Here is a 115,343-nt window from a genome sequence, read left to right as displayed (position 1 = left end):
GTGATCCTCTCGTCGGCGATACACGCACCATCGCGATTGGTGCGTGCGCGATCGTCCGGCAGTGTTGGCCAACTCATGGTGGTGGTCCTCAATTCAGGCTGCGATGATGCGACTCGAGCGAAAAGCACTAGAACGAAAGATGTTCCACATCCTTTGTATGGGATTCGGCTGTATGGGATTCGGCTGTATGGGATTCGGCTTGGATGACCCGCGGGCGTGACGGCACGATCCCGGCCACGCCCGCGGGGAGTGTTGGCCTCGGATCAGGAGTGCACGGTGACAACGGGCTCGAGTACGAGGCCGAAGCTACGTAGGACGTTGAACAATTCACGGTGGCCGAAAGCCTGGCATGCAGATGCGAATCCTGCACGCCGCGGCGGCTGCCGCAGCAGCGAATAAGCGGTGTATGCCTGCAGCAACCCCGTCTGCTTGTAGTTGCAGTTTCCGTGGATGACTACGTGCGCCCGCGCCAAAGGACCCGAAGCGTGGACCGAGTCGATGGACTTGTTGATTCGCGGATTCTCCCGCGGAGGCATTCCCGCCTGTACCGATGACGCGATCTCGGACAATGCCGCGTCTTGCTCTTCGCGAGGCAGTGACTTGATCTTCTCGTCGATCATGGTGCGTGTGGCGATGGCGTTCTCCATCACGGACGGGTCGGTCACCCCACCGATCGCCCGGCAGTTGGCGACGCGCGGATCATCTTTGAACCACACCGGATGTGACATCCCACCCCAGGGCAGGGCGATGGCAGTGTCGTGCTGACCGGGCAAACTCACCTGGAAGCGCGCGTTGCGGTCCCATTCCACATACTGGTTCTGCGACAGGTAGTACCAGTCGGAGTTCAGCGTGTGAAAGATCGTCTGCGTCGAGGCATAGGTGGGGAAGCCGTTGAACATAGACACGATGTCCAGCGAGTCCAGTCCGGGGGCCTCGAGGCAGATGTTCGCGGCAATCTCGCTGGTGGTGTACATGTGCGCGATGCCGGGGGACAGCAGCAGGCCCTTCTCCTGGTACTGCGCGCCCCAGTTCTCCTGAGCGTGCATGACCCAGTTCTGCTCACCGGTGGTGTCGGTGTAGTGGCATCCGGCCGCGAGGGATGCCTCGACGGCTGTGGGTCCGTACTTGATGAACGGGCCGACCATGTTGCAGACAACACGGGCCCCGGTAAACAACTCCGTCAGCGCGGCTGGAGTGTGTTCGACCTCGACGATGTCGTGTTCGATGCTGTCGACGCCGGGTACCTGGAGAAGCGCTTCCTTTATCCGGTTGGCATCGCGCCCGGCAGCAACGAAGGGAATGTTGTACTCGCGCAGGTACTCGCATACGAGACGGCCCGTGTACCCGGAAGCGCCGTATACGACAACTGGTTTCGTAGTCATGGAAGATCCTTTTCGAAGAGAGCAGAGGTGTGGCCGGAAAGCGGCGAGTTCGCTACATGCCCATGCCACCGTCGACGGGTAGGCCTGCCCCGTTGACGAACGCAGCGGCATCGGAGGCAAGGAACACCACTGCACCGGTCATATCGTCTACCGCACCGAGCCGACCCGACGGCGTCTGCTCGACCACATTGCCCACTACGTGTTCAACGGACTCCCCCAATCCGATCTCGACCATGTCGCCCGCGAGCCGGTTACCCATCTCTGTCGGCACGAGACCGGGGTAGATGCAGTTCACGCGCACCCCGTAACCGAGCTGACCGGATTCGCGAGCCGCTACACGAGTGAGCCGATCGACCGCAGACTTCGACGCCGAATAACCGGCGAGTGCGGGATATGCGATGGTTGCGGCCACCGAGGACACGTTGATCACGACCCCGCCCGCACCTGCCGGTCCTCCAGGCGACATCGCCGCGAAGGCGTGTTTTATACCCAGGCCGGTGCCGACGACATTGATGTCGAACATCCGACGCCAGTCGTCGGGATCGAAGGCTGCCAGCAGGCCGGTGATCTCCGAACCCGCGTTGTTGACAAGGACATCAAGGCCGCCCAACAGGTCGATCGTCGTGGCGACCGCGTTCTTCCAGTCGTCTTCCACGGTTACGTCGTGATGTACGAATCCGGTGCGTCTGCCTACCTTCGCGAGCCGCGCGGCGGACTCCTTACCGCGGTCGTCCTGTACGTCACTGACGACAACGTCGGCACCCGCCTCGGCGAGGGCGAGGGCGAAGCCCTCTCCCAATCCTTGGGCACCCCCAGTGACCAGAGCTTTCTTTCCTGATAGGTCGAATCGAGTCACGTCGATGCCCTCCTTGGAGGATCGGGTGTGGCGGGGCGTTCTTGCCGCGCCACCATTGCGACGTAGATCACTCTATTCCGATCTGAACGACTGTCAAGAGAAATTAGGACACTTGTCATGACATTTGGCGACGACTGTCCAGCAAAGTTGAGACAACCGTCAAGATCGTCGGATAGGCTGTAGCTGTAACTGCGGCCGCTTCGGATTCCCACGTGCGGCCATGCTGGTCGTCGTGACCGATCGATACGAATCCAAAGGTTGATTTGATGAGGAAAACGCTGGGGGGATCGCCTGGTCGCGCTCGCAAGCGGCCGGTCGACAAGTTCGAGGATCGCCGCATGCAGCTTGCCGATGCCGCGCTCGAGGCCTTGGCGGAGCAAGGGTATGCGCGGACGGGTCTGCGCGACATCGCCGATAGGTCGAACTTCACGCACGGCGCGCTGCACTACTACTTTCACGACAAGGCGGAACTGATCACCTACTGCGTGAGGCGCTACAAGACCCGTTGCCTCTCGCGGTACGACGGACTCGTCCGCGACAGCGAGACCGCTCGAGAGTTGCGTGAGTCCTTCAGCAGCGCAGTCGTTTCGACGATGCTCGAGGAAGCCAGTATGCAGCGGCTGTGGTACGACATTCGAACCCAGGCAATGTTCGAGAGCGCCCTCGCCATGGATGTCGCCGAACTCGACCAGAGCATCGAGGACATGATCTTCAGAGTCGTGGTCCGATACAGCGAACTGAGCGAGCGCGAGCCGACGCTGAACTCCGCTCTCACGTATTCACTGTTCGACGGGCTCTTCATGCACGCGGTGATGAACCATCTTGCCGGCAAATCAAACGAGTCAGATGTCCGGCAGGGTATCGAATTCTTGCTGGACAAGGTGACACGTCCGATCTGATACGGGCGGGTGGGTGCGAAGCCGCCGCAACGGTCGGCAGTCGAAATCCGGCCATCAGACCACCCCATTGTGACGAAGCGCGGCGATGGCGTCGCTGCTGCAGCCGAGTTCCGCGAGCACCTCGTCGGTATCCGCTCCGTGCGCACGCCCGGTGTGTCGGATATTCCCGGGGCTCTCCGTCATTCGCCACATCACGTTCTGCATGCGAACCGGACCTAGGTCTTCGTCCTCGACGGTGGTCACCATCCCGATTGCGTTGACCTGCGGATCCTCGAGCAGTTCACTCGGCTTGTACACCGGGGCCACCGCGGCTCCAGCCTTCTCGAACGCGTCGACGACCTCCTCGCGCGTGCGCTCGCCGATCCACTCACCGACGTACTTGTCGAGGAGATCAGCGTGAGCAGCGCGCTGCCTTCCCGTCGCGAACCAAGGCTCGTCGATCACCTCGGGATGGCCAACCAACACCAGCACTCGCTCGGCAATCGAGTTCGCGCTCGTCGAGATCGCCAACCAGTGATCGTCTGCGGTCCTGTACAGATTTCGGGGTGAGTTGTTGCTCGAGCGGTTGCCCGTGCGCTCCTGATCGATACCCAACTGATCCGCATAGATGACGCCCGGTCCCACCGCCGTCATGATGGGGCTCAACAAGTCCAGGTCGATCACCTGACCCTTGCCCCCATTGTTGGTGCGGTGCAACAGGGCCATTGACACAGCCGAGGATCCAGCGATGCCCGCCAGCGAATCTGCCAGCCCGAAAGCAGGCAGCGTGGGTGAGCCGTCGGCGGGGCCGGTGAGCTCAGCGAAGCCGCTCATCGATTCGACAAGCGTGCCGAAGGCCGGGCGACGTGAGTACGGACCGGTTTGACCGAATCCAGTGACTCGCAACAAAATCAGACCAGGATTCGACTCCGACAGCGTCTCGTAGCCGAGACCCCACCGCTCGAGCGTGCCGGGTCTGAAGTTCTCGACCACGACATCGGCTTCGTTTGCGAGGCGCCGAAACAGCTCGGCGCCTTCCTTCTTGCCGAGGTCGAGTGTCATCGTGCGCTTGTTGCGGCTCACCATGGTCCACCAGAGCGGGTGACCGTCCTTGCCCAGCCCGTGCCCACGCATTCCATCAGGCTTGGAGGGGTGCTCGACTTTGATGACGTCCGCACCGAAGTCCCCGAGGATCTGCGCAACCAAGGGTCCCGCGAGGATCGTCGAGATGTCGAGCACCTTCACCCCGCACAGTGGGCCGGTCGCGGCCTGTTCGGCGGTCACTTGTACGGCCGGTGCAGGTAGCGGCCGGCGGGCTCACCGGTGACCACACCCTCGGTCAGCACCCGCCGGCCCCGAACGAAGGTGTCGGTGACTTTGGCCCCGAGCTCGAATCCCTCGAATGGCGTGTACTCCTGAGTTGATTCCGAATCCTCGCTCCGTACGGTCCAATTGCAGTTCGGGTCGACGAGTGCGATATCTGCATCCATGCCGACAGCAATGTCCCCCTTGCCAGGGAGGCCGTAGCGGCGGGCGGGGTTCAGCGACGTCAGCTGAGCGATGCGTCGCCAGCTCAGGCCACGCTTGCGTCCTTCGCTGACCAACCCGGGAAGCAGGTATTCCGCGCCGCCGAAACCAGATTTGGCGGCGAAGACGTCACCGCGATCTTCGGCGAATTTCTTCTCGTCCTTGCAGCAAGCATGGTCGCTGACAACCCAGTCGAGGTTGCCTGCAAGCAAGTGCTCCCACAGCGCTTCGACGTCGTCACGGGGCCGCAGCGGGGGATTCACCTTTCCACCGAGGCCGTGCGCGGTATCGATGTCGGCCAGCAGATGGCCGATGGTCACCTCACGACGGAAGTCGACGTGTGGAAAGGCCTTGGCCATTCGCATCGCAGCAGTCATCGCCTTTCGCGAAGACAGGTGCAGCAGATTGATATTCGGCAGCGCAGTCTCGTCCGCAAGGAAAGACGCGATGGTGATGGCGAGCCCCTCCGAATGCGGTGGGCGCGACGCACTGTACGCGGCGAGGCCCGTCAGCTTGCCTTCCTCCTCGACCATCTTGGTGTAGGCGCTCATGATCTCGGCGGTCTCGCAGTGCAGAGACAACGAGATGTGATCAGCCTTGTCGCTCAACTGCTCACGCGCAGCCTGAATACCGCGCATGACGAACTCGAAGTGCGCGAGGTCGTAGCGCTCTCCCTCGGGTGTCATGAGGAACTCGCTCTGATCGGTCGATCGCCCATGCAGCCCGTGGCTGCCGTAGAACATGAAGATCTTGAACGACGTCACGCCGTGATCAGTGATGAGTGATGGGATTTCGCCAATGTGCTCGCGAGACATCGGCGCGAGGTGGTACGCGTAGTCGACGTACGGGCGGCCGCGAGTCGCCGCGAGGACCTGGGGGAATACGTCTGCGTACGGGCCACCGGTGTTCATGTAGTACTGCCCGGTCCGCATGTACGACAGGGACGTGGTGACGCCGCCCTGCGCGCACGCCCGGGACTCGGTCTCGGCGTCCTCGCCTAGTGGGTTGTAGATGCCCCAGTGCTGGTGCGCGTCTACCACGCCCGGAAATGCCACCTTTCCGGAGGCATCGACGACGACATCGGCTTCAGCGGCGGTGATGTTCGGGTCGATGCGGCTGAACTTGCCGTCTTCGATCAGCAGATCGACGAACTCCCCCTCCTCGGGCGCATCGGCGCCGGGTCGGACCACTCTCGCATTGGTGATCAGCAACGACGGATTCGACATGGTGGTCCTTTCGATTTCAGATGCGAATGTCATAGGGAATCGGCGGCGGCGTCGGCAGCCAGATAGGCGAGACCTAGAGCCGAGAGAAGACCGTTACCTGCGAGATACCCGGCGGCCCCGTGACCGGAGATGCCCATCGCGGCACCGCCGGACGCAAACAGTCCGCCGATCGGCAAGCCGTTCGGCTTCAACACTCTCGCGCACTGATCGACGACGAGCCCACCTTGGGTGTGGAAGAGAGCGGGAACGATCTTGATGGCCACGTAAGGGGCCGTCAACGCATGTTCGAACGACTTGCGTCCGTGTGGATCTGCCGCGGGGCCGTGCGCATAGGATTCCAGGGCGGCCAACTCCCCCGCCAGTTCGGACTCGGGGAGCCCTGTGACTCTTGCCAGGTCTTCCGCAGTTTCCGCCCACACCGCGGCACCGGAGTCAACGGTCTGACGAAAATCGGTGAACGTCAAACACTTCTCGTAGATGTGCTGATCAAAGACGACCCAGCCCTCGGACTGCGGACGCGCTGCCAGGAGAGCCGCGTACTCCGAGTACCCGCAGGTCTCGTCGCCGAATCGTCGTCCCTCCAGATCAAGGATTACGCCGCCGTGCATCACGGTCGCCCAACCGACCAGGGTCGCCGCCTTCTTCGACAGTGCTGCATGCCCCTGGTAGGCATCGAGAAACGCGGAGTCGGCTCCGAGGCGCTGCCCAATGGTCAATGCGTCACCTGCCGAGTACTCGCTGCCGTGGTATCGGGCGGTAGCGATCTCGGGGACGTACTTCGACACCAGTTCGGAGTTGGCGCCGTAGCCGTTGGTGGCCAACAGGACCGCCGGTGCGGGAATCGACTCGACCTTGCCGTTCGGCATAGTCACACTCACACCGTTCACGGCACCATGACCGTCAATCGATACGTCGGTCAGTCTTGCCGGGATCAACGTGTCGATCTTCGGTTCGTCCGTGACGGATCGAAACAGATGATCCAGCAACGCGGCGCCGTGTCGGCCCTCCACCGTGTGACATCTCGACTGTGAGTGCCCGGGGTACGAGAAGTCGGTCACCAGGTCGAGACGCACCTTCAAGTGGTCCGCCAACCATTCCACCAACGGTGCACTGACATTCGCCAGAGCCATCGCAAGACGCCGGTCAGCTGCTCCGCCGGTCTTGCGCATGACGTCGTCGACGAACATCTGGGGTGAGTCTTCGACTCCCTTCTCCCGCTGCCATCTGGATCCGGCTCCGGGAATCATCGCGGTCGACATCGCGGTGTTGTTCCCCCGCTTGAAGTGCTCGCTTGCTTCGACGACCAACACGTCGAGTCCTCGCTCCGCGGCGCGCAGGGCTGCGACAAGACCGCCTCCTGCACCTACGACGACGAGATCGGGACCGTCCTCACTCATGCCGTGGCCTCGAAGGCGGCGAGGCTGGGTGCGTGGGTACTCACGATGTCGTAGACCTCCGACCCGAGAACGGGTCAGGCGTCGGATTCGATTTCGAACCAACGGAACCGCTTTGGTCAGCAACACGGGCGCCGGGTCGTCGACACGAATCGGCACGGGCGTCGAGTTGGGCGGGGTCGCCAAGAGGTGCATGTGGGTGGTTCTCCATGGAGTCAAAGGCCGGGGTCTGTTTCGATGCCCAGATAGGCGGCTTTTACTCGGTCATCGCTTCCGAGTTCGGAACCGGTGCCGGACAGTACGATCGAGCCACTCTCGATCACATAGGCGCGGTCGGAGATGGCGAGCGCCTGGGCGGCATTCTGCTCCACGATGAGGACGGTCACTCCGTTGTCCCGAATCCGTACGATCGCTTCGAGAACGTCGGCGGCCAGTTTCGGGGACAACCCCACCGATGGCTCGTCGAGCGTGAGCAAACGAGGGCGGGCCATCATCGCGCGACCGATGGCAAGCATCTGCTGCTGTCCTCCGGACATGGTGTCGGCGCGCTGCCCCCGACGCTCGGCAAGAATCGGAAACAGATCGAAGACTTGCTCGAGTGAGTCGCGCACGGAGCTCCGCTTCTGGGTATACGCCCCCATCTCGAGGTTCTCGGACACCGGAAGACTGCCGAACAACGCTCGGTCCTGAGCCACGTGGACCAGGCCGGCCTTGACGATACGGTCGGCACGCAGTCCACGAATGTCGGTTCCGTCCAGCATGATCCGACCACCGGTCGCACTCACCAGGCCGGACAGCGCACGAAGAGTCGTCGTCTTGCCCGCGCCATTGGCGCCGATGAGCGATACGATCTCACACTTGTCGATGGTCAAGTGGAGTCCGTGGAGAATCTCGAGACGCCGGTAGCCGGCGTGGAGGTTGTCGACTTCGAGCATCATGACGCCTCCTCGCCGAGGTAGGCCTCCACGACCCGACGGTCCTGGACCACGGTGCGCGGATCCCCGGCGGTGAGCACCGCACCTTCGTGCATGACGACCAAGCGTTCGGACAGCGCCATGATCGCGGCCATGATGTGTTCGACGAACAGGACCGTCAGTCCCGCTTCGGGCAGTGTGCGCAATAGTTCGATCATCGGTGCGCGTTCAGCCGGTACCAACCCGGCGAGTACCTCATCGAGCAGGATCACCCTCGGTTCCATCGCCAAGGCGCGGGCGAGCTCGAGTCGTTTCAGGCTCGCCGTCGACATCGTCGAGATCACGCCGTCGGCCTGATCGGAGAGCTGCACTCGGTCGAGTACCTCTAGCGCGTGACGTCGCGCATCCTTGCGCCTGTGATGCCTCGAGAGCGCGGCGATGGTGACGTTCTCGAGCACCGTCATCGACTCGAACGGTCGCATGAGTTGAAAGGTGCGGACCAGTCCGGCTTTCGCAATCTTGCTGGCGGGCCACCCCGTGATGTCGGTGCCGTCGAAGGTGACCCGACCCTCGGTAGGCGGCTGCTCACCCGACAACAAAGAGAAGAGCGTGGTCTTGCCCGCACCGTTCGGCCCGATGATGCCGAGGAACTCACGTTCGGGGACTTCGAGGGTGACATCACGTACCGCGTGTATCCCCGAGAACGACTTGCTCAGGCCCTCGATGCTCAGCAGGCTCATCGACGGAACCTCTCCCGGATACTGCCGAAGATTCCCTTTGGCAGAAAGATGACGATGGCAATCAGGATCACCGAGTAGACGATGACGTCGAGGCCACTGGCCCCTTGCAGGAATTCGAGGAAGGGTGGGGGGCTGCGCAGCAGGTCGTTGATCAGTTCGGACAGCGGACCGATGACGGCCGCACCGATGACCGGACCCCAGATGGTGCCGATGCCTCCGATAACGGCGGGAACTATGGCCTCGACCGAGACCGCTGCGCCGAACGCCTGCTCCGGTCCCACATAGAAGTAGTACTGCGTGTAGTACACACCGGCTACGGCGGTGAGCGCACAACTTGCCGCCACTGCGATGAGTCGGTACTTCAACGCGTTGATGCCGAGGGACGCCGCGGCTGTCTCGTCGTCACGCACCGCCCGAACGAACTGGCCGGCGCGTGAACGCACATAGAAGATGGTGCCGAGCACGGCGAGCGCAAGGATGGTCAGCGGTATCCAGATGTAGATAGGGCTTCCCAGCTTGAACTGCAACATCGCCCACGAGTCATGCGACAGAATGGGAACATTGAAACCCTCGGTCTTGTTGAAGACTTCCAGGTTCTGCACCAGAAGCAAGAACAATTGCGCGAAGGCGAAAGTAGCCAACGCGAAGTACGCCCCGGCGAGCCTGTACCGCAGGCACGCATAGGCGATCAGGGTTCCGACAACGGCGGCGATGACTGCCCCAACCACCATCGAGATCCAGGGTGAAATACCATGATCCGCCAGCAGATACGCGCATGTGTAGGCTCCGATGCCGAAGAACGCTGCGTGGCCGAAGCTGAACATGCCGCCGATCCCGCTCATGATGTTCCAGCCGACCGCCATGATCGCGAAGATCAGCGTTCGAACAACCACGGTCTGTGCTTGATCACCGAGAAACAGCGGAAGAACAGCAACGGCCGCGAAACCGACTACGAGAGCAACTAGTTGGCGTCGCAGCCATGTATCTCTCAGCCGATCTTCCTGCACCACCGGAGCCGGTGCCTCTACCGTGGAGATCATCTGCGGACTCCGTACAAACCTTCGGGTCTGAGGAACAAGACAAGGATGAAGACTGCGAAAACCAATATGAGAGAACCTGTTCCGGGAAGATAAATGGCACCGACGGTTTGTACGAGGCCGATCACCAGACCACCTACCACGGCACCGATCACACTTCCGAGCCCTCCGAGCACCACAATCACGAACGCCAGGATGGTGAACTGCTCTCCCACTGAGGGCGTGAGACTGGTGAACGGCGTCATCAAACCACCCGCGACGGCAACACAGGCTGCCCCGATACCGAAGGTGAAGGCGTACACCCTGCCGACGTCGACGCCGACAAGTTTGGCACCTTCGGAGTTCGAGGCCACAGCCCGGATCGACAGCCCGAGAGGTGTGCGTTCGAGTACTAACTTCAGTGCCACCGCGACGATTGCCGCTCCGATGAACGCCAGCACGCGCGGCCACGACGCGACGGAACCGAAGATGGACACCGTTCCCTCGACGGGCACCTCGACCGACAAGGGTCGGCCGCCGAAGATCATCAAGAGCACGTTGACGATCAGTAGGGACAGTCCGAGCGTGACCAGCAGTGGGCCCTCGTGACTACCACTGATCGTGAGCTTGGTGAGCAGCGTCGACTGCACGATCATGCCGAACACGAACATCAAGGGGACGGCAACGATGGTCGCCGCGTACACGGGCAGCCCTGTCGTCGAGAGCGCGTACACGATGTACATGGCCATGGTCAGCATGGCGCCCTGCGCGAAGTTCACGATCCCTAGAACACCGAAGATCAAGGTCAACCCCACCGAGATCAGCGCGTAGACACCGCCGAGCAAGAGCCCGGATACCACAGCCTGCGTGATGAGCGCCTGATCTTGGTCTCCGAAGAAGTAGATGACCGTTAGCATCAGGACACATGTCAGGCCGACCGCCAGTCCAGGACTGACCCTCGGCGCGGTCCGCCCACTCTCCGAAGACGCGGTGGCCGCTGATGCGACGCTCACAGCCCCGTTTCCAATCCTGTTCCAACGGGGAACTCGATCGCGTCGGTGGCGAACTGCTCTGGGAATACCTGCTCGATCGCGCCGTCTCGCACCTGCATCACGATTGCCAGAGCGTTCTTGTTCTGACCGGTCTCGTCGAACTCGATCGGCCCGCCATTTGCTACCAGAGGGTCCTCGATGGACAGCGCGGCGATCGCATCACGCAATGCCTCAGTGTTCGTATCGGTGCCCTCTTCGAGTCCGGCCGCGATCACCTCGACCGCTTGATAGGACAGTACGGCCGCGGTCTCCATCGGCCGGCCGAACTGCTCCTGAAAGCGTGCGCGAATGTCGTTGACACGCTCACTCGTTCCGTCGAAGTGGAAGTTGGCGTTGAGTACACCGTCACCGGCAGTGCCAGCATCGCCAGGGAAGGAACTGTCGTCGAACCCGCCGTTGGCTACGCCGTAGACGCCCTTGACATTCAAGTTCAACTGCTCGATCGCGCGGGCGACGAGAAGACTGTCCGGGTAGTAACCGGTGGCGGCGATCACGTCCGGGTTGGATACCGCAGCCTCACGCACCACCGTGGTGGCATCGGAAAAGTTCGTTGCAGGATAGGTGATCCCCTGGACCGAAGAGATTCCCTCGTTTCTAGCTTCCTTCTCGAACGCATGGAACGCGCTTTCGCCGTATGCGCCCTCGATATGTATGTACGAAACCCTGTTGACAGCCTGACCGGTCTGCTCCGCTATTGCAGCCAGTGCCCTTGCCCCGTCCGCTCCGGCCATGGACGCATCCGGTTGGATTCGGAATGAATACCGGTAACCCTGATCGAGAATCTGATCGTCGATCGCGACATCGATCACAAGAGGCACCCGCGCCCGCTCCGCGACCGATGTGACGCCCTGGGTCACGTCGCTCTGGTACGCGCCGATCAGTGCCACTGCCCCGCTGGAGATGAGGCGCTGCGCCTCACTCCGCCCGACATCGGCTTTGCCTTGACTGTCACCCGAGACGAGTTCGAGTGGACGGCCCCCCAACGAAGCGATGCCACCGGCGGCGTTGATATCCGCCACCGCCATCGCGGCACCATCGTTCATCAAACCTCCGACACCTGCGAGAGCGCCTGTCTCGGGATGTACCGCACCGATCTTGATCGGACCCGAGTCATCGGATCCCGTCGAAGATCCGCACGCTGCTGCGCCCATCACCGCGACGGCTGTCAGCGCCCCTACGAGCTTCTTCATGGTCTGAGCTTCATGGTCGATCTGCTTTCCGCGCCCTGCGGCCAGACACCGAGTTGTACTCGGATCAACTTCCCAAGCGTTCCGCTCAGCGCGCTATAGAAACGATGATTCCTCCCCCCGCGGACGAGTATGGCACGTGTCACGTGCTTGCACCAGGGTGTTTCGCGATTGTCCGGTTTCAAGGTATGGTTCGCTGAGCGGAACATAAACTCACTGGAAGGGTCATTGCATGGCTGCCACTCCCAGAACCAGGGTCGCTGCAGAAACGCCGAGCGGCACCGAGTCGGCGGATCGCGTTGCCGATGTGCTCATCTCGTTCGCCCAATCCGACCGCGCGCTGGGCGTCTCCGAGATCGCACGCAACCTGCAACTGAGTAAATCGGTAGTGCACCGGATTCTCCAGTCTTTGGCGTCGCGTTCTATCGTGCAGCCGGTGGCAGGGGAATCGACCTACTCCTTGGGCCCGGCGGCTATCGGGTTCGGCCCCAAGGCATGGAGTCAGCTCGATATTCGCTCCCTCGCCGCGCCCGTCCTGCAGTCGCTGCGCGACCAGACCCGCGAGACGGCGACGCTCTCGCTGCTCGTGGGCAACCGGCGTGTCTACCTCGATCAGTATGAGAGCCCGCAAGAGGTGAAGATGGTGGTCGAGATCGGACCGCAGTATCCGCTGCATTCGGGCGCATCGAGCCTCGCCATCCTCGCGTTCCTGCCGCACCATATCGCCGGCGAGGCACTCGAGGAGCTGCGTGAAGCCTCACCTGATGTAGATCTGGACGCAGGCGCGTTCTTCGCGCGTTTGGGCGAGATCCGCGAACACGGACATGCGACGTCGCTCAACGAGCGGAACACGGGCGCAGCCTCCATCGCGGCTCCATTCTTCGACTCCGCCAATCGCGTTCTCGGATCGGTCAGTTCATCCGGCCCGGCCTTCCGCTACTCCTCGACCGCAGACGACGATCACGCAGTCCACGCCCGTCAAGTCGTTTCAGCAGCGCGTTCGATTACCCGAATTCTGGAAGACTTTGCGGTACAATGATATTCACTTCACCACGCTCATATCTCTACGTCCCCGCAGTCAAACCCGAACTGTTCACCAAAGCGGCATCCGGTGATGCCGACGCCATCATCATCGACCTCGAGGATTCGGTGCCGCTGCCCGAGAAGGCTGCGGCTCGCGCCGATGTTCGCGCATGGCTCGAGACGCGCACCACCGGCGACACCGAGATCTGGGTTCGGGCCACCCCGGAGTTCTTGGCCGAGGATGTCGAGGCAGTCGCACGACCCGGCGTCGACGGGATCATGGTTGCCAAGTGTTCGATCGACGCACTGGCTAGGGCTGACGAGTTGCTCACGCAGTGGGAGCAGGCGCGTGCTCTAGGTCCGATCGCTCTCATCGGCCTCATCGAATCCTCCCAGGCGCTGCGGTCTCTCCCGGAGATGGCCTCCTGCAATCGGGTTCGTACGTTCGGAATCGGCGAGGTGGATTTGCTCGCCGACCTGCGGATCCGGAACACTCCCGAGACCGCTACCGTGATCGACTCACTGCGCACCGAGGTCGTCGTTGCGTGTGCCGCCGCCGGCATCGCCGCACCCATCGCGCCGACGTCGACCGACTTCCGCAACCTCGACGCGTTCACCGCTAGTACCGCTCGTTTGGTGGACATGGGTTTCCGCGGTCGAACGGCGTTGCACCCCAGTCAGGTACCCATCATCAATGCGGCGCTCACGCCCTCGGACGACGACGTGATTCGAGCACGCCGTCTGCTCGAGTTGTACAACCTGGCGCAGGGCGGGCCGACGGTCGACGATCGCGGCCACTTCGTCGACGAAGCCGTGGTACGCGGGGCGAGGGAGATCCTCGCCCGCGCCTGATCACCGAGCGCTTTGCAGTCCGGCCGCGGTCAAAGGCTCGAGAAGGGCTCCGATTCCCGTCAGATCGGGTAGCGCATGGCAACGGGCGGCAAGCTCGGCAATGTCCCGATCCGAAAGGAACGGTCCCGCATTAGCGGTGAATTTTGCCGACACCTCCTCGAAGGACAGTGGGCGCTGTGGACCTCCACGCGTGGTCAGCACCTCTTCGACCAAGGTTGTTCCGTCAGTCAATGTCGCCGTCAGGACCGCGGGGAACTGCTGCGGGAAGATCTCGTCGCATCGCGAGTCCGGCACCACGTCGACCTTGGCCATCAGCGCTCTACGCTCAGCGGATGTGGCCAGATCGTCCGAATAGTCTTCGAGCGCCGCACCGAGTCCGCCGCCGCCCAGTATTCCGACCGCCACCGCATACGGCCCACTGAACTGGGCCATGTATCCAGTGGCGGGGGTTCGCTTGACCTCGATGGGCTCGCCGATCGTGCGGAGGTTCGCGGCCGGCACGCCGAGCACCAGCCGGTCGATGTCATCGGGTGACACCCCACGACGACGCAGCGCAGCTCCGGCATCGATCGCGGCGTGAGTGAAGTGATTGGCCGGATACGGCTTGAAGAAGATGCCCGGAACCGCCCAGTCGGTCCCGAGGCCGTCGACGATCTCGTCTCCGCGAACAGCCCCGTGCAGCCATGCCCGAAAGAAGCCGAACCTACCCTCGAGCACGGTAGGTGGCCCCGTGATGCCGTGCCGAGCAAGACCCTCTGCAGCCAGCGCCGAGTGCGCCGCCCATCCACAGTGCATCCGCTTGACGGTTCCCCCGGTTCGATTGGCCTCGATGATGCCCGCAGCCATCGATGCTGCTACACCCAATGTGTCGACGATCCGCTCTTCGGACGCACCGCCGATCACCGCGGCAGCGACCGCACCTCCCATCGCACCGCAGATCGACGTCGCGTGCTGTCCGTGCTCGAAGAACACCGAATTCTTGGCCGCCGGATCGAAGCCGGCCATTCCCAGACGCACGCACACCTCCAACCCGATCGCGATACCGCGCACCAGGGTTCGACCATCCGCCCGGTGCAACTGAGCGGCCGCCAGCGCCGCCGGGACCACGCTCGCGCTGGGATGCAGGATCGACGGGAGGTGCGTGTCGTCGAAATCGAGCGAATGGGCCAGGACACCGTTGACGAACGCGGCCATCGGGGCAGGGAGAGCCACATCGAGCCCGATTGCGGATGCTGTTGGCGAACCGCACTGCTCACGCGCCCACGCTGCGGCTGCCCGACTGGTCTCGAGATCCGTCGCAGCAATGGCGATGCCCAGGGTGTCCAGCACGCGCATTCCGACGCTGTCGACGACCGCCTCGGGAAGATCTTCGAAGCGCGTCGCAGACGCGAATCGGGCCAGATGCTGGGCAAGTGTTCGATCCGTCATGCCGACGTCACCGCCAACGGGCGCACCGGGGATCCCGTCGCACCGAAGAAGTTCATCGGCACCAGTACGAACGTGAATACGTACTGCTCGTTTGCAGACAGTTCTTCGAGGTCGAGCGTCTCGATGATGTAGATGCCACTCTCCACGAGCAGGATTCGATGTGCGGGTAACAACGCGTGACCGCCACCCGGCGCAAGGCGCTCGAATGCAATGGTGTCCGCCCCAACCGCGTGCAGATTCTTCTCGGCAAGCCAGCGCGCGCCGGCCTCACCGACCCCAGGAACGCCCGACTTGCCCCCGACGTACGGCTGACCTTCGTCGAACAACTGCGCCCAACCGCTGCGAATCAGGACGACGTCGCCCTGTTCCACGTCGGTTCCCTGCTCTTTGCATGCTGCTTCGAGGTCGTCGACCGTGATCTCGTATCCCCCTTCGCAGCGGTCGATTCCGAGAACGCGAGGAATGTCCAGCAGCACTCCTCTGCGCATCATGGGCGCGATCGTGTGGACGCCGAGTTCGATGTACTTCCCGCCGATCCCGGCTTCGGCAGCGTCGACTCCACCGTGCATCTTGCCGTCCTGCGACACGTGCGCGAGAGCATCGATGTGAGTCCCCACGTGGGTACCCATCGTGATCAGGTCGTTGGCGGCACTGCCACCGTCGGCCCTCGTCATGTCTCCATGACGCCGCGGCAGGGTGTGCCAGAACGATGGATGATTCGGCGACTGCGGCATCCCGACGCGCAGTTGCCGACCCAGGTCGGTGATCGTGACCCCGGCCGCAACGGCCTCGAGGAGTTGATCGGGCATCAGTCGTCTCCTTCGTTGCGGCTCCACATGGCTCCGCCGATGGCTGGTGTGCATATCTGCGATGGAAAGCGCGTTGCAGAGTGTTTCGTTGAGCGAAACGCTGCTTCGCTTCTTGATTGCAGCATGCACAGCATCTCATGACACGCTCGGTGCTGACAACCAGCGGATCATTGCCTAGAACACGGAAACCTCGACATGCACTGCTTGCAAGGACGGAGAACTGCCCCTAATCGGCGTTCCTGTCAACGGAACACTATTTTGGCTGTGGTCGCGCTACCCGAGTCCGAGGCCGGAAGTTGACATCCATGACGCTCGTCAATGGATACTTGTTGGGTGACAGACGCCGCGCTCGTCCCCAAGCCCCAAGCACGGTCGGCGGAGACTTCCGTGCCGGTACCGGCGAAGTCCTACTACCTGGCGGAGCCGTGATGGACGCGGTGGAGCGGTTCGCGTCAGCCCGTATCGCGCGGCTTGCCACGGTCGGATTGGGCAGCGTGCCACACCTCGTACCGATCGTCTTCGCGCTCGACTCCGGGACGATCTATTCTTCCGTCGACCACAAGCCCAAGCGCACCACAGCATTGCGACGACTGCAGAACATCGCCGCGAACCCGGCCGTATCGGTTCTCGTCGACCACTACGACGAGAACTGGGACCAATTGTGGTGGGTGTGCGCCAACGGAAGGGCCGAAATCCTCGACGCCGGCACGCCCGAATGCATCTCCGCAATCGACATCCTCGCCGCCAAGTATTCGCAGTACGTCGAGCGGCGACCGGACGGGCCCGTGATCGCCGTACGCGATCTTCAGTGGCACCACTGGTCCGCCCTTTGACCACCACGCGCAGCCAACCGTCGTAGCGTCTACGACATGCCTACAGCTCTGATTACCGGAGCGAGCCGCGGCGTCGGCGCCGCAATCGCTCGTGAACTCGCTCCCACCTACGACCTTCTACTCGGCGCCCGGTCGGCCGAATCGCTCACCGACATCCTCGATGAACTCCCGACGGCCACACCTTGGCCCGTCGAACTCACCGATTACGATGCGCTCGCGGCCGCCTGCGCCCCGATCGACCAACTGGACGTCCTCGTCCACAACGCCGGTGTCGCCGACCTCGACACCATCGCCGAATCGAGCGTCGAGCAGTGGAGAAACACCCTCGAGGCGAACGTGATCGCGGTGGCCGAACTGACACGACTTCTCCTGCCCGCCCTCCGGGCCTCCGGCAGGGGACAGGTAATCCTGATCAACTCGGGTGCGGGACTGCGCGCCAACGCCGGATGGGCCTCGTACGCCGCAAGCAAGTTCGCCCTGCGTGCATTCGGGGACGCGCTGCGGCTCGAAGAGCCCTCGCTGCGGGTTACTTCGGTACACCCAGGGCGGACCGATACCGACATGCAGCGGGCGATCGTTGCCGGTGAGGGCGACGAGTACCGCCCGGAGAAATATCTTCGGCCCTCGACCGTCGGAAAGGCCGTGCGAAACATTCTCGACACGCCGGAGGATGCGCACTGTACCGAAGTCGTCCTGAGGATACGCTGAGTGCGCTGATCGAGAAGAAATCCGTGTGATATATGTCACAGCTTAAAGAGGAAGAAAAGTCCTACACTCTTGTTCATCAGTCGCCTTCGAGTTCAACTCGTTATTTATTCGAGTTCAACTCGTAATCCAGGCGCAGGCGTGAGTCGGGCCTTCTACCAGGCTCTTTAGGAGGAATAGGCACGATGAATACCGCAGAGCATCCCCTCGGAGACACTCTCATCGCCGACGGCGATGAAATCTTTGCCTCGCTGTTTACCCTTGATCTCGGCGACGGCGGGGTCGACTTCGGAACCGTCGAGCGCATCCACGCCGGCGACTTCGACGAGTGGATCGAGGCGGCTGCGCGGTCCGGTCTGTTCACTCGCCACGACGTCGAGGCTTTGGTCCGGTCGTGGGAACGCAGCCCGAAGTCGCTCTTCGACGCTCTGCTCTCCGATGTCGACGAGGTGACTCGCCATCGCTACACAGCCGTCTGGGATGCCTTGGACAACCTCACTACGTTCGAAACGGCCGAATACGCCTGACACTCAGAACGGCCACGCGGGCGCCGGCGGAAGGCCCGCCCGCGTGGGGCGTCCGACCAGCCAGGCCAGCAACTCGGCGCGCGGTAGATCCGGCACCGATACGTCTGGGTGGAGTGCGCTCAACTCATGCAGCTCCGTTCGCAACGTGTGTTCCACGAACGCCCACGGCCAATCGGCTGCCGTGTAGTCCAGGCCGAGGTCGACATGGTGGATCTCGAGTTCCCGCCAACGCAGCACCGGAATATCTCGAGCGCTGACGGATTTGCGCCAATTCACCAGTATCTCGAAACGGTCCTCGGAAATCAGCCGCAGGGAATCGAGCACCCGTCGGCCCGCGAATCGAAAATCGGCTGCGAGTAGCTCCGCCGGGCGTCCCGCCCCCTCTTCGATTGCCGCGCCGCGTGCGGCCGGACCACCCGGATACATCTCCGGTGCGCTCTCACCCGTGATGACCCCGATGGCGAATCGATTGAGCGCATCCGCGTTCCTGGCAAGGTGCGTGATCACATGCCCGCGGCTCCATCCCGGCAGCATTGAAGGCTCCAACGCCTGACCGTCCGTCAGAACCTCCAGGCTCGCCTCGACCCTCACCTGCGATTCCTCGACGGCATCGAGCAACTCTTGATAGGGCAATTCGGCGTGCAGCGAGGTCACGCAGACGATCGTAGGCGCGCTCGAGTGACTCGACTACCGAGTCTCGCGAGCGCTGTCAATCGCTCCTATCGACTCGCACCAGGCTGTGCCGCTGCAAGATAGTCCAGTGTGTCGGACAGGTCGAGGACGTCGCCGTACTTGGCGTTGATGTCGAACAAGTTCGCTTCGTGCGGACCTTCGGCGCGGTCACCGACACACTCTCGGGGAACGAGAGCACAGAATCCCGACTGCACGGCATCGACTACCGTTGCCCGAACACAGCCGCTGGTGGTGGCTCCGCACACGATGACGGTGTCGCGACGGAGTCCGGTAAGCAACGACGCGAGGGGCGTGCCGAAGAAGGCCGAAACGCCTTTCTTGCAAATGATGTGGTCGGCGGGGGTCACCGCCAACCGGGGATCGAACGCCACCGCCTCCGTGCCTTGCCGCAACTCCCGCAGTCCCGGAGCCTTGTGCATCCAGGCGATCGAACCCCCCTCCAGCTCCGCTGAGGTGTACTCGACCTTCGTATAAACGATCGGCACTTCGTTCTTGCGCGCAGCCTCACACAGTTGTGCAGTCGCAAGAACGACGTCCGTCAGATCCGAACCGGACGGGAAACCGGGTTCGGTGAAGCCGCGGGTGAGGTCCACGACAACAACTGCCGGGCTCTTGCCCCTTCGAGTCGGCCTTCCGAACCCTGCTCTGTCGTAGATATTTTCGGTTGACCGACCCCAATGCCGATTCTGATCGTGCACGGTGCGGCTCCTTCGGTGTGCGCTGTCATCAGACTTCACTTCGGAGTCGGCCTAGACCAGCAATCAGTCAGCGAGCGTGACCATGTCATCCTGACCCCAGTAGGCCTTCATGGACGTGATCTTCCCGTCGTCGTCGAAGGTCATCACGTCGATCGGCGCGATCTCGAACTTCTGCTCGCCAAGATCGGTGACCAAGGAGAAATGGAACGCAGCCGAGTTGCCCGCGATCCTCAGCGTTCGGAGCTCACCCGTCTGCTTCATCGGTTCCAGCACACTGTAGAACTCACGCAGAGAGTCCACCGTGGTCCTCGGTTCCGTGCCGACCGGATCCTCCACGGTCGCGCCTTCGGCGAACAGCGCAAGTATGTCGTCGACGGTCCCCGTTGCCACCGTCTCTACATAGCTTTCGACGGTCTTGCGGATATCTTCTGCGGACGGTGCCATGGCGTTACCCCTCGGTCGAATAGAACGTGTTCTATTCGACCGAGGGTAGCGCAGCATCGCACCAATCGGGAGTCACTTACGCACGCGCGACGCGCGATGATCTAGAGGACGACGTTGACCATCTTCCCCGGCACGACGATCACCTTGCGCGGATCCTTTCCGTCCAGCAGTGAGACGATCTTCTCGTCCGCGAGGGCGATCTTCTCGATCTCTTCACGGGCGGCATCCGCAGTTACGGTCATTCGGCTGCGGACCTTTCCGTTGACCTGGATCGGGTATTCGACGCTGTCTTCCACCAGCCACTTCTCGTCTGCCACCGGGAAAGGTCCGTGCGCCAGCGACTTCTGGTGCCCGAGCCGTGACCACAACTCCTCCGCGAGATGCGGGGCCAGCGGTGCCAGCATGAGCACCAGCGGTTCCACCGCAGAGCGCGGAGCGCCGTCGGGGTACGCCTTGGTGAGGTGGTTGGTGTATTCAATCAGCTTGGCGGCAGCCGTATTGTCTCGAAGAGCCGTGTAGTCCTCGCTCACGCCGGCGATCGCCTTGTTCAGCGCACGCAGCGTCTCCTCCGTCGGGTCATCGCCGGTGACGCGCAGTGCGCCGGACTCCTCGTCGACAACCAGTCGCCAGACACGTTGCAGGAAGCGCTGCGCACCGACGACGTCCTTGGTCGCCCATGGGCGCGAAGTGTCGAGCGGCCCCATCGACATCTCGTAGACGCGGAGCGTGTCCGCGCCGTATTCCTCGAAGATCTCGTCCGGCGACACGGAGTTCTTGAGGCTCTTGCCCATCTTCCCGTACTCGCGGATGACCTGCTCGCCCTGATAGAAGAACCTCCCGTCCTTCTCCTCCACCTCTTCGGCCGGGACATGCACGCCGCGAGCGTCGGTGTAGGCGTAGGCCTGGATGTAGCCCTGGTTGTAGAGACGGCGGTACGGCTCACTGGAACTGACGTAACCCAAGTCGAAGAGCACCTTGTGCCAGAACCGCGCGTAGAGAAGGTGTAGCACCGCGTGCTCGACGCCGCCGACGTACAGGTCGACGCCACCAGGATCGTTCGGTCCGTGAATCTCCGGACGAGGACCGGTCCAGTATCGTTCGTTCTCCTTGTCGCAGAACACTTCCCGGTTGGTCGGATCGATGTAGCGCAGCTGGTACCACGAGCTGCCGGCCCACTGCGGCATCACGTTGGTGTCGCGGCGATAGGTCTGCAGCCCGTCACCGAGATCCAGTTCGACGTTCACCCAGTCGACCGCCTTCGCCAGCGGGGGAGAGGGCTCCGAAGACGAGTCGTCGGGGTCGAAGGAGACCGGCGCGTAGTCCTCTACCTCTGGAAGTCCCACGGGAAGAGCAGATTCCGGAAGGGCATGCGCGACACCGTCGGCGTCGTAGACGATCGGGAAAGGCTCACCCCAGTACCGCTGGCGCGCGAACAGCCAGTCGCGCAGCTTGTATTGGATGGTGCCCTTGCCGTTGCCGTCGACTTCGAGCCGCTCGGTGACGGCCTTCTTCGCGTCGGCGACGGTCATGCCATTCAAGAATTCCGAGTTGACCAGCGTGCCGTCGCCGACGTACGCGTCCTTCGTGATGTCGCCGCCGGAAATGACCTCGACGATGTCCAGACCGAACTCGGTGGCAAACTCCCAGTCGCGGTGATCGTGCCCGGGGACCGCCATGATCGCACCGGTGCCGTAACCCGTGAGGACGTAGTCGGCGACGAACACCGGCAACTTGTGCCCATTGACCGGGTTGACGGCGTAGGCGCCGAGGAAAACGCCCGTCTTCTCCTTGTTCTCCTGACGCTCGAGATCGGACTTGGCGGAAATCGACTTACGATAGGCTGCAACAGCTTCCACAGGAGTTGCCGCGCCACCGGTCCAGCGGGCGTCCACTCCTTCGGGCCATTGCTCGGCGACGAGTTGATCCACCAGATCGTGTTCCGGCGCCAGCGTCACGTAGGTGGCGCCGAACAGGGTGTCCGGGCGCGTGGTGAAGACCTCGACGTCATGGCCGTCGGCGGTGAAGCGCACCTGAGCACCGTGCGAGCGTCCGATCCAATTGCGCTGCATGGTCTTGACCTTCTCGGGCCAGTCCAGGTGCTCCAGGTCGTCAACGAGCCGATCCGAGTACGCGGTGATCCGCATCATCCACTGCTGCAAGTGCTTACGGAACACCGGGTAGTTTCCACGGTCACTACGGCCGTCTGCGGTGACTTCTTCGTTGGCCAGCACGGTACCGAGGCCGGGACACCAGTTGACCATCGAATCAGAGTGATAGACAAGGCGATACGAGTCCAGGATGGATTCCTTCTCGGTAGCCTGCAACGACTCCCAGTCGCGGCCGTCCTCCAGCGCGCGTTCACCAGAAGCGAATTCAGCCTCCAGCTCCGAGATCCGTCGGGCCTTACCTGCCTCCTTGTCGAACCAGGCGTCGTGGATCTGCAGGAAAATCCACTGCGTCCAGTGGTAGTAGTCGACATCCGTGGTCGCGAACGTACGACGCTCGTCGTGGCCGAGTCCGAGGCGACGCAACTGTCGCTTCATGTTGCCGATGTTGGCCTCTGTCGTCGTCCGCGGGTGGGTACCCGTCTGCACCGCGTACTGCTCGGCAGGCAAGCCGAACGCGTCGTACCCGAGGGTGTGCAGCACGTTGTGGCCTTGCATGCGGTGATAGCGAGCGAACACGTCGGTTGCGATATAGCCGAGCGGATGGCCCACATGCAGTCCCGTCCCTGACGGGTACGGGAACATGTCCTGGACGAACAGCTTGTCGGCGGGTACCTCACCCGCTAGCGGCCCCACCGGGTTGGGCGCGTTGAACGTGCCCTCGGCGCTCCACCGGTCCTGCCAGCGCTGCTCGATCTGGCCGGCGAGCTCCGCGGTATACCGGTGCTGCGGGATCGCATCGGACGGGTTGACGGACTGCACTTGCTCGGTCACTGTGGTCGCTACCTACTTGGCTGATCATTCTTGGACGAGGGGATACCCGTTACCCAGGGTAGAGCGTCACACTACCCAGGTTCACCGGCGCATCCGGATGCGCCGTATCCTGGTCGGGTGTTGATTGTCTCCGTCGTGCTGTTCGTGTTCGCCGTCGCGGTCTCCGGTATCGCCGTGGCAGGCCTGACGGAGCGTCTCCCGCGCAACCGGTGGGCTGGTGTCCGCACCCCTGAAACGATGCGCGACGATCAGACCTTTGCGCTGGCCAACAAGGTGGCCGGCCCCACACTGCTTGCCGCTGCTGGACTCCTCACTATCGGTGGAATCGCCGGAATCCTGGTCGGGGGAGTCGTCGGAATCGGCGCCCTTCTGCTGAGCATCGTTGCCGCGGCGCTCACCGCGGCGACTGGCGGAACCCTCGGTGCGCGCGCCGCAGCGGCTGTGCCCGCCCCTGACACCGGCGACTGCGGGAGTTCCTGCGGTGCCTGCTCACTGAAGGCTGTCTGCCAGCCGTCCTGATCGGCCCACGGCCGCCCGGTGAACCACACCCGCATCGTCGACCCTGCCGGAGCACTCTTCGGCCTCGTCCTGCCGGTGCTCGCGGCGCTGTCCGGCGTGATCCTGACGAAGGCATGGGAGCCGCGCCTGCCTGCCGAGATCGCGACCCATTGGACCACTACGTCACCGAACGGCTTCGCCACACCGACCTCGAGTGCATGGACGTTCGCCCTGATGACAGTTCTCCTCGGCGGCGGATGTTCTGTAATCGCGGCTCTTGCCCCGGCGACACTGATGATGCGGCGCATGATGCTCGTCATCGGACTGTCCGTAGTCGGCGTGATCCTGACGGTTCAGGTGGTGATGCTGAGCATCCAACTCGATGTCCGGGATGCCGCAGACACCGAACTTCCCTTCTGGTCACTCGGACTCGGCGTCGTGATCGGCGCCGCAATCGGGATGGCAGGCGCAGCACTGCTACGCGACTACCGGCGCCGAGTCCTGGCAACCCAGCCGCCCGAACCCCAGTTGCCGCGAACCGCCCACCCGGGCACGGTCGCCGACACGATTGGTTTCGGCACCGTCGGCTCATTGGTGTTGCTCGTTCTGCTCGGGATCACCCCGGCCGTCGCCGTGAGCGCACTTGCCGACGGGTGGTGGCCGCTAGGCGTGTTGATTCCTCTCGGGTTGCTGATCGTGAGCCGAGTGCGATTCCGGGTGGTGGTCGATCAGTCCGGCATCAGTGTCGTGAACATGGGGATGACCGCACTGCGGTATGGCATCGATGAAATCGAGGGGGCGCGCGTCGACCGGATCAAGCCGTTCGACGACTTCGGTGGTTGGGGATTCACGGTGAAGAGCCCACGCAACTTCGGTGTCGTGACGAAAACCGGTCCGGCCGTGATCGTCACGACGGCCTGCGGTGATCGGTTGACGGTCACGAGCGCCCGCGCCGATCATCTGGCAGGCGCCTTGAATTCGCTCGCCGACAGGCGATTCCGGCTCGAGCATGATCGAGTTGCTGGATCGTAGCTTGACGCCTCGAGGCGGCATTCACTACGGGGTAAGTGTGTTGACCATCACAACACTCCGGGGAATTTCGGGTCACTTTCTGTCGCCACATTGATGTAGCCTGCTCTCCTGATCACCGCCGATGAGGCACCGCGACAACGATCTAGTGATGGAGTGGCATGCGCAGGACAGCAATCGGGATCGCCGCAGTGGCGTCGTTGGCCCTACTCTCAGGCGGGGTCGCCTATGCGCAGGAGTTGGACAATGTCTCTGAGTTGGACAACGTCTCTGAGGTTGGCACCGATGAAGGCCAGATGACCCCTGGCATGTACAAAACCGCGGAGGGCCAGAACTGCGAGTGGTCGCGCACGGTAGCCGGCGAGACCGAAGAGGACGACGTCGTAGTCGCCCAGGGCAACAGCTCGTTTGTGATCATCGAACCCACCGACGAGTCGTTCAACACGACAGCCGACTGCGAGTGGGAGTGGTTGAACGATGCGCCGCCCGTGCCGACGTCGTTCTCATCCTCCGGCATCATGTTGAACACGGAGAGCCTGCGGCAGATGATGGCCGAGACCATTCCCGCCGGAAAAGGTGAGTACACCATCGGTGAGGAAGAGGGTCAGATCAAGCCGGGCACCTACCACAGCGTCAGCGATGCGGGTTGCGAATGGACCCTTGCGGACGCCGACGGTACTGCAAACGGCTCCACCTCCGCAGACAACGTTGCATCGATTGTGATCATCAAGGACACCGACACCACATTCACAACGTCGGACAACTGCGCGAAGTGGACGGAAGACAAACCCGCATAGAGCTGTATCCGAGAGGCGGTGGGCGGCGGAAAACCCTGCCCGCCGCCTCGCCCTGAGTCGGCCGCGTTGATGAACCGGCACGGCCGCTTCGCTCTATTCTTGGCACGGTGAAGTTCCTCAGCCGGTTCTACATCGACGGATTCATTCTGGGAGTCCTCGCCGCGGCGATTCTGGGGAGCATCTTTCCCGTCTCGGGCAGTGGCCAGACGGTCCTCGACTGGGCCACCCGGATCGCGATCGGCATACTGTTCCTGCTCTACGGTGTGCGCCTGTCACCAACGGAGGCGCTGCGCGGGTTGCAGCACTGGCGGCTTCATTCCGTCGTGTTGGCCGCGACCTTCATACTCTTTCCGCTGATCGGCCTCGGGTTCGGCGTGCTGGTTCCGGGAGTGCTCAGCGAGGACCTATACACCGGCGTTCTCTACCTGTGCCTGGTTCCCTCGACGGTTCAGACGTCGATCGCGTTCACATCGATCGCGAAGGGCAACGTAGCCGGCGCAATCGTGAGCGCATCGGTGTCCAACCTCCTCGGTGTGTTCCTGACACCGGCTCTGGTGATCCTGCTGATGAGCGCGGACGGCGGCGCCGGCATCACCCTGACGTCGATCGTGGACATCGTGCTCCAACTACTGGTGCCATTCTTCGCTGGGCAGTTGCTCCGGCCGTTGGTCATCGACTGGTTCCAGAAATACCGAGAGCCCACCAGGTTCGTCGATCGCGGCTCGATATTCCTGATTGTCTTCTGGGCATTCAGCACAAGCATGAGTGAAGGAATCTGGAGCACCGTCTCACCCTCACAGGTGGTCGGTGTGGTGGTCGTGTGTGTCGTACTCCTCGCGGCAGTTCTCGCGATCACGGCCCTCACCGGCCGTGCGCTGGGATTCAGCCTCCCCGACCGGATCGTCATCGTCTTCTGCGGATCGAAGAAGAGCCTCGCGGCAGGTCTCGCGATGGCCAGCGTCCTGTTCGCAGATCAACCGGTGGGCCTGATCGTGCTGCCGCTGATGATCTTCCACCAGATTCAGCTGATCGTGTGTGCGGCGCTCGCACAGAGATACGCCAGAGGTGATTCTCTGCGGTCTCGCGCGGCAGGTCGGCGATAGACTGCCGGGCCCGTGTAGGTAGTGGGCTACTAGAGACCCGCCGGCAACCCGACGGCATGGGAGATCGAGTAGAAATTCCCCCCGGCCTCAGTGTCCGATCCGATGATGTCATCGAGCCAGGGCAACTCGATTGGCCCCCTCGTCCGCTCACCGGTGCGAAGGTCGTACTCGGAGAATGTGGGGACGCCGCGGTAGCTGATCACTGCAACGGTCGTTCCGTGCACCGATGCGACGATCTCGTCGCCATCGGGAATCACCCATTCCTGCGTGACGATCGGCGATCCTTCTACAACAGCGGACAGCACGTTTCCTTCCGAACTGATCCAGTAGAGCCGATCATCGACAGCCACCGAGGTACCCGATCGGACATTCGATTCGCCGCGCGGCATCTCGAGTTCTGTTTCGGATCGAGAGCCATCGGATACGGTGATCCGCACCAAACCCAGGGTGCGATCGTCCGTCTCAGTGCGCTGGTAGAGGGCAAGAATTGTCTGTCCGTCGCCTGAGCACGCCGACGTGACGACCGCTGGTCGGAACTCGGCCGGATGCTCCCATTGCGCCCGCACGACAGGCCGCCCGTCCGACAGAATCTCGTAGAGCCCGTGTTGGATCGGGTCGCCTTCCGTGCCGACGACAGATTCGTCGACGACGGCGAAGCTCCGGTTCCCGCAGTAGGCCGACGTCTGCACAACACCGGGCACGGTGCTCGACGTAGGGCCGTCGTCAGCGTCGATCGAAACGAAACTGGTGCCGGTTCCGTTGTCGAACCAAATCGTCGAAGCACCGCTTGCAGGTTGGTTCACTGCGGCTCGGACGATCGTTTCGTGTCCCATCGGGGTATCGGTCCGTGAGGTATCAGTGAGCGTGGTCACCGCACGCGAGGAAGCCGAAACGATTCCGCGATCAGATACCAGAATGTGGTTGCCGTGGATGGCATTTCCCTCAACCCGTCCGAGGTTGGTTCCGTCCTCGTCGAAGAAGAACACCGTGGTCCAATCCCGATCGTCGACCGCTTCGGGGAGCGCCGGTCCCACAGACACCGCGCCGACAGCTGCCGGGGGCAGCTTGGTGAGCTGATAGCCATGGTCTTCGGGGTCTTCGGTCGTCGTACACGAGGCCACAACGGCCAACGTCGCCGCGAGCCCGATGGCCCGGCCCGCTCCGCTTTTGCTACCTGCCATGTCCGGTCAGACCATCCTTTGTCGGTTTCTACCCAAGCTGCTGGCAATACCCGAGCGGCTCGCACCATCCGAGGCGGACCGTGCTGCGGGATCACATGCAGGGCGGCGCCACGGCGACTGATCCGCCAACGGCGGCGCAGCCGATCCTGATCAGCGCGCCGCCGTGAAGGGATGTAGGTCTAGGCGTTGACGCCGTAGTCGCGGGCGATGCCCGCTAGACCCGATGCGTAGCCCTGGCCGATCGCGCGGAACTTCCAGTCCGATCCGTGGCGGTAGAGCTCGCCGAACACCATCGCGGTTTCGGTGGAGGCATCCTCCGACAGGTCGTAGCGCGCGAGTTCCGAGTTATCGGCCTGATTGACGACGCGGATGAACGCGTTGCTGACCTGGCCGAACGACTGCGAGCGACTATCGGCGTCGTAGATTGCCACGGGGAACACGATGGACTCGATGTTCGCCGGTACGGCCGTGAGGTCGACCTTGATGACCTCGTCGTCGCCTTCTCCCTCACCGGTCAGGTTATCGCCGGTGTGCTTGATCGCACCCTCTGGCGACTCGAGATTGTTGTAGAACACGAAGTGCTTGGGGGATACGACCTTCTTGTCGGCGCCCACCGCGATGGCGGAAGCGTCGAGGTCGAAGTCCTGCCCAGTCGTGGTGCGAAGATCCCAGCCGAGACCGACGGCGACCGCGGTCAACCCGGGGGCCTCCTTCGTCAACGAGATATTTCCACCCTTTGTCAGGCTTACGCCCATGATTCGTCCTCCTTGACTTGTTGCTGTGCGTGGAAGTCACCGTTCAGGCGGCGCTATGGAACTTCAACTCCTGCCGCTGAACAGAATCCGAGCGACCGGTGCCCGACGGTCGACTCAAAGGTCGAACTCGCCGGGGTCGATACCCACGGCAAAGCACGCTTGTTTGACCGCCATCTTCTCGTCGGCGTCGAAATCACCGTCGGCGCCGCCGATGATGATGCCGACCTGGATCACGGCGCGTGCCTGCTCGGGCTTCGCCTTCAGCCTGCCAATCGTTGCGGTGGCCTCCACCTTGCCGAAATCGTAGTCGCCCTGGAGCTTGTCGCAAAACCAGTCGAACTTCTGCCTAAGCTCATCCGGTGCAAACACTTTGAGTGCTTCGTTGGACATGATCAGAGCGGCCGTCTTCTGCCGTTCGGAAGGATCGATGCGGCCGTCGGCGGCCGCGATGAGCGCGCACATCGCCATGGCACCATTGGCGAACTCCTTGTTCTTGAACTGCGCAGTCTTCACCTGGAGTTGCCCGTTCAACTCCTGCGTCTTGGCTTTGAGTTGATCCCAGAAACCCATGTGGTCCTCCTGTTTCGGCATTGGTTGGCGCATGCGAGTCGGTGCCGGCATCGGCAGAGACCTGTGATGCACAGTGGACACGCGGGTGCGCGGGACGTTCCACTGTAGGAACTGATACCGGGTGCCCTCTCGTCGGGGTTGGGGACGAATCTCGCAGGTCACATTCGCGCCGCCCGGCGATAGACTCGGGGCCACCCGAGGTGATCTGCGATGCCGCTGAGCCGTTGTGAGTTCCGCTTCTACGAGGAGTTGAACGACTTCTTGCCGCCTGTGCTCCGACAGCAGACCTTCGAGCACGACTTCGACGGCACACCCTCGGTCAAGGACCGGATCGAGGCGCTGGGGGTGCCACACACCGAGGTCGATCTGATCCTCGTCGACGGGGTGTCGGTCGGTTTCACCCACCTGCTTCGCGGCGGCGAACGTGTCGCCGTGTATCCGATGTTCGAGCGTTTCGACCTCACTGACGTGACCGTGCTGAGGCCCCGGCCCCTGCGGCAACCGAGGTTCGTGCTGGACGTGCACCTCGGCCGCCTCGCCGGCTACCTACGACTGCTCGGTTTCGACACCCGCTACCGCAACGACTTCGCCGACATCGATCTGGTGAACATCTCCCTGGCCGAGCACCGCATAGTCCTGACGCGGGATACGGGACTGCTCAAACGATCGGCGCTCACACACGGTGCCTTCGTACACGAAACGAACCCGCGTCATCAGCTACGAGAAATGCTGGACCGCTTCGATCTTGAATCTCAGATCGCACCCTTCACCAGGTGCGCACGATGCAACGGCCTCCTCGAACCGGTTCCGCGGGAAGTGGGACTCGACGCGGCGCCGCCGAGCGTCGCGCAATACGCGCACGATTTCACGCGCTGTCGCGATTGCGACCAGCTGTATTGGCCGGGCAGCCACCTTCCGCGGTTGCGTCAGTGGCTCGCGGCGGAGATCGGGGTGCAGTTTGCGCTTGATGTTCAGGAAGCGCGAGGCAGTTCCTGAGGGCGTTCGCCTCGGCAACCGCAATCGTCGAGCTCGTCGCAGCCGATGATCAGCGCGTGCCGGACCTCGGACAACTCGTCACACGTTTCGTCCGTGCACTCGGCGGGATAGAGCTCATGCATGATCAGCGTTCCGTGGCAGGCATCGAGCATGTGCGCCGCCCTCCTCACCTCTTGGTATCCGCATCCTGTTGATACCACCGGCGTCCGACGCCACGGGGATGTGACGGGGCGTGTCGGTCGGCTAATTGCGCTCGACGTCAACCGGGTGTGTGGCGAGAATGGCGAGGGGTAGGGGCTGACGGCGGAGCACCTGGGCCCACACGTCCACGCGTGCCGGCGCGACTACGTCCGACGCGAGGGCCGAAACCACGATCCAATCCTCGCGTTGCAGTTCGGAATCGAGTTGACCGTAGGTCCAGCCCGAGTAGCCGGCAAAAATCCGGACTCCCTCCACGAGCGGCGCGATGGTCTCGGGATCGGAATCGAGATCCACCATCACTACGCGACCGTGCACACGGCGTAGCCCCGGGACACCAGAGGCCTGCGCACCCGTGCGCAACGTCGCCAGGCACAGCGCTGCGTCCCGCTTGACCGGGCCGCCCACATACAGGACGCCTGGAGGCGCAGCTAGCGCAGACCACTGCGGAAGTACGTCGTGGACTGCGGTTTCACTGGGGCGGTTGATGACCACGCCAAGGCTGCCGGCGTCATTGTGTTCGATCACGTAGATCACTGTGCGACGGAATGCCGGTTCGACGAGATCTGTCGACGAGACCAACAGGCTGCCGGGCCGGACCACCGGTTCCGTCGACGCCGTTCGGTCCTCTGGTTCTTCTCCATGCGCCACCAGAACATCATCCCACCGACCACGACCATGTGGGACGCAGGACGCGGCCCGCGGCCATCACTCGGGCGGAAATCCCGCCGTCTCCGCCAGCACTGCAAGGTGGTGCTCGAACAACTCGCCGGGCCGGGTGTACGTGTCACTGCCGTATTGCCCGAAGACCTCGAAGTTGACCGCCCCGAACAGTGCCGTCCAGACCAACACCCCTCGGGCGAGCAAGTGATCTGGTACTTCGAGCCCAATTTCTCCACGGATGCGAGCGAAATCTTCTGACAGTTCGTCCCCGATCGGGCTCACAATGTTTGCCGATAGTTTTCCACTCGCGTAGGCGTCGCCGAAGATACCGACGAGAGCGACGACCACCCGCGTCCCCGGGGTCATGGTCTGCTCGCCAGGCGCGTGATAACCGGGAACGGGACTTCCGAACAGCAACCCGTAGCGAGCCGGTTCGCGCAGCGCCCACTCGCGCACCGCGCGGCCGAGGGCGAGGAATCGCTCGCGCGGATCCTCCGCGGATGCCACAGCCGCCTCGACCTCTTCGCCGAGTTCGTTGTACCCGTCGACGACGAGCAACGTCAGCAACTCGTCGCGGCTGCCGACGTACCGGTACACGGCGGACGACACCACGCCGAGATCCCGCGCGACCGCCCTCAGCGACAGCGCGGCCGCACCGACAGCCGCCAGATGTTCACGGCCGATCCGGGTGATGTCTTGCAGTGTCTGTTCACGGGCCCGTTCCCGCGGGGTTGTTCGTGGCATGACTCCAGCCTGGCAAGCATGGAGAGCGGTGTCAACAAAAGAGAGCACTGCTCTTGACTTTGTGACAAGAACCGTGCACTCTTGGTTTCGAGAGCAGTGCTCTCGAAATTGACTAGAAGCTAACTCGAGCAGCGGGGAGTAGAGAATGTCGGATATCGAGATCGTCACCGGGGCAGGGCCCGTCGGTTGGACCATCGCTTCGCAACTCGCGCAGCAGGGGAGACGAGTACGTGTGCTCACCCGCTCCGGAAGCGGACCGGATCACCCCCTGATCGAGCGCCGGAAGGTGGATATCAACGATGCCGCGGCGCTTCGCGAGGCGCTCGACGGCGCCGTCGCGGTGTATCACTGCGTTCACGCCGCCTACGAAGCCGCGGCCTGGGAACGTGAACTCCCTGCGGCCGAGCAGAGAGTGCTCGAGGCCGCCGGCGTCGTTGGGGCCGTCGTGGTCTTTCCCGAAAGCCTCTACTCCTATGACGCCTCCGAACAGCCGATAACCGAGCACACCCCACGCAATGCCACCACCGGCAAGCGTGGCGTCCGTACACGGCTCCTACAGGCGCGCGCCGCATCGACAACCCCGACCGTGAGCGTGGTCGCCTCTGATTTCTTCGGGCCGCACGTGATGAATGCTCACGCCGGAGAACGCATGGTCCCCGCGGTCCTCGCCGGCAAGACGATGCGGGTGCTCGGCTGCGCCGATCAACCCCACTCGTTCACCTACGTTCCAGATCTCGCCGACGCCATGATCACCGCTGCACACGACCGGGCACTGTGGAACTCGGTGCTTCACGCGCCGACGGCCCCAGCCGTCACGCAACGACAGTTGGTGGAGGCTTTTGCCGACGCCGCCGGCGTCCCGGCACCGAAGGTGAGCGGGCTGCCGGGTTGGGTGTTCCGCGCCGGGGGTCTCATCCACCGCGGCACCCGGGAACTCGCGGAGATGCTGTACCAGTTCGAGGAACCCTTCGTCATGGACTCCGCCGAGAGCGAGGCCCGGCTCGATCTACGTCCGACGCCGCTGGCCCGGGCCGCCGAAGACACCGTCGCCTGGTGGCAGGCAAGGGTCAGCGCCGCCGGATAGGGTCTTGCGAATGGCGAAAAAGCTCGGGGCTCGGCGTCAGGCATGGCGCCGCGTCGTCTACACACTGCGACGGTCACCCGGGCTGGCCCGTCTCGCGACCGTGCGCTTCGCCAGCCAATTCGGCGACGGGATGTTTCAAGCCGCGCTCGGTGGGGCGATCCTCTTCAACCCCGAGCGTGAGACCGATCCTCTGGCCATCGCCGCCGGCTTCGCAGTCCTGCTTCTCCCGTACTCGGTGATCGGACCGTACGCGGGCGCGCTCCTGGACCGCTGGGATCGACGGAGCGTGCTGCTGTGGGCGAATGTGCTGCGCGGACTGCTGATCCTGGTGACCGCCGTCCTACTGGGATCCGGGGCCGGCGACACTCCGCTCCTGCTGCTCGCCCTCGCCGCCATCGGAGTGAGCCGTTTCGTGCTGGCGGGTGCCTCGGCGGCGTTGCCCCGGGTGGTGCATCGGTCCTGGCTGGTCGCGACCAATTCGGTACTCGCCACTACCGGTTCCGTGATCACCTCGCTCGGGGCCGCGACCTCGGTGGCGATCATCGAGGTCCTGGGCTCGGACAACCGCGGTACGTCGATCGCCGTGGCGGCATCCGCCTCCGGATCCATGGTGGGGGCACTCGCGGCCTCCCGCTTCCACCATCGCCTCCTCGGCCCACACGCGGATGAGAAACCCGCACCTGGCGCCGTCCGCGCAATCGCCGCCGGCCTACGGACCGGATTGATGGCCGTGTGGCATTCGCCCGGTGTCACCACAGCCATGATCGGAATCGGCGCGCACCGTATCGTCTTCGGCATCAACACGTTGATCATGGTGCTGGTGCTGCGCGACACGACCACCGTCAGCCCGCTGCCCGATGGGCTGGCAGGTTTCGGTGTCGCCGTCGGAGCCACTGCGGCCGGCATGCTCCTGGCGGCGATAACCACTCCCTTCTTGGTTCCGCGTATCGGACGGTCCCGCACCATCATCGGAGGATTGATCCTCGCCATCGTGGTGCAATTGACTTTTGTCGCGATACTCACCCAGGTGTCGCTGCTCGGCGGTGCGTTCCTCCTCGGCTTCGCGGGGCAGACCATCAAGCTCACCGGGGACGCGGCGATGCAGATAGAGATCGAGGACGACCGGCGAGGACAGGTGTTCGCGCTCCAAGACACCGTCTTCAACGCGGCTTTCGTCGCGTCGATCGCAGCTGCTTCGCTCGTCGTCGCCCCGGACGGCCAATCGCTACCACTTGTGCTGGCCGGTGGCGCGATCTATGGCCTCGGGCTTGTCTCCGTCCTGTTCAATTCCAGGCGCGCGACAGTCTGAGTATCGGCGCTCGAGCAAACCCGAACGTCCGACTTGTCGGACCGAGGTGATAGACCTGATTGGCAATTCGGGGGGCGCGTGTATGGATTCCGATCTCGTCGGATGGTCGCAATGTTCGGCCCCACCTACTACGAGCAGAATCGAGATTCACAAAGTGTTTCGGAAGTGTGTAGCGGTTGCGGCGGCGGTGGCCGGCGCGGTCGCTTTGGGAACCGGCACGGCCGGTGCCGCAGCAACAACGTTCGGCGAGGGCACCTACCTGGTGGGCACGCACATCGAGCCCGGTGTGTATCAATCCCAGTGGAGCGACGGGTGTTACTGGGAGCGGCTGAGCGGGCTGTCCGGCGAACTCGACGACATCATCGCGAACGACTTCGCCTCGGGTCGGCAGTTCGTGCAGATTTACAGCTCCGACCTCGCATTCAGTTCCGACTTCTGCGGTACGTGGACCCGCTTGGCCGACCCGACGCCGGTGGCACCGGAACCGTACGTGGCGCCGTACGTGGCGCCGGCTGCGCCTCCGCCGGCACCGCCCTTCCCGCCGGAGCTGATCGTTCCCGCGATCGGTAGCGCTGTTGTCGGTTCGGCAGTGTTGCCGACCGTCGCTCAGATGATGGTCGCGGGTTCCTTGATGCCCTGACACGCGATGGATCGTGGCGCGTCGATCGTTTCGGCGCGCCACGATGTCAGGGCAATGCTTGCAGCAGACCCGTACCCGCGAGCGCATCCAGAGACAGGGTTCGATAGCCGTGCTCGTCGAAAAGGACGGTAATCCGGTCAGCTTCGGCGCGGATCACAACGCCGGCACCCCAGTCCCGGTGAGTCACTCGGGTATCGACAGGGAATGGTAAATGCTCTAAATATATTGGTGCACAGCTGTTTTCGTCACAGCGGTCGCAATTCCCACACGGCCGCTCGGGGTGTTCGCCGAAGTACTCGAGCAGGAACCGGCGACGGCACCCGCGGGTTTCGGCGTAGCCCCGCATCATCTCGACACGGGAGCGGTCCATCCTCCGGTCGGTCGTGGCGACGCGCAGCGCCGCCGTTACCGCGTCGTCGTCTGCGACACCCGCGGAAGCGATGCCGGAGTCCCCGTCATCGATGACACCGGCGCGGGCCAGTAGATTGACCGCGTTGGTCACGGTCCGAGAGCGTAGTCCTGTGCGGAACCGCAACTCGCGCAGTGATATCGGCTCGGTTGGTAGAGCACGGTAGATCCGGCGCATTGCGTCGTACTGGGGGTGACTCGAGGCGAAGAACGTGCGCAGGGCCAGATCCTCCGGGCGGTAGAACAGCAACGCGAGCGCGTCGGCACCGTCGCGGCCGGCCCGTCCGATCTGCTGGTAGTAGTCGTCGAGCGAATCCGGTACCGACTCGTGCAATACGAACCGCACGTCGGGCTTGTCGATGCCGAGCCCGAACGCCGACGTTGCCACCACGACATCGAACCGGTTTTCCCGAAACCCGTCGTGGACGTGGGTGCGATCCGCCCCGCGCATCCCGCCGTGATACGCCGCGGTGCGCAACCCCGCGTCGGCGATCCAGCGGGCGTATTGCAGCGTCGCGGCACGGGTCGAGACGTAGAGCAGTCCGGTGCCCTCCTGCGCGACCTCCGGCACCCGCGCAAGCAAGGTGTGCCTCTTGTCCTTGGCGGTGGTACACCGCCACACCTCGAGTCGAATGTTAGGTCGGTCGAATCCGCCGACCGCCACGACCGGTTTACGCATCCGGAGTTGGGTGACGATCTCCTCCCGCACGGGTGGCGACGCGGTCGCAGTCAACGCCAGGACCGGGGGATGGCCGAGTCGCTCGATTACCGAACCGAGTCGCAGGTAGTCGGGGCGGAAGTCGTGGCCCCATGCGCTGATGCAGTGTGCCTCGTCGACCACGATCAGCGAGATGTCGACGTCGGCGAGGCGCGCGAGGGTCGTCTCGTTCGCGAGCTGCTCGGGGGCGAGAAACACGTACTCGGCGCCCGCCTGCTCGACGATCCGCCAGGCCTCCGCAGTCCGACGCGGCCCCAGCGTCGAGTTGAGTGCCAGCGCGATCGGAGCGTCGTCGGCCGACTCGATGCCCGACACCTGATCGTGCTCGAGCGCGATGAGCGGCGAGATCACCAGTGTCATGCCCTCGCGCAGCGCCGCCGTCACCTGATAGACCGCGGACTTGCCGTATCCGGTGGGCATCGCGGCGACCACGTCGCGGCCGTCGAGTATCGGTGTCATCGCCTCGAGCTGGCCAGGTTTGAGCGACTCCCAGCCAAAGTCCTCCCGCGCGACGCGACGCAGGTCGTCAGCGCGGTCGAGTGCATCAGTGAGGCCACGGTCATTGGGGTTTGGTGTCGACATCCGGACGAACCCTTCACGGTTTCTGCTCATGCTCTACGAACCAGCTCCGGGCGTGATCCGCGAGGATCTCGAGAGTGCCCGGCTCGAGACGATCGAGCTGATCTCGGCATTGTGCTGAGCACGGTCCCGCAACTGTGCAGTCATCTCAACGTGCACCGCCGACCGTGCACGTCATCTCGGTGCTCATACATCTATTGCACACCCGATCGGAGTCCGACCGCAGTCGGTTGGAGACCGCTGAGGCCGGTAGAGCCATGAGTCAGTGGCCTCGGTGTGCTTGGCCTTCAACACTGAGGGTGGGCAGATTTGCCCTACACGTGGCCGTCACCGATCAGCCCTCACCAGCAGCCGCGGCGCTGCCGTTTGCGGGTTCGCGAATTGCCTCTTCCATCTGGGAGAACTCGCGTTCGATGTCTTCATCGTGACGCGCGGTGGCCAGCGATACCAGGACGGCTACGGCGGCGCCTGTTATGAAGCCAGGAACAATTTCATACATCCTGGCTGCGAGTTCCTCGATTTGACCCCAGATGCCAACTACTACGGCACCGCTGATCATTCCGGCGAGCGCACCGATGGATGTGAGTTTGCGCCAGAACAACGACAAGATGATCAGCGGGCCGAACCCGGCGCCGAACCCCGCCCAAGCGAAGCCCACAAGGTCAAGGATCGTCCCGTCAGGGGACAGCGCGATCAGCATCGCTACTGTCGCAACCATCAGCACTCCTAGTCGGCCGTAGTTGACGAGCTTCTTCGGGCTGGCCTGTGTGCCGAAAGCGTGATAGATGTCTTCGACCAGGGCCGACGAGCAGACGATCAGCTGCGACGATATTGTCGACATCACGGCGGCGAGCACAGCGGCGACCACGATTCCGGCGATGAATGGGTGAAACATGATCTCCGTCAACCGGAGAAACACTGTTTCGGCGCTTTCGAGGGTTTCGCCCTTGCTGGTGAAGTAGGCGAAACCGACGAATCCTGTGGCGATTGCGCCGAGGGTGCTGAGCAGCATCCAGCTCATGCCGATGCGCCGACCGGCTTTTGCATCGGCCGGCGAGCGCATTCCCATGAACCGCACGATGATGTGAGGTTGACCGAAGTAGCCAAGCCCCCAGGCGACGGCCGACACGATTGCTGTCACGCTGCCGCCGAACCACAGTGAGGTGTGGCTCAACTCGTCGCCAGGAGCGGCGAGGTTGTGAGCTGCGTCGGCGGCATGGATCGCATTGAGAACTTCACTCGGGCCGCCAACGGCGATGATCGCGGCAATGGGAACTACGATGAGTGCAGCCATCATCAGTAGTCCCTGCGCGACATCGGTGAGGGTAGCGCCGAGGAATCCGCCAAAAAGGGTGTAGGAAAGGGTGGTTCCCGCAACGACCAGCATGCCCGTGGTGTAGGACCAGCCGAACACGGATTCGAAAAACACCCCACCTGCGACCAGTCCGGATGACACGTAAAAGGTGAAGAACACCAGGATGACCGCCCCAGCGGTGATCCGCAGAAGATGGGAATGAGTGCGAAACCGGTTCTCGAAAAAACTGGGCACGGTAATCGAATTGTTGGCGATCTCGGTGTACGCCCGCAGGCGTGGAGCGACGAGGAGCCAGTTGAGGTATGCGCCGATGACAAGACCGATAACGATCCATGCCTCCCCGAGGCCCGCGGCGAAGATGGCTCCTGGGATGCCGAGGAGCAAGAACCCCGACATGTCAGATGCTCCCGCAGATAACGCTGCCACACTGGGCCGAAGCCGCCGCCCACCCAACAGGTAGTCATCGAGGTCGCTGGTCTGCCGGTACGCGTAGTAACCAATCGCAATCATCGCAGCGAAATACAACCCGATGGCCAGCATCTCAAACGTGGACGACGCAGTCATGGTGTGTCCTCTTGCGCCTTGGTCGATGAGGTATGGGGTTGGTCCCGACGTCGGGGAAGTTGAGGTGCATCAACGACAGTTGAATAGTAGACCTGTCGCAACACTGCTGCGAATGTAGTCGCTCTCCTTACTGCTGCGGAAGAACGTGCTCGACCTGCAGAACCAGGCTGCCTGTGAAGCCGGATGGTCGCTAGTCGCCCGCACGACGAACTCTCGCCCCGGAGGCAAAGTCCGAGCACCCGTCACCCCGAACGACCACCACCGCGCACCTACGAGGTCCGGCTGCTCTGGCTCTTCAAGGCGTCCGTAACCACACGGATTCTTGGTCCGTCCGGATCGGATCTCGACTTAGCCTCGATTCATCGATTCGCGTGCAGTTGCGTGGCGAGGGATAGCCGAAATGCCCTGTCTGAGTGACTGGATGGTGCTTGTGTGTGGTTCCACGCGCACACTCGGATGGACTCGGATGGACTCGGATGGACTCGGAGGGACTCGGCTGCCGGACCCGCTGGCGCCGCCCGCAGAGCCCTTCCCGCCGGAGCTGACCGTGAAGGATTCGTATCGATATCCGGGACGAACCCTTCACGGTTTCAGCTCGTGCTCGACGAACCAATTCCGGGCGTGATCCGCGACAATCTCCAGAGTGCCCGGCTCTTCGAACAAGTGCGTTGCGCCAGGCACGATCACGAGTTCGTGTTCGCACTCGAGCAGTTCCTCTGCCTGCTGGTTCAACCTGATCACCACAGTGTCGAGGGAACCGACCAAGAGCAGCGTCGGTGCACGCACCGCCGACAGGCGCGACCCCGCCAAGTCAGGACGACCGCCGCGCGAGACGATCGAACTGATGTTGGCGTCGCGCTGGGCTGCGGCATGCAGAGCCGCAGCGGCACCCGTGCTCGCACCGAAGTACGCAATCGAAGGCGCACTGTCCCGCAACTGTGCGGTCACCTCACACAGCCGCGCCGACAGGAGCGGAATGTCGAAGACCAGTCGGCGGTCGCCCTCCTCCTCGGGTACGAGCAGGTCAAACAGCAACGTACCCAGACCGACGTCGTGCAGGAGTTCGGCCACGTAGCGGTTCCGCGGACTGAATCGGCCACTGCCGCTGCCGTGCGCGAACACGACCACCGGCAAGTCGCCCGTCGGATCGGTCAGCGTGCCGGACAGCCGTGCCCCGTCGACCGTGAACGTCCTCTCGGTGCTCATACCTCCATTGCACACCCGACCTGGTTCCGAGCGCAGTCGGTTCGAAATCAAAGCGGCCAGTGATCTGCCGGTCTGCGTCCCCTGCTCCTCAGGTCGTGTAGTCGGCGTCGAGCCGGACCAACTCAGTCACACCCATACACGGTGAATCGTCCATCATCGATGCCGAGGTCGATCCGGATGACGATCTCATCGCCTTCCAGGTACTTCGCGGCACGCGCGAGTAACTCGTCGTCGGGCACGTCCGGATGCATGACGAGATCACCGAACTGAATGCGCACGCGCTCGGACGTGATGTCGGTTTCTTCATCGAGCTTGCCGACGGCCGCGAAGGTCCATCCCCACTTGGGATCCGCGAGTTCGACGGAGGCCTTGACCAGAGGCGAATTGACGACTGCCTTGCCGATCCGCTTTGCCTGCATGTCGTCACGGGCACCGGTCACCTCGACCTGGATGAGCTTGGTGGCGCCCACTCCGTCGGAGGCGATGTCGCGCACAAGGTGCAGAGCGCACTCGTACAGCGCCCGCTCGAACTCTTCGGGGTCGACCGCTCCGGCCAACCCGTTGGCGAAGATCGCCGCGGTATCGCTGGTGGAGGTGTCGGTATCGAGACTCAAAGCGTTGAACGTGCGGTCGACGACCCGGCGGAACAGATCGTCGAGCTCGCCGGCTGGGATGTCGGCGTCGGTGAAGAAGAAGGTGAGCAGGGTGGCCATATTCGGCTCCATCATCCCGTTTCCCTTGGCGATTCCCACGAGGACTGCGTCGCCGACCGTGGTGTGGAAGAACTTGAGTCGGTTGTCGTGAGTCATGATGGCCCTGGCTACCTGCTCGTAGTCCGCGTCCGGGAACGGCCACGCGAGCCTGTCGAGGTTCGCCCGGATGGCGTCCATCGGATAGGGGCGTCCGATCACGCCGGTCGATCCGATGATCAGCTCATCCGGTGCGACACCGGCGATTTCCGCAACCCGGCGCCGCACTTCGGCGGCGTTGTCGTCCCCGACCCGACCAGTGGCGACATTCGCGTTGTTGGAAAGGACGACCATCCCGCGTGCGGTGCGCAGCGCAGCGGATTCCCGGCTGAGTACGACGCTCGGGCCCGCGAAGCGCGACTTGGTGAACACCGCCGCCGACCGGCATGGCACCTCCGAGACCACGGCAGCGAAGTCGTCCCCCACAGCCTTGAGTCCGATGTTCTTCGTGATGCCGCGAAATCCCTTCGGTACCGCAGATTGCCCAGCCACCATGTCTGTGCCTTCGGTCTGATTTGGGGTTTCGATTTTGAAGATACACGTCGGGTTCGGAATGCTCAGCGCGGTGCAGCATGCTCAGCGGAACCGACCAGCCGAAGGAATGCGGTCGCAGCACCGAGGACAAATGCTGTCTTCGGAGTTGACAAATTCGCAGATCGGACAAGTGAACCCCGACCACAGACGTGCTCGCTAGGCGTCCTAGACGCGACTACAACCGTGGGTCCACCGGCTCCGACTCGAGCGCCAGAACCGCGAATACAGGCTCGTGCACTCGCCACAGGGGTTCGCCTTCCGCCAGCCGGGTCAAAGCCTCGAGCCCGAGCGCATGCTCGCGCAACGCCATCGATCGTTTGCGCCCCAGAGACCGGTTACGCAACACGTCGAGGTTCTCCGTGTAGTCGGGGCCGTAGATGATCCGCAGGTACTCCTGCCCACGCACCTTGATGCCCGGCTGAATCCTCCTGTGCGCCAATTCTGCCGGCGTCGAGCCGAGTGGCTTGACCACCATGCCTTCGCCGCCGGAACCGGTCAGCTGCGACCACCAGGCGGTTGCCGCGGCCCGGGATGCATCCGAGGTGAGATCGACCGACACGTGCCTCGTCTGCGTGATCAGGGGATCGTCCAGCATCGCCAGCCTGGCAAGGTGCCACGAGTGCGGCTCGGTGACTGCGGTCGCCCGGCCCTCGCACGCAAGGATATGGAAGGGAGCGACGCGCACCCCGTCCAAACCGTCCACCGGCCAGCAGTACCGCGCGTACGCCTCCCGGAACCGACGGGCGTTCGCCGCGCGAGTTCGCGTGTCAGCCAACAGGCCGTCGACGTCCAATCCTCGCGCCGCAGCCCGCTCGAGCGCACTGATCGCATCCGGCAGGGCCGCCCCTGCCGCGGCCCCGACCGACGCGTACTGACTTCGGATCAGATCCCCTGCCTTCGCCGACCATGGCAGCACTTCGCAATCAAGCGCCACCCACGGCGAGCCGAGGTCGTCCATCAGCGGATCGCATGCTGCGCGTAGCCGGGCCACCAAATCGCGCATCCTGGCCGGATCGTCGAAGAACGGCCGTCCGGTACGGGTGTAGACAATGCCCGAGCAGCCGTCGGTGACGCCGAACCGCTTCGCAGCGGTTTCGCTATCACGGGCAAGCACGGCGATCGCCCGGGAACCCATGTGCTTCTCCTCGCACACGACTTCGGTCACCCCGTCCGTCGCGAACTCCTCGAAAGCCTGTGCTGGATGCTCCAGGTATCCGTCGAGGTTCGACGTTGCCGGTGGGGCCATGGTCGGCGGCAGGTACAGCAGCCAGCGCGGGTCGGCCGCGAACCTGCTCATGACCTCGAGCGCGGCTGTGGTGTTCTCCTCGCGCACCTTGATGCGCCCCTTGTTGTACCGGGTGTCGACATATCGAGTCCCGCGCACGTCGTCGATGGACAACTGCATCGGATCCCGCTGTGTCTCCGAATCGGACTTGGAAGTGTCGGTTCCGAGCGGGCGCATCGGCTCGAACCACACCTTCTCGGCGGGGACGGGAACGATCTCCTTGCTGGGGTAGCGCAGGGCAGTCAACTTGCCGCCGAACACGACTCCGGTGTCGAGGCAGATGGTGTTGTTGATCCACTCGGCCTCCGGTACCGGAGTGTGGCCGTAGACGACCATGGCTCGTCCGCGATATTCGCGGGCCCAAGGGTAGCGCACCGGCAGTCCGTACTCGTCGGTCTCACCGGCCGTGTCCCCGTACAGTGCGAACGAGCGCACCCGGGCCGAAGCTCGGCCGTGATAGGCCTCCTTCAGCCCGGCGTGCGCAACTACCAGATTTCCACCGTCGAGCACATAGTGGCTGATCAGACCGTCGATGAAGGCGTGCGCTTCCCTGCGGAAGTCGTCGGATTCCGCGGCAAGCTGCTCGAGAGACTGCTCCAGCCCGTGCGCGACGGTGACATTGCGGCCGTGCAGCGCCCGGGCGAGCTTTTGTTCGTGGTTGCCCGATACGCACAGCGCGGTCCCAGCCGCCACCATGCCCATCACCAGTCGCAGCACACCGGGAGTATCCGGTCCGCGATCGACGAGATCGCCGACGAACACAGCGGTCCGGCCCTCGGGGTGGTGGGCGCCGCCGCCGTCGGGGTCGATCGTCCAGCCGAGCTCGAGCAGCAGCGTTTCCAGTTCGCTCCGACAACCGTGCACATCACCGATGATGTCGAACGGACCCGTCAGCTCGCGCTTGTCGGTCCATGCCTTCTCGGTCGATACCGTTGCCCCTTCGATTTCGTCGACTCCGGTAAGCACGTGAACCCGCCGGAAGCCCTCTCGGCCCATCTTCGGCAGAGAACCTCGAAGTTCCTTGTGCTGCCGTCGAATCACGTGCGGACCGAAGTTGCGATCCGATCGGCTCGCGTTACGCTCGATCGCTTCGCCGGCGGGAACGTCGAGCACGATTGCGTCCACGAGGACGTCATGCGACTTTGCCAGATCAATCAGCGCCTTACGTGATCCGCGCTGCACGTTAGTGGCATCGACGACCGTGAGCAGGCCCCGCCGTAGCCGGGTCCCGACAATGTAGTGCAATACGCCGAAGGCATCTGCGGTTGCAGCCTGGTCGTTTTCGTCGTCAGAGACCAGCCCTCGGCAGAAGTCGGACGAAAGCACCTGTGTGGGCGCGAAATACTTTGCGGCAAATGTGGACTTGCCGCTACCCGATACTCCCACGAGCAGCACAAGTGATAGTTCTGGTACGGAAATGTCAGACATTGTTTCCTCCTTCCCGTGAGAAAACCGCCATCTGTGTCGGTGGGCCGACCTCGGGGTCTTCGCCGCCCACCGGACGGAAGTCGACCGTGTATTCGTGCGCTTCGCAGACCTTGATTGCCCACGAACGGAATTCGGTCCGCGACCACTCGAAGCGATGGTCGCGATGACGCATGCCCTGGAGGTCTCTATAGCGCACGTTGTATTCGGAGTTGGGTGTCGTCACGATTACGTGCCCCGGCCGTGCGGCACCGAAGACCACCTGCTCGAGGGCGGTGAGCCGCGGTGGGTCGATGTGCTCTATGACCTCCATCAGCACAGCCGCGTCGTAGTCGGCGAACCTCTCGTCGGTGTAGGTGAGCGCCGCCTGGAACAGGTGCAGCCGCTCGCGATGCCGCTCCGGCATCCGATCCACCCGCAGCCTGCGTGCCGCGGACGTGAGCGCTCTCGTCGATACGTCCGCTCCAGCGATCTTCGTGAAAGTGGGATCGTGCAGCAGGGCGGAAACGAGTTCCCCAGAGCCGCATCCGAGGTCGATTACCGAACTGGCACCCAACTCGCCGAGAGCATGAAGGACGGCCTCGCGCCGAAGTAGATAGAGAGCTTTCGTGACCGGTTCGTCGACCACGGTGTCGCTGTCGACCACGGTGTCGCTGTCGAGCACGGTGTCACTTTCCGGCTCCTCGTCGACTGGTGGCTCGAGTTGTTCCTCGACGTCGTCGCCGAGTTCGGCAAGTCGCACGAGGGCAGAGCGAGCAAGAGAGGCTTGGTGCCGCAGGTAACGGCGAGTGATGAGCGCTTTCTCCGGGTGCTCGGCGAGCCAGGATTCGCCCGCCCGGATCAGCTTGTCTACCTCGTCGGATGCGACCCAATAGTGTTTGGCGTCGTCGAGTACCGGAAGCAGCACGTAGAGGTGATTCAGAGCGTCGGCGAGTCGGACCTCTCCGCGTAGGGTGAGCCGAACATAGCGGGAGTCACCCCATTCCGGAAACGCGGCGTCCAGCGGCACGGCGATTGCCTCGACGGCCCATCCCAGTGGGGTGAAGAGACGTTCGGCGAGATCCGGACCGCCGCGACACGGCAGCGCGGGCAGCACAATTTCCAGCGGTATAGGTGCAGCGGCAAGCTCGGGCTTCGCTCCGCACCGTCCGGCGCGGGCAGTGCGGAAGACGTCTGCGAGTGCCACCGAGAGCAACGAGGACGCAGCGTAGGGTCGGTCGTTGACGTACTGCCCGAGACTGAAATCGGGTGTGGACCTGCCTGACGTGCGGGCGAGACGTACCGCATCGACGTCGAGCAACAGCGCGGCCGTGCATCGCTCTTCGCCCGCTTCGGGATAGAAGACGCTCGCGACACCACAGGACTGGGCAAATTCCTGAACTCGATCAGGGTGCTTGTGAAGCAGGTAGCCGAGGTCGGTCGCCGGTCGCATAGTGGTCGAAATCGTCAGAATCACTGCGACAGTCTGCCCCAGGCGAGATATCCGTGCATCCGCATTTCGGCATCGGGGACCTGCTCACCTGACTGCAGGAACCATTCAGCGAGCTCCGCGCGGATTCTTTGGGGCCGCGGAAGATCGCCCCCAGCGCAGTATCGCCGGCTGGTATCTTCGACAAGAATCTTGCAGGTCGGCCTATGTCACCCCGATGGCGAATACGGAAGGTTTCTCGTGGTCGAGAAGTCGAGGTCTATGCCCGCGGTACCGCTGTCCATCGCTGCCGTCATGGTTGCTGCCATTGGCTTCTCGACCAGTCCGGCCGCAGCAGAGACCACGCCCTGGCGGCTTCCCGTGAACTCGTGCGGTGAGACCGGATTCAACCCCGCGAAGGAACCACCGGGCCCGAGCGGACCACTGATTCCGCCGACCATCAGCATCCCGATCCCGTATCCCGACTTCCAGCTGGTGCCGGTCCCCGGCCCTGCTCCCGCGCCGCCGACCCGGGTTGCGCAAGATCTTCCCGCCGATCCCTGCGCGGACCCGTGCCCCGACCTCACCGACGACGAAGAACCACAACCCGAGTCTGGTGAATCTGGTTCGTCCGGCTCTGCCGGGTCTGGTTCGCTCGGCTCCTCGGGGTCGTCGGACTCCGCTGGTTCGTCCAGCTCTGGCGGTTCAGGTTCGCTGCTACCGAAGATCCAATTGGAACCGCGGCCGGAGACCATACCTATCCCATACCCCGGCGGCCCCGGCCCCGAACCGCAGCCCAAACCGCCGGTCGAAATCAACCCGGCCGAACCTGGTTCCCTCACACCAGCGCTGGCTAAGCCGGATGTCGAAGAGGTCCGATTGGTTTCGCAGCTGACCGGCCACGGCTCCGAAAACCGCACTGACAAGCGCTGGCAAGTGAACGGCACCGACCTCGGCATCATGTGGGAAAGCAAGCCCGGTGAGGTGGCGATCGCGTTCGGCGACACCTTCGGCAAAGACTGGGACCCGCCTGGCGGGCGTGGTGGGGACTGGCGGAGCAACGTCCTCGGCCACAGCACCGACACCGATCTGTCCAACGGCATGACCATCGACAGCATGGTCCAAGACAGCCGCTGCCACGCCGCCGAGATCATCGATGCCAGGCACATCAACAACTTCGAGACCACCACCATCCCGACCTCGGGTTTCGCGATCGGTGACCGCCAGTACCTCAGCTACATGTCGGTGAAGCGCTGGAGCCTGATTCCAGGTATGTGGTACACGAATTACGGCGGCATCGCGTACTCCGACGATGATGGGCAGACCTGGACCAAAGACCAGCACGCCAAGTGGGAGAACATCTTCGGTGCACGATTCCAGGTGTCGGCGATGGTGCCCCAGGGCGACTACGTATACATGTTCGGAACCCCTAGCGGCCGAATCGGCACCATCGGCCTCGCCCGGGTGCCGGTCGATCAGGTTCTCAACGTCACGTCGTACCAGTATTGGTCCGACGGTGAATGGACTCCGGTGAAGAACAACTTTGCGAGGCCGATCGTCGAGGGTATCTCCAGTGAACTATCGGTCCGCTACGACGCTGATACCGAGAAGTGGCAAATGAGCTACCTCGATCCGATCGGGGGATCGATCATCCTGCGACAGTCGTCGAGCCCCCAAGGGGTGTGGTCGGACACCGCAGAACTCGTGAAAACGGCCGACTATCCGAAGGCGTACGGCGGATTCATGCATCCCTGGTCAACGGACAAAGACCTCTACTTCACCATGTCGGAGTGGGACAGCTACAACGTCTATCTGATGCACGCATCCTTCAACTGACCTTCCCGAGAACACTTTTAGACGCACCAAATGGCCTCGCCCTCCCTGACTGTCAGGCGGCGGGGCCATTCGGTTTCACAGCCCGTTACGACCCAGAGGCGAAGCACATCGATCCGGTACATCCACCGCCCGGCTCTCCACCGCCAGGCGTTTCACCAGACAATTCGATCACGGACACAGAATTGTCGTCGACGCTCGCCACGTAGGCGCGGGACCCGTCCGGGGAGACCGCTATACCGTCCGGGGATTCTCCGACGGGAACAGTGTCGATCACAGTGTCGCTGGCGGTTGCAATCACCGACACCGAGTCGTCATCCATGTTGGTGATGTAGACGAGGGATCCGTCCGGGGAGACCGCCGCACCGCGGGGGTGTGGGACCGAAATGGTGTCGATCACCGTGTTGCTAGCGGCGTCGATCACCGCCACCGAGTTCTGATCGTATGTGGCGACATAGATTCGAGAACCATCCGGGGTGACTGCGATGCCTCGGGATTCGCCCCCGACGCCGATGGTGTCGATCACCGTGTTGCTGGCGGTGTCGATCACGAACATCGACTCTCCGCTAGCGGTGACGTAGGTACGGGATCCGTCCGGGCTGAACGCCACCCTCCTCGAGAACACCCCGATCGGGATGGGGTCGATCATCGTGTTCCTGGTGGTGTCGAACACCTGCACCGAGTTGTCATTGACCTTGGTGATGTAGACGCGGGACCCGTCTGGGGTGACCGCCACATTCTGAGGGTTGCCTCCGCCTGGGACGAGGACGTTTTGGACCACAATGTTGGTGGGGGCGTCGATCACCGACAGCGAACGGCTATTGGCGTTGGCGACGAAGACGTGCGCCCCGTCCGGGCTGACCGCCACACCTAGGGGGGTCGCTTCGACGGAGAGGGTGTCGATCACTGTGTTGCCGGCGGTGTCGATCACCGACACCGACTTGCTAGAGGTGTTGGCGACGTAGGCGTAGGCCCCGTCTGGAGTGAGCGCCACATGGCGAGGCCTGTTTTCGACGGAGACGGTGTCGATCACCGTGTTGCCGTCGGAGACGGTGTCGATTGCTGTGTCGCCGGAAGGATCGGTATCCGCCGCCGCAGTCGCCGCCCCGGCTCCTGCCATACCGAGCATCATCGCAGCAGTAGTTGTCAGCCCGAACAAGAGACGCGGGAAGCTCCCCCGGACCGGGCGCTTGCCGAGCAAACTACCGTCTCGATTCACGTGCGCATCCTCTCTCAATGGAACAACGAGGCTGTCCCCAGTCTTGTGTGGTCTCCGTCGAATCCTTTTTGCACGATGGGTTTCTCGGGCCTCAGCCAAGACGCCCCGACGGGGAATGCCGTGAAGAGTAGCCCCAAGTCTCCCTCAGCGCTAGACCGGGTTCACTTGTTTTTCCCCGGAAGTCCGGTTCCTTCGGTTTGTCTGAATTATCCTGTTTCTCCGGATTTTCCGGTTCTAGGTTCGCTACTCGCGGAGATCGAACTCGATCCTCGTTCCGATTCCCCATATAGGCAGCCACATGCCCGATCCGAACCGCCGGCGCGAGAAGTCTGGGTCGAAAGTGATTCCCTCACAACAATTCACCATCCCACTAGCGGGACTGCAACAACGTCCACTGATGCGCGCATTGCTGAACTGACCTACCCACGCTCATGTTTCAACGCACCGAGTGGCGCCGCCACCCTGACGGTCAGGGTGGCGGCGCCACTCGGCTTCACAACCCGCTACGACCCGAAGCAGAGCGATCCGGTACACCCATCGCCCGGCTCACCACCGCCCGGCTCACCACCGCCAGGCTCGCCACCTCCAGGCGTTTCACCAGACAAGTCGATCACGGACACTGAATCGTCGTGACTGTTCACGACGTAGGCGCGGGCGATGAACGGAGCAACTGCCACACCTTCCGGGAATTTTCCGACGCGAAAGGTGTCGATCACCGTGTCGCTGGCGGTGTCGATCACCGACACCGAATCGTTGAAGAGAGTGGTGGCGTAGACGTGGGACCCGTCCGGGGAGACCGCCACACCTTCAGGCAAGCCTTGGACTGAGACGTTGTCGATCACCGTGTCGCTGGCGGTGTCGATCACCACCACCGAATTGCTGGTGGCGGTGACGTAGACGCGGGACCCGTCCGGAGTGACTGCAACCCTCTTCGGCGCCGACCCGGTCGGTATGGTTTCGATCACCGTGTCGCTGGCGGTGTCGATCACCGCCACCGTCTTGTCATCATTATTGGCAACGTAGACGCGGGACCCGTTCGGGGAGAAAGCCATACCTAGGGGACTGCCGGCGACAGAGACCGTGTCGATCACCGTGTCGCTGTCAGCGTCGATCACCGACACCGACCCGCCGAGAGTATTGGCGACGTAGGCGCGGGACCCGTCTGGGGAGACCGCCACCGACCTCGGCCCGTTCCCGACGGTGACGGTGCCGATCACCGTGTCGCTGCCGGCGTCGATCACCGACACCGAATTGCCGTAGTAGTTGGTGACGTAGGCGCGGGACGCGTCCGGGGAGATCGCCACCGACGACGGCCTGTCTCCGACGCGAACGGTGTCGATCACCGTATTGCTGTCGGCGTCGATCACCGACACCGACTTGTCGTAATAGTTGGTGACGTAAGCGCGGGACCCGTCCGGGGAGACCGCCACCTCCCCAGGGTTGGTCCCGACCTTGATGGTGTCGATCACCGTGTTGCCGGAAGAAGCGGGATTCGCCACCGCAGTCGCCGCCCCCGCTCCGGCCATACCGAGCATCATCGCCGCAGTAGTTGTCAACCCGAACAACAAACGCGGGAAGCTTCCCCGGACCGGGGGATTGTCGAGCAAACTACCGTCTCGATCCACGTACGCATCCTCTCTCAACGGAACAACGAGGCTGTCCCCAGTCGTGTGTAGTCCCCGTCGAATTCTTTTTGCACGATGGGCATCTCGGGCCTCAGCCAAGACACCCCGGCGGGGAATGCCGTGAAGAGTAGCCCCAAGTCCCCGTCAGCGCTAGACCGGGTTCACTTGTTTTCCTCGCAAGTCCAGTTCCTTCGATTCGTCCGAATTCTCCTGTTTATCCAGCTTTTCCGGTTCGGGGTTCGCTACTCGCGGGAATCGAACCCGATCCTCGTTCCGATTCCCTAAACAGGCAGCCACATGCCCGATCCGAACCGTTGGCCACGAGAAGTCTGAACCGAAAGTGATTACCTCACAACAATTCACCATCTCATTAGCGGGACGGCAACAACGTCCACTGATGCGCACATTGCTGAACTGACCTACCCACACACATGTTTCAACGCACCCGCTACGACCCGAAGCAGAGCGATCCGGTACACCCATCGCCCGGCTCACCATCGCCCGGCTCTCCACCACCCGGCTCTCCACCACCCGGCTCTCCACCACCCGGCTCTCCAACGGCCAGTTCGATCACGGACACCGAGTGGTCAAGGATGTTCACCACGTAGGCGCGGGACCCATCCGGGGAGACCGCTATTCCGTCCGGGGTTCGTCCGACGGTGACAGTGTCGATCACCGCGTTGCTGGCGGTATCGATCACCGACACCGAATCGTCGTGAGAGTTGCTGACATAGGCGCGCAACCCGTCCGGGGCGACCGCCACCCACAACGGTCTCGCCCCAACGGAGACGGTGTCGATCACCGCGTTGCTGGCGGTATCGATCACCGACACCGAATCGTCATCAATGTGGGCGACGTAGATTCGAGAACCATCCGGGGTGACCGCGATGCCTTGGGATTTGGCCCCGACGGTGATGGTGTCGATTACTGTGTTGCTGGCAGTGTCGATCACAAACACCGAGTCTCCGCTAGCGGTGACGTAGGCACGGGACCCGTCCGGGGTGACCACCACCCTCTTCGAGGACACCCCGATCGGGACGCTAGCGAAATTCACGTGGCTGGGGGTGTCGATCACCGCCACCGAATCGTCATTGATCTGAGGGACGTAGGCGTAGGACCCGTCCGGGGTGAACGCCACTCCTTGGGTAGGGTTTTGGACGGGGATGGTGTCGATCACCGTGTCGCTGTCGGTGTCGATCACCGACACCGACCTGCCAGTAGTGACGTAGACCTGGGACCCGTCCGGGGAGACCGCTAGCCACAACGGCCTGCTTTCTACGCTGACGGTGTCGATCACCGTGTCGCTGACGGCGTCGATCACCGACACCGAGCTGTCAAGATAGTTGTTGACGTAGGCGCGGGATCCATCCGGGGTGATTACCACATGCTGGGGGTTGGCCCCGACCGAGATGGTGTCGATCACCGTGTTATCAGAAGAAGCGGTATCCGCCACCGCAGTCGCCGCCCCCGCTCCGGCCATTCCGAGCATCATCGCAGCAGTAGTCGACAACCCGAACAACAAACGCGGGAAGCTCCCCCGGATCGCGGGCTTGCCGAGCAAACTACCGTCTCGATTCACGTACGCATCCTCTCTCGACGGAACAACGTGGCTGTCCCCAGTCTTGTATGGTCCCCGTCGAATTCTTTTTGCACGACTTGCATCTCGGGCCACAGCCGAGACACCCCGACGGGGAATGCCGTGAAGAGTAGCCGCAAGTCCCCCTCGGCGCTAGGGCGGGTTCACTTACTATTCCTTGCAGGTCCGGTTCCTTCGGTTTGTCCGAATCATTCTGTTTCTCCGGATCTTCCGGTTCGGGGGTCACTACTCCCGATGCTCGAACTCGATCCTCGGCCCAACCATTCCGATTCCCTATCCAGGCCAACCCGCACCCCAACCCAACCGTCGATATACGGAGTCCTGGCCGAAAGTGGTTTCCGCACAACAATTAACCATCTCGCAAATGCGACGGCTACAACTGTCCAACTGATATGTTTGTCACCCAAATAAATTCCCCGAGAACACTTTCCGTATAGATCTCACACTGCTCGCGCGGCGTGGAGGGCAACCTCGGCTGCCTTGATGACGAAGAACACGTTGGCACCCGGAACCAGATCGAGTTCCGCAACGGACGCCACAGTCACATCGGCGCTCAACTCGAGCCGCCCGCCGGCATCCGCACGCACCCGAACCGTCGGCCCCCGTACCTCGATCTCGGAGATCGTGACGCGAAATACGTTGCGCGGGCTACCTTCCGGTCGATGACGGTGCACTGCGACCGCGTGTGGTGCAAACACCGCAACCGCCGCTGAGCCCGGCACGAAATCGGCTCCAGGGAGCCCATGCATCCGGGCACCCGTTGCTGCGACGAGGTCGTCCGGCGCACCAGAAACGGGTACGAGGTTGAGCCCTGCGATCCGTGCGCCGAATGGGCTTCTGGGACGGGTCAACACATCTCGGACCGATCCCGACTCGACCACTCGACCGTCGTCGACGACAATCACCCGGTCGGCCAGTGCCAACGCGTCGAGAACGTCGTGCGTGACCACGACGGCCGTCCGACGTCCTTCCCGCAGCACCTGCCTGAGCAACACTCGCAGCGCCGGAGCCGTGGACACATCGAGCGCGGCCATCGGTTCGTCGAGCAGCAGCGCCTGAGGGTCCGCAGCCAGGGCGCGGGCCACCGCGACGCGCTGGGCCTGTCCTCCTGACAACTCGTGCGGTCGGCGTTCCGCGAACTGCGTCGCATCCACCGCATCCAGCCACCTCTCGGCGATACCGCGCGCTTCCCGGCGACTTCGCCCTGCGCTTCGCGGTGCGAATGCCACGTTGGCCGCCACCGTGAGATGCGGGAACAACAGAGCCTGCTGGGCGAGTAGGGCGACGCAGCGCCGGTGCGCGGGCAGCATCACACCGCGATCCGTATCGGTGAGCACGCGACCGTTCAGTTCCACACGCCCGGCGTCCGGACGTACGAGACCCGCGATCACGGAGAGCGCGGTCGATTTGCCGGCCCCGTTGGGGCCGAGGACCGCCAACACCTCACCCGCACCGAGATCGAATCCCATCTCGAACCCGCGTGCGTCCACCCGCGCCTCGACCCTGAGGCCCTCAACAGCGCGGCCACTCACAGCGCGGCCCTCGTCGCCCAACTCCGCGAGCCCACCACGATAAGGACGGCGACCACCACCAATACCAACGACAGCGCCACCGCAGCGTCGGCATCGGTCTCGCGCTGCAGATAGATCTCGAGCGGTAGCGTCCGCGTGACCCCCTGCAGACTGCCCGCGAAGGTCAGGGTCGCCCCGAACTCGCCGAGCGCCCTGGCGAACGACAGGACCGCTCCCGATACCAAACCCGGCAGCACCAGCGGAATCGTCACCCGACGGAAGACCGTGGTGGGATTCGCACCGAGGGTCGCTGCGGCGTATTCGTACCGCCGACCCGCAGTCCGGAGCGACCCCTCGAGGCTCACCACCAGGAACGGCAACGCGACGAACGTCTGCGCCAGCACCACCGCTGTGGTGGTGAATGCGACTTGAATACCCGCGACTTCGAGGTACCGCCCGATGAGACCCTGTCGGCCGAACGTGTAGAGCAGCGCGATTCCGCCGACCACCGGCGGCAGAACCAGCGGTAACAGCACCAACGACCGCAGCACATGTATTCCACGAAAGTTACTGCGCGACAACACGGCCGCCATCGGAATTCCGAACACAATGCACAGGACGGTACTCGCGCTGGCGGTCTGCAGGCTCAGTCTCAGTGCAGCGAGCGAGGATTCCGACGTGATCAGCTGGAAGAATCGTGACCAGTCGACGGTCGTCAGCATCGCGAACAACGGCAGGATGACGAACCCGCCACCCAGAGCCGCCGGGAGGAAGATCCAGGCCGGAAGCCCGGACGGGTCCTTCGTACGCGCCGGTCGAATCACGGTGCGGCGAAACCTGCCTGCGCCAGAACTTCCTGACCTCGAGGTCCGGTGACGAGGTCCACGAAGCCTTGCGCCGTTTGCTGCTGCTTCGAAGCAGACAGCACCGCAATGGGGTAGATGTTCACGGCTTGCGCCGCCTCATCGATGGCGACTGCCGTAACCCTGTCACCGGCGCGTGCCGCATCCGTCACGTACACGAGCCCCGCATCGGCCTGACCGGCCATCACCTTGCCCAGTACGTCTGTGACCGAGGACTCCTCACTGACCGGTGACAGCTCGATACCCGCCTCGGTCTCGACCTTCTGCGTCGCGGAACCGCACGGAACCTGAGGTGCGCAGGTGACAACCAGGGTTCCCTCGCGGGTCAGATCCGCGAGAGACACAATGCCCCGAGGATTTCCAGGGGCCGTCACGATGGTCAGTGTATTGCTCGCGAAGTCGGCTGGAGTGCCCTCGACCAGGCCCTCGTCGACCACCTTCGCCATGTTCTCGGTGTCGGCGGATGCGAAGACGTCAGCCGGTGCGCCCTGGTCCAGCTGTGCGGCAAGGTCGGAGGACCCGGCGAAACTGAACGTCACTTGGGAGCCTGGGTTCTCGGACTCGTAGATCCTTGCGAGTTCGCTGAAGGGTTCTGCGAGCGAGGCCGCCGCAAATACAGTGATGTCGCCACCGAAGTCCGATACGGATTCGGGGGAGCCCGAGGCGGTCTCGTCCGACGCGCAGCCGGCGAGTAGTGCGAGCGCGACTACGCCCAAGGCGGTTCCGGACACAACTGAACGGCGCGACTTCATCATGAGTCCGAACCCGGTGTTTCGATGATCACGGTGGTCGACTTCACGACGGCCGCGGCGACCGTACCGGGCTCGAGCCCTAGGTCGCGGACGGCCTCGCTACTCATGAGCGACACGATTCGAAAGGGGCCGCACTGCATCTCGACCTGAGCCATCACCTTGTCCATCACGACCGCGGTCACGATTCCGGTCAGACGGTTGCGGGCCGAGGACGAGGACTCGAGGAGACCTGGCGACGCGGATGCGTTGGTCCGCGCGAACTCGGCAAGTTCCGCGCCGTCGATCACCTTGCGACCCGACTCGTCCCTGCCGGCTGTGAGGCTTCCGTTGTCGATCAACCGGCGGACGGTGTCGTCACTCACGCCGAGAAGCTCTGCGGCCTGACGGATACGAATGCTCGTCACGACGAACTCCCGCCGCCGGGGCACGAGCGTGTCCGCCCGGCACCTACGAACAGAAGAGTCGAGCACTTCCGCAAATACGCCACGTTATGAATCGTAGATCGGCATTTACGGAGTCGGCAACCAGAAACTCCCGCTGTTGCGAATCAGTACACGTCTCGCACGTAGCGCTTGTCCGCGACCAGCTGCTTCATATACCGCTCGGTGTCTTCTTCGTCGAGGCGGCCATGAACACGGACGAGCTCACGGAGCGTTTCGTCGACATCCTTCGCCATACGGCTCGCGTCGCCGCACACGTAGAAGGACGCACCGTCCTGCAACCAACTCCACACCCTTGCGCCGTGCTCGCGGAGACGATCCTGCACATATATCTTCTGCCGTTGATCGCGGGAGAACGCCACATCGAGGTGGGTGAGGAATCCGTCGCGCCGCATGGCCTCCATCTCCTCGCGGTAGTAGAAGTCGGTAGCCTCGTGCTGCTCACCGAAGAACATCCAGTTCTTGCCGGTGTGCCCCGACTCCCTGCGTTCGTGTAGGAATCCGCGGAACGGCGCGATCCCGGTACCCGGCCCCACCATGATCATCGGCGCATCGGACGCCTTCGGAGGGCGAAAGTGCGGCGACTTCTGCACGAAGATCGGTACGTCCGCGCCGTCGCAACGGTCCGCGAGGAACGTCGAGCAGACCCCCGAACGGTTCTTGCCTTCGTGGCTGTATCGCACCGTTGCCACCGTCAGCTGGACCTCGTTCGGGTCGACCTTGGGGCTCGACGATATCGAGTACAACCGGGGCGCAAGCCGTGGGAGAACACCCAACCACTCCTCGACGTCGGCGTCCACCTCGTACTCCGCGAGCACGTCCATCGACTGACGTCCCCACAACCACTGCCCTAGAGCGATCTTGTTCTGGGGGCGCATCAACCGATCCAACTCGGTGTTCTGAGTGCGGCTACGCACGAACCGGAGAATATCGGGAGTCGTCTTGGTGATCTCGAACCGGGTTCGCAGAGCCTCCCACAGCGTCATCTCGGGCAGGCCGGAAAGCTTCACCGGCTCTTCGGGAGCCAGTCGAGTGACCTTCAGCCACTCGTCGACGGCATCCTCGCTGTTCGTCGGCCACACACCGAGCGCGTCGCCGACCTCGTAGGTGAACTTCGGATCGCTCACGTCGAATCCGAACTGCCGCACGTCCTTCCACGAACCCGCTGAACTGAGCGGAACGTTCCTGGTCAGGCGGGTGACCAACGGAGACTTTCGGGTATACGCGGGGGCCTTCTTCGCAGCTCGGACGGCTCCCGCAGGCTTCGTCGTGACCGGCCCCGACGATGTAGCGGGCCCCACGGGTGTCTCCGGCACAGCTGACGCCGATGACCCACCCGGCCTTTCCCCGATCAGTTTCTCGACCTGGGTCAACCACTCGTGCGCCTGGGTCTCATAGTCCGGTTCGCAGTCGACTCGGTCGATCATTCGCTTCGCACCGAGCTGGTCGAGACGGGAGTCGATCCGTTTGCCGTGCCCGCAAAAGTCGTTGTAGCTGGAGTCCCCGAAAGCCAGTACTGCGTATCGGGTCTGCGACAGCGTGGGTGCGGTATCGCTGTTCAGCGACGCCCAGAAGCCGCTGCCGTTGTCGGGCGCATCACCGTCTCCGAACGTGCTGGTGATGATCAAAAGGTCGCGGACTTCGGCGAGACTGGCGACATCGCACTCGTCCATGCTGATCAGCTTCGCGTCGTGCCCACCCGCCCCGAGTCTTTCAGCGCACTCGGCGGCGAACTCCTCGGCGTTGCCGGTCTGCGATGCCCACACCACCATCACCGGGTGTCGTTCCGGTTCTGGACTCACCGAGTTTCGCCCTGCGGCTACTGCGTCCGAACTGCCAGAGCGCGAGAACAACCCGGCCATGACGCCGTCCAGCCACATCCGTTTGGAGCCCTGAATCGGTGCACTCGGAGGAAGGACCGGCACGCCCCGCACCTCACCCGCCTGCAAACCGGAAAGCAGTCCTGTCAGGTACACCCGTTCGTGTTCGTCGAAGCTGGGGGAGACGGAGTCGTCCAGCCCCAGAAGGCGACTCAACTCGGCCACGGGAGACCCCTTCGGGAGCTCGACCGCCACCGTGGGCTGCGGGACCTCCGGCGCGGACACCGGGGCGACCCTGGTCAACGATACGGCGGACACCTTGAACTCCGGCTGAAAGGACATCGGATCGACGGCATCGTTCGTGACGGCATTGATACTGAGATACTCACCGAAGGAGTCGTTCCAGTGGAATGGCGCGAAGCACCCCCCGACGAGGACGCGGTCACTGACCACGGCGGGCAATACCGCGCGTCCGCGCCGCGATGCCACCTCGACCTTGTCGCCGTCGACAATCGAGAGTTTCTGCGCATCAAGGGGATTGATCTCGATGAACGGACCCGGATTCAGCTTCCCGAGTTTGGCAACCTTCCCCGTCTTCGTCATGGTGTGCCATTGGTGCTGCAGACGCCCGGTATTGAGGACGAAAGGATATGTATCGTCCGGCATTTCGGCGGGCAGCATGTGGGGACGCGGGAAGAAGGCCGCCTTGCCGGTGGGCGTGGCGAACGCGAGTCGGGGGAGTGAACCGTCGGCCGACGACAGCAAGTTTTGACTGATGCCGTCGTTGACGTAGCGGATGGGGTTGCGGTCGGTGTGGTCACCGGGCGGGCTCGGCCACTGCACCGGGGTCTCACGAAGGCGGTCGTAGGTGATGCCTCGAAGGTCGTAGCCGGTCTTGGGATTCCACGTTCGCTTGATCTCCTCGAACACGTCCTCCGAGGAGGCATAGGTGAATGCCTCCGCATACCCCATCTCGCATGCGACGCGAGCGATGATCTGCCAGTCCGGCAGTGCCTGTCCCACCGGATCGACAGCCTGCTGCAACAGCGTGAGGTTCCGCTCGGAGTTGATCATCACCGAGTCGGATTCGGCCCATAGCGCACCGGGCAGGAGGATGTCTGCGTAGCCGTTGGTCTCCGTCTCGAGAAACACATCCTGCGCGATCACGAGTTCCGCGGCCTCGAGGCCCTCGATAACCGTCCTTCGATTAGCCACGGTGGCAACAGGATTGGTGCAGATGATCCAGCACGCCTTGATGTCGCCGGCTGTCATACGCTCGAACATGTCGACGGTTCCGGTACCGACCTCGGTGCGGATTGCGCCTCCGGGCAAATCCCACAAGTCCTCGATGAACGCGCGGTCGTCGTCGGCGAGTACCGAACGCTGGCCCGGCAGCCCAGGGCCCATGTATCCCATCTCCCGGCCACCCATGGCGTTCGGCTGCCCGGTGAGGGAGAACGGGCCGCTACCCGGCCGGCAGATCGCCCCGGTGGCCAGGTGCAGGTTGCAGATAGCGTTGGTGTTCCAGGTTCCGTGGGTGCTCTGATTCAGCCCCATCGTCCAGCAGCTCATCCAGTTCGCGGACTCGCCGATCCACCTCGCCGCGGTGCGAATGTCGCCCTCGGGGATTCCGGTGATCTCGGCCACCTTGTCGGGGGTGTAGTCCTCGAGGAACTCCGGCATCACCTCCCAGCCCTCGGTGAACTCGGCGATGAACTCGGGGTCGGTGTGCCCGCCTTTCACCAGTAGATGCAGCAAGCCGTTGAGCAGGGCCAGGTCGGTGCCCGGGGTGATCTGCAGAAACAGATTCGCCTTGTCGGCAGTCGCGTTGCGCCGGGGATCGACCACGATCAGCTTTGCACCGGCCTTGACCCGGTCCATCATCCGCAGGAACAGAATGGGGTGGCAGTCGGCCATGTTCGAGCCGATCACGAAGAACAGGTCGGCCTTGTCGAAATCCTGATACGACCCGGGTGGACCATCTGCACCGAGGGATTGCTTGTATCCGGTACCCGCACTGGCCATGCACAGTCGCGAGTTGGACTCGATCTGGTTGGTGCCGACGAAACCCTTCGCGAGTTTGGTGATCAGATACTGGGCCTCGATAGACATCTGGCCGGAGACGTAGAAGGAGAGTGCATCCGGGCCGTGCTCGTCGAGTATCGCCTTCAGGCGCCGGGCCGTCTCGCTGATGGCCGCATCGACGTTCACCGCGGCAGGTGACTGCCCGCGCTCGTCGCGCAGGTAACCGGTTTCCATCCGACCACCGGCCACGAGCATCTCGGCGCTGGTCGCACCCTTGGTGCACAGCCTGCCGAAGTTGGCGGGATGCTCCTTGTCGCCGGACGCCGAAATGACGCGGCGGGCCTTCGTCTCTGGATCGATTCCGACCTCGAGGACGATGCCGCAGCCGACACCGCAATACGAGCAGGCGGACTTCACGGTGGAGGTTCCTGCCATCTGTTGCTGCATCGATACGCTCCTCACCTGCACGGTCGCTGCTGGTCCACCCTGCTATCGACCTGATTCAATGTTGCCGACAACCGTGTTTCGTCGGGATTAACCCCTGTGAGCGTTCGATAACGTCTCTCGCACCCGACGTCGGCTGCGGTGGTGAAGCCATGCCGGCGCTACGAGGACCGGCGACGGGAGGACCTGCGGCGGGAGAGATCGCAGACTCTACTTCTGGCGCTCTGCCCACCAGGCCAGCAGTTCCGCCTCGGCCTCCTCCCGGCTGAGCGGGCCGCGATCGAGACGGAGATCCTTGAGGAACCTCCATGCCTTCCCGACCTCGGGTCCGGCGGGAATCGAGAGAAGTTCCATGATCGCATTGCCGTCGAGGTCGGGGCGGACCCGCGCGAGATCCTCCTGCTCCGCGATCCGGGCGATCCGCTCCTCGATGTCGTCGTAGGCGGCTTGCAACGCCGCGGCCCGCCGCTTGTTGCGGGTCGTGCAGTCAGCGCGAACAAGTTTGTGCAGTCGCGGTAGCAGTGGCCCCGCATCCGTCACGTACCGGCGCACGGCGGAGTCGGTCCACTCACCCTTGCCGTAGCCGTGAAAACGCAGGTGGAGGTACACAAGTTGGGAGACGTCGTCCACCATCTGCTTCGAGTACCTCAGCGCACGCATTCGCTTTCGGACCATCTTGGCTCCCACCACCTCGTGGTGATGAAAACTCACTCCGCCGCCCGGCTCGTTGCGCTTGGTGGCGGGCTTGCCGATGTCGTGCAGCAGCGCGGCCCACCGCAACACCAGGTCGGGATCGCTCTCCTCGAGGTCCACGGCCTGCTTCAGGACGGTCAAGGAATGCCAATACACGTCCTTGTGCTGGTGGTGCTCGTCGATCTCCAGCTTCATCTGCGGCACCTCGGGCAACACATGATCGGCGAGGCCCGTCTCACACATGACGTTCACGCCGTCGATGGGGAATTCACCGAGAATCAGCTTGTCGAGCTCCGCGCGGACGCGTTCGGCCGTAATCCGCTCGATTTGCGGCGCCATGTCGACGATGGCGCGGTGTACACGCTCGTGCATCGAGAATCCCAGCTGTGAAACGAACCGCGCTGCCCGCAACATTCGCAACGGGTCGTCGTTGAAGGAGTTCTCCGGCGCCGAAGGCGTGTCCAGTACGCCCGCCAACAGCGCATCCATGCCATTCAACGGGTCGACGAACTCCAGCGCTCCGTCCGCACCGATCCGCACGGCCATCGCGTTGACCGTGAAATCGCGGCGCACCAGGTCGTCCTCGAGCTTCGACCCGAATTGGACGACAGGATTGCGCGACACCCGGTCGTAGGTGTCGGCGCGGAACGTTGTTATCTCGATCTGCTGACCGGCCCGGACAGCGCTGATGGTGCCGAAGTCGATGCCCGCGTCCCACTGGTGCTCAACCCAACCGGACAGCAGTTTCTGTATTTGCTCCGGCCGGGCATCGGTGGTGAAGTCGAGATCGGTACCGAGGCGACCGAGAATCGCGTCACGGACGCTACCCCCCACTAGGTACAACTCATGGCCGGCGGCGGCGAACCTCGCGCCGAGCTGCGTCAGGACGTCGGACAACTCACGCAGCGTGGCAGCGGCGGCGGCAAGCAGTCGTGTGCGGCGCTCGTCGTCTAGAGAAGGGTCAGTCACGTCCAGGAAGCTTACCGACGTGCGCAAATAGCTGGATGCGCATGCGTCCGGCGTCACCTCGCTGCCCCATCGCAACGGGACTGTCACGAAGTGTTCCGGTTCGGGTGCGGCATATATATAGGGGCAGTTGATCGCATTACTATCGATGAGGTGTCTGCTGCCGAACGTGCGAACAGGAGTCGCCGCAACGCGCGGCGACGACGCACGGTTAACAAATCCGACAGACACCGAATGAAGACGGTCCGGGAAACTTCGGCGGGCGGGCTCGTCATCAACGGCCTCGATGGACCCAAAAACAAGCTGTGCGCAGCACTGATCGGCCGAACCGACCGTCGTGGGCGACTGCTGTGGTCGCTACCCAAGGGTCACATCGAGAAGGGCGAAACCGCCGAACAGACCGCGATGCGCGAGGTCGAGGAAGAGACCGGTATCCGGGGCACCGTCCTGGCGTCGCTGGGCAGCATCGATTACTGGTTCGTCACAGAGGGCCGACGCGTCCACAAGACCGTCCACCACTATCTGATGAAATGTCTCGGTGGGGAACTGTCAGATGAAGACGTCGAAGTCACCGAGGTCGCGTGGGTGCCATTGGCCGAGCTGAAATCACGCCTTGCCTACGCAGACGAACGGAAACTCGCAGAAATCGCCGGTGACTTGATCTCCCAGATGACCCCAGCCCCTGATCTGAACCTCCAGCAGAGGCCAGACGCCGGATGAGGACGGCTCTGCATCGGGTCGGCGGCGTGATGCTGGTCGCACTCGCGTTCGCGCTGGCTCCCAACAGTTACGTTGTGGCTGTCGCCGAGAATCGTGTCCACCACGAGAGCGTCCAGAGCCGCATTCCGTACGAGAGCGATCACACCCAGACGGTCGACGAGGACCCGGCCTTTCTGGAACTGAACATCGACAACGTCACGCCCGCCACGGTCACCACCACCAGTGAAGCGACCGTCACGGTCTCCGGATCGGTAAAAAACGTCGGTGACCGCACCGTGAACGATGTCAACCTCCGACTCCAGCGTGCTCCAGCGATCTCGCGCAGTGAAGGCCTCCGTACGTCGCTCACTCTCGATCAGTCGTGGTACGACACCGTCGGCATGTTCGAGACCGTCGCCACCCGACTCGACGAGGGCCAGAGTAGGAGTTTTACTCTCTCGCTGCCGCTGCACTCCGACACCGAGGTTTCGCTCGACATCACCGAGCCCGGTGTGTATCCGCTGTTGGTGAACGTAAACGGCACCCCCGATTACGGCGGCGCAGCACGGCTCGACGACGCCCGCTTCTTGCTCCCGGTGTTGGGCGTCCCGGGAGACCCCGCCGTCCCACCCGACATTTCGAGCCCGGTGGCCCTGACGATGATGTGGCCGCTCGCCGACAGGCCTCGGCTCGCAGCAGGCGTTCCCGGTTCCATTGCCGATCCCGTTCGCCTCGTGGACGACGACCTCGCGACGTCGCTCGCCGAGGGTGGGCGGCTCGACGGACTGCTGTCGGCCGCAGAGTTCGCCACCAATGACACCGTCGACCCTGACCGCATGCTCCGGAACAGCCTGTGTCTGGCCATCGACCCCGACCTGCTCATCACCGTGCAGAACATGACCCGCGGATACCTGGTGGTGGACGATCCGTCCGATCCCATGGGTTCAGCTCGTGAGGGCGCCGGCACGGAGGCCGCTTCTGCCTGGCTCGAGCGCCTCCGGTCTCTGGCCGCATCGATGTGCACGACCTCGGTGCCCTTCGCACAGGCCGACCTCTCCGCGGTCACCGAGATCGCGAACCCGAACCTCACCGCTGCCGCTCTGGGTACACCCGCCGACATCGTCGACGACATTCTGGGGGTCACGTCGCTGCGAAACTTCGTCTGGAGCGCCGCGGGAATGCTCGACAACGCAACCGCGCAGGTGCTCCTCGGCGACGCTCCGACCACCGCGCTCGTTGCGGCGAACACCGTAGAGACGGGCACGCCGCGAGACAACGTCTACGTCATCGAGACCGCGGGAGGCCAAGGCGCCGTTCCGGGTAGTGGCGAACCCATCACCCACGGGGCCACCCAGAACACCTTTGCCCCCGGCAGGGTTGACGCCTTGCTGTTCGACCCGTCTGTCGGCGCCGCACTTGCGGCTGTGGGGACTACCCCGCAGATGCCCGTCTTCACCCCCGCTGGTGCCCGCTACAGCCTGACCGACGACTCCCAGACTGCCCGCCTGCAGGACGCGCTCGGTGCCGTCGCCTGGTCAGCTCTCGAACCCGAGGCGTCGGGCGACTACAGGACATCGCGTTCGCTGATGATGGTGCCGCCGCAACTGTGGACCGCCGACGCCGACGATGCGGCAACCCTGCTGTCCGCGGTTTCCTCGCTGTTGCGGTCGGGATTGGCCACGGCTCACCCCCTGCCCGAACTGCTGGGAGATCCACCAGAATCGACAGAGGTCGCGCCGCTCGACCACTCCGGTCATACCGCCGACAGCATCCCCCAGCACATCCGCGATGCCGCCGCCACACAGGTGTCCCGTATCGACAGTCTGAGCGCGGCCCTCGTCGACGATCCACAAAACCCCCTCACCCCGAGCACGTTCCTCGCACCGCTCCGCGAAGACATCCTGCGCTCGATGAGCCTCGCGCACCGGCACGACGGTGAGCACCGATCCGCAGAAGAGGCATCCGATATTCGAGCCGACGTAGTGGCCGAGACCATGGACGGCCTGTTCGCCGGCGCCACCGTCGTGTCTCCGGGCGGCGTCTACACGCTGGCATCGGAGCAAAGCCCGTTGCTGCTGGTGGCCCGGAACGATCTCCCGGTAGGCATCACGGTCCGACTGCGGGTGGACGCACCGGCGGAGATGGACATCACCGATATCGGAGCCATTACGCTCCCACCGCGAGGCAGCCGAACTCTCACCGTGCCCACCACGGCCAACGACTCGCGCCAACTCGTCGTCAATTTCGCTCTGACAACTGGAAACGGACAGCAATTGGGTGAGCCGACCAGTGTGACAGTACGGTCCAACGCGTACGGGCAGGCGTTGGCGCTGCTCACCGCCGGTGCGGGTGCCCTACTGCTTTTCCTCGCCGGACGCCGGCTGTGGCATCGATTCCGCGGCCAGCCGGATCGAGCTGACGAAGGGTACGAACGTTCATGACCGGGGACATTCCAGGCGGGAATCAGAGACTTCCCGATCACTCTCGTCCGCGGGTCACTCGTACCCGGATCGCGCCGTGGGAGCGTGACCAGCAATGGGCTCGTGAGATCCGGCCGGACGAGGCACCGACGGTTCAGTTCGCGGCCATCCGGGTCGACCAGCCTCCGCCGGCCGACGACTCCGGTCCCTCGACGGCACCCCAGGAACAGGCCAACTCGCGTCTGCTCGCGTCCACCGGCTCCATCGCAATAGCGACACTGGTCAGCCGTATCACCGGATTCGTCAAACAGTTACTCGTCCTGACCCTGTTGGGTGCGTCGTTGGCGAGCTCCTTCACCGTTGCCAGCCAGATCCCGAACATGATCGCCGAACTGGTGCTGGGGGCGGTGCTCACCGCGATCGTCGTCCCCGTACTGGTGCGCGCCGAGCGCGAGGACTCGGACGGGGGCGCCGCATTCGTGCGTCGGCTCTTCACCGCGACATGCATCTTGCTCGGGACTGCAGCGCTGCTGGCCACCGCCGCGGCGCCGCTGATCACACGGATCTTCGTGTCGGACGACGCCAGGGTGAGCAACAGCCTGACCACGGCTCTCACCTACCTGCTGCTACCGGCCATCCTGTTCTACGGACTATCGGCGCTGCTCACCGCCATCCTCAACACCCGGCAGGTGTTCAAACCGGGCGCCTGGGCACCGGTGCTGAACAACGTCGTGATGATCACGGTGCTGGTCATCTACTACGTGACTCCGGGGGAGATCACCATCGACCCGGTGCGCATGGGCGACCCGAAACTGCTGGTCCTCGGTATCGGCGTGACTCTGGGTGTCGTCGTGCAGGCGGCGAGCCTGGTGCCCGCCATCCGACGCGAGCGCATCTCACTCAAACCACTGTTAGGCCTTGATGATCGGCTACGGCAATTCGGCGGAATGGCCGTCGCTATCATCCTCTACGTCCTGATCAGCCAGGCGGGGATGGCGGTCGCTACCCACATCTCGTCCCAAGTGGACGAGGCAGGTCCGGCGATCTATACCAACGCCTGGCTGCTTCTTCAGCTGCCGTACGGCGTGTTGGGCGTGACCGTCCTCACTGCGATCATGCCGAGGCTCAGCCGCAACGCCGCCGATGACGACACCCCTGCCGTGGTCGACGACCTGTCGGTTGCGACCCGGTTGACGATGATTGCGCTGATCCCGATCACCATTTTCCTCACCCTTGCGGGGCAAGACATCGGCCACGCACTGTATGCGTACGGCAACTTCGGTGCGGGGGATGCCGGACGTCTCGGTGAGGCTGTCAGTTGGTCGGCCTTCACATTGATTCCGTACTCACTCGTCCTGATTCAGCTCCGCGTCTTCTACGCCAGAGAACGCGCGTGGACCCCCACGTGGATCGTCCTCGGCATCACCGCAGTCAAGATCGCACTGTCCGCGCTCACTCCCTTCATCGCTTCGAGCGACGACCAGGTAGTGATCCTGCTCGGCGCGGCCAACGGCCTCGGCTACGTCGTGGGAGCGCTGATCGGCGGCTATCTGCTGCATCGCAGCCTCGGAAATCTTCAGATGGCGAACGTCGGCAAGACGGTATGGGTGGTGGTTCTGGCGTCGTTGGCGGGCGCAGCTGCCGTGCTCGGTACCAACAAGCTGTTGAATCTGGACAGGCTCGCCACACTCTTCGGTGGTCCCGGCTCCATGGTTCTCGTGATCATCAACGGCATACTGATGCTCGCGATCACGTTCGCGATCCTGTGGTTCGCGAAGATCCCGGAGATCCTGTCCATCACTGTCGCCGTCCGCCGGAAGGTGCGCGCCCTGCGTGGACGCGGCGGCGAGGCAGAATCCGAGGCCGATTCGCTCGCCGATGCTGACACCGAACTGATCCCCGCCATCCGAGACGAATCGGATCACTCGAGAAGGCAACCGCTGGGTAGCAAATCGCCCAACGGTCTCCCGTACCCTGGACACGAGCGGATCGGATCGCCGCCCGGTACTGGTCGGAGTCGGGCATTCGATAGTGAAGGAGTGAGGGTGAGCGACGACGACGTGGCCGGCAGCAACAGGGCCGGGGGTTCTGTGGTGCAAGCCGCCGAATCCGGTTCTGCCGCAGCACCCGACAGCCCCGCCGCCTCTGCGAAGGAACGTGCCGACACCCCCACGTTCACCGGCGGGAAGCCGAAGACGCAGCAGGACGGGATGCCGAAGACCGGGCAGATCAAGGACACCGGCGATCGGGAGGATTCGAGCGCCGACCCGAAGACGGAGCAGGGGACGGCCTCTGGCGATGCCGACCAAGGCGGCGACGGGAACCGAGATGTCGGTCACATCGGCACCGCGCCTGGGCGCGACATCAGCACCGCGCCTGGGCGCGACATCAGCACCGCGCCTGGGCGCGACAACAGTGTCGATACCGGCGTTATCCCAATCACACCCGCGCCTGATCGTGAGCCGGCGACCAAGTCGCGCCCTACCCCCCGTGGCCCCAAGCTCATTCCGGGTGCGTCCGTTGCCGGCGGTCGCTACCGACTCCTGACACCGCACGGCGGTTCACGCGGTCTCCAGTTCTGGCAGGCACTCGACGTCAAACTCGACCGAGAGGTTGCTCTTACCTTCGTCGACGCCGAACAACGTTCCGCCCCGAACGCTCCCGACGGTCCGCAGGCCATTCTTTCGCGCACCCTGCGCCTCGGCCGGATCAATTCGCCGGGTCTCGCTCGCGTGCTCGACGTGGTTCGCGGAAGCTCGGGCGGCATTGTTGTCGCCGAGTGGACTCCCGGTCGCTCGCTGCGGGAGATGGCCGACACCAAGCCGTCACCGATCGGTGCCGCCAGCGCGATCCGCTCCCTCGCCGCCGCCGCCGAGACTGCACATCGGGCAGGGGGAGCGCTGTCGATCGATCACCCTGACCGTGTTCGTATCAGCATCAATGGCGATGCGGTTCTGGCGTTCCCGGCAACACTCGCCGACTCCGATTCCAGTTCCGACGTACGCGGCCTCGGTGCCATGCTCTACGCGCTGATCACGGCCCGGTGGCCACTGACCGATCAGTCTGCTCCCGCGGGAGCACCGCGCCCCGGAAGCGTCGGCGGCATGCGGCTAGCGGACCGAGACACAAGCGGCCAGCCCATCGGGCCGCGGGTGATCCGGCCGGAGGTACCCTTCGAGATCTCCGCGGTGACGTTGCGCTCACTCGAGCCGAACGGCGGGATTCGCACCGCTGCCACGGTGCAGCACATTCTCGATCAGGCCTCCGTAGTCAACGAAAAGACCGAATTCATCCCGGCCCTTCGACTCGGGCAGCGAAACGCCGCCGACTCGGAGCATGCTCTCGCCGACCCGGAAGCGATTGAAGCGGAGAAGAAGAGGTCCAACCGGATGATCGCGGCGCTTGCAGGCCTCGCCGTCGTCACGATCGTCGTGCTTGCGCTGCTGGGCTTCTGGCTCGCGACCTTCCTCACGGGCAGTAGTTCCGACGCCCCGCTCACCGAGCAGAGCTTCGGGCTCACCTCGACCGCGGCACCGGCGCCGACGGCTGAGACGAATGCGGGTTCGCCTACGGCACCGTCGGCGGGCGTCGCACCGGTCACACCTGCCGGCATATCGGTGTTCTCGCCGCAGGGAACCCCCGACTCGGAAGAAAGCGCGCCCCTCGCAATCGATGGCGACTCGTCCACGATGTGGAGCACCGACAACTACTTCCAGCCCTTCCCGGCACTGAAGAACGGTGTGGGTCTGATGGTCACGTTCGACCAGCCGATCAACCTTGCCAGCGTCTCGATCGACTCACCGACGCCGGGAACCGATGTCGAGATACGGAGCGCACCATCGGCGGATCCCTCCCTCGACCAGACACGAGTACTGGGTTCGGCGGTGCTCGAAGACGGAGTCACCGACATCCCGGTGACATCCGCGGGACCCACCAGCAATGTCCTGGTGTGGATCAGCGGCCTGAGTAGCGAAGATGGAAGGAATCAATCCTCGATCGCGAACATGGAGTTCGACGCCGCGAACTAGCCGGTACCCGGTGCCCGGATACATGAGAACCCGGGTTAACATCCGCCGGTGCGAACCTTTCGTGGGGAGACCGAGGACAACCTCTCGGATGTCGACCTGTTGGCTGCGCACGTCGCAGGAGATCGGCACGCGTTCTCGACCCTGCTCGGCCGCCACTACGACCATCTGTGGCACGTCGCCAAACGCACCAGTTACACAGCCGAGGATGCAGCGGACGCGCTGCAGGAAGCCTTGTTGTCCGCACATCGCAGAGCCGCCACGTTTCGCCAGGACGCCGCGGTGCGCAGTTGGCTGCACACGATCGTGGTCAATGCCTGTCTCGACCGCATCCGCCGGAACAAGGCCCGCCCGACTGTTTCGCTCGCCGCTGAGGAAGGTCGTGAGCCGCCCGAGAAACGCGACCGCGTAGCCGAATTGGAATTGCGCCTGGTCATCGAACGAGCACTGAGATTGCTCCCACCGGATCAGCGGATGGCAATCGTCGCGGTTGATCTCGAAGGCTTTTCCACCAGCGAGGCCGCCACACTTCTCGAAATCCCGGAAGGCACCGTCAAGAGTCGGTGCGCGCGCGGACGAAAGAAGCTTGCCTCCGCTCTCGAGTATTTTCGCGACGAGGGGAACCGATCGTGATTCCGGAGCGTCAATACCTAGTAGCGGGCAGGAGAATCCCGGCATCAAGCGTGTGATGTCCTGGGCTCGAAACGATCGGTGAGGAGGTGCGATGGCTGAGCATCAGCCCGACCCGTCCAACCCCTCCGGCGCCGAGTTACCCGATCCGCCGTACTCCGCAGATCTGCTCGCGGATCTCCATGCCGGTCTATTACCCGAGTCGGTGAGCGATCGTCTGTGGCCGCTCGTCCGGAACGATCCTCAGGCTATGGAGGTAATCGCCGCCCTGGACAAGGTGACCGATCAGCTTCGAGCCCTCGGCCGCGATGACTCAGTCTCGACGCCGATCCCCATAGAGGTCGCCGACCGCATCAACCGCGCTCTAGCGGCCGAGCGAGACGGAATCCCGGCGCCTGCCGCGGTTCCGATGATCCGCCGAACGAGGTGGGCCGCCGCTGTCGCGGCAACCGTTGCGGCAGCGGCCGCTGTCGTGGTTGCGGTATCGGTTGGGCCGCCGAACCGTCCGAGCCCGGATGTTCCGCCGGTTGCACTTCCCAACTCGGAGACCACCCCGACAGCAGCAGTTCTCGATCTGGACGGCGACCTCGATTCCGGGCGCCTCCTCACGCTGATCGGTTCAGATCGACTGGGGCCGCTCGATGACCCTGCGATACTTGCCGATTGCCTGCGTGCCAATGACATCGACGAGTCGCGAACGCTTCTGGGTTCCGGCGAGGTCCGTCTCGACGGCGTGCCAGGAGTACTACTACTCTTCGCCGGTCCACGCCCTCCACAGATCACTGCACTGGTAGTGGGCCGAGGTTGCAGCGCAACCGATCCGGCGACGATGACCCTCACCGATATCGGTTGATCTTCAGGTTCCCCGTTCGTCGCGCCGAATCCACAGCTCCATCCCCCGGGTACCGCCCTTCTTTCGCCATCCCTGCACTCGATGTTGTGATCGTGGGACAGATCCGACCTGCGCCCGATATGGTGCCAATCACAATCCGGTGGCATCACAATTCGAACCAGGACAGCATGTGAACGTTCCAGATACTCGCCGAAGCATTTGGGAACCAGCCCGACTCGGCCCGCTGACGCTACGCAACCGCATCATGAAGGCCGCCACATTCGAAGGCGTCATGCCGCGAGGCCGAGTTACCAACCAACTCATCGACTTCCACACAGAGGTCGCGAGGGGTGGTGCCGCACTGACTACCGTCGCATACTGCGCCGTCTCACCCGGCGGGCGCGTTCACGCGAACACTCTGGTGCTCGACAAGAACCACGTCACCGACCTGCGTCGGCTCACCGATGCCGTCCATGCGGAAGGTGCGCTCGTCGCGGCACAGATCGGGCACGCCGGACTCGTGGCGAACACCTTGTCCAATCGGGCCAAGTCCCTCGCTCCGTCCACTCGATTCAGCCCGCCGGCCATGGGTCTCGTCAAGAGTGCCACCAGGGAGCAACTCGACGACGTCACTCGCGATTTCGAGGACGCGGCCCGGAACGCCGTCGACGCCGGCTTCGACGCCATCGAGGTCCACCTCGGGCACAACTATCTACTCAGCTCGTTCATGAGCCCAAATCTCAACAAACGCAAGGACGCATACGGGGGCAGCCTCGAACGGCGAGCCGCCTTCCCGCGTCGGGTTATCGACCGAATGCGCCACACCGTCGGTGACTCGGTTGCCATCACCGCGAAATTCAATATGACGGACGGTGTTCCGAAGGGACTGTGGCTCGACGACAGCTTGCAGATAGCCCAAATACTCGAAGCCGACGGAAACCTCGATGCGCTTCAACTCACCGGCGGGAGCTCGTTGCTCAATGGGATGTACTTCTTCCGAGGTGAGGTCCCGATGGCGGAATTCGTTGCTTCACAGCCGAAGCTGATGGGCTACGCGATGAAGGTATACGGCCCGCGGCTGTTCCCCACCTACCCTTTCGAAGAAGCCTTCTTCCTTCCGATGGCTCGGCAGTTCCGCGAGGCTCTGTCGATGCCCCTCATCCTTCTCGGCGGCATCAACAGGCTCGACACCATCGAGAACGCGCTCGCGGAGGGATTCGATTTCGTGGCAATGGCGAGAGCCCTGCTCCGCGACCCCGACCTGGTCAACAAGTTTCGTGACTATCACGTTCCCGAGGGGCTATGCATCCACTGCAACAAGTGCATGCCCACTATCTACACGGGAACCCGCTGCGTCATCCGGGACGCCCTGCACTGAGCGACGCCGTACTGAGCGACGCCGTGAACTGACCGGGGGGCCGCGGGGGAGCGACCGGTGTCACCGGCAGCCGGGGAACAACACCCTTTAGTCTGGTGTTGATCCATACGACTGAGGACCCCCACTACTGGAAGGCCGGTATGACCACTCCATCGACGGTTCATGAACTCATCATCGTTGGTTCGGGACCCGCCGGGTATACCGCGGCCGTCTACGCGGCGCGAGCGGAACTCGAACCGCTGCTGTTCGAGGGGACTCAATTCGGCGGTGCTCTCATGACCACCACTGAGGTCGAGAATTTCCCAGGATTCCGCGACGGAATCATGGGACCGGACCTGATGGATCAGATGCGTGAGCAGGCCAAACGTTTCGGTGCCGACATTCGCACCGAGGACGTCGAGGAACTTCACCTCGAAGGCCCGATCAAGAAGGTCGTGGTCGGCGGCGAAACCTATCAGGCAAACGCCGTCATCTTGGCTATGGGCGCGGCCGCCCGGTACCTGGGAATTCCGGGTGAGGAGAGGCTGCTCGGCCGCGGCGTCAGTGCCTGTGCCACCTGCGACGGCTTCTTCTTCAAGGATCAGGACATCGTGGTGGTCGGTGGCGGTGACTCGGCGATGGAGGAGGCCACTTTCCTCACCCGCTTCGCCCGGAGCGTTACCCTGGTGCACCGTCGCGAAGAGTTCCGTGCGTCCCGAATCATGCTCGAACGGGCCAAGTCGAACGAGAAGATTCGCTTCGTCACCAACGCGGAGCCCGTTGAGGTTCTGGGTGAGAACAGCGTCACCGGTCTCGTCATACGGGACACGATCAGCGGCGAGCAATCCACCCTGCCCGTCACGGGTATGTTCGTCGCAATCGGTCACGATCCACGCAGCGAACTGGTCAAGGGTCAGGTCTCCCTCGACGACGCCGGCTACGTGCAGACCGAGTCGCCTACCACCGCGACCTCACTCGAAGGCGTCTTCGCCGCCGGCGACCTCGTGGACCACACCTACCGTCAGGCCATCACCGCAGCCGGCACCGGATGTTCAGCGGCGATCGATGCCGAACGCTGGTTGGCCGAGCGCGGCGACATCACGGCCAATACTGTGGCGGCCGCCGGTGAACCGGTCGAAGCCTGAGCTGTCCACGAACACCCACTGATCACCTCGAGTAAGGCAGAACCCGTGTCGAACACCGTCACCATCACCGATGATTCGTTTCAGCAGGATGTCATTTCCAGCGACAAGCCGGTCCTCGTCGACTTCTGGGCCACCTGGTGCGGGCCCTGCAAGATGATCGCCCCTGTCCTTGAGGAGATCGCCGGTGAGCACAGCGACAAGCTGACCATTGCAAAGCTCGACATCGATGCCAACCCGGCCACCGCCCGCGATTTCCAGGTCATGTCGATTCCGACGCTGATCCTGTTCAAGGACGGCAAGCCCATCAACACAATCGTCGGGACCAAGGGTAAAGCCGCTCTGTTGAAAGAGCTCTCGGCCGTTCTCTGATCGATACCCAAACGATCGGCGCGATTGCGGAATATGTGGAAACGTCTGAGACAATTGATCGATGCGCTCTGATCTCGTCAGCTCGACCGAACCAGGCGCATCGATCGTCTCATTCGCACCGAGACGCGTTTGCACTTCAGCTGTGTCGTGGTGACGCACACAGCCATTGATTCAGACTGAGAGGCCCTGAAACATGCACCGACTCTGTCGTGGCGAAACTGGCCCCGCCGTCGCTGAGATTCGGGGCATCCTGGCCGGTCTCGGATTTCTTCACGACTGCATCGCCGACACTCGGCGCGACGTCACCGACAGCTCCCACTGGATCGCCTCAGACGCGGTGTTCGATCATCACCTCGACAGCGCAGTGCGTGCGTTTCAGCAGCAGCGCGGGTTACTCGTGGATGGAATCGTGGGGCGGGCAACATACCGTTCCATGAGAGAAGCGTCGTACCGTCTGGGCGCGCGGACACTGATCTATCAGCTGTCCGCGCCGCTCTACGGCGACGATGTCGCCACCTTGCAGACCCGGCTGCAGGATCTTGGCTTCTACATCGGTCGCGTGGACGGATTCTTCGGACCGATGACCCATGATTCCCTGTCCTCGTTTCAACGGGAGATCGGGATCGCGGCCGACGGCATCTGCGGGCCGGCCACCCTCCGATCCCTCGAGTTGCTAGGCACCCGCGTCACCGGTGGGTCGCCGCACGCAATCAGCGAAGAAGAACTGGTCCGCCGTTCGGGTCCGCAGTTGAGTGGCAAGCGGATCGTCATCGATCCGGGTCTCGGCGGCAACACTTTCGGTGCGATCGTGCACTCCCCGTACGGCACAATCTCGGAATCCGACATTCTGTGGGATCTCGCCAGCAGACTCGAGGGTCGGATGGCAGCAACGGGAATGGAGACGTTCCTGTCCCGACCGCACCACGCGAATCCTTCGGATATCGAACGGGCCTCCACAGCGAACGCCTTCGATGCCGATCTGATGATCTCGCTTCGGTGTGACAGCAACTCCAGCCCGTCCGCCCATGGTGTAGCGAGCTTCCACTTCGGTAACTCGCATGGTTCCACGTCGATGATCGGCCAGGTCCTCACTGGATTCATCCAACGGGAGATCGTGGCACGCACGCCACTGCAGGACTGCCGAACCCACGGGCGGACCTGGGATCTACTCCGACTAACCAATATGCCGACCGTACAGATCGACTTGGGCTACCTCACCAACCGTTCCGATGCCGAGGTTCTCGCCAACCCCCGGGCCCGCGACGCCATCGCCGAGGCCATCCTCATCTCCGTGAAGCGACTGTATCTACTCGGTCAGGACGATCAGCCGACCGGAACATTCACCTTTGCTGAACTACTTGCCGAGGAGTTGGCGGCCTCCCGGCGCCCCTGAACGCCGCAAATCAGGGCGCGCCCACCGGTGTGCGCTCACCGATGTCGACCAAGCTCACAGAGGCCGTTTTCAGCAGTCGCTCGAGTGCCGCCTCCACATCTTCCTTCCAGCCGTGGTCACGATTCAGCTCGAGTCGCAGACGGGGGAACCGTGGGTGCGGAGCGACCACCTCGAAGCCGTTGTCTTCGAGCAGGGTAGCCGGAATCATGCACTCCTCGGGGGAGCACTCGCGGACAGCCCTGGTGGGCGCGACGCCCCCGCTCTGTGTATCGAGTGATCGGTCCCCATTGATGTCGCGGATACCGAATGCCTCGAGGGCGCGAACACCACGGCGCACCAGATCTGCAACAACCGCTTGGATCAATGTGCTCCCCAGATCCTGTTGCTCGGCCCCGGGCTCGAGCCAGATACTCGTGAGGAGAATCGCATCGGCACCTACCGGTCCGGTCGGTAGAAGTTGCGCACGGGGTACGGTTCGCGGAGGAGCGTAGAGAGCACTACCGACCGGCTTGCCGTCTACGACGGCAACCTGACCGCACGAACCCCACTCCAGCATGACCATCGACAGCCATGCCTCCTTCTCGAATTCCTGGTCGCAGAATCCGCGCGCACCCTTGATCGCCGCCGGGTCCATTTCCCAGAAGACACAGCGACGAGCATGTGCGGAGAGCTTGTCCAGGCCGTCGAGGGTAAGCGACGTGACGTTAATCGACACTGGCTAGCTCAGCCTCCGTGAGTCACTGACGCGTATCATTCGATATCCTCTGCTATTCAACGGGTTTCACATTCACTGACGACTCCGGAGCCGATGCCTCGGACTGTCACTGTCACAGTGACGGATTACCGCGGGGTGCCTTCCACCTCGACAAGTGCTTACGAATCGGCCTTCTGTACCTCCATCATTCCCACGATCCTTTGAAGATCGTCCACAGATCCGAACTCGACTACGATCTTGCCCTTGCGCTTGCCGAGGCTGACCGTGACCCGGGTATCGAACGAATCCGAGAGCCGGTCGGCCACGTCCTGCAAGCCCGGCATCACAATCGGCTTCCGACGCTGCGTTGGCTGCGCCGCCTGATCCCCATTGCGGTTGGCGAGCATGACCGCTTCCTCTGTCGCACGAACAGACAGCCCTTCCGCCACGACGCGTGCAGCCATCACCTCTTGCGAATCCGCGCCGGCCTCGAGAGAGAGCAGCGCCCGAGCGTGCCCCGCAGACAGGACGCCCGCCGCGACACGGCGCTGGACCGGAATCGGCAACTTGAGCAATCGGATCATGTTTGTGACCACTGGGCGGGAACGGCCGATCCGCGCGGCCAGCTCCTCATGCGTCACCTCGAACTCTTCGAGTAGTTGCTGGTAGGCCGCCGCCTCCTCCAGAGGATTGAGCTGAACGCGGTGAATGTTCTCGAGAAGGGCATCTCGGAGCATCGCTTCGTCATCGGTCTCGCGGACGATCGCGGGGATCGTCTCGAGCTCGGCTTCCTGGCTGGCACGCCACCTACGCTCACCCATGACGAGTTGGAACTTGCCGTTCCCGGTTGGGCGCACGACGATCGGCTGCATCAGTCCGAACTCACGGATCGAGTGAACCAACTCGGCGAGGGCCTCTTCGTCAAAAACCTGCCGAGGCTGCTTGGGATTCCTCTCGATCAGGTTGGGAGAGATTTCCCGGTACACCGCCCCGGTGGGGGAGGGGAGCGGTTGCGTTCCACCATCCGACGCGGAGTCGGCGTGATTGGTGCCGTCCGACGCGGAGACGGCGTGATTGGTGGTTCCATCGCTTCCGGTGGAGGTCTGGGTCGCCTCCCCATCGGTCGATGGTTCAGAAGATTGCGGATTGGAAGCGGTCGTCGACGTGCGCTTCTCGCTTCCGATCACCACATCGGCTGCGGCGACGCCGAGTCCTGGAGTCATCGTCGGTCCGGTAGGAATGAGTGCAGCCAGACCGCGGCCCAGCCCCCCTTTGCGTGTCTGACTCATCGCTGCTCCTGCTCTGTCATCGGTTCGGTACGTGTCGCAAGTTCACGGCCTGCGTCAAGGTAGCTCATGGCACCCCGCGACCCGGGGTCGTAGTCCAGTACGGTCATGCCGTATCCAGGGGCCTCGGAGACCTTCACACTGCGCGGTATGACCGCGCGTAGAACCGCCTGGCCGAAGTGGGTGCGTACTTCTTCGGCGACTTGGTCGGCCAACTTGGTGCGCCCGTCGTACATGGTGAGGAGCACCGTCGAAACATGGAGATCGGGGTTCAAGTGGGCCTGCACCAGCTCGATGTTCCTCAAGAGTTGTCCCACACCTTCGAGGGCGTAGTACTCGCACTGAATCGGAATAAGAACCTCTTTGGCCGCGACCATCGCGTTCACCGTGAGGAGTCCGAGCGAAGGCGGGCAGTCGATCAGGATGAAATCCACGTCGATATCTCCGAGCGCCTGCTCCGACAGTGCACTCTTGAGCCGACCCTCACGTGCCACCATGGAGACCAGTTCGATCTCGGCGCCGGCCAGATCGATCGTCGCGGGGATGCAGAACAGTCGATCGTTGTGGGGGCTCTTCTGGATCGCCTCCGCCGCGGTCACCTCACCGAGTAGAAGTTCGTAACTGGAAGGCACACCGGAGTTGTGTGCGATTCCCAACGCAGTGCTGGCGTTGCCCTGCGGATCGAGATCAACTACCAACACCGTCAATCCTTGGACCGCGAGAGCGGACGCCAAATTGACTGCACTCGTCGTTTTTCCGACACCGCCCTTCTGATTGGCGATAGTCATGATTCGGCGTTTCGGCGGCTTCTGAAGTGTCACCGAGTGTGGGTGGAGTACCTGACTTGCTCGCTGCGCGGCCGCACCGATCGGAGTTTCCTCTACGGATATTCCGTTGTACGGGGCCGTGAACTCGCCATCTCCATTCTCGGATGGCGCCGCCTGGTCGTATTGATGGTCGGTTTCACGTGATGCTGTTTCACGTGAAACGGCGGATTCAGGCCCACCCGACATTGACTACTCCTTCGATTGGGAATCGCTCGTTGCTCAACATGCTCGCTACCTAACCCCCGACCAGTCCCGTCATCTACGATGACGGCGTTTTGGTACTCGTTCCGCCTTCACCACAACTGTGGGCACGGGAAGCAAGCCCACTCCGCACTCGATGATCTCCAAGTTCCCCGCGCCCATACGAGTGAGGGCAGCGCGGTCGCGAGAGATCTCTTCGGCGGCGCTTGAACCTTTCAATGCGAGCATTCTCCCATGTTCATGGATCAGCGGTAGCGACCATTTGGCGAGTTTCTCCAACGGTGCCACAGCGCGGGAGGTCACCACGTCCGCACCCCCAGCCTCTTTGATCACGCCCGACTCTTCGGCTCGCCCTCGAACCACCAAGATGTCCAGCCCGTTCGACTCCACGAACTCGGCTAGATATATAGATCGTCGCAGGAGCGGTTCGACCAAAGTGATGTGGAGATCGGGCCGTGCGATGGAAAGGGGAATTCCAGGTAGCCCCGCACCGCTGCCAACGTCGACGACGGATTCACCCTCGGCAATCAACTCACTGACGACGGCGCAGTTCAGAAGGTGCCGTTCCCAGAGACGAGGTACCTCACGAGGACCGATCAGACCTCGTTCGACGCCGTCGCTAGCGAGCGACTTATGATAGCGTTCCGCGATTTCGAATCGTTCACCGAACACCTGACGTGCCGCCGCTTGTTCGTCCCATTCGGCTAGCCCTTCACCCTGTGGTTCCACGTGGAACATTTTCTCGCGAAGAACGTGAAGTCAGCAAATTCAGCCTCTCTATTATTCGGCTCGTTCATGAACGCGCCTCCTACCGACGGGCAGCTACACGAGGTGTTGCTGGCTTTCCTTTAACTCCGGTGAGTACGGGCATCCGGGTGTTTCACGTGAAACGGCCGCGTCGGCGTTGCATCTGCGAACCCCCGCCGCAGTCGCCCCTTCCGTCCGCCATCCCGCACCGAGACCCTCCACACACCGAGAAGTTCGGTGACGCGAGACGTGTCCGCGACGACGCTGCGTGAACCGAGTTGGTTGTTTCACGTGGAACAGTGCGGCAACGGATGTCGTCGATTCAGAATCTGCGAGAGGCCGATTCAGAAGCTGGGAGAGAAGGAAGCGGCGCGGCTGACGGTCTCGAGAGCCGCGACCACTTCACCGATCGCGGACGTGTCCCCGCTTCGCAATCATCACTGTGACGAAATGGCTGCAGGGGTCGACCTAGCCTAAACTGCAACCGAATTCCGGTCTCGACGAACGGAAACCGTACCGCCGCGAACGAAACGGTCACTCTTGAGCCCGCCCATGACAGCTTCCGACTCACCTACCTATTCGCACTCGAGTGCACCCACTCACGTGGGGTGTCCAAGTTGGCTGTCGAGTGGCTGCAGCAGTTGGTGCTGCAACCACAGTGCTCCGAACAGTCCGCAGCGGAAAGGAGTCGTGGCGCGAGGCTAGGGAAGAGTTAGAGAGGGGAGGGGCTTGTGTTTCACGTGAAACACAACACCACCACCGTGATACAGGGGAAGACGCAAAGAAGGCGAGGAACCCGGACGCTAATCCCGGAACCTCGCCTTCGGCGGCTGGGTCGATCAGTCTTTGATCACAACTACACGGCGTGACGGCTCAGCGCCCTCGCTTTCGCTCGAAACGCCCTCGATCTTCGCGACTGCGTCATGCACGATTTTCCGCTCGAACGGCGTCATCGGAGACAACTCCTCACGCTCACCGCTCTCGAGGACTCGGCGGGCCGCAGATACGCCGAGTTCGGTGAGTTCCGCACGCCGGCCGGCGCGCCACCCCGCGACGTCGAGCATGAGACGACTACGCTCGCCGGTTGTCTGCTGCACTGCAAGGCGCGTCAGTTCCTGGAGTGCATCGAGCACCTCACCCTTCCGCCCGACCAATTTGGTGAGATCGTCGCCGCCGTCGATGCTGACCATGGCACGATCACCCTCGACGTCCAGGTCGATATCACCATCGAAGTCGAGTACGTCGAGCAACTGCTCCAGGTAGTCGCCGGCGATTTCTCCCTCTTCGATCAGCAGGTCATCAGAATCGGCGTCCAACTCGGCGTCCAGATTCTGCGCCGGCGCAGTGTCGTCCATCCCATCTCCGTCAACTGCGATGTCAGGCTCAATAGCCATGCTCATTCTCTTTTCTGAATCAGCGCCGCTTGCGCTTGGAGGACTTTCCACGGTTGGACTGAGGGCGGCTACCAGGCTTCGGCTTCGACCCACCCTGAGTTGAAGCACCGCCGACCGCCTGATCAGTGGAGTCGTCGCTATTGACCTTCTCCGAGTCGTCCTGGCCGGACGAACCATTCGTTGCTGCGGCTCCAGACTTCTTCTTCTTGGAGAGATCCGGTCGCGCCCCGGGCTTGGGGGCGTTCTCTGCTCGACGCGCCATTGCCGCCTGCTTCTTCTCTTCCTCTTCGGCGTCGATTCGGCGGAAGACGATGTGCTGCTGTCCGTAGGTCCAGATGTTGTTACTCACCCAGTACAGCAGAATTGCGATGGGCAGGAACGGTCCACCAACCAGAACACCGAGCGGGAACACATAGAGCGCGAGCTTGTTCATGATGGCCGACTGCGGATTCGCAGCAGCCTCGGGACTCTGTCGCGCCACCGACGCGCGTGAATTGAAGTGCGTTGCGATGCTCGCGATGATCATCAGCGGAACCGCCACAACAGCAATATTCAGGACGGTGGGAATCGGCCCATACGCGGCGAATGCGTCGAGCTGCGCTTTCGGCATCGTGATCCATGCCGAAATGGGAGCGCCGAACAGACGGGCGCTCAGGAAGGATTGAACGTCGTCGACACCGAAGAAGTAGTTCGGTGTGTTGGCATTGGCCTCGACCGAAAGGCCTACCTGACCGAAGCCGGTGCCGGTGCGGTTGAACGAACGCAGGACGTGAAACAAGCCGATGAACACGGGCGCCTGCGCCAGCACGGGGAGGCAGCCCATGATCGGGTTGAACCCGTGTTCCTTCTGTAGCTTCTGCATCTCGGCCGCCTGCCGCTGGCGGTCACCCGAGTACTTTTTCTGCAGCGCCTTGATCTGCGGTTGCAACTCCTGCATCTGCCTCGTCGTCCGGACCTGCTTGACGAAGGGCTTGTACAGAACTGCGCGAAGGGTGAATACAAGAAACACCACGGACAGCGCCCACGTGATGCCGTTGTCAGGGCCCAGGAAGGGAATCGCCCCGAACACCTTGTGCCAGACCCACAGGATCCCGGACACCGGGTAGTAAATGAAGTCGAGCACGGCTCTAGGTACTCCTCTGTTCGTCCACTTTCACAGGACAGCGATCATGGCTTCCCGGACGCTGGTCGGGGACCGAATCCGGCCCACCCGGGACCGGGTCCCACCCACCAGGGTGCCAGGGGGCGCATTTCAACAACCGAACCACCGTCAGAACGAGGCCCTTGATCGCCCCGTGGGTCCGTAATGCTTCCACTGCGTACTCACTACAGGTTGGCATAAACCTGCAGGTCGGCAGCCTCAGGGGGGACACATATGTCCGATAGAGCTCAATGAAGAAGATGAGAATCTGCGCCGGAACCGCACGAACTGACACCCACGCCGATCTTGCCGACGAGGTGGCGCTCGACTTGCCCAGTGCGCTGTTCATGCGGAGTTACTTACGGGCGCAAGAAGATTCAATCGATGAAGACCTGCACGCAGTTGCTTGTCCAGATCCCGACTGCTAGCGGTTGCGGCTCCAGGAAGGGCCCGAATCACCACATCAGTACCGACGGGGACCGTCTCTAACAGGTCCATGCACACATGACGAAGCCGGCGTGCGACTCGATGACGAATCACCGCCGGCCCGACAGCCTTACTCACGACGAGTCCGAATCGGGGACCGCCATTGCTCACCAGCTCGCCCGCCTGTACACGGTCAAATGCATGTACAACCAGGTCACCTCTACCAACCCGGCGACCGCGTCGTACGGTCAAGGAAAAATCCGAATGACGACGTAGCCGGTTCGGCTCAGGCAGCACCCCAAGCTCCTGATCCCGGGATTCGGGATCAGGCTGTGAGGGATGCGCGGCCCTTGCGGCGGCGTGCCGAAACGATTGCACGGCCCGCACGGGTCCGCATACGAAGACGGAAGCCGTGAACGCGCGCGCGGCGTCGGTTGTTCGGCTGGAACGTCCGCTTGCCCTTGGCCACGGTCAACACTCCTCGAGATTCTTCGACGCCTCCCGGCGCCATGGTTCAAACATTGGCAAAATTCAACTGCCCGTGCACGGTGGGTGAAACAATTTCGCTAGGCGCTCGAGCCAGCACGAAACCGCCACCTCACCACAGGGTGACCGTTCGAGAGTACTTATCACGGACAGTCAGGTCAAACTCGCTCGACTGTCACCCCCCAACCAGCCGCGGGCCGACACGCCGAAGATCGGCAAATGCTTGCAACCGAAATTCAATGCTTCAAACCGCTGTGAGGTTGCCGACACAATTGCTAGCGTCTATGCATGGTCTTGCCGATGAACCCTGATCGAGTGTCGAGTCCTCGACTTCACCGTTCTCATCTGCACATTCAGCACACTTCATCCACAGGTAACCGATGGTGTGCCAGTCCAGATCACCACGAGACCAGCTGACGACCCTCATTTCCCACGTCGGCGAATCCGCACAACCCATATTCGTCCACATAATCGCAGGTCAGCGCCCTGGATTTTGTCCACATGGCGCGAACCTGCGCCTGTAGACAGATGCCTGCAATTACTCCACATCTGTGGATAATTGTGTGGAAACACAGTTCAGATGGCATATTCGTAGACTCGTACGGGTCCATCCTCAGGTCGGGGATCTCCCATCTTCACCTCGGCACCGGCACCGCCATCTCTACTCGGCACCGCCCGACGCCGAGTCCGCGAACAAACTGGGGAGGAACCACGTGAACGACGATCCGAATGCGCTCGCCCGGATCTGGATCGACGTCGTCGCAGACCTCACGTCCGATGCGCCCGGCGGAGATCTACCACCGTTGACCAGGGGACAGAAGGCCTGGTTGGCGCTCGTCAAGCCACTGACGCTGGCTCAAGGATTCGCTCTCCTGTCTGTGCCGTCTCCCTTCGCTCAAGAAGCGATCGAGCGGGATCTTCGTGAACCGATCCTGCACGCGCTGGGCCGCCATCTCGGCGAGCAGGTGGAAGGAATCGGCGTTCGGATTGCCGCTCCTGTCGACGACGAACCCGCGAGCGAACAGTCGGTGTCCGAACCACCCGTATCAGACCCCGCTCCTCGAGCCCACCTCGAGGACTCGGAACCGATCCATCCGCCCCAGCATCTCGAGTCTCACCCTCTCGAGCCCTCGGGGGCGAATTCCACGTCGTTCCGCCGGCGCCGGTTCGGCTCTGACGATCAGTCCTTCCCCGACACCACGGACTCCGAAGAAGTGGACGACGACAGTGAGGCACTGGCGAGCGTCCACGAGTCGTGGCCGTCGTACTTCACCAAGCCGCCCTCCGGTCCCACGCCCGCAGCGACCGGGGGAAACAGTCTCAATGCGAAGTACACGTTCGACACGTTCGTGATCGGATCTTCCAACCGGTTCGCTCACGCCGCCGCGGTCGCAATCGCGGAGGCACCGGCCAGGGCGTACAACCCGCTGTTCGTGTGGGGGGCCTCAGGACTCGGCAAGACCCACCTTCTGCACGCAGCCGGCCACTACGCCCAACGGTTGTTTCCAGGAATGCGGGTCAAGTACGTCTCCACCGAGGAGTTCACCAACGACTTCATCAACAGCCTCCGCGACGACCGCAAGGTGGCATTCAAGCGCCGCTATCGCGAAACCGATGTGCTGTTGGTGGACGACATCCAGTTCATCGAGGGCAAGGAAGGTATCCAGGAAGAGTTCTTCCACACCTTCAACACACTGCACAACTCGAACAAGCAGATCGTCGTGTCCTCGGACCGTCCGCCGAAGCAGTTGGCCACCCTCGAGGAACGCCTCAGGACTCGCTTCGAATGGGGCCTGATCACCGACGTTCAGCCGCCGGAACTCGAGACCCGCATTGCCATCCTCAGCAAGAAGGCCCGAATGGACCGGCTCGAGGTGCCCGACGACGTCCTCGAGTTAATCGCCTCACGGATCGAACGCAACATCCGGGAGCTCGAGGGTGCTCTCATTCGCGTGACGGCCTTCGCCTCCCTCAACCGTCAACCCCTCGACCTCACCCTGGCCGAAGTCGTTCTGCGTGATCTCATGCCCGATTCGTCCAGCCTCGAGATCAACGCCGCCACGATCATGGCGGTCACCGCGGAGTACTTCAACATGTCCATCGACGACCTGTGCGGTCCAGGAAAGGCCCGGCCGCTCGCCCAGGCACGACAGATCTCCATGTACCTGTGTCGTGAGCTCACCGACCTGTCATTACCGAAGATCGGCCAGACGTTCGGCCGCGACCACACCACCGTCATGTATGCGGACAAGAAGATTCGCAAAGAGATGACGGAGCGCCGGAAGGTCTACGACCAGGTCCAGGAGCTCACTGCACGCATCAAGCAGCGATCCAAGAGGTAGATCCGACGATCTCGCGCGTCTCTCCTGTGCCCCGGTAGCCGGTCCTCGGCCACTACCGGGGCACAGGCCGTTTCCGGGGCTTGGGACTACACCGCGGGCCCCTCGAACGTCTCTCGAGGGCCCGGTCGGATGACGCCTCGAGCGAGCGCTCGAGGGGGCCTCGAGGTATCGCTCGAGCGGATCCTCGAGGGTGTGCTCGAGCGGGCGCTTGGGGTCGAGCGGGGCGGATCCCGATCGGACACGCCAAGGCAACACGCCGAGGCTGTGACCAGGAATTGAAGATTCACACCTGTGGATAAGTGTGGGGATTGGGTGGAATCTCTGTGGACAGAACGTGAAGAACTTTGAACAACCTCGAGTAGTCCACATGGGTGCAGAATTGGTCCTCGAGTCCGTCCTCGAGAATTCCACATACATCGGCGCAGACCGACCAGCGACTACACCGGTTCGTCCACAGATTCCACAGCGCCTAATAGTACTTCTTATCAATCTCTCTAAGAAACTCTTTGAAAACAGGGTTGGGGATTGGGTCGGTTCACAGGCCTCCATGAGAGACTCGAGGACAAGACCGTTCTGCTTTCAAGTTCGTCCTCGAGGGCATACGGTTATGCATCGTCGCTCTGTGTAAGACTGCAGTGCTTCGGTCACTGCCCGACCGTGGCGAACAACCGTGCCTACCGAGAGGAACAACCCGGCGATGGAGCTTGGAAGCCTGAAGTTTCGTGTCTCCCGGGAAGAATTCGCTGAGTCAGTGACGTGGGTCGCTCGGAGTCTGCCGTCGAGGCCTCCAGTGCCTGTTCTCGGCGGGGTTCTCCTGGATGCGACCGAACAAGGGTTGACGGTTTCTGGATTCGACTACGAGGTATCGGCCCAAGTTCGGGTCGCTGCGGAGGTCGGGAGCGCCGGGCAGGTGCTGGTGTCCGGCAAGCTACTCGCCGACATCACCAAGTCCCTCCCCAACAAGCCGGTCGACGTGACGCTCGAGGGCAGTCGTGTCCTGATCACCTGTGGGAGCGCCAAGTTCTCCCTCCCGACCATGCCGGTCGAGGACTACCCCCAGCTTCCGCAGTTGCCGTCGCAGACCGGCTCTATCCCGGTAGACGTGTTCTCGGAGGCTGTCGGGCAGGTCGCCGTAGCCGCCGGCAAGGATGACACCCTTCCGATGCTCACGGGTATTCGCGTGGAGATCGAGGGCAACGCCATCGTCCTCGCCGCCACGGATCGGTTTCGTCTCGCAGTCCGTGAACTCGAGTGGTCACCAGCCAGCTCAGACACGACGGCAGCGGTCCTGGTTCCGGCGAGGACTCTTTCGGAGGCGGCGAAAACTCTTACCGGAGACGCCACTTCACCGGTTGAGCTCGCTCTCGGTTCCGGCCCGTCGGTCGGCAACGACGGACTGCTCGGCATCGTGAACGGCGGCCGGCGCAACACCACCCGACTACTCGACGCCGAGTTCCCGAAGTTCCGGCAACTACTGCCGTCCGAACACACAGCGATGGCCACGGTCGAGGTCGCTCCGCTCGTCGATGCCATCAAGCGTGTGGCGTTGGTCGCCGAACGTGGCGCGCAAGTCCGACTCCAGTTCTCCACCGAAGGTCTCTTACTCTCCGCCGGCGGCGACGACGCCGGCCGTGCCGAGGAAGGACTGAACGCCGTCTTCCGAGGTGAACCGCTCACCATCGCCTTCAATCCGGGTTACCTGCTCGACGGATTGTCCTCGCTGCACAGCGAGGAGGTGCTGTTCGGATTCACGACGCCAAGTCGTCCCGCGGTGCTGCGCCCGGGAACCGAGGACGAGATCGAACCCAACGATTCCGGCAACTTCACGGCTCCGGAGAGTGCATACACGTACCTGCTGATGCCGGTTCGGCTTCCCGGCTGACCGCCGACAGTCTCGAACCCGGGGTACTGCCGCAGCAAATCTCAGCGAGTGGACGGAGATCACGATGATGATCGGGTTGGTCGGGCTCGGGAAAATGGGATTCAACATGCGCGAGCGACTGCGCGCGCATGGGCACGAGGTAGTCGGCTTCGATCCCCGGCCCGAGGTCACGGATGTGGCGTCGCTGTCCGAACTCGTGCAGCGACTCGAGACTCCCCGCATCGTCTGGTTGATGGTGCCGGCAGGAAGGATCACCCGGGACACCGTGACGCAGCTGTCGTCGGAACTCGAGTCGGGGGACCTGGTGATCGACGGCGGAAACTCGCGATACACCGACGATCAGGTGCACGGCGAGATGCTCGGATCGCGCGGAATCGGCTACCTCGACTGTGGTGTTTCCGGTGGCGTCTGGGGGCTCGACAACGGCTACGGGTTGATGGTCGGCGGGGCGGATGCGGATGTCGAGCGCGCACTCCCGATCTTCGACGCGCTGCGCCCCGAGGGTGAGCGTGCGGACGGGTTCGTTCACGCGGGTCCGATCGGAGCAGGTCACTACGCGAAGATGATCCACAATGGCATCGAGTACGGATTGATGCAGGCCTACGCGGAAGGCTATGAACTGCTCGAAGCAGAGGAGCTCGTCACCGATGTCCACGGTGTGCTTCGTGCCTGGACGAAGGGTACCGTCGTCCGCTCGTGGCTGTTGGAACTACTCGTGAAGGCGCTCGCGGACGATCCTGAGTTCGCCGAGATTTCCGGTTATGCAGCTGATTCCGGCGAGGGCCGCTGGACGGTACAGGAAGCCGTAGAGCACGCCGTTCCGGCGCCGGTGATTTCCGCTGCTCTGTTTGCGCGGTTCGGATCTCGCCAGGAGGATTCCCCTGCAATGAAGGCCGTCGCGGCGCTACGCAACCAATTCGGCGGGCACACGGTGCACAAGGCGTCCTACGACGAAGAAGCCGGTTCTGGACTATAGGTGTTCGTTCGCGCACTCTCACTCAGAGACTTCCGTTCCTGGGACGCACTCGCTCTCGACCTGCGGCCCGGTTGCACCGTCTTTATCGGACCCAACGGTCAAGGAAAGACGAACATCCTCGAGGCGCTGGGGTACCTGTCCACGCTGTCCTCGCATCGGGTGAGTTCGGACGCCCCGTTGATCAGGTCGGAAACCACTCGAGCGTTCACTGCAGCGACGGTTGTCAACGCCGGCAGAGAACTGACCGTCGATCTCGAACTCAACGAAGGAAAATCCAACAAGGCGCGGATCAACCAGTCGCCCACACGGCGTCCGCGAGAGGTTCTGGGGATTCTTCAAACGGTGCTGTTCGCTCCGGAAGATCTGTCACTCGTCCGCGGAGACCCCGGCGATCGACGCCGCTACCTCGATGAACTACTCACCACTCGGATACCCCGGATGGCTGCGGTGCGGGCCGACTACGACCGGGTGCTGAGGCAGCGTTCGGCACTGCTCAAGACTGCGGGTGGGACGCTGCGACGGGCAGGACGCGGAAGTGGGGAAGGCGCCAGTGCCCTTGCGACACTGGACGTATGGGACGGGCATCTCGCAGCCCACGGAGCCCAACTCCTCGCCGGGCGGATCCATCTCGTGCATGAACTCGCCCCGCATCTGACTCGGTCGTACCATTCGCTGGCACCCGAGTCGAGGACTGCGAGTATTCGCTATCGCTCGAGCCTCGGAAATTCGCTGCCGCCGGAGTTCCTTGATCCCGCACGGCCGCCGGAAGCAGGCGATATCGCCCTTCTGGAGGAGCGCATCCTGCATGAACTGTCCGTGATGAGGCCGAAGGAGATCGATCGTGGTGTGTGCCTGGTCGGTCCTCATCGTGACGATCTGGAACTACACCTCGGCGATACCCTGGCCAAGGGATTCGCAAGTCACGGGGAGTCGTGGTCGGTTGCGCTGTCGATGCGACTGGCCGCGTTCGCTCTGTTGCGCTCGGACGGCAGCGATCCGGTGCTCATGCTCGACGACGTGTTCGCCGAACTGGACCTCCGCCGGAGGAGGGCACTGGCCGAGATCGCCGTGGATGCTGAACAGGTTCTGATCACCGCAGCGGTCGCCGAAGATGTTCCGCGAGAACTCGACGCCGTTCGCTTCGGCGTACAGGCTCGCGACACCGACCGCGGAAGGGTTTCGTGTATCACAGAGACCGAGGGAGGTCTCGAGTATCGCCAGCAGACAGCAAGGGAGGTTGGTCATGACCGATGACGCCGAACCCGCAAGCGACATGCCGGAACCAGAGGTCAAGGGAATCGACCTTGCCCGCCGAGCGCTCGAGGAGGCTCGGGCGGCGGCTAAGGCCAGTGGAAAATCCGTCGGTCAGGGCCGCCGATCCGGATCCGGGGTACGGAGGCTGCGAGCCCGAGGTCGACGCGGGTGGTCGGGTCCGGGCCCCGACGATCGCGATCCACAACCGTTTGGGGCCCTGACCAGCGCGCTGGCGAAGCAACGTGGTTGGTCGCCCAAGGTATCCGAAGGGGCGGTGCTCGGTAGGTGGGCCCAGGTGGTCGGTGAGGACATCGCTGCGCATGCAGAACCGACAGGGCTTCGAGAGGGGGTGCTGAGTATCTCAGCGGAGTCCACGGCGTGGGCGACGCAGCTTCGAATGATGCAGTCGCAGATTCTCGCGAAGATCGCCGCCTCGGTCGGAAACGGTGTGGTGACGTCGTTGCGAGTCACCGGACCGACTGCTCCGAGTTGGCGCAAGGGCGAACGACATATTCGGGGGAGAGGGCCGCGCGACACCTACGGGTAGGCGGGACCGCAGGTCCTCCGGCACCGAGCAACACCGTGTCCAGGAGTGCGTCATCGTAGGTTTTCACTCCGTTGATGCCTTGAAAATTCGTCTACGGGGCACTCAGGGGTGTCGGATCGCGCTTCTGAGGCCGGTGTACCAGTAGGATGGCCGAGGTAACTAGCGGCACGATTCCCGATTTCGTCTCCTGCGGCCCGGCACGGGTGGCAGGCGCGCGCTTCGGGCACTGGACGGAGAAGGAGAGCTACCCACCCGTGGCTGCCCAGAAGTCAGACATCAAAAACCCCAACAAGGACTACGGCGCTTCGTCCATCACCGTCCTCGAAGGGCTCGAAGCAGTACGCAAGCGACCGGGCATGTACATCGGCTCCACCGGTGAACGCGGTCTGCACCACTTGATCTGGGAAGTGGTCGACAACTCGGTCGACGAGGCGATGGCAGGCCACGCCAGCAAGGTCGAGATCACCCTCCTCGAAGACGGTGGCGTCCAGGTCGTCGACGACGGTCGAGGCATCCCGGTCGGTATGCACGCCTCGGGTATCCCCACCGTCGAAGTCGTCCTCACCCAGCTTCACGCCGGTGGCAAGTTCGACTCCGATTCCTACGCCGTCTCCGGTGGTCTGCACGGTGTCGGTATCTCCGTCGTCAACGCGCTGTCCAGTCGGCTCGAGGTCGACATCAACCGCGATGGATACAACTGGAACCAGTCCTACGTCGATTCCAAGCCCGGCGAACTCGTCAAAGGTGACGCCACCAAGGAGACCGGAACTACGGTCCGATTCTGGTCGGATCCCAACGTCTTCGAGACCACGGTCTACAACTTCGAGACTGTTGCCCGGCGACTCCAGGAGATGGCCTTCCTGAACAAGGGCCTCACCATCACCCTGACCGACGAGCGCGTCAGTGCGGCAGAGGTCACCGAGGACGTGGTCAGCCAGGTCGCCGATGCGCCCATGAGCGCAGAGGACGAGTCGGCGCAGGCCGAGGCAGCGGCCACGCCGAAGGTGAAGACTCGCGTCTATCACTATCCGGGTGGGCTCGAGGACTACGTCCGGCACATCAACCGCACCAAGGCGCCGATCCACAACTCCGTCGTCGGCTTCACGGCGAAGGGAACCGGGCACGAACTCGAGGTCGCGATGCAGTGGAACTCGGGTTACTCGGAATCGGTGCACACCTTTGCCAACACCATCAACACCCATGAGGGCGGAACCCACGAGGAGGGCTTCCGCTCCGCGCTGACTGCCACGGTGAACAAGTACGCCCTGGACAAGAAACTCCTGAAGGACAAGGACCCGAAGCTCACCGGTGACGACATCCGTGAAGGTCTCGCGGCGATCATCTCGGTCAAGGTCGGTGAACCACAGTTCGAGGGTCAGACGAAGACGAAGCTCGGAAACACCGAGGTCCGGTCTTTCGTCCAGAAGGCGAGCAACGAGCACCTGTCGCACTGGTTCGAGTCGAACCCTGCAGATGCCAAGACGATCGTGAACAAGGCCGTGTCCTCGGCGCAGGCCCGTGTGGCCGCACGGAAGGCACGCGAACTCGTCCGGCGAAAGAGCGCCACCGACTTGGGCGGCCTGCCGGGCAAGCTTGCCGACTGCCGTTCCAACGATCCGCGCAAGTCCGAGATCTACATCGTGGAGGGTGATTCCGCCGGCGGTTCGGCCAAATCCGGTCGGGACTCGATGTACCAGGCGATCCTGCCGTTGCGCGGCAAGATCATCAACGTCGAGAAGGCCCGCATCGACCGCGTTCTGAAGAATACCGAGGTCCAGTCGATCATCACCGCGTTCGGTACGGGCATCCACGACGAGTTCGACATCGCCAAGTTGCGGTACCACAAGATCGTGCTGATGGCCGACGCCGACGTCGACGGTCAGCACATCGCGACGCTGCTGCTCACGCTGTTGTTCCGGTTCATGCGACCCCTCGTCGAACAGGGACACGTATTCCTGGCCCAGCCCCCGTTGTACAAGCTGAAGTGGCAGCGCAACGACCCCGAGTTCGCCTATTCGGATCGTGAGCGCGATGCGCTCGTCCAGGCAGGTATCGAAGCCGGCAAGAAGATCAACAAGGACGACGGCATCCAGCGTTACAAGGGTCTCGGCGAGATGAACGCCAAGGAACTGTGGGAGACCACGATGGATCCGTCGGCGCGTGTGCTGCGCCTGGTGACACTCGACGACGCGGCGGCAGCAGACGAGCTGTTCAGCGTGCTCATGGGTGAGGACGTCGAGGCCCGCCGGAGCTTCATCACCCGCAACGCGAAGGACGTCCGCTTCCTCGACGTCTAGGGCGCACCTGACAAAGATCAGCGAGTTCGAACAGTCACCGGTGACCGAAAGGCGCCGGTGACTGTCTTCGTCTTGTGGGTGATTTGTCTCGATCGTGCTGGTTGGGGACACCGCCCCGAACGCCGATTGGGATTCTGTGTAGCGTGGGCCACTGATCGACGGACAGAAGGCAAGGGGAGGGACCTTCGGGTGGATGTTACTGAGAAGTACCTACGTGACCTAACTCTGTGGTAAGAATCTTTCGCACGAAGATGTGATGAATTCGTTACATTCGGAAACCGAGTGAATCGGCCAGTGCGTCGCATCGCGCAGTGGTGGATCGCTCCCTCCGTAGTCAGCGCGCCCGACCCATACGGCTTCGTGCCGCGGGCGTAGTCACGAGCACAGATCGGCGAGCTATGACTGGGTGGAAAGGAAGCGTGGGATGAGCGAGGAGTCGCCGCCCCGGGCCAAGTTCTGGGATATCGCGGGTTGGGGTCTGCGCTGGAAGGTCACTGCGGTTCTTGCGGTTCCCGTCACCGTTGCCATGGTGCTCGGCGGACTTCGAGTGCAGGCCGAGCTGAGCAAGGCCGTTCATTTCACCGAAGCGGCCGACTGGATCGCCGGCGTTCCGGACATCGTGGCCCTCGAGGCTGCAATGGGTACGGTGATCAGTGGTTACACCTCCAGGACTCTCCCTGAGGATGACCGGAAGACTGCGGCAGGGTTGATGGACAAAGTGTCCGAGCATGCCCGCAATCCCGAGCTGAACCCTGAGATCGCTGACGCCATCAACCAAACCGTCTCGGACGGTCGCGCACTCCTGGCTCTGATGGATTCACCAGGCGTCGCAACCGACCTTCTTGCCGAACGTCACCGCACGTTCTCCGACGGCCTCACCCGAGAAGTCGACGACATCGTGCGTCAGATCGACGACAGCGGTGTCATCGACAAGGGCTACCTGTTGAGTAATGCCTGGCAGGCGCAGCGCAAGCTCTTCGAGCAGGCGATGGGCAACGTTGCGGTTCTCGAGGCCTACGTTGCCCCGGACGGCCGCGAAAGGGCGCGTGAAGGCGAACTTCCCACCACGGCGATCGTCTCCGCTGCCGGTGCGGAATCGGGTTTGCTGGATCTCCTCGATCCCTACTACCCGCCGGACGACCCGCGTCTCGAGGCGCTGAGGGAAAACATCGCCGACCGGAACACCCTCGTCGACGAAGGTCTGCAGGAGGTGGCGCGTGGCGGTCCATTGCCTGTGCTTCAGACGCGAGCCTCGCTGATCGAGAGCCGCGACATCTACCACGAACTGACGAGCGAGGCTGCGCAAGATATTGCGTCGACCGTGCAAAGCCGTGCTTCCGAGACGCGGTCCGCTGCGCTGCGCGACACGGCGATCGTCCTCGGTACGCTGCTCACCGCTCTCGTTCTCGCGCTTCTCGTGTCGCGATCGCTGATCGGACCGATCCGTCGACTGCGGCACGGCGCCCTCAAGGCTGCCCGTCGCGATCTTCCCGAAGCGATCGAACAGATCAAAGCCAGTGACGACCCGCGCGCGTTGTCGTTCGAACCGGTGGCCGTGCACTCGTCCGAGGAGATCGGCCAGCTCGCCCGGGCTGTGGACGACATCCATGGGCAGGCACTGCGTCTCGCCGGCGAACAGGCCCAGTTGCGTCTGCGGATCAACGACATGTTCGAAACGCTGGCGCGCCGAAGTAAGTCGCTCGTCGACCAGCAGTTGAACCTCATCGAGAATCTCGAGTTCGAGGAGAAGGACCCGAAGCGACTCGAAAGCCTCTTTCGGCTCGACCACCTCGCGGCGCGTATGCGCCGAAACGGTGAGAACCTTCTGATCCTCGCCGGTACCCGTGTGCGTCGTTCACAGTCCGCGCCGATTGCACTCGGCGATGTGTTGCGCGCTGCGATCTCCGAGGTGGAGGACTACCAGCGGGTGCAGGTGGGTGCTACCCCGGAAGGTGCCCTCAGCGGCGCCGTCGCCACCGACGTCGTCCATCTCCTCGCCGAACTCGTCGACAACTCGCTTCGGGCTTCGCCGCCGGACACCGTGGTGACGTTCAGTTTCGCGCGTGCCGTGGACGGTGGTGTGCTGCTCGAGGTCGCGGACCGCGGAATCGGCATACCATCCAACGACCTGCGCGCAATCAACGAGCGCCTCGCGTCGGGTGGTGAGGTCGGTACCGAGACCGCGCGCCACATGGGGTTGTTCGTGGTGAGCCGGCTGGCGAAGCGGCACGGTCTCACCGTGCGCCTGCGGTCCACGTTCGATACCGCACGTAGCCCCGGCGTGACCGCCAGCATCCACATTCCGAACGCGTTGATCGTGACGCAAGAGGTAGGTCACACGACCGGCCCGCTGCGCAAGATACCCGACCCGACCCCGCGTAGCGGTATTCCGGCGACGGCTCCGCCGGGGGAACCGGGACGCCCACCGATCGCGGGCAACGGTCTGCCGGTTCGCGCTCAGCCAACGGCTTCTGCTCCGGCCTCGCCGACCCCTGCCCCCGTAGCTCAGGTAGCCCCGGTACCGCGCGCTGCCAGGGTGGTATCGGGCAACGGTCTGCCGCAACGCCAGCCTGGTGCCAGCGGTATCGCGGCCGGTGCGGGAGCCTCTGCCGGCCGCCCCACCGCGCAACTGAACGACGTGGTGAATGTCCGTGGGTCCGGCGCGATGCCGAAGCTGCCCGTGCGGCGGCGTCAGGTAACCGCATCTGAGCCGGCCAAGCGAGAGCCGCGCCCGGCACCTGCGACGCCGCAGTCGCCCCCGGCACCTGCGACGCCGGAGCCGCGCCCGGTGTCCGTGTTGCCGGAGCGCCAGGCGGAACCGGCCGAGCCGGAGCCGCAGTCGGTGCCCGCGTTGCCGGAGCGGCAGCCGGCGCCCGTGCCGCCGGAGCCACAGCTCGAGACCGGGGCAGAAGCGGAGCGCACCGCCGATCAGTCGGTGCCGGCGACCGAGTCTTCGAGCAGTGACGACCGGGAGCGGGTGCGCCACCGCTACCGCACCAACTCGGCGAAGACGGCCTCGTTCTTCCAGTCGCGTGTCGAGCCGGAACCGGCGGAGCCGCCCCAACGTCCCGCCGGCACTCCGATTTTCGCCGACATGGTGTCGGATTGGCTGACCGATCCGACCAGTGAAGAAGGTGCACCGGGCGTATGGCAGTCGGCCGGTGATGTCGGTTGGTCAGCCGCGGAACGGATCAGTTCGACGCCCGTCGAGGTCGATCCCGAAATCGGTTTGCCCAAGAGGAACCCCGGTGAGCGATTGCTTCCCGGCACCGTCGAAGGTGCCCACAACACGGCGACACTGCGTCGTGTGCGTGACCCTGAGACAATTCGCGCCAACCTCAGTCGGCACCAGCTTGGCGTACGAAACGGCAGGGCCACGAGGCTCGCGAATCGCAACAGCACTGAAGGAGATTGATGAATACCGCTCAAGGCCCCGACGTCACACGACCCCTCGACTGGTTGGTGTCGAACTTCGCCAGCGACGTACCGGGCGTCTCCCATGCCGTGCTCGTATCCGCCGATGGCCTTCTGATGGCCGCCAGCTCCCATCTTCCAATCGACCGGGCCGAGCAGTTGGCTGCCGTCACCTCCGGCCTCGCAAGTTTGTCGGCCGGGGTGTCCCGTCTCTTCGAAGGCGGCGGGGTGCTTCAGTCGGTGGTCGAGATGCAGCACGGCTATTTGCTGCTCATGAGTGTCGGTGACGGCTCGCATCTTGCGACCCTGACCGATTCCGAGTGCGACATCGGACAGGTGGGCTACGAGATGGCGATCCTGGTCGACCGCGTCGGCACATCTGTGCAGGCCACCGCCCGCACAACACAGGACCTCTGACCAGGGGCGTTCCCATGGACAACCCCTATTCGGAGCCGCGCGGCTCGAACATCGTGCGCCCGTACTCGTTGACATCGGGTCGGACCCGGCCCGCGGTCGAACTCGCGCTCGAGGCATTGATCCAGGCTCTCCCACAGTCAGTGGACCGGCACTGGGAACTCGACGACATCAACGCGGCGATCGTCGCGTTGTGCCAGCAGTCGCCGTCCCTTGCCGAGATCGCCGCCAGGGTGGGGTTACCGCTCGGTGTGGCCCGGGTCCTGGTGGCCGACCTGGTCGAGTCTGGCCATCTGCAGATCCTGGCCACATTGAACGAAGACTCGACCGACTCCGAACGCCGTGAACTCATCGAAAGGGTCCTCAGTGGACTTCGCGAAATCTGATCCCGACAATCGGGTGACCTCGACCAAGATCGTGATCGCCGGCGGGTTCGGCGTAGGCAAGACGACGTTGGTGGGGGCCGTCTCGGAGATCGTTCCTCTCCGTACCGAGGCGCTTGTGACCAACGCCAGCGATGGTGTCGACAACTTGACGGCCACACCAGAGAAGGGCACGACCACCGTCGCGATGGACTTCGGTCGTATCAGCCTGGCCGATGATCTGGTGCTTTACCTGTTCGGTACTCCCGGTCAGCACCGATTCTGGTTCATGTGGGACGACCTGATCCGGGGCGCGATCGGCGCGATCGTCCTGATCGACACCCGGCGGTTGGACGAGAGTTTTGCTGCGGTCGACTTTTTCGAGGCACGCCGACTTCCGTTCCTCGTCGCGATCAACGAGTTCGAGGACGCTCCGCGCTACCCGGTCGAAGACATTCGGGGGGCCCTGGCGATATCGGAGGACGTGCCGATCATCCCGATCGACGCTCGTGACAGGGAATCGGCGAAACGTGCATTGGTAGCGATCACCGAATACGCACTGACCAAGCTCCGCACGGCCGCGTATTGAGTACTGAGGACTGAGGACTGAGGAACATGTCGGATGGTTTGCAGCAGTTCTCCATGGGCACCTGGATCATCGCACTGGCCGCGGTAACCGGGTTCATCGGAGTCTTCGTCGGTGTCGCCAGTGCCCGCAAGGCGGCGACAGCGGCGAACCCGAGGCAGCGAACCCTGTGGTTGGCGTGGGGGGCACTGTCCATCGGCGGTATCGGCGCGTGGTTGCCGCACTACATAGCGATGGTCGGATTCGAGGTCTCCGGCAGCGTGGTGCGCTACAACGTCCTGTGGATTGCGATTTCCTTCGTGGTTCCCGTCGCGGCCGCCGCAGCAGCCTTGCTGATCGTCAGCCCGCCGACGACGAAGCACCGGAGATCGAGCGCAACGGTCGAGGTCGGTCGGCTCGCTGCGGGCGCGGCGCTCCTGGGTGCTGCATTCATCGGAATGCATGTGGCGATCGTGTACTCCATCGAGATCCAGGGCTCGGTGAACTTGGGCGCGCTCCTGACCGTCGTGGCCGCCTTGATCGGATTCCTGATCGGCGCGGGAATCATCTGGTCGATCTACGCTCTCGAGTCCCGCAGGCAGCGGCTCGTCGCGGCGGTTGCGGTGGCGGTAGCGGTGGTGACTATGCATTACGCCGGGATGTGGGGCCTGACCGCCACCGTTGACACGACGGTGGCACACCCGGACGGGCTCGAGGTGTTCTCGGTCCTGTTTCCGGTGTTCGTACTGGGCATGCTGGTGGTTACCGTTCCGATCACCGCGCTGCTCATGGCGCCGGACCGCGTCGCCGCGGAGTTCGAACTCGAGGCAGACATGCTCGCTGCTGAATCGCTCGCTGCTGAATCGCTCGCCGCCGAATCCCGGGGCCGAGGGTTCTCACTCGACGGGACGGGCGGCTCCCGCGGCACTGTTTGACGAGTACATTCGAGTCCTTCACCCCCTTAGCTGACCTGCACCTATAGACTCGGGTGGTTGCGCGACGTCGTACCGGACCGCCCGTCCGAAAGGAGACGTCAAGCCGAGTAGAAGAAGGAGCTCATGACTGACACAACGTTGCCGCCGGAGGGACCGGGGCACGACCGCGTCGAGCCCGTCGACATTCAGCAGGAGATGCAGAGCAGCTACATCGATTACGCGATGAGCGTGATCGTCGGTCGTGCGCTGCCCGACGTGCGGGACGGACTCAAGCCGGTGCATCGCCGCGTGCTGTACGCGATGAACGACAACGGCTACTACCCGACCCGCGGCTACGTGAAGTCTGCGCGACCGGTCGCCGAGACGATGGGTAACTATCACCCGCACGGCGACTCTTCCATCTACGACACCCTCGTCCGTATGGCGCAGCCGTGGTCGATGCGGTATCCGCTCGTCGACGGACAGGGCAACTTCGGATCCCGCGGCAACGACGGCGCCGCGGCAATGAGGTACACCGAGTGCAGGCTGACTCCACTCGCCATGGAGATGCTCCGCGAAATCGACGAGGAAACAGTCGATTTCGCTCCGAACTATGACGGCCGTACCCAAGAGCCGACAGTTCTCCCCAGCCGTATCCCCAACCTGTTGATCAATGGTTCGGGCGGTATCGCGGTCGGTATGGCGACGAATATTCCGCCGCACAATCTTCGCGAGGTCGCCGAGGCCATCTACTGGGCACTCGAGAACTGGGAAGCAAGCGAAGAAGAAACCCTCACGGCCGTCATGGAATTGGTCAAAGGACCGGACTTTCCGACCCACGGCCTGATCGTCGGCGGCCAGGGTATCCAAGACGCCTACACCACCGGCCGGGGTTCGGTCCGCATGCGCGGGGTGGTGGAGATTGAAGAGGATACCAAGGGGCGCACCACAATTGTCATCACCGAACTGCCGTACCAGGTGAACCCAGACAACCTCATCACGTCGATTGCAGAGCAGGTGCGCGACGGCAAGATCGCTGGCATCTCCGACATTCACGACGAGTCCTCGGACCGCGCGGGGATGCGCATCATCGTCACCGTCAAGCGGGACGCGGTCGCGAAGGTCGTCCTCAACAACCTGTACAAGCACACCCAGTTGCAGACGAGCTTCGGCTGCAACATGCTCTCGATCGTCGACGGTGTGCCGCGTACGCTGCGACTCGATCAGATGATCCGGCTCTACGTCACCCACCAGGTCGAGGTCATCCGCAGGCGCACCGAGTTCCGGCTCCGCAAGAAGGAAGAGCGGGCCCACATCCTGCGAGGATTGGTCAAGGCACTCGACGCCCTCGACGAGGTCATCGCGCTGATCCGAGCGTCGCAGACAGTCGAAGACGCCCGGACGGGTCTGATGGGTCTGCTCGAGATCGACGAGATCCAGGCGCAGGCCATCCTCGACATGCAGCTGCGCAAGTTGGCTGCGCTCGAGCGTCAGAAGATCATCGACGAGCTCGCCGAGATCGAGCGTGAGATCGCAGACCTGAAGGACATTCTCGCCAAGCCGGAGCGGCAGCGCGCGATCGTCCGTGACGAGTTGAAGGAGATCGTCGACAAGCACGGCGACGATCGACGCACCCGAATCATCGCGGCCGACGGCGACGTCTCCGACGAGGATCTGATCGCCCGCGAGGACGTCGTAGTCACGATCACCGAGACCGGCTACGCCAAGCGCACCAAGACCGACCTGTACCGCTCACAGAAGCGCGGCGGCAAGGGGGTACAGGGCGCGGGTCTCAAGCAGGACGACATCGTCTCGCACTTCTTCGTCAGCTCGACGCACGATTGGTTGCTGTTCTTCACGACGAAGGGCCGCGTGTACCGGGCCAAGGCGTACGAATTGCCGGAGGCGAGCCGCACGGCACGCGGGCAACACGTGGCCAATCTGCTCGCGTTCCAGCCCGATGAACGCATCCAGAGCATCATCCAGATCAAGACGTACGAGGACGCACCCTATCTCGTCCTCGCGACGCGAAATGGTCTGGTGAAGAAGTCCAAGCTCACCGACTTCGACTCGAACCGCAGCGGCGGCATCGTCGCGGTGAACCTGCGCGGCGAGGACGAACTTGTGGGTGCGGTGCTCTGCTCGGCCGACGACGATCTGCTGCTGGTATCCGCGAAAGGGCAGTCGATTCGCTTTTCCGCCACGGACGAGGCGCTACGTCCGATGGGACGCGCCACCTCCGGCGTTCAGGGAATGCGGTTCAACGACGACGACGAACTGCTGTCGCTCAACGTAGTTCGTGAGGGTTACCTCTTGGTGGCGACGTCGGGCGGTTACTCGAAGCGCACCCCCATCGAGGACTATGTCCCACAGGGCCGCGGCGGCAAGGGTGTGCTCACGATTCAGTACGACAAGAAACGTGGCACTCTGGTCGGGGCACTCATCGTGAACGACGACGACGAGCTGTATGCGATCACGTCAGGCGGTGGCGTGATCCGTACCCCAGCCAAGCAGGTTCGCAAGGCGGGGCGGCAGACCAAAGGCGTTCGTCTGATGAACCTCGGTGAAGGCGACAACCTGCTCGCGATCGCCCGCAACGCCGACGAGCCCGACGAGACCGAAGACAACGCCGAGAGCAGCGGTAAAGGAGTTAAGGGGTCCTAGTGAGCACTCCCAATCACCCAGGCAATGACCGGCCGAACCCAGGTTCGGCCGGGTCGGCGCCATCGGAGCAACAGGCCTCCAACGTCCCTCAGAACGAGTCTGCGAACCCGATTCCGCCGCAACGATCTGCGCCGGGGGCGCCCCAAGCGTCCGCCGGTGTCGGCGCACCCCCTGAGGGGCCAGTCGCCACGACTTCGGAGGAACGACCGGACCGGCCTGTGCCTCCGCCACAAGGGCACCCGCCGAATCAACACACTCAGTCGCGTCAGGTAACACCCCCGCAGGCTCCGGGTAACCGGGCGCCGGCGAGTGGCGATCGCACCGTCACTCCGCAGGCCAGCCGGGGAAATCCGGTTCCACCATGGCAGCGGGAAGTGCAGCGGGAACCGCAGACCAATCTGAAGCGCCCCGTTCTCGGCGCGAATGCCAAGCAGGCGTCACACCCGGAAGCGCAGACGACTCCGGCTCCCGCAGAGGGAAGGCCCGCTGTGGCGAAAGCGCCGAGCGGCCAAGACGTCCAGAAGCCGCAGTCGGCGCAGGCGCCTTCGCAGACCGCACCTACCCAGGACATCCAGGGGCAGGGCATGCAGCAGGCTCCGTGGGCGCAGAACTCGGGTGCTCCCACCCAGACCGCGACGGTGCAACCGGCGGCCAACCCGGAGTCGATGGCCGCTACGGCAGCTATCGGTGGGGAGCCTGGGCCCGCCACGGTTGGGCCGGTTTCGCAGCGGGAGGCCGCGAAAGCCAAAGCATCCGCGATCGACGGCCCCACCCGGCACATCAACCGTGATGTTCTTCCGCAAGATCTGCCGGATCTGTCCGAAGCCAAACACCCTCTTCCCGCCGACGCCTCGGCGGATCAGAAGCCAAAGGTGGTCGTGGCCCCACAGCGTGTCGAGGAGGGTGGGCTCCGGGCGTCGGTACAAATCCGCAGACTGGATCCGTGGTCGACGCTGAAGATCTCGTCGATCATTTCGGTGTCGCTGTTCTTCGTGTGGATGGTTGCAGTCGGCCTGCTGTACCTCGTCTTGGAGGGCATGGGGGTCTGGGACCGGTTGAACAGTGCGTTCACCGACATCGTCGCCGATTCCAGCCCCGAAGGTCTCGTGACGGCCGGGCAGGTCTTCGGATACGCGGCGGTCATTGGTCTGTCGAACATGGTGTTGTTCACCGCGCTCGCGACGATTGGTTCGTTCATCTACAACCTGTGTTCCGATCTGGTCGGCGGCGTTGAGGTGACGCTCGCGGACAGGGACTGATCGCAGGTCGATGAGGTTTGAACAGGGAAAAGAGCGCTTCATCGGACCGGTTTTGGTACTTGCCGGTCCGGTGGGGTAATCTTCCGACTCGGTTCAGGGAACTACATCAGACCGGTTTCCGTACTTCAGGGCCTATAGCTCAGGCGGTTAGAGCGCTTCGCTGATAACGAAGAGGTCGGAGGTTCAAGTCCTCCTAGGCCCACTCCTGGTGTCGATGAAAGGTCGCTCACATGAAGGTTCTCCTCATCGTAGGAGCCGGAGTGTTGGTGGCCATCGGACTGGCCAAGTTGCTTCGCGGCAACGAGGTGTGGCACGAGGTAACGGGGCCTTAGCTCAGTTGGTAGAGCGCTGCCTTTGCAAGGCAGATGTCAGGAGTTCGAATCTCCTAGGCTCCACAGAAAAGGGCCACCTTCTCGATCCCGAGAAGGTGGCCCTTTCTCGTTGCTGGGCACATTTCGGTTGGGCACGGTTTTTGCGTTCGCGCCGACGCTGATCGCCACAACGGCCGAGCCAGGGGCCATCACGCGTGGCCGAACATGCTTCCGGCCCGACACCGTGATGGTGCCGGGCCAGGAAGGGGCGGTTAGGAACTGCCGAGGGCGTCGAAGACAGCGAAGGCAGCGACGCTGCCGGGGGTGTAGCCCCAGCCGAAGCTCGGGTCGCCGACGCCGGTGCCGTCGTCGGTGACAGCACCGGCGGTGAGGGTGACGCTTCCAGTGTTGAGTGCTTCGAAGACTGCGAGGCTGCCGGGGGCGAGGTGCCAGCCGTCGCCGGTGGCACCGCCGTCGGTGCTGTCCTCGTCGGTGACAGCACCGTCGGTGAGGGTGACGCCTTCGGGTGCGGCGTTGGCCGGTGCGGCGAGCGCGACGGCCAGGAGTGGGGCGGCCAAGGCTGCGGTGGCAGCGGCACGTGCTGACTTGATCAAGGAGTTTCCTTCTCTCGTATGCGGTGGTGTCGGGGGCATCCCGAGAGAACGCGAGCAATCCCCCTGGCATGAAGGAAGTTACACCAGGGAAGCGCCGTGGATCCCATCGGATCGATAGCCGTTATGACCGCGGGTCCGCGGTGAGCCCGTACCGGAGTGTCGTTCGCGCCCATGGGTACAGGGGTGGGTTAGCGTCCCAGAACATCACTGGACGAAAGAGGAACTCCTTGAAGAAATCTGTTCGCACCTCAGCATCCGCACTGCTGGCCGCCCCACTTTTCGCTGCTGCGTTCGCGACGCCGGCCAGCGCAGCAGACGGCGGAAACGTCACCGTCGATCCTATGGTTGTCCAGGTCAGCGACGGTCAGGACGGTCCTGACGATTCTTGTCCCGACCGGGACTCGCCCACCGGTTCAACGGCCTCGACTAGCGCATTTGAGTTGACACGTGCGCTCACGGAGTCACTGGAGTCACTGGGGTCACTGGATGTGCCAATCTTGGGGCACCTCCTCGGGTGGCCCGTCATAGGGTCGAGCCTCGTGTCTTTTTACGGGATGAGCGTCGAGACCCCCTTCCCTATGCCCTGCTTCCCACCCACTGAGGACTAACTGAGTGGTCTATGGGTCGGCTCAGACCAGGGGTCGACGCCCCGATCCGCGTGCTGCTTGCCGTCGACGCCAGACGGTGTGCCCCGCACTCCAAAACGAGGGTCGTTTCGGGCCTACACGAGCTCGAGGCCACCGTCGACGGTGACAACTTGACCGGTGATCCAGGATGCGGACGGATCACTCAGATGCAGTATCCAGTCGGCGATCTCGGCCGGGACACCGCGGCGCCCCAACGGAATACGTTCTGCCTCGTCTCGTTTGATCTGCGCGACCATGTCGTCGGGGAGCCCGGCCGCGGCCAGGGCCTCGCTCTCGGTCGGGCCGGGTGCCACAGCGTTGACCCGCACGCCGTCGGGGGCCAGTTCGAGGGCCCAGCTGCGGGTGAGTTGTTCCACAGCGGCCTTGGAAGCGGCGTAGTGCGCGGCGCCGGGTATCGGGCGATGCCCATAGGTGCTCGACACATTCACGATGCTGCCGCGGGCCTGGCGCAGGTGCGGTAGCGCCGCACCTGCAAGCACGCTGGGGGCGACGACGTTGAGGGCGAACAGGTCGGCGACACGTTCGGCGGTCACATCGGCCAATGGCATCAAGGTCGTTGCCCCGGCGTTGTTGACCAGCACATCCACCCGGCCCCACTGCGTGACGGCCGCGTCGATCGCCGCCTCGGCCTCGCCGTCACGGCGCAGATCGTGTGCTGCCACCTCAATGGCCGGATGCTCGCTCGCAGTCTCAGCCAGCAACGTCTGACGTCGGCCGACACCGAGCACCTGGGCGCCGGCCTGCGCGAACGCGATCGCGGTTGCGCGCCCGATCCCGGTACCCGCGCCGGTCACGATCACGACCTGGTCGTTGAAGCTACCCATTCTCATACCACCCATCTTGTTCTATGTTCGTCGAACATCGAACAAGGTAACATGGTCGGCATGCGCGAACCACAACACCCGGAGGTGTCCGATATCCGGCTGACGGCGGTGCTTGCCGCGTTGAGCGATCCGATCAGGGTCGGAGTGGTCTCGCAGCTGGCCGACAACACCGAACGCGGATGGGGAGAACTACAGGTTCCGGTCGCGAAATCCACGCTGAGTCACCATCTTCGGGTGCTGCGCGATGCCGGCATTACTCGAACCCGGCAAGAAGGCACCCGGTGTTTCGTCGTGCTCCGCCGCCACGAACTCGACGAGCGATTCCCGGGACTTCTGGACACCGTCTTGACTGCGGCTTCGATCGACGGTGTGGGACGAGAGGTCGGACTCACCACACCAAGCGGCTGATCTACAAGAAAGACCGTATGAAAGAGCCACCTTCTCAACTCGAGAAGGTGGCTCTTTCTCGTTTCTGCCCACAGTCGACGTGCTAGGGGACGGTACCGCGAGGTCGGTGGATCAGGGTGCCGTCCACGACGCGAGCTTGTCGGGATTCATGACGATCGCGATCTCGTGGATCCTGCCGTCGGCGATGGCGAGGTCGATCACCGCGGCTACCTGATCGTTGAACGAGATCACCAACCCTGCCCGGTTGTTGACTTTTTCGAAGCGAGAGCTGATAGCCAGCCCGCGCGCCTCGTTCCGGCCGACGATACCGAGCAGGTACCGCGCCACTCGGTCGGCACCGACCACCGGAATCCGCGCGATGCCGGGGAGGCCCCCGCCGTCGGCACGGGACACGACGCCCGGCGCCAGGACGTCCATCAGTGCCGCGAGGTCGCCTGTGGTGCATGCCTCCGCGAACGCGTGCACGACCTTTCCGCGCTGCCCCCCGTCGGCCTCGAACCGCGGTGCGGAGCGCAGGTACCGGCGGGCGGTCGATGCCAACTGGCGGCAGGCTTCGGGGCTGCGCCCGACGATGTCGCCGATCTCGGCGAACGGCATCCCGAACACGTCGTGCATGATCAGCGCGACCCGTTCCCCCGGCGTCAACGACTCCATCGCCCGCAGCAGCGCCATCGATACCGACTCGTCGAGCGTGACGGTGTCGGCGGGGTCCGGAGACCGCGGCGACGACGTGACCGGCCCGACCGTGCCCGGCACCGGTTCGGGAAGCCAGATTCCGGTGTACGACTCGCGACGCGCCCGTGCGGATCCCAACTGGTCCAAGCAGATCCGGCCGACCGCCCGCGTCATCCACGCGAGCGGCACCTGAATCGCCTCACGCTCGTCATCACTGAGCGACTGCCAGCGGACGACGGCATCCTGCACGGCGTCCTCCGCGTCGTGCGCCGATCCGAGCGTCCGGTAGGCGATACCGAAGAGATGTTCGTAGTCCCGTGATCCGCGAGCGAAGTTCACCGCGTCACCGCCTCGCTCAGTGGCCGCGAGACCGGCTTCGGTCCCTTCGGGGCCTTGTACGCGCCGGGCTGTGTCTGCTCGGCACGCAGCTTGTCCACAGTCATCTTGCAGATCGCTTCCTTCGCCACAGCGCCGAGCCGTCCCGACACCCCGATCGGCCGCGGCGAGTCGTCGGCCTGCACGAACTGGAGGTAGCCGTCTTTACGGCCCAGACTCATGCACTGAAGCACGAACCCGAGCGACAGTGTAGGTCGTTGTTCGCCCCGGATCCGCGCGAGCACGGTGGCAGCGGCATGACCACCGAGGGGCAGCGCCACCGCGCATGCCATGCGCAAGTGTGCCCCGACCTCCGGTGGGGCCACGACGGCATCGCCCGCCCCGACGATGTCGGGATGGTCGAGACTGGTCAGCGTGGCGTCGACGCGCAACCGGCCGTCCGCGTCGGTGGCCAGTCTGCTGCGCCGGGCCAGGTCCGGTACCTCGAACGACGCGGCCCACACGCAGACGTCGAACTCGAGCGCGCGGCCGTCCGCCAGTACGAGTTCACGCTCGCCGACCCGGGTCACCTGCGCACCTTCGTGCTGCGTCACACCAAACCCGTCGAGCGCCCTCAGGATCCGCTTGCGCGCGGCAGGTCGCATGTAGCCGAGCACATTCCCGGCCGCAACGATATCCACGAGGAGGTCCGGTCGCGCGGCAGCGATCTCGGACACGATCTCGACGGCGGTAAAGCCGCCTCCGACCACCCGCACCACCGACCCCGGTGCGAGCGCGGCCAGTTCCTTCCGCAGTTTCTCCGCTCCGGCGGCGTCGCCGGCGTGGTGAGCATGCTCGTCGATGCCGGGAACCGAATGGGCAGTATTGCTGCCGACGGCATAGACGAGGGTGTCGTACGGGACGACTGTGCCGGCGTCGCCGACCCGAACACATCGTGCGGCGGGATCGATCTCGTCAACCGTGCCGACGAGTACTTCCGCGTCCTGGTGCAGCACCTCGCTCAGCGGCACCGCGGCGCTCGGACGGGTACCCGCCACCACCTCGTGCAGCCGGATTCGCTCGATGAACTCGTCTCGCGGATTGATCACGGTGACCTGGCAGTCCTGAGCTGTCTCCTCGCCGCGGTGACGTCCGCGGCTCGAGAGGATGCGATTGGCCGCCAGCACGCCGGCGTATCCCGCGCCGACGACGACCACCCGGTGCCCCGACCGCTGCGACTTCGTCGTGGGCCGCTGCGACTGCGTCATGACTGTCTCCTTTGCCTCCCGCCCACCTGTCGTGGGCTGTCGTCATCTCTGACGACGCAGGCTCCGGAAACGTGAGAAAGGGTGGCGCATGCCACTCTCGAGTCGCGCAGGCTCGTGGCTACCTCGACGGCCGGAAGCTGACGACGAACCGGCAGGTACCCGTCGGTGTGTTGTCGGCATCGGTCAGTTCGACGTCGACATCGATGTCGCAGCCGTCCCCAGCTTGGAGCGCGCTTCGAATTTCACCGAGCTCGTCCGGGCCGACCTTGCTTTCCGCGGTGACACCACCGCGAGCCGGGCGTTTGTACTCGATGGCGGCACTCTTGATCACGGTGTATGCGCCGCTTCCTGCGCTCCCCGCCGCCACCACCGCCGCGCCCGCACCGGCCACTTCGGCAACCCCGTATGCGACAGGCGCGTTGACGTGGCCGTTGTGATTCACATGTTCAGCCTTGGGGCGACACAACGTTGCTCGGACACTCCCGTCGGCGCTCAGCTCTGTGTCGAGATCGAGCCATTGGATCCACGGCATCTCCTTCATCGCTTCGGTTGCTGCCACTGCACTCACCTTTCCCTCACTGACACGGTTGGAGCACTGCTCTAGTTCGTCATCGGAGAGTAGAGCACTGCTCCAGTCTCGTCTAGGCTTCACCCGTGGGGTCATCATCGGAAACGTCGAAACGCTTGCTGGAGGCAGCGTTGGCGATCATCGATCGTGACGGTATCGATGCGCTGACCGTGCGCTCGCTGGTCGCCGAGTCCGGTGTCAGCAACGGCAGTGTGTATCACCACGTCGGCTCTCTGGACCGGCTGGAGGCGGCGGCAGCCGACGAGGCCATCAGGGCCTGGTCCGCCGAATTTCTTGCTGCACTCGAACGGGGCGGATATGCCGCCGCGGCGGCCGCGGACCGGAGTTGGAGTCTCGCGCATCCAGGGCTCGCCGCGCTGATTGAACGCAATGGGCGGCGAGGCGAGTTGGGTCCGGCCGCTAGGGATTTCGGGATAGGCCTACGGGCGTGGCTCGATGCTCAACGGCTGGCCGTCGGGGCTCCTGCCCAAGTGGTCGCCGCCGTCCTACTCGGCCCACTTGCCGAGCTGCGTCGACTCGAGAAGGCAACGGGAAAGATGACCATCGAGGCTGACTTCGAAGCCCTCGAGACGGCCGTCATCAATGGCCTGAAGTCCGTGAGATTCAATACTGACAGCGGCCGTTGATCGTCGGTCTCCCGATCCAGAGGAAGACCCCTTGTCGTGCAAGGCGCTCGAGCGTTGGCGGCGCGGGTAGGGAATCACAGACGCGAGAGGCGTAGCTGCGGGTAGATCATCGCCGAGCAGAGTCCCCACATGTAGAAGACGACGATCACGACGTTCCAGGGCCGAGCCCCGATCCCCACGTCCGGGAGGATTCCGAGAACCAGAGCTACCGCCGGGATCAGCGCGAGCACGGAAATAACCGTGCACCATCGTGCGATGATTTCATTCGCAATGCGCGTCAGTTCGGGGCTCTGACGTACCTTCCCGGAGACCTTGTAACCCCTCCTTGTACGGATGTCGGTGGCCATTCCCCGGAACCCCTTGTATGCGAACCGAGCGTTGAACATTGCCAGCACCAGGAATAGAAGTACTGGTACAAACTCATTCCTCATAGGTTCTCATTCCTCATAGGTTCTCCGCTCCCACCGAGGTTGGGCCGGCTAGGTGCCGACCCAACCACGATCAGCTACTCAGCGTGCCTCCCGCGCTTTCTCTCTTGTTGGTATACAGAGTTGTTGGTATACAGAGTTGTTGGTATACGGGGTTGTTGGTATACAAGGCCGAGTCGGTGGGCAGACGGAGGCACGCCGGGGAACGCGGTCAGGACGACGAGTTCGATCCGGACGTGGTGATGTACGCGATTCCGATGCCCGGGCCGCCACCGGGTAGCTGCAGCACCGGGCTGTTGGTGAAGCGCTGATCGGTGGGCTCGAATGACGCCATCGGGTACGGTTCTTGCCAGGTCCGGTTGATGTTGATCACGCCAGGGGTCCTGTCCGGATTCACCCAGAAAGTATCCGGCCCGGCCTCACCGAGCGCCACGAACTTCGTTGTGGCAGAACTCAGGTCGTAATCGCTGGACACCCGCCGGTACTCGATCATCCAGAACGAACTTTTCGGTGCCGGGTATCGCATCTTGAAAGCCGCCTCGTAGATCGGAAGCCCGGCATCGCGGGCAGCGATCAAGGTCTGATAGGTCATGCGTGGGGGATTCGTGAGGCTGGAAGTGGATCCGGTGCTCGACTCCAACGAATCCGTGGAAGCACCTGCCGGAGTCGCCATCCCGACGCCCAGAGCGACCGTGACCAGGCCCCCGACGAGTGCACGCTTGACCGTCTTACCCATCATCTAATGAATCCCCTCTGTATGGATGAACTAGCAAACTGTCCGGTTTGTCGGTTTTGCCTGGCCGACCGTTGCACATCGCTGCCGTAGGGGAAATAGGACGTGTTGTGTGCGGAAATGGTGCAGTGGCTGGACCCAAAATCCGTCGATAGACTTGCACGGTGAGTTCGGACCTGTCTGCCCGTCTGCTGCGTCGGACGGCTTTGGCGACCGCTGTAGTCGGGTTCCTGGCCACCGCACTTACGCCATCGTCAACTGCGAAGACTCCTGCTCCGCCGCTCCAACCTATCGTCGAGGCGGTGTCGCTGCGTCTGGCAACCGCGGATGTCGTGGCATCGGCCAAGTGGGGGACGCCGTCGCCGATCGATGATCCGGCGCGCGAGATCGAGGTCTTGGATGCGATGTCGAAGACAGCATCGAACGAGGGCCTTAGCGCTGAGTGGGTACAGCGGGTCTTCCGGGACCAGATCGAGGCCAACAAGGTAGTCCAACGGGCACTGTTCGCCATCTGGGGCGCCGCGCCGGACACGGCGCCGACGGTCCGGCCCGACCTGACGCACGTTCGTCCGATCATCGACGAGCAGGACGAGGTAATCCTGGCCCAGTTGCGTGAGCAGTACACGTTGCTGAACAGCCCCGACTGCCTTCCGGCCCTCGCCGACGCAACCGCCACGGTTTCTGTAAATCAGCAGCTCGACCCACTCCATCAGGCCGCCTTGGCGCGCGCCCTGATGTCGATCTGCCAGGTGGACTAGTACGAGCTGGGTGCCCCGTGGCCTGACCTTCGGAGGTCACCGATCAAGCGATGAACGTTCCGATCGCAGGGTTGGCTTGGCAAATGGGGCTGCTGCCGATGTTGATCGAACCGAACCCGGTCGCTATTACGTTTCCTTCGCCGGTGTTCACCGTCGCGGACAAATTGGGGTAGACGCCGGCGAGATCGACGATCCCCGACTGGCCGGTATCGGTGTTGAGCCATGCGACGGTGACCTGCGCGGCTGCGGGGATCGGTGGGGCGGCCGGAAAGGACTCGAAGCGGATGTCGCCCTTGGCGATGGGCGGTGACGCCTCGGGTCCGGATTGCCCGGTAAGGTTCGTCAGCGATGCCAGGCTGCCCTGATTCGGACACCCGATGGTGAGGGCAGGTCCGCCGAAGGGATGGGGCGGATCGGCGCTTGCGTTTCCGGCACTCATCACGGTGGCAGCGGCGATCGGAATCGTGACAGCGGCGATCCGGCGGACGAGGCGTGCGCTCATGTCTACTCCTCGGAAAAGTCTTCAGTGGACGGGCATCCGTGTGTGGAGTACCCCCAGGTGCAGGGCGTGAAACGGCCCAACTCGTTCCCACCTTCTCGGTGTGGGAACCACCCTCGAGATCGATCACGGCGTAGCCGCTTTCATACGCTCAGTGTTGCTCACGGATCGCTGCCGCGCTGCCGCGACACCAATGGTGACTTCTAATAATTTGCTCAGACGTGGCGTTCGCCGATGCTAGCGTCAATCTGGAGCCGAAGTTCGGTCTGAACTAGGGGGGTCCCTAATGCAGAGCGTCGGAGCAGTAGCGTCGAATACCGGGGAGGTTCGTGCGCTACCGGCGCCGCGCCATCCGAAATCGCTTGTGATACTGGCGCTGTGCGCGGTGGCGCTACTCGTGTGGGGTCCCGGTGCAGCGGGCGCCGTGCCCGTCGCTGTGCCTCAGAATCCGTGGATGTCCTCGAACCCGTGGAACAACATCCACAACGACGCCGCGTTTACCGACTCGTACAGCATTCCGGGTCCCGCGGGTTCGTCGAATGTCGACGTACAGCAGTTCTCGGAGTACACCTTTCAAGATCCCTACACCGGCGAGCAAATTTCGGTGAACACCGGTGAGTGCCCAGCTCACACCTATGACGCCGACGGAAATTTGCAGACGGTTTGCGGTGGGTATCCGAACCCGTTGACCAACGATTTCGTCCGCAGCATCATCACGATCGATCCGAATGGCAACCTGCTCGCCTACAAGAGCTTCGTGGTTCCGTTCACGAATATCGTCAACGCCCTCACGGAGTTCGGCGGCATCGGCTACTTCTATCAAGACAATCAGCATCGCGTGGTCATGGGGATGCCGGACGGGCACATCGTCGCCTGGGAAAGGCAGGATTCCCCGGTCAGCGATGTTGATCAATATGTCATGGCGCGCGATATCAATGTGACGGGTACCGGCGGACCGCTAGCCGGCGAGAACTTCTACGCATTGGTACCGAACGACCAGGGTTACATCTGGTTCACCACGTCGGAGGGGTCGGTGGGCACGGTCGCCCCTGAGCCGTGCACGACCGATTGCATCAAGTCCCTCAATGTCAACCAGTTCAACGATGGAACGATTCAGGAGCGGATCTCCGAATCGCACCCGGTGTCCGGGTTGTCGACCTTCCAGCAGACCGACTACTTCATGTATCGGTTGGACATGTCGCCGGACGGCAGCCCGGAGATTGCCTGGAAGGCACCCTACGACCGCGGAGTCGGGCAGAAGTCGGGCCAGACCAGCTGGGGATCAGGAACTTCGCCGTCGTTCTTCAAGATCGGTGACCGCGAGTTCGTGACGATTGTCGACAACGCCGTCATGCCCAATATCGTGGTGTACCGCGCCGAAAAGAATCTGCGGCCCGGTGAGGAACGCCTCTTCGCGCAGGTCGCGCCGTTCGGCGACCGCACCGACATCAGCGACGAGAACTCCCAGATCGTGCTGCCGGGTTCGACACCGGACAGCGTCCGCATCTATGCCGAGAACAACTGGGGAAATGACAGCGTCCTGTCCACGGCGGGTCCGCTGACAACCTCCGGGGGCTTCGGCGGCATCGAAGTCTGGAGCGATGGGCGGGTGGAGGTTATACCGGCCAACCACACGATCAGCGTGCCGTCGGTCGTTTCAAAGGGCAACGCCGCCGACAACTCCATCATCACCTACGAGAAGCGCGTAGACGGTTGGTACCTGACCGCGCTCGACGCGTCGGACCTTCGCCAGGTGTTGTGGTCGGCGATGGTCGGAGGTGGCGAGCCTCGATTCAACAACTGGTACGCGCAACTGTCGCTGGCCCCTGGTGGCTACTACTACGTGGGGACGTTGACTGGCGTCACGAAAGTCACCCCGAGGTAGTCAGTTGGTACCTGACGACGTCTCTTCGGTCGACGTGGACTGCTCCGAGTCGGCATTGAAGTCACGGAGATTCGGGGGAGCGGCCGCAACAGGCGGATGCTCCCGGCGGCGGCGCTTGGCCAGTACCACACCGCCCGCGACTGCTGCGCCGACGAGGACGACGACCGCGATGCGTCGGCCCTTGCGTGACTTCTTCTGTTCGACAGGTTCAGTGGCAGAGGCTGCGGGCACGCTCATCTCTCGAGCAACCTTCGGGACCGGTGTGGTCTTGGCGCATTCATAGCCCTTCCTGGCCAATGCCGCACCTTGTCGGCCCAGGAACAGGCTGAGCTGACCGGTACCGCGTACCGCGGCCAGTGCTGCCGAACGGGTGAGCCGAAGCGCGCGGTCGACCGCTTCCGATTCCTTGACTCGGGACGTCGAATCCGAGACGGCGGCCAGCGCGGTCTCGACTCCATCGGATACCTGCGACTGCACGGCCTCGGCGCGCTCGGTCGAAAGCAAGTTGGTGAGGGAATCCGTCGCTCGTGTCATGTTCCCACTTTGTCATACAGTGCGGACCCTCGAAGCGGGACCAGAAGCGGGACCAGGAACTGGTCCGAAGGCTGCAGAGTTGACGCCGAGGGAACCACCGGCAACTGCTCAATGGCAACATGGTGGTGTGACTTCACCTCTACAGACCGCAACCGCAACGCTGCACACCAACCGCGGCGACATCAAGCTCGCGCTGTTCGGCAACCATGCCCCCAAGACCGTCGAGAACTTCGTCGGTCTCGCCGATGGCTCGAAGGACTACAGCACTGCCAACGCGGGTGGCAGCAACTCCGGCCCGTTCTACGACGGTGCCATCTTCCACCGCGTCATCGACGGCTTCATGATCCAGGGCGGCGACCCGACCGGCACCGGTTCCGGTGGACCGGGCTACAAGTTCGGCGACGAGTTCCACCCGGAGCTGCAGTTCGACCGCGCCTACCTGCTGGCCATGGCCAACGCAGGCCCGGGCACCAACGGTTCGCAGTTCTTCATCACCACCGGCCCCACGCCGCACCTCAACCGTCGCCACACCATCTTCGGTGAGGTCGTCGACGAGGACTCGAAGAAGGTCGTCAATGCGATTTCCTCCACCGCCACCGATCGTGCGGACCGCCCGCTCGAGCCGGTCGTGATCAACAGCGTCTCCATCTCGTAAGGAAGCGCAGCATATGACAAACCCCGGCTGGGGCGGTGCCGCGAGCGAGGGCACTCCGCCTCAGCCGCGGTGCATTCGGCACCCCGATCGTCCCACCGCACTGTCCTGTACGCGGTGTGGCCGACCGTCGTGCCCAGAGTGTCTTCGTGAAGCTGCTGTCGGCTACCAGTGTGTCGACTGCGTCGCCGCAGGGCAGAAGGATGTTCGTCCGGTTCGAAACGTTGCGGGCGCTGTTGTGTCTTCCCAGCAGCCGACACCGTGGGTCACCTACGCGCTCATGGCAGCCAATGTCGCGGTATTCCTCATCACGGCCGCCCAAGCGCGAAGCATCATGCAGAACTATGTGGGGTCGTCGCTCTTCCAGGCCTGGGCGCTATGGCCGCGCGGGGTCGTCGACGGGCAACTGGTTCGGATCATCGGCAGCGGCTTCCTGCACTTCGGTCTGATCCACATAGCCGTCAACATGTTCGCCCTGTGGATCATCGGCCGGGACACCGAACTGATCCTGGGGCGTGCTCGATACTTCGTGGTCTACTTCGCGTCGATTCTCGGAGCCTCCGCAGCGGTAATGCTGTTTCAGCTCGGTGCCGTGACCGCCGGCGCATCCGGTGCAGTCTTCGGGCTGATGGGTGCCCAGGCGATCATCCTGCTTCGGCTGCGCCGTAGCCCCGCCCCGGTCATGACGGTGATCGCGATCAATGTGTTCATCAGCGTCACGATCCCCGGCATCTCGTTGTGGGGGCACCTCGGGGGTCTGGTCACCGGGGCCGCCGCGACCGCGGGAATTCTCTATGGCCCCCAATTGCTGGGCGCCGGCAAGAACAGGGACAAGGCGGTTACCGTCGGCTGGGTCTGTCTCGGCGCCGTTGTGCTCGTAGCCCTGGCCATCATCGCAATCAGGATCCTGCAGTTGCGGGCACTTGTCGGCTACTGAGCGCGCCTACTGATTGCGGCCAACCAGGTCGTGTACCGAGAGGGCGTCGAACACATCCTCGGGGCTGGTGCCCAGATCCCACCGGCCGAAGATGAGGAGGCGTTCGGCGCCGTCCTCGGTGCGAACGTCGATCTCCAGCATCGGCACTCGGCGCCCGAACCGCGGATAGCGAACGAGTCGCGCACGTTCGATCTCGGATCGGCTGTATGAGTGCCGACCGCTCAGGCGGGTGACGACGATGCCCCCGGCTTCTTTGTCTACGGCCAACCGGGGGCGTTGCCTGCTCGCCGACGCCGCAGTGAGGAGCAGTCCGAGGGCGGCAACACTGACGAGTGCACGTCCCGCGGGGTCAGCCGACATCACCATTGCCATGATCCCCAGCGCCACACCTCCTGCCACGAGACCGATCACGGCCCCGAAGGGTGTTGCCCACTCCAGCGGCGCTTCATCAACAGACACGGCTACCCGGCATTCGTTTGTCCACAGGGGTTGTTAACAATGGGGATGAATAACATGGGTGTAATTGGAATGGTCTCTGTTGTGTCACCCGAATGGTCAACGCCAGCGCATCGTCATGATCAGTCCGACCACCATGAAGCCGAATCCGATGAGGAAATTGTAGGCACCGAGATTGTTCAACCAGTCGAGTTGCTCAGCCGCGAGATAGTAGACGAGCAGCCAGAGCAAGCCGATCAGCATGAACCCGAGCATCACCGAGACGTACAGGGTGCTCGAGGGCCCAGCCTTCGCCCTTCCAGGGGTGCGGCTCGCTGGATTGATCGTGTAGTCGGTCTTCTTTCGGACCTTGGATTTCGGCATGGCGTCCTCGTTCGTGCAATTCTACTAGGGATGTGGGCAGGTAAATTCGGAACACTTGTGTGGGTACACGCTAACGTAGCCGCGATTCGCAGGGCGAGGACGAGGGGACGAAACACCGGTGAATAGATCCATCTGGTGGCGGATCGCCGTGTTGGGGGTCTGCGTAGTGGCCGGCCTGCTGGTGTCCACCACGGGTGTGGCCTCGCACGGCAGTGAACTTCGCGCGGGAGACTCCACCCGTTTGTCTGACTTGGTGCGCAATGCGCAAGCCAAGACCGATGCGGCGGCCTCGTCCCGCGATCAACTCGCGGCCGAGGTCGACTTGCTCCAGGAGTCGGCCGCCGTGACCGACGATTCGGTCGCACAGGTTCTCGCCGATACGAAAGCGGTTGCTACGGACGCCGGTCTTACGCCCATGACCGGTCCGGGAGTCACCGTGACCCTGACCGACGCTTCGCGGAACGCGGACGGCAAGTATCCGGTGGACGCGGCCCCGGACGACCTCGTCGTCCATCAGCGCGACGTCCAAAGCGTGCTCAACGCGTTCTGGGTGGGCGGTGCAGAGGCGATCAGCATGCAGGACCAGCGGATCGTCAACACCTCGGCTCCGCGGTGCGTCGGCAACACCCTGCTGCTACACGGCCGCACCTACAGCCCGCCATACGTAATGTCGGCGATAGGTGATCCCACACGCCTGGCTGCAGCACTCGCCAATGAACCCGGAATCCAGGTTTACAAGCAGTACGCGACGCGCTTCGGGCTCGGATACTCCGAAACTGCATCCACCCGATTGAGTGTGCCCGGCTACGCGGGCTGACTCGAGTCGGGTCCCCGGCCACACGGGACACCGGTCGGCGGGTCCCCGGCCACACCGGACACGTATCGGCGGGTCCCCGGCCATACGGGACACTGCCGCGACAGAATACCCTGGCCCCATGAGGATTCTCGTTGTCGACAATTACGACAGCTTCGTGTTCAACCTGGTCCAGTACCTCGGACAGTTGAGGACTCGGGTGGTCGTCTGGCGAAACGACGATCCGAACCTCACCGGGCCGGCTGCCATCGCCGCGGCAGCAGCCGATTTCGACGGAATTCTGCTGAGCCCCGGACCGGGCACGCCGCAGCGAGCCGGTGCGACGATGGACTTGGTGAAGGCATCTGCCGACGCGGAGACACCGCTGCTCGGAGTGTGCCTTGGACATCAGGCGATCGGGGCCGCATTCGGTGCGACCGTCGACCGTGCGCCCGAATTGCTCCACGGCAAAACCAGCGTCGTCCACCACGACAACGCCGGTGTGCTGGCGGGACTGCCCGATCCGTTCACCGCAACCCGCTACCACTCGCTGACCGTGCTCGAGGACACGATTCCGGATGAACTCGAGGTCACGGCCCACACCGACAGTGGAATCGTCATGGGGATGCAGCACCGCGAACTTCCGATTCACGGCGTCCAGTTCCATCCCGAGTCCGTGCTCACAGAGGGTGGCCACCGAATGCTCGCGAACTGGCTCGCGATCTGCGGCGATGCTCCGGCAGCGGGCCTCGTCGACACCTTGGAGGCAGAGGCGGCGCACGCACTGGGCGGGTAGCGGCGCAAGCAGCTACCTCGGGATGCCCAGTGTTCCGACTCTGACCGAGATGACGCTGGTCTTGGTGATTTCCGATCCAGGCGGCTGTTGCTGACTGACGATCCTGCCGACCTCCTCGGGATCGAGCGTGGCGGTCTGGGACTGATTCAACGAATTCGAAGACCCGGTCCACCCGGCACTTCGCAACGCTGTGAGTGCCTGTGACACCGTTTTCCCGGTCAGGTCGGGCATCTCGATGTTGTTGCCGTTCGAGACCATGATCGTAATGGTGTCGCCCTCTGCGGCCGTCGACCCTCCCGCTGGGTCGGTGGAGACCACCAGACCCTCGTCGAGGCCGGAGTCGACTTGCTCGATCGTCACCTCGAAGCCGGCACCCTCGATGTTGGCTTGGGCGACCTCCACCGTCTGACCGGTGACATCAGGAACGCGGACCTGCTCGGGGCCGCTCCCGAGGGTGATCGCGACCTCGGAGTCGAGCGCGATGCTCGAACCCGACGACGGCCGTTGTTCGATCACCTTGTCGATGTCGGCCTCGTCCGACGGTGCGCGTTCGATCGAGCTGTCGAGCCGCAGACCGACGGCGTTCAGCTCCTGCTGTGCT

At 63.3% G+C, this 115,343-nt stretch carries 104 protein-coding genes and 2 tRNA genes (2 of these 106 cut by a window edge); 47 read left to right on the top strand and 59 right to left on the bottom strand.

Going from position 1 to position 115,343, the window contains the following annotated elements:
• The 3 genes from BFN03_RS18335 to BFN03_RS18325 form a co-directional block, all read right to left on the bottom strand.
• A protein-coding gene (locus BFN03_RS18335; RefSeq protein WP_070380207.1) for a class I adenylate-forming enzyme family protein crosses the window boundary here: on the bottom strand, positions 1–77 show its 5' end (the start). Its footprint begins 1,390 nt before the window's first position; the window shows 77 of its 1,467 coding nt (coding positions 1–77); its start codon is at positions 75–77; its stop codon lies off the left edge, out of view.
• 186 nt (positions 78–263) lie between these two features.
• Entirely contained in the window at positions 264–1,382 is a 1,119-nt protein-coding gene (locus BFN03_RS18330) for a DUF5938 domain-containing protein (protein ID WP_070380206.1), read from the bottom strand.
• A 52-nt stretch (positions 1,383–1,434) separates the two neighbouring features.
• Entirely contained in the window at positions 1,435–2,238 is an 804-nt protein-coding gene (locus BFN03_RS18325) for an SDR family NAD(P)-dependent oxidoreductase (RefSeq protein ID WP_070380205.1), read from the bottom strand.
• A 266-nt stretch (positions 2,239–2,504) separates the two neighbouring features.
• Between BFN03_RS18325 and BFN03_RS18320 the strand changes: the two genes are divergently transcribed.
• Positions 2,505–3,137 (top strand): TetR/AcrR family transcriptional regulator, encoded by a 633-nt coding sequence (locus BFN03_RS18320; RefSeq protein WP_070380204.1) that lies wholly within the window; start codon positions 2,505–2,507, stop codon positions 3,135–3,137.
• A 54-nt stretch (positions 3,138–3,191) separates the two neighbouring features.
• On the opposite strand, the gene BFN03_RS18315 is transcribed toward BFN03_RS18320, so the two are convergent.
• From BFN03_RS18315 to BFN03_RS18280, 8 genes are all read right to left on the bottom strand, one after another.
• Positions 3,192–4,400, bottom strand: a complete 1,209-nt coding sequence (locus tag BFN03_RS18315) for a CaiB/BaiF CoA transferase family protein (RefSeq protein WP_070380203.1) — start codon at positions 4,398–4,400, stop codon at positions 3,192–3,194.
• Entirely contained in the window at positions 4,397–5,869 is a 1,473-nt protein-coding gene (locus BFN03_RS18310; RefSeq protein ID WP_070381067.1) for a dihydroorotase, read from the bottom strand. The genes BFN03_RS18315 and BFN03_RS18310 overlap by 4 nt, the downstream gene beginning before the upstream one ends.
• A gap of 29 nt (positions 5,870–5,898) precedes the next feature.
• Positions 5,899–7,266 (bottom strand): FAD-dependent oxidoreductase, encoded by a 1,368-nt coding sequence (locus BFN03_RS18305; RefSeq protein WP_070381066.1) that lies wholly within the window; start codon positions 7,264–7,266, stop codon positions 5,899–5,901.
• Between the two features lie 212 nt (positions 7,267–7,478).
• Positions 7,479–8,201 (bottom strand): ABC transporter ATP-binding protein, encoded by a 723-nt coding sequence (locus BFN03_RS18300; protein ID WP_198163294.1) that lies wholly within the window; start codon positions 8,199–8,201, stop codon positions 7,479–7,481.
• Positions 8,198–8,917: an ABC transporter ATP-binding protein gene (locus tag BFN03_RS18295; RefSeq protein WP_070380202.1), complete on the bottom strand. Its 720-nt coding sequence runs from the start codon at positions 8,915–8,917 to the stop codon at positions 8,198–8,200. Before BFN03_RS18295 ends, BFN03_RS18300 begins: the two co-directional genes overlap by 4 nt.
• On the bottom strand, positions 8,914–9,957 hold the full coding sequence (locus tag BFN03_RS18290) for a branched-chain amino acid ABC transporter permease (RefSeq protein ID WP_070380201.1): 1,044 nt from the start codon (positions 9,955–9,957) through the stop codon (positions 8,914–8,916). The genes BFN03_RS18295 and BFN03_RS18290 overlap by 4 nt, the downstream gene beginning before the upstream one ends.
• Positions 9,954–10,946, bottom strand: coding sequence for a branched-chain amino acid ABC transporter permease (locus tag BFN03_RS18285; protein WP_084385685.1), 993 nt, complete (start codon positions 10,944–10,946; stop codon positions 9,954–9,956). Before BFN03_RS18285 ends, BFN03_RS18290 begins: the two co-directional genes overlap by 4 nt.
• Positions 10,943–12,175 carry an ABC transporter substrate-binding protein gene (locus tag BFN03_RS18280; protein ID WP_070380200.1) on the bottom strand — a complete coding sequence of 411 codons (1,233 nt, stop codon included), beginning with the start codon at positions 12,173–12,175 and terminating at the stop codon, positions 10,943–10,945. Before BFN03_RS18280 ends, BFN03_RS18285 begins: the two co-directional genes overlap by 4 nt.
• Before the next feature lie 229 nt (positions 12,176–12,404).
• Between BFN03_RS18280 and BFN03_RS18275 the strand changes: the two genes are divergently transcribed.
• On the top strand, positions 12,405–13,211 hold the full coding sequence (locus BFN03_RS18275) for an IclR family transcriptional regulator (protein WP_070380199.1): 807 nt from the start codon (positions 12,405–12,407) through the stop codon (positions 13,209–13,211).
• Positions 13,208–14,047: an HpcH/HpaI aldolase/citrate lyase family protein gene (locus BFN03_RS18270; protein WP_070380198.1), complete on the top strand. Its 840-nt coding sequence runs from the start codon at positions 13,208–13,210 to the stop codon at positions 14,045–14,047. The genes BFN03_RS18275 and BFN03_RS18270 overlap by 4 nt, the downstream gene beginning before the upstream one ends.
• Here BFN03_RS18270 and BFN03_RS18265 read toward each other — a convergent pair whose 3' ends face one another.
• Both BFN03_RS18265 and BFN03_RS18260 read right to left on the bottom strand, forming a co-directional pair.
• Complete coding sequence (locus BFN03_RS18265) at positions 14,048–15,475, bottom strand: MmgE/PrpD family protein (protein ID WP_070380197.1); 1,428 nt, start codon at positions 15,473–15,475, stop codon at positions 14,048–14,050. It lies immediately after the preceding gene.
• Entirely contained in the window at positions 15,472–16,284 is an 813-nt protein-coding gene (locus BFN03_RS18260) for a cyclase family protein (protein WP_070380196.1), read from the bottom strand. Before BFN03_RS18260 ends, BFN03_RS18265 begins: the two co-directional genes overlap by 4 nt.
• A 428-nt stretch (positions 16,285–16,712) precedes the next feature.
• Between BFN03_RS18260 and BFN03_RS18255 the strand changes: the two genes are divergently transcribed.
• The 3 genes from BFN03_RS18255 to BFN03_RS18245 all read left to right on the top strand — a co-directional run bounded on the left by BFN03_RS18255 (position 16,713) and on the right by BFN03_RS18245 (position 18,349).
• The gene (locus BFN03_RS18255) at positions 16,713–17,117 is read left to right on the top strand and encodes a TIGR03668 family PPOX class F420-dependent oxidoreductase (protein ID WP_070381063.1); all 405 of its coding nucleotides are present in this window, start codon (positions 16,713–16,715) and stop codon (positions 17,115–17,117) included.
• A 36-nt stretch (positions 17,118–17,153) separates the two neighbouring features.
• The gene (locus BFN03_RS18250) at positions 17,154–17,825 is read left to right on the top strand and encodes an SDR family oxidoreductase (RefSeq protein WP_070380195.1); all 672 of its coding nucleotides are present in this window, start codon (positions 17,154–17,156) and stop codon (positions 17,823–17,825) included.
• Positions 17,826–18,007: 182 nt separating this feature from the next.
• Positions 18,008–18,349 (top strand): hypothetical protein, encoded by a 342-nt coding sequence (locus BFN03_RS18245; RefSeq protein WP_070380194.1) that lies wholly within the window; start codon positions 18,008–18,010, stop codon positions 18,347–18,349.
• Positions 18,350–18,352: 3 nt separating this feature from the next.
• Here the strand turns inward: BFN03_RS18245 and BFN03_RS18240 are convergent, their stop codons facing one another.
• The 4 genes from BFN03_RS18240 to leuS form a co-directional block, all read right to left on the bottom strand.
• Positions 18,353–19,003 (bottom strand): maleylpyruvate isomerase N-terminal domain-containing protein, encoded by a 651-nt coding sequence (locus BFN03_RS18240; RefSeq protein ID WP_070380193.1) that lies wholly within the window; start codon positions 19,001–19,003, stop codon positions 18,353–18,355.
• A gap of 65 nt (positions 19,004–19,068) precedes the next feature.
• Positions 19,069–19,635, bottom strand: a complete 567-nt coding sequence (locus tag BFN03_RS18235) for an isochorismatase family protein (protein ID WP_232320340.1) — start codon at positions 19,633–19,635, stop codon at positions 19,069–19,071.
• 168 nt (positions 19,636–19,803) lie between these two features.
• Positions 19,804–20,184 carry a nuclear transport factor 2 family protein gene (locus tag BFN03_RS18230; RefSeq protein WP_070380191.1) on the bottom strand — a complete coding sequence of 127 codons (381 nt, stop codon included), beginning with the start codon at positions 20,182–20,184 and terminating at the stop codon, positions 19,804–19,806.
• A gap of 101 nt (positions 20,185–20,285) precedes the next feature.
• Complete coding sequence (leuS, locus tag BFN03_RS18225; RefSeq protein WP_070380190.1) at positions 20,286–23,123, bottom strand: leucine--tRNA ligase; 2,838 nt, start codon at positions 23,121–23,123, stop codon at positions 20,286–20,288.
• Between the two features lie 117 nt (positions 23,124–23,240).
• On the opposite strand from leuS, the gene BFN03_RS18220 reads away from it, so the two are divergent.
• The 4 genes from BFN03_RS18220 to BFN03_RS18205 all read left to right on the top strand — a co-directional run bounded on the left by BFN03_RS18220 (position 23,241) and on the right by BFN03_RS18205 (position 26,550).
• Positions 23,241–23,642: an SdpI family protein gene (locus tag BFN03_RS18220; protein ID WP_070380189.1), complete on the top strand. Its 402-nt coding sequence runs from the start codon at positions 23,241–23,243 to the stop codon at positions 23,640–23,642.
• A gap of 18 nt (positions 23,643–23,660) precedes the next feature.
• The gene (locus BFN03_RS18215; RefSeq protein WP_084385684.1) at positions 23,661–24,653 is read left to right on the top strand and encodes a DUF1648 domain-containing protein; all 993 of its coding nucleotides are present in this window, start codon (positions 23,661–23,663) and stop codon (positions 24,651–24,653) included.
• A gap of 158 nt (positions 24,654–24,811) precedes the next feature.
• Positions 24,812–25,447 carry a hypothetical protein gene (locus BFN03_RS18210; protein ID WP_070380188.1) on the top strand — a complete coding sequence of 212 codons (636 nt, stop codon included), beginning with the start codon at positions 24,812–24,814 and terminating at the stop codon, positions 25,445–25,447.
• 107 nt (positions 25,448–25,554) lie between these two features.
• Positions 25,555–26,550 carry a bile acid:sodium symporter family protein gene (locus BFN03_RS18205; protein ID WP_070380187.1) on the top strand — a complete coding sequence of 332 codons (996 nt, stop codon included), beginning with the start codon at positions 25,555–25,557 and terminating at the stop codon, positions 26,548–26,550.
• A 29-nt stretch (positions 26,551–26,579) separates the two neighbouring features.
• Here BFN03_RS18205 and BFN03_RS18200 read toward each other — a convergent pair whose 3' ends face one another.
• From BFN03_RS18200 to BFN03_RS18190, 3 genes are all read right to left on the bottom strand, one after another.
• The gene (locus BFN03_RS18200; RefSeq protein WP_070380186.1) at positions 26,580–27,731 is read right to left on the bottom strand and encodes a hypothetical protein; all 1,152 of its coding nucleotides are present in this window, start codon (positions 27,729–27,731) and stop codon (positions 26,580–26,582) included.
• A 179-nt stretch (positions 27,732–27,910) separates the two neighbouring features.
• Entirely contained in the window at positions 27,911–28,486 is a 576-nt protein-coding gene (locus BFN03_RS18195) for a TerD family protein (RefSeq protein ID WP_070380185.1), read from the bottom strand.
• 114 nt (positions 28,487–28,600) lie between these two features.
• Positions 28,601–29,056 carry a tellurite resistance TerB family protein gene (locus BFN03_RS18190; RefSeq protein WP_070381061.1) on the bottom strand — a complete coding sequence of 152 codons (456 nt, stop codon included), beginning with the start codon at positions 29,054–29,056 and terminating at the stop codon, positions 28,601–28,603.
• Between the two features lie 210 nt (positions 29,057–29,266).
• On the opposite strand from BFN03_RS18190, the gene BFN03_RS18185 reads away from it, so the two are divergent.
• Positions 29,267–30,052: a Mut7-C RNAse domain-containing protein gene (locus tag BFN03_RS18185; RefSeq protein ID WP_070380184.1), complete on the top strand. Its 786-nt coding sequence runs from the start codon at positions 29,267–29,269 to the stop codon at positions 30,050–30,052.
• Here BFN03_RS18185 and BFN03_RS20505 read toward each other — a convergent pair.
• The 3 genes from BFN03_RS20505 to BFN03_RS18175 all read right to left on the bottom strand — a co-directional run bounded on the left by BFN03_RS20505 (position 30,028) and on the right by BFN03_RS18175 (position 31,657).
• A complete protein-coding gene (locus BFN03_RS20505; protein WP_198163293.1) occupies positions 30,028–30,204 on the bottom strand; it encodes a hypothetical protein in 177 nt (58 codons plus the stop codon). The genes BFN03_RS18185 and BFN03_RS20505 overlap by 25 nt on opposite strands.
• A 91-nt stretch (positions 30,205–30,295) precedes the next feature.
• Complete coding sequence (locus BFN03_RS18180) at positions 30,296–30,901, bottom strand: YqgE/AlgH family protein (protein ID WP_070380183.1); 606 nt, start codon at positions 30,899–30,901, stop codon at positions 30,296–30,298.
• A gap of 57 nt (positions 30,902–30,958) precedes the next feature.
• Positions 30,959–31,657: a TetR/AcrR family transcriptional regulator gene (locus tag BFN03_RS18175; protein WP_070380182.1), complete on the bottom strand. Its 699-nt coding sequence runs from the start codon at positions 31,655–31,657 to the stop codon at positions 30,959–30,961.
• A gap of 145 nt (positions 31,658–31,802) precedes the next feature.
• On the opposite strand from BFN03_RS18175, the gene BFN03_RS18170 reads away from it, so the two are divergent.
• The 3 genes from BFN03_RS18170 (at position 31,803) to BFN03_RS20685 (ending at position 34,690) form a co-directional block, all read left to right on the top strand.
• Positions 31,803–32,741 carry an NAD-dependent epimerase/dehydratase family protein gene (locus BFN03_RS18170; RefSeq protein WP_070380181.1) on the top strand — a complete coding sequence of 313 codons (939 nt, stop codon included), beginning with the start codon at positions 31,803–31,805 and terminating at the stop codon, positions 32,739–32,741.
• Positions 32,742–32,751: 10 nt separating this feature from the next.
• Complete coding sequence (locus BFN03_RS18165; RefSeq protein WP_070380180.1) at positions 32,752–34,050, top strand: MFS transporter; 1,299 nt, start codon at positions 32,752–32,754, stop codon at positions 34,048–34,050.
• Between the two features lie 154 nt (positions 34,051–34,204).
• Positions 34,205–34,690, top strand: coding sequence for a hypothetical protein (locus BFN03_RS20685; protein ID WP_198163292.1), 486 nt, complete (start codon positions 34,205–34,207; stop codon positions 34,688–34,690).
• A gap of 46 nt (positions 34,691–34,736) precedes the next feature.
• On the opposite strand, the gene BFN03_RS18155 is transcribed toward BFN03_RS20685, so the two are convergent.
• The 6 genes from BFN03_RS18155 to BFN03_RS18130 all read right to left on the bottom strand — a co-directional run bounded on the left by BFN03_RS18155 (position 34,737) and on the right by BFN03_RS18130 (position 44,929).
• A complete protein-coding gene (locus BFN03_RS18155; RefSeq protein WP_070381060.1) occupies positions 34,737–36,398 on the bottom strand; it encodes a RecQ family ATP-dependent DNA helicase in 1,662 nt (553 codons plus the stop codon).
• Between the two features lie 331 nt (positions 36,399–36,729).
• Positions 36,730–38,274: a sodium/proline symporter PutP gene (putP, locus tag BFN03_RS18150; RefSeq protein ID WP_070380178.1), complete on the bottom strand. Its 1,545-nt coding sequence runs from the start codon at positions 38,272–38,274 to the stop codon at positions 36,730–36,732.
• Between the two features lie 582 nt (positions 38,275–38,856).
• On the bottom strand, positions 38,857–39,480 hold the full coding sequence (locus BFN03_RS18145) for a dienelactone hydrolase family protein (RefSeq protein ID WP_070380177.1): 624 nt from the start codon (positions 39,478–39,480) through the stop codon (positions 38,857–38,859).
• Between the two features lie 122 nt (positions 39,481–39,602).
• The gene (locus BFN03_RS18140) at positions 39,603–40,724 is read right to left on the bottom strand and encodes a bifunctional ornithine acetyltransferase/N-acetylglutamate synthase (RefSeq protein WP_232320338.1); all 1,122 of its coding nucleotides are present in this window, start codon (positions 40,722–40,724) and stop codon (positions 39,603–39,605) included.
• 214 nt (positions 40,725–40,938) lie between these two features.
• Positions 40,939–43,476, bottom strand: coding sequence for a polynucleotide kinase-phosphatase (locus BFN03_RS18135; protein WP_070380176.1), 2,538 nt, complete (start codon positions 43,474–43,476; stop codon positions 40,939–40,941).
• Positions 43,469–44,929: a 3' terminal RNA ribose 2'-O-methyltransferase Hen1 gene (locus BFN03_RS18130; RefSeq protein WP_070380175.1), complete on the bottom strand. Its 1,461-nt coding sequence runs from the start codon at positions 44,927–44,929 to the stop codon at positions 43,469–43,471. Before BFN03_RS18130 ends, BFN03_RS18135 begins: the two co-directional genes overlap by 8 nt.
• Before the next feature lie 234 nt (positions 44,930–45,163).
• Here BFN03_RS18130 and BFN03_RS18125 point away from each other — a divergent pair, with 234 nt between their 5' ends.
• Positions 45,164–46,717, top strand: a complete 1,554-nt coding sequence (locus BFN03_RS18125; protein ID WP_070380174.1) for a DUF4185 domain-containing protein — start codon at positions 45,164–45,166, stop codon at positions 46,715–46,717.
• Between the two features lie 85 nt (positions 46,718–46,802).
• On the opposite strand, the gene BFN03_RS18120 is transcribed toward BFN03_RS18125, so the two are convergent.
• The 9 genes from BFN03_RS18120 to BFN03_RS18075 all read right to left on the bottom strand — a co-directional run bounded on the left by BFN03_RS18120 (position 46,803) and on the right by BFN03_RS18075 (position 60,672).
• Complete coding sequence (locus BFN03_RS18120) at positions 46,803–47,933, bottom strand: beta-propeller fold lactonase family protein (protein ID WP_232320336.1); 1,131 nt, start codon at positions 47,931–47,933, stop codon at positions 46,803–46,805.
• Between the two features lie 503 nt (positions 47,934–48,436).
• Positions 48,437–49,558, bottom strand: coding sequence for a YVTN family beta-propeller repeat protein (locus BFN03_RS18115; RefSeq protein WP_070380172.1), 1,122 nt, complete (start codon positions 49,556–49,558; stop codon positions 48,437–48,439).
• A gap of 448 nt (positions 49,559–50,006) precedes the next feature.
• Positions 50,007–51,137, bottom strand: coding sequence for a YVTN family beta-propeller repeat protein (locus BFN03_RS18105; protein WP_070380170.1), 1,131 nt, complete (start codon positions 51,135–51,137; stop codon positions 50,007–50,009).
• Positions 51,138–51,595: 458 nt separating this feature from the next.
• Complete coding sequence (locus BFN03_RS18100; protein ID WP_070381059.1) at positions 51,596–52,624, bottom strand: sulfate/molybdate ABC transporter ATP-binding protein; 1,029 nt, start codon at positions 52,622–52,624, stop codon at positions 51,596–51,598.
• A gap of 59 nt (positions 52,625–52,683) precedes the next feature.
• On the bottom strand, positions 52,684–53,490 hold the full coding sequence (locus tag BFN03_RS18095) for an ABC transporter permease (protein WP_070380169.1): 807 nt from the start codon (positions 53,488–53,490) through the stop codon (positions 52,684–52,686).
• Complete coding sequence (gene modA / locus BFN03_RS18090; protein ID WP_070380168.1) at positions 53,487–54,284, bottom strand: molybdate ABC transporter substrate-binding protein; 798 nt, start codon at positions 54,282–54,284, stop codon at positions 53,487–53,489. The genes BFN03_RS18095 and modA overlap by 4 nt, the downstream gene beginning before the upstream one ends.
• The gene (locus tag BFN03_RS18085; RefSeq protein ID WP_070381058.1) at positions 54,281–54,685 is read right to left on the bottom strand and encodes a TOBE domain-containing protein; all 405 of its coding nucleotides are present in this window, start codon (positions 54,683–54,685) and stop codon (positions 54,281–54,283) included. The genes modA and BFN03_RS18085 overlap by 4 nt, the downstream gene beginning before the upstream one ends.
• A 143-nt stretch (positions 54,686–54,828) precedes the next feature.
• Positions 54,829–59,013, bottom strand: a complete 4,185-nt coding sequence (locus BFN03_RS18080; RefSeq protein WP_070381057.1) for a bifunctional nitrate reductase/sulfite reductase flavoprotein subunit alpha — start codon at positions 59,011–59,013, stop codon at positions 54,829–54,831.
• Between the two features lie 207 nt (positions 59,014–59,220).
• Positions 59,221–60,672, bottom strand: coding sequence for a CCA tRNA nucleotidyltransferase (locus BFN03_RS18075; protein ID WP_070380167.1), 1,452 nt, complete (start codon positions 60,670–60,672; stop codon positions 59,221–59,223).
• Positions 60,673–60,822: 150 nt separating this feature from the next.
• Here BFN03_RS18075 and BFN03_RS18070 point away from each other — a divergent pair, with 150 nt between their 5' ends.
• The 9 genes from BFN03_RS18070 to BFN03_RS18030 all read left to right on the top strand — a co-directional run bounded on the left by BFN03_RS18070 (position 60,823) and on the right by BFN03_RS18030 (position 73,539).
• A complete protein-coding gene (locus tag BFN03_RS18070; RefSeq protein WP_070380166.1) occupies positions 60,823–61,389 on the top strand; it encodes an NUDIX hydrolase in 567 nt (188 codons plus the stop codon).
• Positions 61,386–63,809 (top strand): DUF6049 family protein, encoded by a 2,424-nt coding sequence (locus BFN03_RS18065; RefSeq protein WP_070380165.1) that lies wholly within the window; start codon positions 61,386–61,388, stop codon positions 63,807–63,809. The genes BFN03_RS18070 and BFN03_RS18065 overlap by 4 nt, the downstream gene beginning before the upstream one ends.
• The gene (gene murJ, locus BFN03_RS18060; RefSeq protein ID WP_084385683.1) at positions 63,806–67,816 is read left to right on the top strand and encodes a murein biosynthesis integral membrane protein MurJ; all 4,011 of its coding nucleotides are present in this window, start codon (positions 63,806–63,808) and stop codon (positions 67,814–67,816) included. Before BFN03_RS18065 ends, murJ begins: the two co-directional genes overlap by 4 nt.
• Before the next feature lie 48 nt (positions 67,817–67,864).
• Complete coding sequence (gene sigM, locus BFN03_RS18055) at positions 67,865–68,446, top strand: RNA polymerase sigma factor SigM (protein WP_070380164.1); 582 nt, start codon at positions 67,865–67,867, stop codon at positions 68,444–68,446.
• A gap of 91 nt (positions 68,447–68,537) precedes the next feature.
• Positions 68,538–69,296: a hypothetical protein gene (locus BFN03_RS18050; RefSeq protein ID WP_070380163.1), complete on the top strand. Its 759-nt coding sequence runs from the start codon at positions 68,538–68,540 to the stop codon at positions 69,294–69,296.
• A 169-nt stretch (positions 69,297–69,465) separates the two neighbouring features.
• Positions 69,466–70,653 carry a 4,4'-dithiodibutanoate disulfide reductase gene (gene nox / locus BFN03_RS18045; protein WP_198163291.1) on the top strand — a complete coding sequence of 396 codons (1,188 nt, stop codon included), beginning with the start codon at positions 69,466–69,468 and terminating at the stop codon, positions 70,651–70,653.
• 140 nt (positions 70,654–70,793) lie between these two features.
• Positions 70,794–71,777 (top strand): thioredoxin-disulfide reductase, encoded by a 984-nt coding sequence (gene trxB, locus BFN03_RS18040; RefSeq protein ID WP_070380162.1) that lies wholly within the window; start codon positions 70,794–70,796, stop codon positions 71,775–71,777.
• Between the two features lie 45 nt (positions 71,778–71,822).
• On the top strand, positions 71,823–72,146 hold the full coding sequence (gene trxA, locus BFN03_RS18035) for a thioredoxin (RefSeq protein WP_070380161.1): 324 nt from the start codon (positions 71,823–71,825) through the stop codon (positions 72,144–72,146).
• A 193-nt stretch (positions 72,147–72,339) separates the two neighbouring features.
• Positions 72,340–73,539 carry an N-acetylmuramoyl-L-alanine amidase gene (locus BFN03_RS18030; RefSeq protein ID WP_070380160.1) on the top strand — a complete coding sequence of 400 codons (1,200 nt, stop codon included), beginning with the start codon at positions 72,340–72,342 and terminating at the stop codon, positions 73,537–73,539.
• Between the two features lie 10 nt (positions 73,540–73,549).
• Here the strand turns inward: BFN03_RS18030 and BFN03_RS18025 are convergent, their stop codons facing one another.
• The 9 genes from BFN03_RS18025 to rpmH all read right to left on the bottom strand — a co-directional run bounded on the left by BFN03_RS18025 (position 73,550) and on the right by rpmH (position 80,724).
• A complete protein-coding gene (locus tag BFN03_RS18025) occupies positions 73,550–74,254 on the bottom strand; it encodes a GNAT family N-acetyltransferase (protein ID WP_070380159.1) in 705 nt (234 codons plus the stop codon).
• Positions 74,255–74,412: 158 nt separating this feature from the next.
• Positions 74,413–75,522 carry a ParB/RepB/Spo0J family partition protein gene (locus BFN03_RS18020; RefSeq protein ID WP_070380158.1) on the bottom strand — a complete coding sequence of 370 codons (1,110 nt, stop codon included), beginning with the start codon at positions 75,520–75,522 and terminating at the stop codon, positions 74,413–74,415.
• Positions 75,519–76,532, bottom strand: a complete 1,014-nt coding sequence (locus BFN03_RS18015; RefSeq protein WP_070380157.1) for a ParA family protein — start codon at positions 76,530–76,532, stop codon at positions 75,519–75,521. Before BFN03_RS18015 ends, BFN03_RS18020 begins: the two co-directional genes overlap by 4 nt.
• A gap of 69 nt (positions 76,533–76,601) precedes the next feature.
• Positions 76,602–77,285, bottom strand: a complete 684-nt coding sequence (rsmG, locus tag BFN03_RS18010) for a 16S rRNA (guanine(527)-N(7))-methyltransferase RsmG (RefSeq protein ID WP_070380156.1) — start codon at positions 77,283–77,285, stop codon at positions 76,602–76,604.
• Between the two features lie 848 nt (positions 77,286–78,133).
• The gene (locus BFN03_RS18000) at positions 78,134–78,688 is read right to left on the bottom strand and encodes a Jag family protein (protein WP_070380154.1); all 555 of its coding nucleotides are present in this window, start codon (positions 78,686–78,688) and stop codon (positions 78,134–78,136) included.
• A 19-nt stretch (positions 78,689–78,707) separates the two neighbouring features.
• Positions 78,708–79,811, bottom strand: a complete 1,104-nt coding sequence (yidC, locus tag BFN03_RS17995; RefSeq protein ID WP_070380153.1) for a membrane protein insertase YidC — start codon at positions 79,809–79,811, stop codon at positions 78,708–78,710.
• A gap of 4 nt (positions 79,812–79,815) precedes the next feature.
• Complete coding sequence (gene yidD / locus BFN03_RS20320) at positions 79,816–80,178, bottom strand: membrane protein insertion efficiency factor YidD (protein ID WP_084385682.1); 363 nt, start codon at positions 80,176–80,178, stop codon at positions 79,816–79,818.
• Positions 80,175–80,552: a ribonuclease P protein component gene (rnpA, locus tag BFN03_RS20315; protein WP_084385681.1), complete on the bottom strand. Its 378-nt coding sequence runs from the start codon at positions 80,550–80,552 to the stop codon at positions 80,175–80,177. The genes yidD and rnpA overlap by 4 nt, the downstream gene beginning before the upstream one ends.
• 28 nt (positions 80,553–80,580) lie before the next feature.
• Complete coding sequence (rpmH, locus tag BFN03_RS20310; protein WP_006550910.1) at positions 80,581–80,724, bottom strand: 50S ribosomal protein L34; 144 nt, start codon at positions 80,722–80,724, stop codon at positions 80,581–80,583.
• Between the two features lie 730 nt (positions 80,725–81,454).
• Here rpmH and dnaA point away from each other — a divergent pair.
• The 15 genes from dnaA to BFN03_RS17915 all read left to right on the top strand — a co-directional run bounded on the left by dnaA (position 81,455) and on the right by BFN03_RS17915 (position 100,026).
• A complete protein-coding gene (dnaA, locus tag BFN03_RS17985) occupies positions 81,455–83,083 on the top strand; it encodes a chromosomal replication initiator protein DnaA (RefSeq protein WP_070380151.1) in 1,629 nt (542 codons plus the stop codon).
• 697 nt (positions 83,084–83,780) lie between these two features.
• Positions 83,781–84,965 (top strand): DNA polymerase III subunit beta, encoded by a 1,185-nt coding sequence (dnaN, locus tag BFN03_RS17980; protein ID WP_070381054.1) that lies wholly within the window; start codon positions 83,781–83,783, stop codon positions 84,963–84,965.
• A 64-nt stretch (positions 84,966–85,029) separates the two neighbouring features.
• A complete protein-coding gene (gene gnd / locus BFN03_RS17975) occupies positions 85,030–85,941 on the top strand; it encodes a phosphogluconate dehydrogenase (NAD(+)-dependent, decarboxylating) (protein ID WP_070380150.1) in 912 nt (303 codons plus the stop codon).
• Complete coding sequence (gene recF / locus BFN03_RS17970) at positions 85,942–87,195, top strand: DNA replication/repair protein RecF (protein WP_070380149.1); 1,254 nt, start codon at positions 85,942–85,944, stop codon at positions 87,193–87,195.
• Positions 87,185–87,742 (top strand): DUF721 family protein, encoded by a 558-nt coding sequence (locus tag BFN03_RS17965; RefSeq protein ID WP_070380148.1) that lies wholly within the window; start codon positions 87,185–87,187, stop codon positions 87,740–87,742. Before recF ends, BFN03_RS17965 begins: the two co-directional genes overlap by 11 nt.
• Before the next feature lie 254 nt (positions 87,743–87,996).
• Entirely contained in the window at positions 87,997–90,039 is a 2,043-nt protein-coding gene (gene gyrB, locus BFN03_RS17960; protein ID WP_070381053.1) for a DNA topoisomerase (ATP-hydrolyzing) subunit B, read from the top strand.
• A 424-nt stretch (positions 90,040–90,463) separates the two neighbouring features.
• On the top strand, positions 90,464–93,454 hold the full coding sequence (locus tag BFN03_RS17955) for a sensor histidine kinase (protein WP_070380147.1): 2,991 nt from the start codon (positions 90,464–90,466) through the stop codon (positions 93,452–93,454).
• Positions 93,454–93,870 (top strand): roadblock/LC7 domain-containing protein, encoded by a 417-nt coding sequence (locus tag BFN03_RS17950; RefSeq protein WP_070380146.1) that lies wholly within the window; start codon positions 93,454–93,456, stop codon positions 93,868–93,870. The genes BFN03_RS17955 and BFN03_RS17950 overlap by 1 nt, the downstream gene beginning before the upstream one ends.
• Positions 93,871–93,884: 14 nt before the next feature.
• Positions 93,885–94,253: a DUF742 domain-containing protein gene (locus BFN03_RS17945; RefSeq protein WP_070380145.1), complete on the top strand. Its 369-nt coding sequence runs from the start codon at positions 93,885–93,887 to the stop codon at positions 94,251–94,253.
• Positions 94,254–94,266: 13 nt separating this feature from the next.
• Entirely contained in the window at positions 94,267–94,818 is a 552-nt protein-coding gene (locus BFN03_RS17940; RefSeq protein ID WP_070381052.1) for a GTP-binding protein, read from the top strand.
• A gap of 26 nt (positions 94,819–94,844) precedes the next feature.
• Entirely contained in the window at positions 94,845–95,729 is an 885-nt protein-coding gene (locus tag BFN03_RS17935; RefSeq protein WP_070380144.1) for an MHYT domain-containing protein, read from the top strand.
• A 123-nt stretch (positions 95,730–95,852) separates the two neighbouring features.
• Positions 95,853–98,372, top strand: coding sequence for a DNA gyrase subunit A (gene gyrA, locus BFN03_RS17930; RefSeq protein WP_070380143.1), 2,520 nt, complete (start codon positions 95,853–95,855; stop codon positions 98,370–98,372).
• Positions 98,373–98,590: 218 nt separating this feature from the next.
• On the top strand, positions 98,591–99,631 hold the full coding sequence (locus BFN03_RS17925; protein ID WP_070380142.1) for a DUF3566 domain-containing protein: 1,041 nt from the start codon (positions 98,591–98,593) through the stop codon (positions 99,629–99,631).
• Between the two features lie 128 nt (positions 99,632–99,759).
• Positions 99,760–99,833, top strand: a tRNA-Ile gene (locus tag BFN03_RS17920).
• 120 nt (positions 99,834–99,953) lie between these two features.
• Positions 99,954–100,026 (top strand) — tRNA-Ala (locus tag BFN03_RS17915).
• Positions 100,027–100,214: 188 nt separating this feature from the next.
• On the opposite strand, the gene BFN03_RS17910 is transcribed toward BFN03_RS17915, so the two are convergent.
• Complete coding sequence (locus BFN03_RS17910) at positions 100,215–100,556, bottom strand: hypothetical protein (protein WP_070380141.1); 342 nt, start codon at positions 100,554–100,556, stop codon at positions 100,215–100,217.
• A gap of 721 nt (positions 100,557–101,277) precedes the next feature.
• Positions 101,278–102,033 (bottom strand): SDR family NAD(P)-dependent oxidoreductase, encoded by a 756-nt coding sequence (locus BFN03_RS17900; RefSeq protein WP_084385679.1) that lies wholly within the window; start codon positions 102,031–102,033, stop codon positions 101,278–101,280.
• A 54-nt stretch (positions 102,034–102,087) separates the two neighbouring features.
• On the opposite strand from BFN03_RS17900, the gene BFN03_RS17895 reads away from it, so the two are divergent.
• Entirely contained in the window at positions 102,088–102,435 is a 348-nt protein-coding gene (locus BFN03_RS17895) for an ArsR/SmtB family transcription factor (protein WP_198163290.1), read from the top strand.
• A 111-nt stretch (positions 102,436–102,546) separates the two neighbouring features.
• Here BFN03_RS17895 and sigJ read toward each other — a convergent pair whose 3' ends face one another.
• The 3 genes from sigJ to BFN03_RS17880 all read right to left on the bottom strand — a co-directional run bounded on the left by sigJ (position 102,547) and on the right by BFN03_RS17880 (position 105,252).
• Positions 102,547–103,449, bottom strand: a complete 903-nt coding sequence (gene sigJ / locus BFN03_RS17890; RefSeq protein WP_070380137.1) for an RNA polymerase sigma factor SigJ — start codon at positions 103,447–103,449, stop codon at positions 102,547–102,549.
• On the bottom strand, positions 103,446–104,693 hold the full coding sequence (locus BFN03_RS17885) for an NAD(P)/FAD-dependent oxidoreductase (protein ID WP_070380136.1): 1,248 nt from the start codon (positions 104,691–104,693) through the stop codon (positions 103,446–103,448). Before BFN03_RS17885 ends, sigJ begins: the two co-directional genes overlap by 4 nt.
• Positions 104,694–104,811: 118 nt before the next feature.
• On the bottom strand, positions 104,812–105,252 hold the full coding sequence (locus tag BFN03_RS17880) for a YiiD C-terminal domain-containing protein (RefSeq protein ID WP_198163289.1): 441 nt from the start codon (positions 105,250–105,252) through the stop codon (positions 104,812–104,814).
• 95 nt (positions 105,253–105,347) lie between these two features.
• Between BFN03_RS17880 and BFN03_RS17875 the strand changes: the two genes are divergently transcribed.
• A complete protein-coding gene (locus BFN03_RS17875) occupies positions 105,348–105,908 on the top strand; it encodes a TetR/AcrR family transcriptional regulator (RefSeq protein WP_084385678.1) in 561 nt (186 codons plus the stop codon).
• Between the two features lie 74 nt (positions 105,909–105,982).
• On the opposite strand, the gene BFN03_RS17870 is transcribed toward BFN03_RS17875, so the two are convergent.
• Together BFN03_RS17870 and BFN03_RS17865 are read right to left on the bottom strand one after the other, a co-directional pair.
• A complete protein-coding gene (locus BFN03_RS17870) occupies positions 105,983–106,339 on the bottom strand; it encodes a hypothetical protein (RefSeq protein ID WP_157109648.1) in 357 nt (118 codons plus the stop codon).
• 208 nt (positions 106,340–106,547) lie between these two features.
• Positions 106,548–107,075 (bottom strand): hypothetical protein, encoded by a 528-nt coding sequence (locus BFN03_RS17865; RefSeq protein WP_070380132.1) that lies wholly within the window; start codon positions 107,073–107,075, stop codon positions 106,548–106,550.
• 158 nt (positions 107,076–107,233) lie between these two features.
• Between BFN03_RS17865 and BFN03_RS17860 the strand changes: the two genes are divergently transcribed.
• Positions 107,234–107,827 carry a chorismate mutase gene (locus BFN03_RS17860; RefSeq protein ID WP_232320334.1) on the top strand — a complete coding sequence of 198 codons (594 nt, stop codon included), beginning with the start codon at positions 107,234–107,236 and terminating at the stop codon, positions 107,825–107,827.
• Between the two features lie 43 nt (positions 107,828–107,870).
• On the opposite strand, the gene BFN03_RS17855 is transcribed toward BFN03_RS17860, so the two are convergent.
• The gene (locus tag BFN03_RS17855) at positions 107,871–108,329 is read right to left on the bottom strand and encodes a hypothetical protein (RefSeq protein WP_070380131.1); all 459 of its coding nucleotides are present in this window, start codon (positions 108,327–108,329) and stop codon (positions 107,871–107,873) included.
• Positions 108,330–108,612: 283 nt separating this feature from the next.
• Between BFN03_RS17855 and BFN03_RS17850 the strand changes: the two genes are divergently transcribed.
• The gene (locus tag BFN03_RS17850) at positions 108,613–110,211 is read left to right on the top strand and encodes a hypothetical protein (protein ID WP_070380130.1); all 1,599 of its coding nucleotides are present in this window, start codon (positions 108,613–108,615) and stop codon (positions 110,209–110,211) included.
• Here the strand turns inward: BFN03_RS17850 and BFN03_RS17845 are convergent, their stop codons facing one another.
• On the bottom strand, positions 110,212–110,745 hold the full coding sequence (locus BFN03_RS17845) for a hypothetical protein (RefSeq protein ID WP_070380129.1): 534 nt from the start codon (positions 110,743–110,745) through the stop codon (positions 110,212–110,214).
• 127 nt (positions 110,746–110,872) lie between these two features.
• On the opposite strand from BFN03_RS17845, the gene BFN03_RS17840 reads away from it, so the two are divergent.
• A complete protein-coding gene (locus tag BFN03_RS17840; RefSeq protein WP_070380128.1) occupies positions 110,873–111,400 on the top strand; it encodes a peptidylprolyl isomerase in 528 nt (175 codons plus the stop codon).
• Positions 111,401–111,413: 13 nt separating this feature from the next.
• A complete protein-coding gene (locus BFN03_RS17835) occupies positions 111,414–112,334 on the top strand; it encodes a rhomboid family intramembrane serine protease (protein WP_070380127.1) in 921 nt (306 codons plus the stop codon).
• Positions 112,335–112,340: 6 nt separating this feature from the next.
• Here BFN03_RS17835 and BFN03_RS17830 read toward each other — a convergent pair whose 3' ends face one another.
• Both BFN03_RS17830 and crgA read right to left on the bottom strand, forming a co-directional pair.
• Complete coding sequence (locus BFN03_RS17830) at positions 112,341–112,745, bottom strand: PH domain-containing protein (RefSeq protein ID WP_232320332.1); 405 nt, start codon at positions 112,743–112,745, stop codon at positions 112,341–112,343.
• Between the two features lie 144 nt (positions 112,746–112,889).
• The gene (gene crgA, locus BFN03_RS17825) at positions 112,890–113,153 is read right to left on the bottom strand and encodes a cell division protein CrgA (RefSeq protein WP_070380125.1); all 264 of its coding nucleotides are present in this window, start codon (positions 113,151–113,153) and stop codon (positions 112,890–112,892) included.
• A gap of 118 nt (positions 113,154–113,271) precedes the next feature.
• On the opposite strand from crgA, the gene BFN03_RS17820 reads away from it, so the two are divergent.
• The gene (locus BFN03_RS17820; RefSeq protein WP_070380124.1) at positions 113,272–113,970 is read left to right on the top strand and encodes a DUF881 domain-containing protein; all 699 of its coding nucleotides are present in this window, start codon (positions 113,272–113,274) and stop codon (positions 113,968–113,970) included.
• A 118-nt stretch (positions 113,971–114,088) separates the two neighbouring features.
• The gene (locus BFN03_RS17815) at positions 114,089–114,742 is read left to right on the top strand and encodes an aminodeoxychorismate/anthranilate synthase component II (protein WP_070380123.1); all 654 of its coding nucleotides are present in this window, start codon (positions 114,089–114,091) and stop codon (positions 114,740–114,742) included.
• Positions 114,743–114,754: 12 nt separating this feature from the next.
• Here BFN03_RS17815 and pknB read toward each other — a convergent pair whose 3' ends face one another.
• On the bottom strand, positions 114,755–115,343 hold the end of the coding sequence (gene pknB, locus BFN03_RS17810; protein ID WP_070380122.1) for a Stk1 family PASTA domain-containing Ser/Thr kinase. The gene runs 1,313 nt beyond the window's last position; only the last 589 of its 1,902 coding nucleotides appear in the window; its start codon lies off the right edge, out of view; the stop codon is at positions 114,755–114,757.

This window comes from Rhodococcus sp. WMMA185 (genome assembly GCF_001767395.1).
Classification (GTDB): domain Bacteria; phylum Actinomycetota; class Actinomycetes; order Mycobacteriales; family Mycobacteriaceae; genus Rhodococcus_F.
Note: the sequence above shows the minus strand (reverse complement) of the source record. Positions and strands in the feature narration are given on the sequence as shown.

Coding starts and splice junctions, on each gene's coding strand:
- BFN03_RS18330 (WP_070380206.1), bottom strand. CDS start 1,382: ATGACTACGAAACCAGTTGTCGTATACGGCGCTTCCGGGTACACGGGC.
- BFN03_RS18320 (WP_070380204.1), top strand. CDS start 2,505: ATGAGGAAAACGCTGGGGGGATCGCCTGGTCGCGCTCGCAAGCGGCCG.
- BFN03_RS18310 (WP_070381067.1), bottom strand. CDS start 5,869: ATGTCGAATCCGTCGTTGCTGATCACCAATGCGAGAGTGGTCCGACCC.
- BFN03_RS18305 (WP_070381066.1), bottom strand. CDS start 7,266: ATGAGTGAGGACGGTCCCGATCTCGTCGTCGTAGGTGCAGGAGGCGGT.
- BFN03_RS18300 (WP_198163294.1), bottom strand. CDS start 8,201: ATGATGCTCGAAGTCGACAACCTCCACGCCGGCTACCGGCGTCTCGAG.
- BFN03_RS18295 (WP_070380202.1), bottom strand. CDS start 8,917: ATGAGCCTGCTGAGCATCGAGGGCCTGAGCAAGTCGTTCTCGGGGATA.
- BFN03_RS18290 (WP_070380201.1), bottom strand. CDS start 9,957: ATGATCTCCACGGTAGAGGCACCGGCTCCGGTGGTGCAGGAAGATCGG.
- BFN03_RS18280 (WP_070380200.1), bottom strand. CDS start 12,175: ATGAAGAAGCTCGTAGGGGCGCTGACAGCCGTCGCGGTGATGGGCGCA.
- BFN03_RS18275 (WP_070380199.1), top strand. CDS start 12,405: ATGGCTGCCACTCCCAGAACCAGGGTCGCTGCAGAAACGCCGAGCGGC.
- BFN03_RS18270 (WP_070380198.1), top strand. CDS start 13,208: ATGATATTCACTTCACCACGCTCATATCTCTACGTCCCCGCAGTCAAA.
- BFN03_RS18265 (WP_070380197.1), bottom strand. CDS start 15,475: ATGACGGATCGAACACTTGCCCAGCATCTGGCCCGATTCGCGTCTGCG.
- BFN03_RS18260 (WP_070380196.1), bottom strand. CDS start 16,284: ATGCCCGATCAACTCCTCGAGGCCGTTGCGGCCGGGGTCACGATCACC.
- BFN03_RS18255 (WP_070381063.1), top strand. CDS start 16,713: ATGGACGCGGTGGAGCGGTTCGCGTCAGCCCGTATCGCGCGGCTTGCC.
- BFN03_RS18250 (WP_070380195.1), top strand. CDS start 17,154: ATGCCTACAGCTCTGATTACCGGAGCGAGCCGCGGCGTCGGCGCCGCA.
- BFN03_RS18245 (WP_070380194.1), top strand. CDS start 18,008: ATGAATACCGCAGAGCATCCCCTCGGAGACACTCTCATCGCCGACGGC.
- BFN03_RS18230 (WP_070380191.1), bottom strand. CDS start 20,184: ATGGCACCGTCCGCAGAAGATATCCGCAAGACCGTCGAAAGCTATGTA.
- BFN03_RS18210 (WP_070380188.1), top strand. CDS start 24,812: ATGCGCAGGACAGCAATCGGGATCGCCGCAGTGGCGTCGTTGGCCCTA.
- BFN03_RS18200 (WP_070380186.1), bottom strand. CDS start 27,731: ATGGCAGGTAGCAAAAGCGGAGCGGGCCGGGCCATCGGGCTCGCGGCG.
- BFN03_RS18195 (WP_070380185.1), bottom strand. CDS start 28,486: ATGGGCGTAAGCCTGACAAAGGGTGGAAATATCTCGTTGACGAAGGAG.
- BFN03_RS18190 (WP_070381061.1), bottom strand. CDS start 29,056: ATGGGTTTCTGGGATCAACTCAAAGCCAAGACGCAGGAGTTGAACGGG.
- BFN03_RS18185 (WP_070380184.1), top strand. CDS start 29,267: ATGCCGCTGAGCCGTTGTGAGTTCCGCTTCTACGAGGAGTTGAACGAC.
- BFN03_RS20505 (WP_198163293.1), bottom strand. CDS start 30,204: ATGCTCGATGCCTGCCACGGAACGCTGATCATGCATGAGCTCTATCCC.
- BFN03_RS18175 (WP_070380182.1), bottom strand. CDS start 31,657: ATGCCACGAACAACCCCGCGGGAACGGGCCCGTGAACAGACACTGCAA.
- BFN03_RS18170 (WP_070380181.1), top strand. CDS start 31,803: ATGTCGGATATCGAGATCGTCACCGGGGCAGGGCCCGTCGGTTGGACC.
- BFN03_RS18165 (WP_070380180.1), top strand. CDS start 32,752: ATGGCGAAAAAGCTCGGGGCTCGGCGTCAGGCATGGCGCCGCGTCGTC.
- BFN03_RS18155 (WP_070381060.1), bottom strand. CDS start 36,398: ATGTCGACACCAAACCCCAATGACCGTGGCCTCACTGATGCACTCGAC.
- putP (WP_070380178.1), bottom strand. CDS start 38,274: ATGACTGCGTCGTCCACGTTTGAGATGCTGGCCATCGGGTTGTATTTC.
- BFN03_RS18145 (WP_070380177.1), bottom strand. CDS start 39,480: ATGAGCACCGAGAGGACGTTCACGGTCGACGGGGCACGGCTGTCCGGC.
- BFN03_RS18140 (WP_232320338.1), bottom strand. CDS start 40,724: ATGGTGGCTGGGCAATCTGCGGTACCGAAGGGATTTCGCGGCATCACG.
- BFN03_RS18135 (WP_070380176.1), bottom strand. CDS start 43,476: ATGTCTGACATTTCCGTACCAGAACTATCACTTGTGCTGCTCGTGGGA.
- BFN03_RS18125 (WP_070380174.1), top strand. CDS start 45,164: ATGCCCGCGGTACCGCTGTCCATCGCTGCCGTCATGGTTGCTGCCATT.
- BFN03_RS18100 (WP_070381059.1), bottom strand. CDS start 52,624: ATGGGATTCGATCTCGGTGCGGGTGAGGTGTTGGCGGTCCTCGGCCCC.
- modA (WP_070380168.1), bottom strand. CDS start 54,284: ATGATGAAGTCGCGCCGTTCAGTTGTGTCCGGAACCGCCTTGGGCGTA.
- BFN03_RS18080 (WP_070381057.1), bottom strand. CDS start 59,013: ATGCAGCAACAGATGGCAGGAACCTCCACCGTGAAGTCCGCCTGCTCG.
- BFN03_RS18065 (WP_070380165.1), top strand. CDS start 61,386: ATGAGGACGGCTCTGCATCGGGTCGGCGGCGTGATGCTGGTCGCACTC.
- murJ (WP_084385683.1), top strand. CDS start 63,806: ATGACCGGGGACATTCCAGGCGGGAATCAGAGACTTCCCGATCACTCT.
- BFN03_RS18050 (WP_070380163.1), top strand. CDS start 68,538: ATGGCTGAGCATCAGCCCGACCCGTCCAACCCCTCCGGCGCCGAGTTA.
- trxB (WP_070380162.1), top strand. CDS start 70,794: ATGACCACTCCATCGACGGTTCATGAACTCATCATCGTTGGTTCGGGA.
- BFN03_RS18030 (WP_070380160.1), top strand. CDS start 72,340: ATGCACCGACTCTGTCGTGGCGAAACTGGCCCCGCCGTCGCTGAGATT.
- BFN03_RS18020 (WP_070380158.1), bottom strand. CDS start 75,522: ATGAGTCAGACACGCAAAGGGGGGCTGGGCCGCGGTCTGGCTGCACTC.
- BFN03_RS18015 (WP_070380157.1), bottom strand. CDS start 76,532: ATGTCGGGTGGGCCTGAATCCGCCGTTTCACGTGAAACAGCATCACGT.
- rsmG (WP_070380156.1), bottom strand. CDS start 77,285: ATGTTCCACGTGGAACCACAGGGTGAAGGGCTAGCCGAATGGGACGAA.
- BFN03_RS18000 (WP_070380154.1), bottom strand. CDS start 78,688: ATGGCTATTGAGCCTGACATCGCAGTTGACGGAGATGGGATGGACGAC.
- yidD (WP_084385682.1), bottom strand. CDS start 80,178: ATGAACAGCGCACTGGGCAAGTCGAGCGCCACCTCGTCGGCAAGATCG.
- dnaN (WP_070381054.1), top strand. CDS start 83,781: ATGGAGCTTGGAAGCCTGAAGTTTCGTGTCTCCCGGGAAGAATTCGCT.
- gnd (WP_070380150.1), top strand. CDS start 85,030: ATGATGATCGGGTTGGTCGGGCTCGGGAAAATGGGATTCAACATGCGC.
- BFN03_RS17965 (WP_070380148.1), top strand. CDS start 87,185: ATGACCGATGACGCCGAACCCGCAAGCGACATGCCGGAACCAGAGGTC.
- BFN03_RS17955 (WP_070380147.1), top strand. CDS start 90,464: ATGAGCGAGGAGTCGCCGCCCCGGGCCAAGTTCTGGGATATCGCGGGT.
- BFN03_RS17950 (WP_070380146.1), top strand. CDS start 93,454: ATGAATACCGCTCAAGGCCCCGACGTCACACGACCCCTCGACTGGTTG.
- BFN03_RS17945 (WP_070380145.1), top strand. CDS start 93,885: ATGGACAACCCCTATTCGGAGCCGCGCGGCTCGAACATCGTGCGCCCG.
- BFN03_RS17935 (WP_070380144.1), top strand. CDS start 94,845: ATGTCGGATGGTTTGCAGCAGTTCTCCATGGGCACCTGGATCATCGCA.
- gyrA (WP_070380143.1), top strand. CDS start 95,853: ATGACTGACACAACGTTGCCGCCGGAGGGACCGGGGCACGACCGCGTC.
- BFN03_RS17900 (WP_084385679.1), bottom strand. CDS start 102,033: ATGAGAATGGGTAGCTTCAACGACCAGGTCGTGATCGTGACCGGCGCG.
- BFN03_RS17895 (WP_198163290.1), top strand. CDS start 102,088: ATGCGCGAACCACAACACCCGGAGGTGTCCGATATCCGGCTGACGGCG.
- BFN03_RS17885 (WP_070380136.1), bottom strand. CDS start 104,693: ATGACGCAGTCGCAGCGGCCCACGACGAAGTCGCAGCGGTCGGGGCAC.
- BFN03_RS17870 (WP_157109648.1), bottom strand. CDS start 106,339: ATGAGGAATGAGTTTGTACCAGTACTTCTATTCCTGGTGCTGGCAATG.
- BFN03_RS17865 (WP_070380132.1), bottom strand. CDS start 107,075: ATGATGGGTAAGACGGTCAAGCGTGCACTCGTCGGGGGCCTGGTCACG.
- BFN03_RS17855 (WP_070380131.1), bottom strand. CDS start 108,329: ATGAGCGCACGCCTCGTCCGCCGGATCGCCGCTGTCACGATTCCGATC.
- BFN03_RS17850 (WP_070380130.1), top strand. CDS start 108,613: ATGCAGAGCGTCGGAGCAGTAGCGTCGAATACCGGGGAGGTTCGTGCG.
- BFN03_RS17845 (WP_070380129.1), bottom strand. CDS start 110,745: ATGACACGAGCGACGGATTCCCTCACCAACTTGCTTTCGACCGAGCGC.
- BFN03_RS17835 (WP_070380127.1), top strand. CDS start 111,414: ATGACAAACCCCGGCTGGGGCGGTGCCGCGAGCGAGGGCACTCCGCCT.
- crgA (WP_070380125.1), bottom strand. CDS start 113,153: ATGCCGAAATCCAAGGTCCGAAAGAAGACCGACTACACGATCAATCCA.
- BFN03_RS17815 (WP_070380123.1), top strand. CDS start 114,089: ATGAGGATTCTCGTTGTCGACAATTACGACAGCTTCGTGTTCAACCTG.